This window comes from Streptomyces sp. NPDC020884 (genome assembly GCF_044333935.1).
GTDB lineage: Bacteria > Actinomycetota > Actinomycetes > Streptomycetales > Streptomycetaceae > Streptomyces.
Map to the genome: position 1 here is coordinate 280,256 of NZ_JBIRRY010000001.1, position 114,271 is coordinate 394,526.

Here is a 114,271-nt window from a genome sequence, read left to right on the forward strand (position 1 = left end):
GCGGCGGTGACCGCGTGGCCCGCGGTGCGGGTGAGGTAGCGGGCCAGCTCGGTGCGGAGCTCGACGGCGTCCCGGTCGGGGTAGCGGTTGAGGCCGCGGGCGGCCTCACGGACCCGCTCGGCGATCCGGTCCACCAGGGCTTCGGGGAGCGGGTAGGGGTTCTCGTTGGTGTTGAGGCGTACGGGGACGTCGAGCTGGGGCGCGCCGTACGGGGACTGGCCGCGCAGCTCGTCCCGGATGGGGAGCTCGTCCCAGGGGTTGAGAGGGGCGGAGTTGCTCGTCACTGCTGCGGAACCTTCCAGCCGAACCTGGCCTTCAGCGCGGCGCCGTGGGCGGGGAGGTCCTCCGCCTCGGCGAGGGTCACGACGTGGTGGGTGACCTCGGCGAGCGCGTCGCGGCTGTAGTCGACGATGTGGATGCCGCGCAGGAAGGACTGCACGGACAGGCCCGAGGAGTGGCAGGCACAGCCGCCGGTGGGCAGGACGTGGTTGGAGCCGGCGCAGTAGTCGCCGAGCGAGACGGGCGACCAGGGGCCGACGAAGATCGCTCCGGCGTTGCGGACCCGGTCGGCGACGGCGGTGGCCTCCGCGGTCTGGATCTCCAGGTGCTCGGCGCCGTACGCGTCGACGACCTTGAGGCCGTCCTCGATGGAGGAGACCAGGACGATCGCGGACTGGCGGCCGGCCAGAGCGGGCTCGATACGGTCCTTGATGTGCTTGGAGGCGGCGACCTGGGGGGCCAGCTCGGCCTCGGTGGCGGCGGCCAGCTCCGCGGAGTCGGTGACCAGGACGGCGGCGGCCATCGGGTCGTGCTCGGCCTGGCTGATCAGGTCGGCGGCCACGTGCGCCGGGTCGGCGGTGGCGTCGGCGAGGATCGCGATCTCGGTGGGCCCGGCCTCGGCGTCGATGCCGATCCGGCCCTTGAGGAGGCGCTTGGCGGCGGCGACGTAGATGTTGCCGGGGCCGGTGACCAGGTTGACCGGGAGGCAGTCCTCGGTGCCGTACGCGAACATCGCGATGGCCTGGGAGCCGCCGGCCGCGTACACCTCGTCGACGCCGAGCAGGGCGCAGGCGGCGAGGATGGTGGGGTGCGGCAGCCCGCCGAAGTCCTTCTGCGGCGGGGAGGCGACGGCGATGCCCTCGACGCCCGCTTCCTGGGCCGGGACAACGTTCATCACGACGGAGGAGGGGTAGACCGAGCGGCCGCCGGGGACGTAGAGCCCGACGCGCTCGACGGGCACCCACTTCTCGGTGACGGCGCCGCCGGGGACGACCTGGGTGGTGTGCGTGGTGCGGCGCTGCTCGCGGTGGACGAGCCGGGCGCGGCGGATCGACTCCTCCAGGGCCGCCCGGACGGCCGGGTCCAGCTCCTGGAGGGCGCGGGAGAGCGCGTCGGCGGGCACCCGGACCGACTCGATCCGGACACCGTCGAACTTCTCCCCCCACTCGATCACTGCCGCGGAGCCACGATGGCGCACGTCCTCGCAGATGGGCCGCACCGTTTCCACGGCGGCCTCCACGTCGAACTCGGCACGGGGCAGCAGGTCGCGCAGGGCGGCGCCCTCGGGGAGGGCGTCACCGCGCAGATCGATTCGAGAGATCACACGGCAATTCTCGCAGACCGCCCGGAGCGGCCGGTCGCCCGTATCACTGGCTGATACCGGTCGCTCGCACCACTGGCCGATACGCGTCTCGGCCATGTCCGGCTGTCACTGCTGACCGCTAGCTTTCACAGCGTCACACAGAGGGAAGAACAGCACTACAGCGAGTGTGCACGGAGGGAGCGGCCGTGACCGAGCCGCACGAAGGCGACATCCCGGACGGCCTCAGCGCAGCGGAGCTGGGCATGTGGCAGTCCTTCCGCAACGGGACCACCTACGACTTACGTAGCTACGACACGACCCGCAACGACCCGTTCGCCCCGCAGTCGTGGGGACCGGAGCGGAGCGTCGGCGCGCGCACGGTGGCGCGGCTGCTGCTGAGCGGTCCGCCCGCGCGGCCCGGCCGGGTGGCGGCTCTGAAGCTCCGCGGGGTGCGGATCACCGGGAAGCTGGATCTGGCGGGCGGCCGGGTGGCTCCGTACGTGGAGCTGACCGGCTGCCGCTTCGAGCAGGAGGTGGTGCTCCCCGAGTGCCACTTCACGACCTTGCGGCTGGTGGGCTGCGCGCTGCCCCGACTGGAGGCGGCGCGGCTGCACACGGAGGGCGATCTGCATCTGCCGCGCTGCCGGATCGACCGGGGCATCCGGCTGACCGACGCCCAGATCGGCACGGATCTGCTGATCAACCAGCTCAGCGTGGGCCCGGACCGGCACGGGCGGGCCATCGTCGGGGACGGCATGGCGGTCGCCCAGGACCTCCAGGCCGAGATGATCGAGACGCTCGGCGAGCTGAGCCTGCGCGGGGCGAAGGTGGGCGGTTCGCTGAGCCTGCGCGGCAGCCGGCTGCGGGCCGCGGAGGACCGTCGCGCGCTGAACGCCCCGCAGCTGACGGTGGAGCGCACGCTGTACATGACCGAGGCGTGGGTGAGCGTCGACACGGGGAACCAGGGCACCACTCCCCCGTACGGGGTGGTCTACGCCCCGACCCCGGCGCGCGGCACCCGCTCGCAGATCTTCGAGTGCCGGGGCGGGGTGCGGCTGGACGACGGGCGGTTCGGGGACGCGGTGGACCTGCACAAGGCCCGGTTCACCATGACCCGGCAGGAGGAGCTGTCGCTGCGCCGGATCGTGACGCCGGAACTGCGGTTCAACGCGGAGCGCCCCGAGGAGGGCCGGGTCGTCCTGAACGGCGCGAAGGTGGTGACCCTGATCGACCTGTCGACGAGCTGGCCGGGCCCCGGCGGCCTCGCGATGGGCGGTTTCGTCTACGAGAACCTCGTCCCCTACGGCCACTTCCCGCTCTCCCGGCGGCTGGAGTGGGTGCTGGCCGCGACCCCGGAGTACGTCCCCGAGCCGTACGAGCGCCTCGCCACGGTGATGCGCAACTGCGGCGAGGACGCGGACGCGCGCGAGGTGCTGCTCGCCAAGCAGCGCCGCCGCCGCGAGACGCTGCCGCCCGCCGCGAAGGCCTGGGGGTACCTCCAGGACTGGACGGTGGCGTACGGCTACCGGCCGGGACGGGCCGCGGTGTGGATGGCGGTGCTGTGGGCGGCGGGCACGGCGGCCTTCGCGCAGCACGCCCCGCCCTCGATCAAGGGCGAGGAGCATCCGCAGTGGAATCCCGCGCTGTACGCGCTGGATCTGCTGATCCCGGTGATCAACCTCGGGCAGGACGGTTACTGGCGGATGGAGGACGCCTGGCAGTGGGCCGCGGCCGGTCTGGTGCTGGTGGGGTGGGTTTTGGCCACCACCGTGGCAGCGGGGGCGTCCCGGATGTTGCGCAGGGGCTGAGCCCCAGGGCACTGCGGGGCGGCCGCGGGCGGTCGGGGCCGAGGTTCCGGCCGTCCGCGCACGGTGACCACAGGGACGGGCGAGCAACACGGGAGGACGCATTCAAGCCAGCGAAGGCTCATTCCTTTGCCCTTTCTTGACCCGTCCCGATACAACCCCTTCACTCGGCACAGAAGCTTCACAGCACACCCCTGGCGCGGCCTTCACCAGCGCTTTTCAATGGTCTGCACCATGGCCTTCCTTCGCGCTCTGCTCAGTACCGCGCGCATGGTCCGGCACAGCCCTCCGCTGTCCGCCGGACTGTCCGCGGATGACGCGGTGCTGCTCGACGCCCCCGACGAGCGGCTCTCTCCCGCGCTGGTCGCCGCTGCCCTCGGCGACTACGAGCCGGCCGCCAAACTGCTCGCCACCACCCGGGACGCCACCGACTGGGAGAACCGGGACCGCTACCTCGGCCGGCTCGTCACCTTCGCCCGCAGCCGGGACGGCTGGCTCGTCGACTGGCTGGCCGCCGCCCCGCGCGACCCGGACGCGCTGCTGGTCAAGGCCGAGCTGTCGGTCCGCCGGGCCTGGGAGTCGCCCGCCCGCGCGGAACGGCTCCGCGAGGTCGGCCCGATGATCACCGCCGCCGCCGAAGCGGACCCGCGCGACCCCGTGCCGTGGCGGCTCGCCCTGGACCACGCACGCGGCACCCATGCCACGCACACCGCCTTCGAGTCGCTGTGGGAGCAGGCCGTACGGCGCTCCGCGCACCACTACGGCTGCCATGTGGCGGCGCTGCGCTACTTCTCCGCCGCCTGGTACGGCTCGCACCGCGAGTGCTTCGACTTCGCCGAGCGGGCCGCCGAGGACGCGCTGCCCGACTCCCTGGTGCAGGCCCTGCCGGTCCGGGCGGCCTTCGCGCTGCTCCTGGACACCCAGCCGCCGGGCCGGACCAGCCCCGTACTGGAGGAGCGGATCGACGCGGCGGCCGATCTGGCGATCGGGCTCTCCGCCGCCTACCGGCCCGGCGACCCGTGGCCGGCCGAGGTCCGCAATCTCCTCGCGTACGTCCTGCTCGCCCGGGGCCGCTGGGCGGAGGCGCTGCACCAGTTCAACATGATCGGCCCGTACGCGACGTCGTTCCCGTGGTCGTCGGTGTCCGAGGACGCGCTCGGCCGGTTCCTGGACGCGCGGGACGGCGCACGCCTCCAGGTGGCCTCCCTGACGCCGTTGCGCGACCGGGTCGACCGCGGCCGTCCCCGGGGCCATTACGCTTGAGCGTTGTGACCACCGCCCGCCTTCCCCTTTTCCCGCTCAACGCGGTGCTGTTCCCCGGCCTGGTGCTGCCGCTCAACGTCTTCGAAGAGCGATATCGCGCCATGATGCGGGAGCTGCTGAAGAGCGACGAGGACGAACCTCGCCGTTTCGTCGTGGTCGCGATCCGCGACGGCCGCGAGATCGCCCCGACGGCCACCGGTATGCCGGACACCATCGCGGCGGCCCCTCCCGCCGAGCGCGCCCCGGCGGAGGGCTTCGGCCCCGATCCGATCCAGACCTTCCACCGGGTGGGCTGCGTCGCCGACGCGGCGACGATCCGCGAGCGCGCCGACGGCAGCTTCGAGGTCCTGGCCACCGGCACCACCCGGGTCAGGCTGCTGTCCGTCGAGGCGAACGGCCCGTATCTGACCGCCGAGGTCGAGGACCTGGCCGAGGAACCACCCGGCGAGGACGAGGGCGACGAGGCGGGGGCGCTCGCCGAGGGCGTCCTGCGGGCCTTCCGCGCCTACCAGAAGCGGCTGGCCGGAGCGAGCGAACGCTCCCTGGCGACGGGCGCCGACCTCCCCGACGACCCGTCCGTGATCTCCTACCTGGTCGCGGCGGCCACGGTCCTGGACGTCCCCACCAAACAGCGCCTGCTCCAGGCCCCGGACACCGCGACCCGGCTGCGCGAGGAGCTGACGCTGCTGCGCAAGGAGACCGCGGTCATCCGGCACCTGCCCTCGCTGCCCGCGACCGACCTGACCCGGGCCCCCACCCACCCCAACTGAACGAGGACCCCGTCCCGGTGGCGAAGAAGCCGAAGAAGCAGTCCGGCGGCACCCCCGCCACGGTCGCCCTGACCGCGGCGGGCACCGCCTTCACGGTGCACGCCTACGACCACGACCCGGCCTCCCCGTCCTACGGCGAGGAGGCCGCCGAGGCCCTGGGCGTCTCGCCCGACCGGGTCTTCAAGACCCTGGTGGCGGACGTGGACGGCGAGCTGACGGTCGCGGTGGTCCCGGTGGCCGGCTCCCTGGACCTCAAGGCCCTGGCCGCCGCGGTCGGCGGCAAACGCGCCGCGATGGCGGACCCGGCCGCCGCCGAACGCACCACGGGCTATGTGCGCGGCGGCATCTCCCCGCTGGGCCAGCGCAAGCGCCTGCGCACGGTGCTGGACGCGTCGGCGCGCGCCCACGCGACGATCTGCGTCTCGGCGGGCCGACGCGGCCTGGAGGTCGAGCTGGCGGCGACGGATCTGGCGGAACTGACGGGGGCGACGTTCGCGGAGATCGCGCGTCGCACCGGTCCCTCACACCAGCGCCTCACACCGGCCCCTCACACCAGCCCCTCCGGCGATTGAGGAGCGGGGTCCGGGGCGGAGCCCCGGTTTCGGGAAGGGGCGGGTAGGGGAACAGGCCCGCCGCAGGCGACCCTAGACCGGCCCGCCCCCAGCGGACGACCCGCCAGGCGGCCCCGCCAGGGGCCCCTGCACCGGCCCCCCGCCATACCCCGTGTACCCCGACCAGTCCGGCTCGACATCCCGCGGCCCGAACGCCGCCGTGAGCAGCAGATGGATCCCCATCGCCGCGAACGGCCAGGCCAGCACCGCCACCCACACCGCGTGCAGCTCCAGCGGCGCGTCGAACGTCACGCCCTGGCCGGCCTCCCGGGCCCGCGCCACCACGTCGGACGACGGCCCCAGCCAGATGCCGACCCGCCACGCCAGCAGCGAGGCGAGCAGCGCGCCCAGCGCCAGGCCCACGACCACGAGGACGCCCCCGCGGCGCAGCCGCCAGAAGACGGCGGCGGCGGAGAGCACCCCGAAGCCGATGGCCAGCAGCACGAACGTTCCGTCCGCCCCGATCGCCTCCTCGCCCTCACTGTTCTTGAGGAAGACGGCCGTGTCGTCGGAGACCAGCGGAACGCGCGGCGCGAGCCACACCCACAGCAGCCCGAGCGCGATGCCCGCGAGCGCGACCAGGACGACGACGGCGACGGCCTGACGGAGCTCCGTGGCCGTGTCCGGGTCGTCCGGAGCTGCGAACGGGGTCTCGAGGTGGGAGCCCGAGGGCGGGGCCTGCCACGGATCGTGGGGGCCGGGCTGGTGGGGCGGCGTCAGAGGTGCGGTCACCGTGCCATCGTGCCAGGCCACCCTGTGAGGCGCCTCACCGGATGCCGCACCCGTGTTCGGGCCGGTCCGGCCCGGCGCTACCGTACGGCGGCCCGCCGGTACGCCCAGGTCGCCACGGCCAGCGAGAGAACCCCCACCACCGCGCAGATCGCGAGGAAGAAGGCGATGAGCCCCCAGTCCGGGCGGGCGTCGAAGGACCGGGCCAGCGCCTCGACCCCGTACGTCGAGGGCAGCAGGTCGCGTGCCCAGCCCACCGGCCCCGGCAGCCGGTCGGCCGGCAGCACCCCGAGCAGCAGGGCGGCGGACATGCCCAGCTGGCCCAGCAGGGTCGCCAGCTCGGGGCGCGGCGCGAGCAGCCCGAGGGCCGCGCCGAGGCCGGCCAGGGCGGCGCCGGAGAGCGGGACGACGGCCACCAGAACCCACAGATGGGTCATCGGCAGCTGGAACAGCACGCTTCCGGTGATCGCGGTGAAGACCGTGCCGGGCACCGTGAACGATGCGTACGCGGCGGCCGTCCCGAGCACCACCGCGGCGGGCGGCACGGGCAGGGTGGCGTAGTGGTCGAGCCCGCCGCCCGCCCGCAGCTGGCCGAAGTACTGGGCGAGCAGGTTGAGCGCGACGAACGCGACGACCAGGACGCTGGATCCCGCGACCACCGCGCGGGCCTCCGCCCCGCCGTCCACGACGCCCCGCATCAGGACCATGATCCCGACGGACTGGAAGGTCGCCACGAAGAGCAGCGGGATCCGGGCGACCCGCGCCCGGGAGAGCTGGGCGCGGTAGACGGCTGCAAGCGAGGGCAGCAGCCGGGCGCGCGGTGCGAGGGGCGCCGCGACGGTACGGGCGGGGCCCGTGCCGGAGGCGCCGGGCACGGGCCGGACACGCGGCGGTGCGGTCCTGGCCGGAATGATGCTCGTCACCTGAGGCCGCTCCCCTTAGACACGTCCAACACGTCCAACCGATCCCACCTGTCGCGTACGCGTACGTCCGCCGCGTCCGCCGCGTTCACGTTCCCCACGCCCCTCACGCCTTCACCAGCCCCTTGGCCGCCTTGGCCGCGTCTCCACCGAGCGCGAGATAGACATCCTCCAGGCTGGGTGTGGCCAGGGTGAAATCGTCGAGCGCGGCGAAAGCCGCGCCGCCCGTCACCGCGGCGACCGCGGCCCGTGCCTCGTCGGGGCCCAGCCGCAGCACCCAGCGCCGCCCGGACTCCTGGGCGGACGGTCGCAGGGCCGCCACCTCGGGGACGTCCAGCGGGGCCCGCTCGCGCCACACCAGCTCGACCCGCACCTCGCCGGCCACCTGCTCCTTGAGCCCGGCGGGGGTGTCGCAGGCGATGACCCGGCCGCGTTCGAGGACGGCGACCCGGTCGAGGACCGTCTCGGCCTCGATCACGTTGTGGGTGACCAGCAGGACCGTGGCCCCGCGCTCCGCCCGGCGGCGGTCGACGGCGGCCCAGACGGCGCGTCGGGCGACCGGGTCCATGCCGGTGGTCGGTTCGTCGAGGACCAGGACGGGCCGGTCACCGACCAGGGTGGCGGCGAAGCAGGCGAGCCGGCGCTGACCGCCGGAGAGCTTCTTCAGGGGCCGCCCGGCGATCGCGGTGAGGCCCAGCTCCTCCAGGACGGCGTCACGCTCTGCGCGGGCTTCCCGTACGGGAAGGCCGCGCAGCCGTCCGGTGGTCTCGGCCGCCAGGGAGACGGTCAGTTCGTCGAGGGCAGTGGATTCCTGCCCGAGGTAGCCGATCAGCCGGGAGGCCCGCTCGGGGTGGCGTACGAGGTCGTGGCCCAGCACCTCGACGGTGCCGGAGTCGGGCCGCATCAACCCGGTGAGCTGACGGACCAGGCTGGACTTGCCGGCGCCGTTGGGGCCGAGCAGTCCGAAGATCTCGCCGCGCTCGACGTCCAGAGCGATGCCGTCCGTGGCGCGGACCTCGGGCGTCGCGGGGGTGCCACGGCGGCCCCGGACGGCGGGATAGGTCTTGACCAGATCGCGCACCGCGCACACGGTGTCGCTCTGCGCCTGTGCTGTGCCCGTACTCACGAGGTACGAGAGTACGGGGTCACACGCCCCGGCCGACGTCCGGGGCCACTGCGCCGCCGCCGGGCGGCGCGCGGTGGCTACTCCGCCGCCGGTACGTGCTCGGCGGCGGCCCGCACGTCGATCTCCCGCCAGAAGCCGGCCCGGATCGCGTAGCGGTCGTGCTCGTCGATCTGGTCGTCCTTGTGGGCGAGGAGCCCGAAGCGGGCCGCGTACCGCAGCAGTTCGCCGTCGATCCGGTGCGGGATGCGCGGGTACATGGTGGAGAGCTTCTGCAGGTGGACGGTCTCCGGCAGGCGCTCCATCCAGCGGCGGGCGAAGACCTGGCCCACCTCGAAGGGGTCGCCGCCGACGGTGGTGATGTCCTCCTCCCGGTCCGCCCAGCGCTGTTCGGCGCTGGTGACCTGGGCGAGGGTCGGCAGCGACGCGGTCTCCGCCGGTTCGCCGAGGGGTCCGCCGCGTTCCACCCACCCCTTGTCGGAGGACCAGCGCAGCGTGGCGTTCGCGGGCTGGGGCGGGTGCTGGCGGTCCGGGTGGGTGGCGTGGGCGCGCAGCGCGGCCAGGTCCTTGGGGGTGGGGACGCCTTTGTGGCCGGCGGCGGGCGTGTCGGCGGCGGAGGCGTCGGGGGCGGCTCCCGCCGGAGCAGCGGGGCCGCCCCGGGCGGCGGCGGCCTGGGCCTCGGAGGCGCGTTCGGCGGAGGCGGCGAGGGCCGCCTCGGGCAGCGGCGCGGAGAGGATCGCGGCGATCTCGGGGCGCGGGACGGGCGGCGGGGCGCAACTGCCGCCGATGTCCTTGGCGCGTACGGCCTTGGTGATCCAGGCCCGGTCCAGGACCCGGCGTTCGTCGGCCTCGGCGACCAGGTCCTCGGACTGGTTGTAGTCGCCGTCGGCGGCCTGCACGGCCCAGAGGTGGACGGCGACCCCGTGTTCCTTGGCGGACATCAGTCCGGGCAGCAGATCGCCGTCGCCGGTCACCAGGACCACATCGGAGCAGGCCCGGTTCCTGGCCAGCTCGGTGAGCTCGGCGTGCATGGCGGCGTCGACGCCCTTCTGCGCCCAGCGTCCGTCACTGCGGGTCAGGGCGCCCAGCCGCACGGTCACGCGGGGCATCACCCGGAGCCGGCGGTGCTCGGGCTGGGGCACCCGGTCGGGGGCGCCGTCGAACCAGTAGATACGCAGCAGAGGCTGCTGGGTGTCCGCCTCGGCACGCTCCCGCAGCCCCAGGATGAGCGCGGCGTGGTCGACGGTGATGCGGGAACGAGCGGGCTCTCCGGCCAGCAGACTCGCGGCTGCCCCCAGCAAGTAGCCGGCGTCCACCAGGACGACGCAACGGTCCACGCGTGCCACCCTCTTCCAGAATTCGGGAACGGTTCAGCGGCCCGCTCCTCGATGACCGGGTCCGCTTACCCAGGGTTTCCTTCGAGTCTGCCCGACCGCGCAGGGGTTAACGGCCGGAACTGGATCATCGGCGTGGCGGATCCGGCAAGGAATACGGAAAGGACGCGGAAAGGCCGGGCGAAGGCCGTGCAACGGGGGTCACTGCGGAAACCACTACGCACGGTAATGATCCAACATGCGGCGTTTGCGGCGCTATGTGAGTCTGACAGCGGTCCTGGCCCCCCAGGATTCCCCACAGGAGGCATTCACCATGGCCAAGAACAAGAACCGCAAGCAGGGCAGTCAGCACGACCGCGCGTCCGCGTCGGAGCGTAGCGCGGAGGAGGCCAAGTCGACGGCGTACGAGTCGCAGAACCAGCCGCAGGCGCAGGCCCAGGGCAGCCCGTCCGACGTGGCGCGCAAGCATCAGCGGCGCTTCGGCCACAACTGACCCGTCGGCCGCATGCGGTAGGGCAGACGTTGAAGACAGCGAGAGGGGCGTCCCGCGGTTGCGGGGCGCCCCTCTCGTCGGTGAGCCGTGCGCTCAGCCGGCCAGGCAGGACGGGCCGAGCAGCACCTTCAGGTCGCCGAAGAGGGCCGAATCGGCCTTGACCCGGTGCCGGTCGAGCCGCAGGACGGTGGTCTTGCGGGGGCCCTGGAGCTTGATGCGGACCTCGGTGTCGCCCCGGTGGTGGCTGAGCACCTCGCCGAGCCGGGTGACCATGGGCGGGGTGATCTTCACGGTGGGGATGGTGAGGATGACGGGCGCGTTGGTCCCGGCGTTGGAGATGTCGGGGACCTGCATCTCCATGGCGACCAGCCGGGGCACGTCCTCGCGCTTGTCGAGCCGTCCCTTGACGAAGACGACGGTGTCCTCGACGAGCTGGGTGGAGACCAGCTGGTAGGTGGCGGGGAAGAACATGCACTCGATGGAGCCCGCCAGGTCCTCCACGGTGGCGATGGCCCAGGCGTTGCCCTGCTTGGTCATCTTGCGCTGGAGGCCGGAGATGATGCCGCCGACGGTGACGATCGCGCCGTCGCTGTAGTCGCCGCTCATGAGCTGGGAGATCGAGGCGTCGGCCTTGTCGGACAGCACGTGCTCCAGGCCGAAGAGCGGGTGGTCGGAGACGTACAGGCCGAGCATCTCCCGCTCCTGGGCGAGCAGATAGGCCTTCTCCCACTCGATGTCGGAGAACTCCACGTCGAGCCCGAAGCCCGGCTCGCCGCTCTCCTCCTCGCCGCCCCCGAAGAGGTCGAACTGTCCCTCGGCCTCCTTGCGCTTGACCTGCACCACGTTGTCGATCATCGGCTCGTGGTGGGCGACGAGGCCCTTGCGGGTGTGGCCCATCTCGTCGAACGCGCCGGCCTTGATGAGCGATTCCACGGTGCGCTTGTTGCAGACGACCGCCTCGACCTTGTCCAGGAAGTCGGGGAAGGTGCTGTACTTCCCCTTCGCCTTGCGGGACCGGATGATCGAGTCGACGACGTTCTGACCGACGTTGCGGATGGCGGTCAGGCCGAAGAGGATCACGTCGTCGCCCTGGGCGGCGAAGTTGGACAGCGACTCGTTGACGTTGGGCGGGAGCACCTTGATGCCCATGCGGCGGCACTCGTTGAGGTAGACCGCGGACTTGTCCTTGTCGTCCTTGACCGAGGTCAGCAGGGCGGCCATGTACTCGGCGGGGTAGTTCGCCTTCAGGTATCCGGTCCAGTAGGTGACCAGCCCGTACGCCGAGGAGTGCGCCTTGTTGAACGCGTATCCGGCGAACGGCACCAGAACGTCCCACAGCGCCTTGATCGCCGCGTCGGAGAAGCCGTTCTTCTTCGCGCCGGCCTCGAAGAGGACGAAGTTCTTCGCCAGCTCCTCGGGCTTCTTCTTGCCCATCACACGGCGCAGGATGTCGGCCTCGCCCAGGGAGTACCCGGCGACGATCTGAGCGGCCTTCTGGACCTGCTCCTGGTAGACGATCAGGCCGTAGGTGAGGCCGAGGACCTCCTTGAGGGGCTCCTCCAGCTCCGGGTGGATCGGGGTGATCTCCTGGCGGCCGTTCTTGCGCTCCGCGTAGTTCGTGTGCGAGTTCATGCCCATCGGGCCCGGCCGGTAGAGGGCCGAGACGGCGGAGATGTCCTCGAAGTTGTCGGGCTGCATCTGGCGCAGCAGGGAGCGCATCGGCCCGCCGTCGAACTGGAAGACGCCGAGCGTGTCGCCGCGGCAGAGCAGTTCGTACGTCTTGGGGTCGTCCAGCGGCAGGGAGAGCATCTCCAGGTCGACGCCCTTGTTGGACTTCACCATCTTGATGGCGTCGTCCATGATCGTCAGGTTGCGCAGGCCGAGGAAGTCCATCTTCAGCAGGCCGAGCGACTCGCACTGCGGGTAGTCCCACTGCGTGATCGTGACGCCGTCGGTGTGCCGGACCCAGACGGGTGCGTGGTCGACGATCGGCTCGCTGGACATGATGACGCCGGCGGCGTGCACGCCCATCTGCCGGACCAGGCCCTCGACGCCCTTGGCGGTGTCGATGACCTTCTTGACGTCCGGTTCGCTCTCGTACATCCCCCGGATCTCGCCCGCCTCGCTGTAGCGCGGGTGCTTGGGGTCGGTGATGCCGTTGAGGTCGATGCCCTTGCCGAGGACGTCGGCGGGCATGGCCTTGGTGAGCCGGTCGCCCATCGCGTACGGGTAGCCCAGCACGCGGGCGGAGTCCTTGATGGCGTTCTTGGCCTTGATCTTGCCGTAGGTGCCGATCATGGCGACCTTGTCGGCGCCGTACTTCTCGGTCACGTACCGGATCACCTCGACGCGCCGGCGCTCGTCGAAGTCGATGTCGACGTCGGGCATGGAGACGCGCTCGGGGTTGAGGAACCGCTCGAAGATCAGCCCGTGCTCGATCGGGTCGAGGTCGGTGATGCCCATGGCGTAGGAGACGATCGAGCCGGCCGCCGAACCACGGCCGGGGCCCACCGCGATGCCGTTGTTCTTGGCCCACATGATGAAGTCGGCGACGACCAGGAAGTACCCCGGGAACCCCATCTGGATGATGATGTCCATCTCGTACTCGACCTGCTTCTGCCGGTCGTCGGGGATGCCGTTCGGGAAGCGCCGGCCCATGCCGACCCGGACCTCCTCCTGGAACCAGGTGATCTCCGTGAAGCCGTCCGGGATCTCGAACTTCGGCATGAGGTTCTTCGCCTCGAACATGCCGACGGTGTCGATCTGCTGGGCGACCAGGAGGGTGTTGGCGCACCCCTGCTGCCAGGCGTCGGATGAGTCGACGGCGTACATCTCGTCCGTCGTCTTGAGGTAGTAGCCGGTGCCGTCGAAGCGGAAGCGGTCGGGGTCCGAGAGGTTCTTGCCGGTCTGGATGCAGAGCAGGGCGTCGTGGGCGGTGGCCTCGTTGGCGTACGTGTAGTGGGAGTCGTTCGTCACGAGCGGCGGGATGTCGAGCTTCTTGCCGATCTCCAGCAGACCGTCGCGGACCCGGCGCTCGATCTCGATGCCGTGGTCCATCAGCTCCAGGAAGTACCGGTCCGCCCCGAAGATGTCCTTGTAGTCGGAGGCCGCCTGGACCGCCTCGTCGAACTGGCCGAGCCGCAGCCGGGTCTGCACCTCGCCCGAGGGGCAGCCGGTGGACGCGATGAGGCCCTCGGACCACTGGGAGATGGTCTCCTTGTCCATCCGGGGCCACTTCTGGAGCCAGCCCTCGGCGTACGCGTCGGAGGAGAGCCGGAAGAGGTTGTGCAGCCCCGTCTTGTTGGACGCCCAGATCGTCTTGTGGGTGTAACCACCGGAACCGGACACGTCGTCGCGCTTCTGGTGCGGCTGCCCCCACTGCACCTTGCGCTTGTGTTTGCGCGACTCCGGGGCGACGTACGCCTCGATGCCGATGATCGGCGTGACGCCCGCCTTGGTCGCCGAGTGGAAGAAGTCGTAGGCCCCGTGCAGGTTGCCGTGGTCGGTCATCGCGATGTGCGACATGCCCATCTCGTTGCACGCCTCGAACATGTCCTTGAGCCGCGCCGCACCGTCCAGCAGCGAGTACTGGGTGTGAACGTGCAGGTGCGTGAAGGGCGGCTTGGTCACGGCGTCGGGCCTCCGGGAAGTCGGGCGATGACGGACGGGGGGACAGCGTGGAAGTCTACGACGTGACCGAGTCGAACGACGGGCACTCCCGGCTTCCGCCGAGCGTTGGAGAGGGCGGGACAGGCGTCCGTTTTGTCATGCACTCAGTCGTGCGGACCGCCGGTCCGCCCAGACACGCCAGCTATTGCAGGAGGCAGCAAGAAATGTCGGAAACGCAGACCGGCGCAGCGCAGCGCGGGGAGCAGATTCTCGCCGTTTTCGACACCGCCTTCGGGGAGCTGCTGGCCGCCGATCCGGCCGCCTTCCGGGTCAAGTTCCGCAAGATGGCGGGCTCGGCCTTCGCCTTCTACCGGGGCACCGCCTGCCTGTTCTACAGCGACCTGGAGCGGGAGCGGCACGGCGGCCCGTTCCTGGACGAGCGCACCGGCCGGGTGTGGATCCACGGCGATCTGCACGCGGAGAACTTCGGCACGTACATGGACGCCAACGGCCGCCTCGTCTTCAACGTCAACGACTTCGACGAGGCGTACGTCGGCCCCTTCACCTGGGACCTGAAGCGCTTCGCCGCCTCCGTGGCGCTCATCGGTTACGCGAAGGCGCTGGCCGACGAGCAGATCAGCGAGCTGGTCCGGATCTTCGCCGCGTCCTACCGCGAGCGGATCCACGCGCTGGCGACCGGCGCGAAGAACGACGAGGTGCCGCCGTTCACGCTGGACACCGCGGACGGGCCGCTGCTCGGCGCGCTGCGCTCCGCCCGTTCGCGCACGCGCTTCTCGCTGCTGGACTCGATGACGGTGATCCGGGACTTCGAGCGCCGGTTCGCGGACGGCGGCGGGGCGATCGACCTGGACGCCGCGACGCGCTACAAGGTGCTGGCCGCGTTCGACGGCTATCTGGAGACGCTGCCGGAGTCGAGCCTGACGCGGCCGGACTCCTACCGGGTCAAGGACGTGGTGGGCCGCCGCGGCATCGGCATCGGCTCCGCCGGGCTGCCCTCGTACAACATCCTTCTGGAGGGCAACAGCGACGCCCTGGAGAACGATGTGGTGATCTACCTCAAGCAGGCGCAGACCCCGGCGGTCTCCCGGCACATCACGGACGCCGCGGTGCGGGAGTACTTCCAGCACGAGGGGCACCGCACCGTGATCTCGCAGCGGGCCCTCCAGGCGCACGCGGACCCGTGGCTGGGCTGGACCGAGCTGGACGGGGCCGGCCAGCTGGTCGCCGAGGTCTCGCCGTACGCGGTCGACCTGGACTGGTCCGACATCGACGAGGTGGACGAGATCGCGGCGGTCGTCGCCGATCTGGGCCGGGCGACGGCCACGATGCACGGGGCGGCGGACGACGAGAGCGGGCACTCGCTGGTGCCGTTCTCCACGGAGCGGGCGATCGACGCGGCCATCGCGGCCGACGAGGAGAGCTTCGCGCCGCTGCTGGTCGACTTCGCCCACAGCTACGGGGCGCGGGCCCGCGAGGACCACCAGATCTTCGTGGACCTCTTCCGCAACGGCCGGATCCCGGGACTGTAGGGCGCCGGGTCCCGGTGGCCCCGCGCCACCGGGACTCTCAGCCTCTTTTAAGGTCCGCCTACCTCGGCGCATGACACACTTTCCGGCGATGGACATCTCAGGGACGCAGCTCAGGGTCGCGCGCGCGACGGTCTTCACCGCGCTCGTCGTCACCCTGTCCACGGCGTCCCATGTGCTGCTCTCCCGGGTCCCGCTGCCGCTGACCGCGGTCGCCCTGCTCGCCGCTGTCGTCTTCGCCGTGGCGTACGCGCTGGCCGGCCGGGAGCGCGGCTTCGGGGCCATCGCGGGCCTGCTGGTCCCGCTGGAGCTGGCCGCCGACACGCTCTTCACCACGGGCCAGCACCTCTGTTACGGGGCGGCCGGCGGCCCGGTCGCGGGCCCGCTGCGCGCGGTGGGCTTCGACGTCCTGTGCGGCGGCGAGGTCGGCACGGGCGGGGCCCGGGTCGCGGGCGTCGGCGCGGTGGGCACCCCGCTGGCCGATGTGGCCGGTGCGGGCGACCGGGCGGCCGCGCTGCTGGCACAGCCGGGACCGGCCGTGCCGTGGCTGCTGCTCGTCGCCCATGTGGCGGTCGGGCTGCTGGCCGCGGCCTGGCTGCGGCGCGGCGAGGCGGCCCTGTCCGGGCTGCTGCGCGCGGCGGCCCTGATGGCGTTCCGGCCGCTGCTGACCGCGGTCGCCGTGGTGCGCGCGGGCGTCCGGTCCGCGGCCCGTCGCCCCCGGGCGGCCGGGCGGCCGCACCCGCCGCTGACCGCCCGCTTCCTCGTGCACTGTGTGGGACGCAGGGGCCCGCCGCTCACGACGTACGCCGCTGCCTGAGGGCAGGGCGACGCACGAACGGCAGGACCGCCCGCTCCCCCACACACGTACCCACGGAGAACGATCATGAGCAAGCGCAACACCCAGGCGAACAAGGCAGCGGCCCGCGACCGGCTGCGCGCCGAGCGTGAGCGTCAGGCGAAGAAGGACCGGACCCGCAAGCAGGTCGTCGTGGCCGTCTCGGTCGTCGCCGCCCTGGCCGTGGTCGGCGGCATCAGCTACGGCGTGATGCAGCTGAACAAGCCCGACGCCTGGGAGGCGGCCGCCGACGCGAAGAACGTCACCGCGCCGAAGAACACCTCGGGCAAGGACGGCACCACCGTGGTGGTCGGCAAGTCGAGCGCCAAGAAGACCCTGGAGCTGTACGAGGACTCGCGCTGCCCGGTCTGCGCCACGTTCGAGCAGGGCGTCGGCGAGACCGTCTCGAAGGACGTCGAGGCCGGCAAGTACAAGGTCAAGTACGTCGGTGCGACCTTCATCGACAACACCGACAACGGCGAGGGCTCCAAGAACGCCCTGAGCGCGCTCGGCGCGGCGCTGGACGTCGGCCCCGAGGCGTTCCTGGAGTACAAGGCCGCGCTGTACTCGGCGAAGTTCCACCCCGAGGAGAGCGACGACAAGTTCGCCGAGGACAGCTACCTCATCGAGGTCGCGGACTCGGTCGACGCCCTGAAGGGGAACAAGGCCTTCCAGAAGAGCGTGGAGGACGGCACCTACGACGCCTGGGCGATGAAGATGTCCAAGACCTTCGACAAGAGCGGTGTGCAGGGCACGCCGACGCTGAAGATGGGCGACAAGAAGATCACGAGCGAGGGCAGCGAGAACGCCCCCATGACGGCCGACGAGTTCACGAAGGCCATCGACAAGGCGCTGAAGGCGTAACGCCTCCGGCCGCCGCCCGGCCGACGTTCCAGGCCCTCCGGCCGCTCGGGCGGCGGCCGGGCCACCGGGCGGCGACCGTTTCCCGACGGGTGGGCGAACTTCCGCTGTTCGCCCGCCCGTTCGCCGTCCGCGCCCCTAGGGTGATCGGCCGTGACCAGTCGACACCTTTCCTCGCCGAGCCGCCGCACCGTCGTGCGGGCCGCCGCCGCGGGCGCCGCCGCCGTCCCCGTGCTCGCCACCGCGTCCGTCACCTCCGCGACTCCCGCCCGTGCGGCCGGATCGCCCGCCTTCCTGCACGGCGTCGCCTCCGGCGACCCGCTGCCCGACGGCGTCCTGCTGTGGACGCGCGTCACCCCCGAGCCCGGCGCGGAGCCCGGATCGGGGCTCGGCGCCGACACCCCCGTGCGCTGGGAGGTCGCGGAGGACCGGGAGTTCGTCCGGATAGCCGCGACCGGCACGACGATCGCGTCGGCCGCCTCCGACCACACCGTGAAGGCCGACGTCCGGGGACTGCGGCCGGCCACCGCGTACTGGTTCCGCTTCACGGCGGGCGACGGCGTGCTCTCTCCCCTCGGCCGCACCCGCACCGCGCCCGCGACCGACGCCGCCGTGCCCGGCATCCGCCTCGGCGTGGTGTCCTGCGCCAACTGGGAGGCGGGCTGGTTCTCCGCGTACCGGCATCTCGCCGACCGGCCCGACCTGGACGCGGTCCTGCACCTGGGCGACTACCTCTACGAGTACGGGACCGGCGAGTACCCGGCGAAGGACGCGGTGCTGCGTGCGCACCGGCCCGCCCACGAGATCCTGGACCTCGCCGACTACCGCACCCGGCACGGGCACTACAAGACGGACACCGACCTCCAGGCGCTGCACGCGGCCCACCCGGTGATCGCGATCTGGGACGACCACGAGTTCGCCGACAACGCCTGGTCGGGCGGCGCGGAGAACCACACGCCGGGTGCGGAGGGGGCCTGGGAGCAGCGGGTGGCGGCGGCCAAGCGGGCGTACTTCGAGTGGATGCCGGTCCGCGCCTCCACCGAGGGGACCGTCTACCGGCGGCTGCGCTTCGGACGGCTGGCCGAGCTGCATCTGCTGGATCTGCGCAGCTTCCGCTCCGAGCAGGCGTCGATCGGCAGCGGGGCGGTGGACGACCCGGAGCGCACGGTCACCGGCCGGGCCCAGCTGGACTGGCTGAAGGCGGGGCTGACCGGGTCGGACGCGGCCTGGAAGCTGGTCGGTACGTCGGTGATGATCTCCCCGGTGGCATTCGGCGCGCTCCCCGCGCATCTGCTGGAGCCGCTGGCCGGGCTGCTGGGGCTGCCGAAGGAGGGCCTGGCGGTCAACGTCGACCAGTGGGACGGCTACACCGACGACCGCGCGGAGCTGATCTCCCACCTGCGGAAGGGGGCCATCGCCGACACGGTGTTCCTGACCGGCGACATCCACATGGCCTGGGCCAACGACGTACCGGTGCGGGCGGCCACGTATCCGCTGTCGGCCTCGGCGGCGACGGAGTTCGTGGTCACGTCGGTGACCTCGGACAACCTCGACGACATCCTGCGGGTCGCGCCGGGGACCGTGTCGCTGGTCGCGGCGGCGGCCGTGCGGGCGGCCAACCGCCATGTGCGGTGGGTGGACATGGACGCGCACGGCTACGGAGTGCTGGACGTCACCGCCGAGCGGGCGCAGATGGACTACTACGCGGTGTCCGACCGGACGGACCGCGACGCCACCTCCGCCTGGACCCGCTCCTACCGCACCCGCCGGGGCACCCAGCGCGTCGAGCGGGCCGACCGCCCGGTGCGCTGAGCGGCGCGCGCCCTCGGGGCGAGGGGTCCTACAGGGTGGCCAGGAAGCCAAGCGCGACCTTCCAGGTCTGCTCGGCGGCCGCCTGGTCGTAGTCGTGCAGATCGGGGTCGGTGAACAGGTGGCCGGCCCCGGGATAGCGGTAGACCTCCACGTCCGCGCCGGTCCGCTGCATCTGGAGATACCAGCTGTTCAGCCAGTCGTGGGACTCGAAGGGGTCCGGGTCCGCGACGTGCAGCTGAACGGGCAGCTCGTCCACCGAGGCCTTCTCGGCGATGTCCGATGTGCCGTGGAAGAGCAGCAGCCCCCGGGCCTTCGCGTCGCCGAGCGCCAGGGTCTGCGCGGTCGCCGCCCCGAGCGAGAAACCGGCGTAGACGAGTCCCTGGTCGGAGTAGGGCGCTGCGGCCAGCACGGCGCGCTTCAGCAGCTCGTCCTTGCCGATCTCCTCCTTGTGGGCCATGCCCTCTTCCACCGTGTCGAAGGTGTGCCCCTCGAACAGATCGGGCACGCGCACCTCATGGCCGGCGTCCCTGAGCCGCGCGGCCGCGGCGTGCACGGCGGGCCGGAGCCCGTACGTCGAGTGGAAAAGCATGATGTTCATGAGGCCCATGGTGCCATTCGCACCCCGGGGGCCGCCCTGCGTCAACAGGAGGACGAGGCAATGGAGAGCGTGCTGCGCCCGCTGATCGTGATCGGCGGTTCCGTGGTGATCACCCTGCTGGTCGGCTGGCTGGTCGACCTGCTGCTGCGGCGGGCCGACAGCCGTCACCACGAGACTCCGCTGTGGGGACTGCTGCGGCGCTGCCGGCCCCCGTTGCAGGTGGTGATCATCACGGCGCTGCTGCGCGGCAGCTACCGCCAGACGAAGATCACCTGGGTGTGGGACCACCGGGCCGGGATCGGCCAGGTCCTGACCCTGGTGCTGATCGGCGCGTCCGCCTGGCTGGTGGTGCGGATCGCGGCGACGGCCGTGGAGGCCAGCTACGCCCGGTACGCGACGGCCACCCGCGACCCGGCCCGGGTCCGCCGGGTGCGGACGCAGGTGACGCTGATCCAGCGCGTGGTCATCGCGGTGGTGACGGTGGTAGCCATCGCCGCGATGCTGCTGACGTTCCCCCCGATGCGGGCGGTCGGCACCTCGATGCTCGCCTCGGCCGGTGTGCTGGGCATCGTCGCGGGCGTCGCCGCCCAGTCGACGCTGGGCAATCTCTTCGCCGGGCTCCAGATCGCGTTCGGCGACATGGTGCGGATCGGCGACACCGTGGTGGTGGACGGCGAGTGGGGCACGGTCGAGGAGATCACCCTGACGTTCCTGGCGGTGCGGACCTGGGACGAGCGGCGGATCACGATGCCGGTCTCCTACTTCACCAGCAAGCCGTTCGAGAACTGGTCGCGCGGCGGGGTGCAGATGACCGGCACGGTCTTCTTCCATCTGGACCACTCCGCTCCGGTGGCCGCGATGCGCGAGAAGCTGCGGGACATGCTGGGCGACATCGCCGCCTGGGACGGCCGGGACTGGTCGCTGGCCGTCACGGACACGACGCCGTCCACGATCCAGGTGCGGGCCGTGGTCACCGCGAAGGACGCGAACGACATCTGGACGGTGCGCTGCGCGGTGCGCGAGCAGCTGGTCGGCTGGCTGCGCGACCACCATCCGTACGCGCTGCCGCGGATCTCCACCGCGCCCGCCGTGCTGCCGCCGGGCGGACAGTGGGCGGAGCCGACGGGGCCGGGCGGCCGGAGCGTACGCAACGGGAGCGCGCCGGCGGTCGAGGGCGGCGGCTCCAAGGCTCCGCGCACGGGCCGCGGCTGAAGCCCCGGTCTCAGCGCCCCGCTACACCGCCCCGCTGCTCAGCGCAGGGAGCGGACGTCCAGATACCGCAGGACCCGGTCGACGACCTCCGGGTCCGATCCGGCCTCGCTGCGTGCGGAGAGCACCTCGTGGCGGGCGGCCGACATCATCTCGCGCTGGACGCGGCTGACCGCCTTGAAGCGGTCGGCGCGCTTGGCGTAGGCCTCGCGCCGCTCCTCGTCGACCATGTCGGGGCTGATCCGGGCCCCGATGTCGTACGCGGCGCGCTGGAGCCGCTCCACGACCTCCTCGGGGAAGTCCTCCACCTCCTGGATCTCCTTGAGGCGGTACTTGGCGGCCTTGGCCGCCCGGAGGGCGAGTTCCCGCTCCAGGGCCTCTTCGGCGTCGGTGTCGGCCCGGACCTTCAGCTTGCGCACCAGCCAGGGCAGGGTGAGCCCCTGGAAGACCAGCGTGGCCATGATCACGGCGAACGCGATGAAGATGATCTCCTCGCGCCCGGGGAAGGGCTGCCCGTCGTCGGTCTCCAGCGGGATCGCCAGCGCCAGGGCGACCGAGGCCACCCCGCGCATTCCGGCCCACCACATCACGACGGTCTCCCGCCAGCTGGTGGGGATCTCCTCGCTGACGTCCCGGCGGGTGTGCAGCTTCTTGGCCAGCCAGGTCGCGGGCAGCAGCCACAGCAGCCGTACGCCGACGACGACCGCGACGATCGCGAGCCCCCAGCCGACCATCTCCAGGGCGTGCCCGTCGGCGGTGCCGAACACGGTGTGCAGCTCCAGGCCGATCAGTCCGAAGGCGACGCCGGTGACGAGGGTGTCGACGATGTCCCAGAAGGTACGTCCGGTGAGCCGGCCGAGCACGTCGTCGGCGTCGGCGGTGTGCTCGGCGAGGAACAGCGCGATGGTCAGGACGGCCAGCACGCCGGAGCCCATCAGCTCCTCCGCGAGGACGTAGGCGACGAAGGGGACCAGCAGGGTCAGGCCGACCTGGAGCGTGGCGTCGCCGAGCAGGTTCATCAGCTTGATGGTGAGCCAGCCGAGCGCGAGTCCGACGGCGACCGCGACGACGGCGGAGAGGATCAGCAGCCCGAAGGCCTCGGGCAGCGAGAAGGTGCCGCTGACGGCGGCGGCGATGGCCACGTGGTAAAGCACGATGGCGGTCACGTCGTTGAAGAGCCCCTCGCCCTCCAGGATCGACACCAGCCGGCGCGGCAGCCCCACGGAGCCGGCCACGGCGGTCGCCGCGACCGGGTCGGGCGGGGCGACGAGCGCACCGAGCGCGACGGCCGCGGCGATGGGCAGCCCCGGCACGATCGAGTTGGCGACCGCGGCGACGGCAGCCGTGGTGACGAAGACGAGAGCCACCGCCAGCAGGAAGATCGGGCGGCGGTTGGCGGCGAACTGCCGCCAGGAGGTGCGCTGGACGGTGGCGTAGAGCAGGGGCGGGAGCAGCGCGGGGAGGATGATCTCGGGCGGGATGTCGACGTTCGGCACGAACGGCATGAAGGCCATCGCGATGCCGACGAGGGTCATCAGCACCGGTGCCGGCAGCCCCAGCCGCGCCCCGAGCGGCACGGTGACCACGGCTCCGAGCAACAGCAGGAGCAGCAGGGACATCTGTTCCACGAGGCGCCTTCCCCAGCGTGCGGGTCCGGTCCGTCACGAGCGGCCGAACAGGGCTCTCACCCTGTCACGCGGGGTGCGCGATTCGACCGATACCCCCCGCTCGCGGCGCTCAGGCCGGGTGGATCTGCCGCCGCATGGCCCGGTGGGGCATGCCCGCGTCGGGGAACTCGGGGCCGTACGCGACGTAGCCGAGCCGCTCGTAGAAGCCGAGGGCGTGGGTCTGGGCGTGCAGGTCGACGGCGGCCAGGCCCAGCTTCCGCGCCTCGTCCTCGATGGCCGCGACGAGGGCCGCGCCGACCCCGAGGCCGCGGGCCTCCCGGCTCACGGCGAGCCGGCCCAGCGAGCCGGCGGCCGGGTCGCCGCCGGTCTTGCCGACCGCGTCCGCGCCGTGCAGCAGCCGCCCGGTGCCGAGCGCCGTGCCGTCCGCGGCGACGGCCAGGACATGCACGGCGGTCGCGTCGTGGGCGTCGTACTCCAGCTCCTCGGGCACGTTCTGCTCACCGACGAAGACGTCCTTGCGGACCTGGAAGCAGGCCGCCAGGTCGCTCTCCTCGACGGCCCTGCGGGTGCTGTACGGGGAGGGCCCGGCGGTCACTGGCTCTCCGCGGAGATGGTGTCGAGGGCGTGCTGGAGGTCGGCCGGGTAGGTGCTGGAGAACTCCACCCAGCTGCCGTCGCTCGGGTGCTCGAAGCCGAGGCGCACGGCGTGCAGCCACTGGCGGGTCAGTCCGAGGCGCTTGGCCAGGGTCGGGTCCGCGCCGTACGTCAGGTCGCCGACGCAGGGGTGGCGGTGGGCGGCCATGTGGACCCGGATCTGGTGGGTGCGGCCGGTCTCCAGCTTGATGTCGAGAAGGCTGGCGGAGCGGTAGGCCTCGATCAGGTCGTAGTGGGTCACCGACGGCTTGCCCTCGGCGGTGACCGCCCACTTGTAGTCGTGGTTGGGGTGGCGGCCGATGGGGGCGTCGATGGTGCCGCTCATCGGGTCCGGGTGGCCCTGGACGAGGGCGTGGTACTTCTTGTCGACGATCCGGTCGCGGAACTGGGCCTTGAGCAGGGTGTAGGCGCGCTCGGACTTGGCGACGACCATCAGGCCGGAGGTGCCGACGTCGAGGCGGTGCACGATGCCCTGGCGCTCGGCGGCGCCGGAGGTCGAGATCCGGTAGCCGGCGGCGGCGAGGCCGCCGATGACGGTGGTGCCGGTCCAGCCGGGGCTGGGGTGGGCGGCGACGCCGACCGGCTTCATGATGACGACGATGTCGTCGTCGTCGTGGACGATCTCCATGCCCTCGACGGGCTCGGCGACGATCTGGACGGGGGCCGGCGCCCCCGGCATCTCGACCTCAAGCCAGGCGCCCCCGTGGACCCGCTCGGACTTCCCGGCCACCGAACCGTCCACCTGGACCTTCCCGGCTGCGGCCAGCTCGGCGGCCTTGGTGCGGGAGAAACCGAACATCCTGGAGATGGCGGCGTCGACGCGCTCGCCTTCCAGGCCGTCCGGTACGGGCAGGGTGCGGATCTCGGGGTGCGTACTCACCTGTCGAGTATGCCTTGCGCCGAAGGCTCCCCGCGCAGCCCGGCCCCGGTCAGTCCTTGTGCACGGTCCCGTCGGGGTCCAGGCCCTTGAAGGAGAGGATCACGATGAGGATGCCGCCGCACACGATGGCGGAGTCGGCGAGGTTGAAGACGGCGAAGTGCTTGGGGGCGATGAAGTCCACCACCGCGCCCTCGAACACGCCGGGCGCCCGGAAGAGGCGGTCGGTGAGGTTGCCGAGCGCACCGCCCAGGAGAAGGCCCAGGGCGATGGCCCACGGCAGGCTGTAGAGCTTGCGGGCCAGCCGGACGATGACCACGATCACTCCGGCGGCGATGATGGTGAAGATCACCGTGAACGCCTCGCCGAACCCGAACGCGGCGCCCGCGTTCCGGATCGCCCGGAACTGCAGCCAGTCGCCGATGATGTCGATCGGCGGCTGGTGCTCCAGCTTCGCGACCACGATCATCTTGGTGACCAGGTCCAGCAGGTAGGCCACGACGGCCACGCTCAGGAGGACGAGGACCTTCCGCTTGCCCCGGCCCGCGTTCACGGTGGCGTCGGCGGCCGTGCTGCCGCCCTCGTCCGTGCTCTCGGCATCGGGATTTTCCGGCGTACCGATGATGCGCTCCGCCTCTGCCACGTGAGTCCCTCAACCTAGGTGCCGACTGAGGATGAGGGTACGACACACCGCTGTGGATCAGCCGCGCCGCTCCTGCTTCTGTTTGTCCTCGACGCAGAGAGTGGCCCGGGGGAAGGCCTGCATCCGCGCCTTGCCGATCGGTTTGCCGCAGACCTCGCAGAGTCCGTACGTCCCGGCTTCCAGGCGGGCCAGCGCCCGCTCGGTCTGCTCCAGCATCTCCTGGGCGTTGGCGGCGAGCGACAGCTCGTGCTCGCGGGTGATGTTCTTGGTTCCGGTGTCGGCCTCGTCGTCGCCCGCGCCGTCGCCGGAGTCCCGCATCAGCCCGGCGAGCGCCGCGCCGGAGGCCTCCAGTTCGCTGCGCAGCCGCAGCGTCTCGCTCGTCAGCACCGTCCGCGCCTCGGTGACCTCCTCGGGCGTCCAGGGGTCCTCTCCGGGCCGGACGGCCAGCTCGCCGGGGGCGGCGGCGCGGGCCGGCGGCACGGGGGCCGTGGCCTGTGCGCGTGCTGCGGGACGACTCGCGCTCTTCTTGGCTACCACCGTGTGGGCTCCCGTCTGCTCGGCGGCCCGAGCCGCCTCCGTGGCCGCCGCTGCGGCCTTCTTCGACGCCTTCTTGGCCACGCTCTTCTTGGCGGCGGGCTTCTCACCGACCGCCGTCCTCGCCGCGGTCTTCTTGGCCACGGTCTTCCTCGCTGCCGTCTTCTTGGCTGCCGTCTTCTTGGCAGCGGCCTTCTTGACCGTCTTCTTCGCGGGCTCGGCCGCCTGCTCGGCCGGTGGCTCGTGGGTGCTGTCGTGCTCGGGCGGGGTCTCTTCCGCCGTCTTCTTCGCCACCATGGCCGCGGCCCCTTCACACATTGTGATCTTGCTCGCGAATCGTGCTGGGACGATAAATCGACTCCAGCCCCGCGGCAACGGGGCACGCCGCCTTCTCGCCCCTCCCCCGTATCCGGTCGTGGCGCGCCTGCCTCCGTTGTTCCCAGCTCCCCGCCCGGTAATCCGGCCCCCGGGCCCCCCGGGCAAGTCCGTACGCCCCGTCCCGCCACTCGGGTCACGCCCGCGCGCCCCCGATAACCGGTCGGCCGCGGGCCGTACAGGCCCGTACACTGGGCCCAGCGAGAGGCATGGACGGGACGAGTAGCGCCGTACGCAGCCAGCAGCGACCCGGGGACGGTGGGAGCCCGGGGGCCAGCGCGTCGTGAAGATCACCCCGGAGCCGCCGGAAGAACGCTTTGGACCGTGGGCTCCGCCCCACGAGCGCCAGGGCCACTAGACCCGGCATCGCGACCCCAATGAGGGGGCCACGGGCACGCGCCCGGGGCCAAGGAGGGTGGTACCGCGGGAGCCGAGACGCTCTCGTCCCTCCGACGGAAGTGGAATACGTCCGCCGGAGGAAGCCGCACATGACATCGCCGCAGTACCGCCAGGTACCCGCCCAGGTCGACCTGCCCGCGCTGGAGCACGCCGTGCTCGACTTCTGGCGCGAGAGCAAGGTCTTCGCCAAGAGCCTCGACCAGTCCGAGGGCCGCCCCGAGTGGGTCTTCTACGAGGGTCCGCCCACCGCCAACGGCATGCCGGGCGCCCACCACATCGAGGCCCGCGTCTTCAAGGACGTCTTCCCCCGCTTCCGCACCATGCAGGGCTACCACGTCGGCCGGAAGGCCGGCTGGGACTGTCACGGTCTGCCGGTCGAGCTCGCGGTCGAGAAGGAGCTGGGCTTCAACGGCAAGAAGGACATCGAGGCGTTCGGCATCGCCGAGTTCAACGCCAAGTGCCGTGAGTCCGTGACCCGGCACACCGACGCCTTCGCCGAGCTGACGACCCGCATGGGCTACTGGGTCGACCTGGACGACGCGTACCGCACGATGGACCCGGAGTACGTGGACTCCGTGTGGTGGTCGCTGAAGGAGATCTTCACCAAGGACCTGCTGGTCCAGGACCACCGGGTCGCCCCCTGGTGCCCCCGCTGCGGCACGGGCCTGTCCGACCACGAGCTGGCCCAGGGGTACGAGACGGTCGTCGACCCCTCGGTCTTCGTCCGCTTCCCCCTCACCTCCGGCCCGCTGGCCGGCGAGGCGGCCCTCCTGGTCTGGACGACCACGCCGTGGACGCTGGTCTCCAACACGGCCGTCGCCGCGCACCCGGACGTCCGGTACGTCGTCGCGACGGACGGCGAGGAGAAGCTCGTCGTCGCCGAGCCGCTCCTGGAGAAGGCCCTCGGCGAGGGCTGGGAGGTCACCGGCCAGTCGTTCACCGGCGCGGAGATGGAGCGCTGGACCTACGAACGCCCCTTCGCCCTGGTCGACTTCCCCGCTGAGGCGCACTACGTCGTCAACGCCGAGTACGTCACGACCGAGGACGGTACGGGTCTGGTCCACCAGTCCCCCGCGTTCGGCGCCGACGACCTCGTGGTCTGCCGCTCCTACGGCCTGCCCGTGGTCAACCCGGTCCGCCCCGACGGCACCTTCGAGGAGGACCTGCCGCTGGTCGGCGGCGTCTTCTTCAAGAAGGCCGACGAGGCGCTCACCGCGGACCTGGACGCGCGCGGCAAGCTCTTCCGCCACGTCCCCTACGAGCACAGCTACCCGCACTGCTGGCGCTGCCACACGGCGCTGCTCTACTACGCGCAGCCGTCCTGGTACATCCGGACCACGGCGATCAAGGACCGGCTCCTCGAGGAGAACGAGAAGACCAACTGGTACCCGGACTCGGTCAAGAACGGCCGCTTCGGCGACTGGCTGAACAACAACGTCGACTGGGCGCTGTCCCGCAACCGCTACTGGGGCACGCCGCTGCCGATCTGGCGCTGCGAGGACGACCACCTCACCTGCGTGGGCTCACGCGCGGAGCTGACCGAACTGACCGGCGCCGACCAGTCGGCGCTGGACCCCCACCGTCCGTTCATCGACGAGATCACCTTCACCTGCACGCAGGAGAACTGCCAGTTGGAGGCGTACCGCGTCCCGGAGGTCATCGACGCCTGGTACGACTCGGGTTCGATGCCGTTCGCGCAGTGGGGCTACCCGTACAAGAACAAGGAGATCTTCGAGAGCCGCTATCCGGCGCAGTTCATCTCGGAGGCCATCGACCAGACCCGCGGCTGGTTCTACACGCTGATGGCGGTCGGCACCCTGGTCTTCGACAAGTCGAGTTACGAGAACGTCGTCTGCCTGGGCCACATCCTCGCCGAGGACGGCCGCAAGATGTCCAAGCACCTGGGCAACATCCTCCAGCCGATCCCGCTGATGGACCAGCACGGGGCGGACGCGGTGCGGTGGTTCATGGCGGCGGGCGGCTCCCCTTGGGCGGCACGGCGCGTGGGCCACGGCACGATCCAGGAGGTCGTCCGCAAGACGCTCCTCACCTACTGGAACACGGTCGCCTTCCAGGCGCTGTACGCGCGCACGTCGGGCTGGGCCCCGTCGGCGGCCGACCCGGCCCCGGCGGACCGCACGGTCCTGGACCGCTGGCTGCTGAGCGAACTGAACGCGCTGGTCGACCAGATGACGGCCGCGATGGAGGGTTACGACACCCAGCGCGCCGGCAAGCTGCTCTCGGCGTTCGTGGACGACCTCTCCAACTGGTACGTACGCCGCTCCCGCCGCCGCTTCTGGCAGGGCGACAAGGCTGCGCTGCGCACGCTGCACGAGGTCGTCGAGACAGTGACCCGGCTGATGGCCCCGCTGACCCCGTTCATCACCGAGCGGGTCTGGCAGGACCTGGTCGCCCCGGTCACCCCCGACGCCCCGGAATCGGTTCACCTGTCCACCTGGCCGCAGGCGGACCTGTCGGCGATCGACCCCGCCCTCTCCTCCCAGATGGCGCTGGTGCGCCGCCTGGTGGAGCTGGGCCGGGCCACGCGCGCGGAGTCGGGCGTGAAGACGCGCCAGCCGCTGTCCCGCGCACTGGTGGCGGCGACGGGCTTCACGGCCCTCTCCCCCGAGCTGCGCGCGCAGATCACGGAGGAGCTGAACGTCACATCGCTCGCCTCGCTCTCCGAGGTGGGCGGCTCGCTGGTCGACACCACGGCGAAGGCGAACTTCCGCGCCCTGGGCAAGCGGTTCGGCAAGGGCGTGCAGGCGGTGGCCAAGGCGGTGGCGAACGCGGACGCGGCGGCGCTGTCGCTGGCCCTGCGCGAGGGCACGGCCTCGGTGGAGGTGGAGGGCGAGAGCATCACGCTCTCCCCGGATGAGGTGATCATCACAGAGACCCCGCGCGAGGGCTGGTCGGTCGCCTCGGACTCGGGCGCGACGGTCGCCCTGGACCTGGAGATCACCCCGGAGCTGCGCCGCGCGGGCCTGGCCCGTGACGCGATCCGCCTGATCCAGGAGGCCCGCAAGAACAGCGGCCTGGACGTCGCGGACCGCATCGCCGTCCGCTGGACGTCGACGTCCCCGGCGACGGTGGAGGCGCTCACGGAGCACACGCCGCTGATCTCCGAGGAGGTGCTCGCCCCGGACTACGCGCAGGGCGAGGCGGACGCGACGTACGGCGAGGCGTTCGAGGACGAGGGCCTGGCGCTCACGTTCCGCCTGCGCAAGCAGTAGCGGTAGCCCGCACGACCAGGAGGGCCCGGCCGCACGTTCCGGCCGGGCCCTCCCGCGTACCCCCTCAGGGGCTCCGCCCCCGAACCCCCGCGCCTCAATCGCCGGCGAGGCTTGAAAGACGTCCTCAATCGCCGGACGGGCTGGATACCCGGCCCCGTCAACCCTCGACGGGCTTGATGTGCCCGGCTCCCTCAACCCTCGGACGGGCTGGATATGCCGGCCCCCTCAACCCTCGGACGGGCTTGATGTGCCCGGCCCTCTCAAGCCCCTCCGGCGATTGAGGAGCGGGGTCCGGGGCGGAGCCCCGAAACCAGCCCGTCCGGCGTTTGAGGACACAGGGGGCCGGGCGCACGCCGCCCACGCCAAAGGGCCGGGCCCCGGGAATTCCCGGGGCCCGGCCCTTCGCCTGCCGACGGCTACGCGCTCAGCGAGCGCGAACCGCTCAGTTGTCGTCCTCGTCGATCAGGAACCCACGCATCGGCGAAGGCGCCTGCTGCATCGGCTGCGGCGCCTGCGGCCGCACCGGCGCCATCGGCTGCGTCATCGCAGGCGACATCTGCTGCTGACCGCCGTAGGACGGGGCACCGCCCATGGTCTGACCGCCACCCATCTGCTGGCCGCCGTGGCCACCGTGGTTGGAGCCGCCCATGGAGTGACCCATCGCACCCGCACCGGCCGGAGCCAGCGAGGGCGACGGCGGCAGCGAAGCGGCTGCCGGAGTCCGCGGCGGGGCGAGCGAGTCGTCCGCCTGGGTCTCCAGCTGACGCAGCTGGCTCTCCAGGTAGGACTTCAGCCGCGTGCGGTACTCGCGCTCGAAGCCCCGCAGGTCCTCGACCTTGCGCTCCAGCGTCGCGCGGGCCGACTCCAGCGAGCCCATCGCCACGCGGTGCTTCTCCTGCGCGTCCCGCTCCAGGGCGTCGGCCTTGGCGCGCGCGTCGCGCTCCAGACCCTCGGCACGGCTGCGCGCCTCGCCGACGATCTTGTTGGCCTCGGAACGGGCCTCCGCGATCGCCTGGTCGGCGGTCTGCTGCGCGAGCGAGAGGACACGGGCGGCGCTGTCGCCACCGGGGCCCTGTCCCTGCTGCTGCATCTGCGGGGGCTGCATCTGCTGCATCTGCTGCTGCTGGGGGTGCTGGCCCATGGGGCCGCCCATCGGGCCACCCATGGGGCCGCCCTGCATCGGGCCGGGGCCGTGCGGGCCCTGCGGACCGGGGCCGTGGCCACCCTGGGGGCCGTGGCCACTGGGACCTGCGGGCAGCTGCGGCGCGCCACCGGGCAGCTGGGGCGGACCCATCTGCGGGGGCTGCTGCTGCTGCGGCGGTCCGGATATGGCGGCGGGAACGGGCGCACCCGGGCGATCCTGCTGCTCCGGAGGCTTGCGCATGCCCTGCTGCTGTTGCTGCTGGTTCTGCGCGGCGGCACGCGTCGCGGCGGCCAGCTTGGCGCGCAGGTCCTCGTTCTCACGGAGCAGACGGGTCAGCTCCGATTCGACCTCGTCGAGAAAGGCATCGACCTCGTCCTCGTCATAGCCTTCTCGGAGGCGGACGGTCGTGAACTGCTTGTTCCGCACGTCCTCGGGGGTCAACGGCATCTCTTCTTCACCTCTACGTAGTCGTCGGCAGTCGGCAAGACCGTATCGCTCACAACCTGACCACAACGCTGATCAGGATGTAGACGATGATCATCAGAACGAAGAAGGACAGGTCGAGTGCCACGCCCCCGAGACGCAGCGGCGGGATGAATCGCCGCAGAAGCTTGAGCGGTGGATCGGTGACAGTGTAGGTGGCCTCAAGTACGACCACCATCGCCTTGCCGGGTTGCCATGAACGTGCGAACTGGAAGACATAGTCCATGACCAGCCGGAAGATCAGCACGATGAGGAAACACATCAGCGCGATATAGACCACATCCAGTGCGACGCCCATGTCTCGCGCTTCCCTCTCCCCTGGCTCTCGTAGCTCCGGCCTCGTGGCCGGCACCGGCCTCTCGGCCGGGTTGTTCCCGGTGTCGTGTTCTCAGCTCTGGTTGAAGAATCCGCCCTCTGCGATGCGGGCCTTGTCCTCCGCCGTGACATCGACGTTAGCAGGCGACAACAGGAACACCTTCTGCGTCACGCGTTCAATGCTGCCATGGAGACCGAAGACGAGTCCTGCGGCAAAGTCGACAAGTCGCTTCGCGTCCGTATCGTCCATCTCCGTGAGATTCATGATCACCGGAGTGCCCTCACGGAAGTGTTCCCCGATGGTACGGGCCTCGTTGTAGGTCCTGGGGTGCAGCGTGGTGATGCGGTACGGCTCCCGCTCGGACACGACCTTGGGCATGATCACCGGTGCGTTCTTCTCCATGTTCGGGCGTTCAGGTGTGATGGATGCCACGGGGGCGATTCGGGCGGGTCGCCCGCTTTCCGCGGGGAGCTGAACCGGCTCACGCTGAGCGGGTGGCTGTACGACTCGTACCGGTTCATCCCTTTCGCGCTCGCGCTCGCGTTCCCGCTCCACCTGGTGCGGGGGCTGATGCCGCCGCCGGTCGCGCTCGGGCTCCGGCTCAGGTTCGAATTCGTCATCGGGGTCGAACCCCGGACCGTCGTACCCATCGTCCTCCACGAGGCCGAGGTAGACCGCCATCTTGCGCATCGCGCCGGCCATGCTCCGAGTCCTCCGCTCTGTGGTGGATCGGCATTCGTCACCAAGTGCCCGCGATCCACGGTGGCCTGCCCACTCCGAGTGGGAATGACCATATTTTCTGCTGTGGTCCGACTTGCTTCGCGACGTTACCCGAGCCGGGGTCGGACTCCGAGTACCGCCGTACCGACGCGTACATGTGTCGCTCCGGCCGCCACCGCGTCCTCCAGGTCCCCGCTCATACCTGCGGAGACCATGTTCGCAGCCGGATGACCGGCGCGCAGGCGGGATGAGATTTCCATCAGCCGGTCGAACGCGGCCCGTTGCCGACCGGCGTACGCGCCGGCCAACGGCGCCACGGTCATCAGACCGTCGAGCCGGAGTCCGGGAGCCGCGTCGATCGCGGCCGCCAACTCCTCGACCCCGTCCGGCGCGACACCGCCGCGTTCGCCGCGCTCGCCGCTCTCCGCGTCCAGGGCGACCTGGATGAGGCAGCCGAGCTCACGCTCCCCGCGCACCGCGGCGGCCGAGAGAGCGGTCACCAGTTTGGTGCGGTCCAACGACTGCACGACATCGGCGTATCCCGTCACAGAACGGACCTTGTTCGTCTGCAATTGTCCGACAAAGTGCCATGTCAGCGAAAGGTCGTCACAAGTGGCGGCTTTGGGGGCCGCGTCCTGGTCACGATTCTCGGCGACATGCCGCACACCGAGTTCATGCAGGATCCGCACATCGCTCGCGGGGTAGGTCTTGGTGACCACGATCAGGGTCACTTCCTCGCGCTTGCGGCCCGCCGCGGTGCAGGAGGAAGTGATCCTTTCCTCCACCTGTGCGAGATTCGCCGCGAGTTGAGCCTTACGGTCCGTCATGCCCTATCCGTCCAACCAGACATATCCGGCGAGCCGCCCGGTGACGCGGTCGCGGCGGTACGAGAAGTGGTCGCCCGATTCCCGGGTGCAGAGCGGCGAGGAGTGCCGGTCCGTCACACCGAGTGCGGCGAGCTGGGCGTGGACTCCGCCGGTGACGTCCACCGCCGGAGTTCCCCAGCTGGTCTCGGACCAGGTGCCGGGGACGGCCTCGGCGACCTCGGCCCGCATCGCGTCGGGCACTTCGTAGCACCGGCCGCAGACGGCCGGCCCGGTGTGCGCGGTGATCCGGGAGGGGTGTGCGCCGAGCGCGACCATGGCCTCGACCGCCGCCGGAACGACTCCGGCGACCAGCCCCGGCCGCCCGGCGTGCGCCGCCCCGACCACTCCGGCGACCGGGTCGGCGAGAAGAACGGGGGTGCAGTCGGCGGTGAGGACCGCGAGCGGCAGTCCGCGCCGGGTGGTCACCACCGCGTCCACGGCCGGAATCTCCGCGTCCGCACCCCAGGGTCCGTCCACCACCGCGACGTCCCGGCCGTGCACCTGGTTCATCCAGACGACGGACGCCGGGTCGAGACCGAGGTGACGGGCCGCGCGCTCGCGGTTCGCGCCGACGGCGGCGGGGTCGTCACCGACCGCGCCGCCGAGGTTGAGCTCACCGTACGGAGCGGCGCTCACCCCGCCCCACCGGTCGGTGAAGGCGAAATGAGCGCTGCCCGTGACGGGTGCCGCCTGATGCTGACCTATCACTTCAAGAAGTCCGGTACGTCCAGCTCTTCGGCCTGGGTGTCCTGGTAGGGACGGGCCGGCGGGACGTGCGGCGGCGAGACCGGACCGAGCGCGCTCTCGTTCGCAGCCGACGCGGGGGCGGGCTCGGCCGGGGCCGGGCTCTCCTCGCGCAGGGGAACCGAACCGAGTCCGCCGGCCGGACGCGCGGACTCGGCGGAGGACCTGGCCGGGGCGGCCTGCTCCTCGCGCTTGTTGCTGTTCGCGCCGAGGACGTTCTCCCTGCGGGTCGGCGGCTGTCCGCCGTCGAAGCCCGCGGCGATCACGGTGACCCGCACCTCGTCACCCAGGGCGTCGTCGATGACGGCGCCGAAGATGATGTTGGCCTCGGGGTGGGCCGCCTCGCTCACCAGCTGGGCGGCCTCGTTGATCTCGAAGAGACCGAGGTCGCTGCCGCCGGAGATGGAGAGCAGGACACCGCGGGCGCCGTCGATGGAGGCTTCCAGGAGGGGCGAGGAGATCGCCATCTCCGCGGCCGCCACCGCACGGTCGTCGCCGCGCGCCGATCCGATGCCCATGAGCGCCGATCCGGCCTCGGACATGACCGACTTGACGTCGGCGAAGTCGAGGTTGATCAGACCCGGGGTGGTGATGAGGTCGGTGATGCCCTGGACACCCGAGAGCAGCACCTGGTCGGCCGACTTGAACGCGTCGAGCACGCTGACCTGGCGGTCCGAGATGGACAGCAGGCGGTCGTTGGGAATGACGATGAGGGTGTCGACCTCTTCGCGGAGTTCGGCGATGCCGTCCTCCGCCTGGTTCGCGCGTCGCCGGCCCTCGAAGGTGAACGGGCGGGTGACCACGCCGATCGTCAGGGCGCCGAGCGAGCGCGCGATGTTGGCGACGACGGGTGCGCCGCCGGTGCCGGTGCCGCCGCCCTCTCCGGCGGTGACGAAGACCATGTCGGCCCCCTTGAGGACCTCCTCGATCTCCTCACGGTGGTCCTCTGCCGCCTTACGACCGACGGCCGGGTTGGCCCCGGCGCCGAGGCCACGGGTGAGTTCGCGGCCGACGTCGAGCTTGACGTCGGCGTCGCTCATCAACAGGGCTTGTGCGTCCGTGTTGATCGCGATGAACTCGACGCCTTTGAGACCGACCTCGATCATTCGGTTGATGGCATTGACACCACCGCCGCCGACACCGATGACCTTGATGACTGCGAGGTAGTTCTGCGGTGCTGCCACGTCGAAGGCCTCTCGCCTCGAGTTACGTGTCGTCGCTCTGCGGTTGCCCCGCGGCGACGACTGATGTCGATGGGGACGGTCCGAACGCCGACCCAAACCCTAACGTTGAAGTTTAGGGTTACCAGTGTGTCTGCTTCCTGGACTCTTCCGAACAGGACACTAAGTCGACAAGTGGCGCACGTTCAACGAACACGCCGAACCTCCCGTTTTTCTTTTCACCCTATGTGATCACCCGTAGCGCTGACCAACCAGGGTGTTGGCCAGCACAAATGCCCGTCAACTCGCCGATACCGCCGGGGCGGTGGGAGCGCTTACGTCGAACTGTCCCGCTTTGGGGGCGGCTTTCATGAGTGCGGCGAGAACGCGCGCCTTCACCGGACCGTCCTCGCCACTGCCCCAGGTCACCACACGGTCCCGGGTGAGCCGCAAGGTGATCGCGTCGTACGAGGTGACCCGTACGACGTCGGTGTCCTTGGCGACGCCCGCCGGAAGGTCACCGGCGACCCGGACCGCTTCCCGCAACAGACGGTCACCGCCGAAGCGGCGAAGGCTCGCGGAAGGGTCGGGATCCAGCTCCAGCAGGGGCACGCCGTCGGGCGCCTTGTCCACGGTGGCGAAGCGCACGCCCTCGGCGTCCACTTCCACGAACTTTCCGCCCTTTTCGACCAGCAGGACCGGCTTCCGTTCGGTCACCTTAAGGCCGATGCCGCCCGGCCAGGACCGAACGACATCAACTGTGTCGATACGAGGCAACTTCTGGCGCAACCGGCGCTCCATGGCGTCGGTGTCCACGGAGATCAGCGGGGCGCCGATCGGAGTGGCGGCAACCGCTTCCACTTCCTCGCGGGTGAGGACCTCGACGCCGCTCGTGCTGACCTTCTCGACGCGGAGCCAGGAGGAGCCGTAGAGCACCCAGACCACGAACGCGGCGAGCAGGGCGGCCACGACGGCGATCAGGATCAGCAGGGTGCGGCGGCTGATCCGGGGCCGCTCGGGCCCGATGTGCGGTGGGCGGGCGGAGGTGTCCGCCCGCCCGGGTGCGCCGCGCTGGGCGGTCGTCGGTCCGGCCACGCTCGCTCCTTCGCCGGACCCGGGACGCCCGCCCCGGGTCCGCACCGCATCGCGCCGGGCGCCTAGCGGCGCGCGGCGATCGCTTCGTACACCATGCCGACGAGCAGGTCGTCGGCGTCGCGCCGACCGAACTCGGCGGCGGCGCGGGACATTTCGTACAGCCGGTGGGGGTCCGACAGTACCGGCAGGACGTTGCCCTGCACCCATTCCGGGGTGAGCGCCGCGTCGTCCACCAGCAGTCCGCCGCCGGAGTTGACCACCGGCTGGGCGTTGAGCCGCTGTTCGCCGTTGCCGATGGGCAGCGGGACGTAGGCGGCGGGGAGCCCGACGGCGGTGAGCTCGGCGACGGTCATCGCGCCCGCGCGGCAGAGCATCATGTCGGCCGCGGCGTACGCGAGGTCCATCCGGTCCACGTACGGTACCGGGATGTAGGGCGGCATCCCGGGCATGTTGTCGATGCGCGGCAATTCGTTCTTCGGGCCGACCACATGGAGGATCTGGATCCCGGAGCGCTGGAGCAGCGGTGCGACCCGCTGGACGACCTCGTTGAGGTGGCGCGCGCCCTGTGAGCCGCCGGAGACCAGCAGCGTGGGCAGGTTGGGGTCGAGGCCGAAGGCGGCGCGGGCCTCCGGGCGGACCCGGGCGCGGTCCAGGGTGGCGATGGTGCGGCGCAGCGGGATGCCGATGTAGCGGGCGCCGCGCAGCTTGCTGTCCGGGGTGGAGACGGCGACCCCGTGGGCGTACCGGGAGCCGATCTTGTTGGCCAGACCCGGGCGGGCGTTGGCCTCGTGGACCACGATCGGCACGCCGGCCCGCTTGGCGGCCAGGTAGCCGGGCAGCGCGACATAGCCGCCGAAGCCGACCACGCAGTCCGCCTTGGTGCGCTCCAGGACCTGCTCGGCGGCCTTGATGGTGCCGCGCAGCCGGCCCGGGACGGTGATCAGTTCGGGCGTGGGCTTACGGGGCAGCGGGACGGCAGGGATGAGCGCCAGCTCGTACCCCCGCTCGGGCACGAGCCTGGTCTCCAGTCCGCGTTCCGTGCCGAGGGCAGTGATTCCCACGGTCGGGTCCTGCCTGCGCAGGGCGTCTGCGAGGGCAAGCGCGGGCTCGATGTGCCCGGCGGTCCCCCCGCCGGCGAGTACGACATGCACCGAAATTCACCGCTCTCCGGACGGACGCTTCTTGACGCGCCGTCTCATCGTCTTCCATCTCACCCCGGGCTTCCGCATGGCCAGGGCCGTCTTCGCGGCGGGGTCCTCCCGTGCGAAGGCGATCATCAGCCCGACCGCGAACATCGTCGGCAGCAGGGCCGACCCCCCGTAGGAGAACAGCGGGAGCGGAACCCCGGCGATCGGCAACAGGCCGAGCACCGCACCGATGTTGATCACGGCCTGGGCCGTGATCCACGTGGTCACGCCTCCCGCGGCATACCTCACGAAGGGGTCCTCCGTGCGTCCGGCCACGCGGATACCCGCATAGCCTAGGGCCGCGAACAGGGCGAGCACGGACAGCGTCCCCGCCAGACCCAGTTCCTCACCGGTGATGGCGAAGATGAAGTCAGTGTGGGGTTCGGGGAGTTGACCCCATTTTTCCACACTCGCGCCCAGTCCGGAACCGAACCATCCGCCGGACGCCAGAGCATAGATTCCGTGTGCGGCCTGCCAGCAGCCGCCCTCCGGATCGGGCTCGCTCACGCCCATGCAGGCGAGCCGGGACATCCGGTTGGGGCTGGTCCGGATCAGGACGAAGGCGATGACGGCGGCGAAGCCGAGCACCCCGGCGAACAGCCGGGTGGGGGCGCCGGCCAGCCAGAGCAGGCCGAACAGGATCGCCGTGAGAATGATCGCGGTTCCCATGTCGCCGCCGAGCATGATCAGTCCGAGCAGCATGAAGGCCACCGGGACCAGCGGCACGAGCATGTGCTTCCACTGCGTCAGCAACCGCTTGTCCTGCTTGCGGGCCAGCAGGTCCGCTCCCCACAGGATGAGGGCCAGCTTGCCGAACTCGCTGGGCTGGAGCTGGAACGGGCCGCCCAGGTAGAGCCAGTTCTGGTTGCCGTTGACCGACATCCCTATCCCCGGCACCTGGACCAGGATCATCAGGAAGACGGTGACCATCAGTATCGGGTAGGCCAGCGCCCGGTGGAGTTTCACCGGCATCCGGGCGGCGATCAGCATCAGCCCGCCGCCGATGACGGCGGCGAGGAACTGCTTGGCGAAGAAGTACGTCGCGGGCTTGCTGATGTCCAACGCCTTGATCATCGAGGCGGAGTAGACCATCACCAGGCCCAGCACGGTGATCAGGAGGCTGGAGCCGAGGATCACGTAGTAGGCGGTCAGGGGCCGGTCCCAGGCCCGTCGTGCCCGCTCGTAGGTCCGGCGCGGTCCGCCGCCGCGCCCGCCCCGTCCGCCGCGCGGGGTGCGGGGGCCCGAGCCGCCGCGTCCGGAGCCGCGGGGCGCCTCGGGGCGCCGGGCGCCGGTGGCGAGGCGCCCGCGCAGGGCGAGCCCGGGGGGCAGCGGTACGCCGGAGGGGGCGGGCGCCGCGGTGAAGGGGCGGGGAATCGAGGCCCTCGCGCTCTCCCGCCGTACGGCGAAACTCTCGTCGGCCGGCATTGTCGCTGTCCCCTCCACTGCTCGTGCCCGGGGCCCGTGCCCCGGCGCGGAGGCCCGGTCGGTCAGGCGCTCTCGCCGGCGCGTGCGCGGACCGCGTCCGCGAACGCCTCGCCCCGCTTGTTGTAGTTGGTGAACATGTCCATCGAGGCACAGGCCGGGGCCAGCAGTACCGTATCGCCCGGCCGGGCGAGCGCGGCCGCCTGCGCGACGGCTTCGGACATCGCCCCAGTGTCGGTCCGGTCGAGGTCGACCACCGGGACTTCGGGGGCGTGTCGCGTCAGGGCTTCGCGGATCAGCGCGCGGTCGGCGCCCATCAGCACGACCCCGCGCAGCCGCTTCGCCGCACCGGTGACCAGCCCGTCGAAGGTGGCGCCCTTGGCCAGTCCGCCCGCGATCCAGACGATGGACTCGTAGGCGGCGAGGGAGGCCTCGGTGGCGTGGGTGTTGGTGGCCTTGGAGTCGTCGACGTAGGCGACCTCGTCGATGTCCGCGACGTGTTCGATGCGGTGGGCGTCCGGCCGGAAGGCGCGCAGACCGTCGCGGACGGCGGCCGGTTCCACGCCGTAGGCGCGGGCGAGGGCGGCGGCGGCGAGGGCGTTGGCGATGTTGTGCGGGGCCGGCGGGTTGACGTCGGCGACCTCGGCCAGCTCCTGGGCCTGCTTCTGGCGGTTGGCCACGAAGGCCCGGTCGACGAGGATGCCGTCGACCACGCCGAGCTGCGAGGGGCCGGGGGCGCCGAGGGTGAAGCCGATGGCCCGGCAGCCCTCCTCGACGTCGGCCTCGCGGACCAGGTCCTCGGTGGCCGGGTCGGCGACGTTGTAGACGCAGGCCACGGTGTTGCCCTGGTAGACGCGGCCCTTGTCGGCGGCGTACGCCTCCATCGAGCCGTGCCAGTCGAGGTGGTCGGGGGCCAGGTTGAGGACGGCGGCGGAGTGGGCGCGCAGGGAGGGCGCCCAGTGCAGCTGGTAGCTGGAGAGCTCGACGGCGAGGACGTCGTACTCCGTCTCGCCGAGCACCGCGTCCAGCAGCGATACGCCGATGTTGCCGACGGCCGCGGTGCGCAGGCCCGCCGCCTCCAGGATCGAGGCCAGCATGCGTACGGTCGTGGTCTTGCCGTTGGTGCCGGTGACCGCGAGCCAGGGGGCGGCCTCGCGGCCGTTGGTCCCGCGCAGTCGCCAGGCCAGTTCGACGTCGCCCCAGACCGGGACGCCCGCCTCGGCGGCAGCCAGGAAGAGCGGCTTGTCCGGCTGCCAGCCGGGGGCGGTGACGACGAGTTCCGTGGATGGCGGCAGGGTGGCTCCGTCGCCGAGGCGCACGGTGATGCCGAGCGCCTCCAGTTCGGCTGCCTGCGCGCGGGCGCGGTCGTCGTCGCCGTCGTTGACGACGGTGACGAGCGCGCCGCGCTCGTGCAGGGCACGGGCAGCGGGGATGCCGCTGACGCCGAGCCCGGCGACGGTGACGTGCTTGCCCTGCCAGTCCACGGTGCTCACTTCTTGGCTGCCCATCCCGCGTAGAAGAGGCCGAGGCCGACGATCACGCACATGCCCTGGATGATCCAGAAGCGGACCACGACAAGGACTTCGGACCACCCCTTGAGTTCGAAGTGGTGCTGGAGTGGCGCCATCCGGAAGACCCGCTTGCCGGTCATCTTGAACGAACCGACCTGGATGACCACGGACATGGTGATCATCACGAAGAGGCCGCCGAGGATGGCCATCAGGAACTCGGTGCGGGAGCAGATCGCGAGGCCCGCGAGCGCGCCGCCGAGGGCGAGCGAGCCGGTGTCGCCCATGAAGATCTTGGCGGGCGAGGTGTTCCACCACAGGAAGCCGAAGCAGGCGCCCATCAGGGCGGAGGCGACGACGGCGAGGTCGAGCGGGTCGCGTACCTCGAAACAGGCGCTGGGGTTGGTCAGGTTGTCCGCGTTGGCGCAGGACTCCTGGAACTGCCACAGGCCGATGAAGGTGTAGGCGCCGAAGACCATCACCGAGGCGCCGGTGGCCAGGCCGTCGAGGCCGTCGGTGAGGTTCACGCCGTTGGACATGGCGAGGATCATGAACAGTGCCCAGACGCAGAACAGCACCGGGCCGATCGACCAGCCGAAGTCCTCGACGAACGAGAGCCGGGTGGAGGCCGGGGTGTAGCCGCTGGAGTTGGCGAACTGGAGCGAGAGCACCGCGAAGGCGATGCCCACGATCAGCTGTCCGGCCATCTTCGCCTTGGCCCGCAGACCGAGCGAGCGCTGCTTGACGATCTTGATGTAGTCGTCGAGGAAGCCGACGATGCCCATCCCGGTCATGAGGAACAGCACGAGGACGCCCGAGTAGCGGATGTCCTCGCCCGTGATGACCTTCGCGAGGAGGTACGCGATGATCGTCGCCAGGATGAAGGCGATGCCGCCCATCGTGGGCGTGCCCTTCTTGCTGCCGTGCGTGCGCGGGCCGTCGTCCCGGATGAACTGCCCGTATCCCTTGCGGGCCAGCAGCTTGATCAGCAGCGGAGTACCGACCAGGGTCAGAAAGAGCCCGATGGCCCCCGCGAAGAGGATCTGCCTCATCGGCCGGCGACCTCGCCCTCGGTCGAGTTCTCCAGCAGTGCCTGGGCGACCTTCTCCAGGCCGACCGACCGGGACGCCTTCACCAGCACGACGTCTCCCGGGCGCAGTTCACTGCGCAACAGGTCGACGGCCGCCTGTGCGTCGGACACGTGCACCGACTCCTCACCCCACGAACCCTCGTTATATGCGCCCAGTTGCAGCCAGGAGGCTTCTCTCCCCCCGACAGCGACGAGCTTGCTGACGTTGAGCCGGACGGCGAGCCGTCCGACCGCGTCGTGCTCGGCGAGCGACGCGTCACCGAGCTCGGCCATCTGACCGAGCACCGCCCAGGTGCGTCCCCCGTCGGCCCCTCGGGCCTGGCCCATGGCAGCCAGCGCACGCAGTGCGGCTCTCATGGATTCGGGGTTCGCGTTGTAGGCGTCGTTGACGACCGTCACACCGTCCGGACGCTCGGTGACCTCCATGCGCCAGCGGGAGAGGGTGCCCGCCTCCGAGAGCGCTTCGGCGATCTCGGTCACGGACATGCCCAACTCATGGGCGACGGCGGCCGCGGCGAGCGCGTTCGACACGTGGTGCTCACCGTACAGGCGCATGGTCACGTCGCTGCACCCGGTGGGTGTGTGGAGCTCGAAGGCGGGCCGTCCGTCTGCGGTCATCCGGACCTTCTCGCCCCGTACGTCCGCTTCGGGGGCTTCTCCGAAGAGCAGCACGCGGGCCTTGGTGCGCGAGGCCATGGCGCGGACGAGGGGGTCGTCCGCGTTGAGCACGGCGCAGCCGTCCTCCGGGAGGACCTCGACCAGTTCGCCCTTGGCCTGGGCGATCGCCTCCCGGCTGCCGAACTCGCCGAGGTGCGCGGAGCCGACGTTGAGGACCAGGCCGATCCGGGGCGGGGTGAGGTCGGCGAGGTAGCGGATGTGGCCGATGCCGCGGGCCCCCATCTCCAGGACCAGGTGCTCGGTCTCGGCGGTGGCGGTGAGGGCCGTGAGCGGCAGGCCGATCTCGTTGTTGAGGGAGCCGGGCGTCCAGACGGTCGGGGCCCTGCGCTCGAGGAGCTGCGCGATCAGGTCCTTGGTGGACGTCTTGCCCGCGGATCCGGTGAGGCCGACGACGGTGGTGCCGAGGCGTTCCACGACGGCACGGGCGAGGGCTCCGAGCGCGCCGACGACGTCGTCCACGACGATCGCCGGGACGCCGACGGGACGGGCCGCCAGTACGGCCGCCGCGCCCGCTTCGACGGCGCGCCGCGCGTAGTCGTGGCCGTCGACCCGTTCGCCGGCGAACGCGGCGAACAGGCTGCCGGGCGCGACGGCGCGGGAGTCGATGACGACGGGTCCGGTCACGGTGACTGCCGGGTCCGGTATGTCGTACGACTGCCCGCCGACGATTTCGGCGATCTCGGCGAGGGAAAGGGTGATCACTTGGTCATCCCTGACTGTTGTTCTCGTGGTGAGGGGCACGGTCCGCGGCGCCGGGGCGCGTCAGGGACCGCTCGATGGCTGCGTGCAGGACCTTGCGGTCGTCGAAGGGCCGTACGACTCCGTGGATGTCCTGGCCCTGTTCGTGCCCCTTGCCCGCGACCAGGACGGTGTCGCCCGGTTCGGCGCGGGCGACGGCGACGGCGATGGCCGAGGCGCGGTCGGCGTCGACCAGCACGTCCCCGCGCTCGTGCACGGGCACTTCGGCGGCGCCGGAGAGCATCGCGGCGAGGATCGCGAGGGGGTCCTCGGACCGGGGGTTGTCGGAGGTCAGCACGGCGGTGTCGGCGAGCCGGGCGGCGGCTGCGCCCATCGGGCCGCGCTTGGTGGTGTCGCGGTCGCCGCCGCAGCCGAGGACGATGTGCACCTGGCCCTCGGTGACCTTGCGCAGCGAGCGCAGTACGGACTCGACGGCGTCGGTCTTGTGCGCGTAGTCGACGACGGCGAGGTAGGGCTGTCCGGCGTCCACCCGCTCCAGCCGGCCCGGGACCCCGGGGACGGCGGCGACGCCGTCGGCGGCGATCTGCGGGTCGACGCCCGCGACGGCCAGCGTGACGATCGCGGCGAGGGTGTTGGCGACGTTGAACGGGCCGGGCAGCGGGGCGCGGGCGGCGATCCGCTCGCCCTTCGGGCCGACGGCCGTGAAGGTGCTGTCCTGCGGTCCGACCTCGACGTCCTCGGCGTGCCAGTCGGCGTCCGGGTGGCCCTCGGCGGAGAAGCTGGTGACCGGCACCCCGGACTCGGTCAGGAGCCTGCGGCCGTACTCGTCGTCGAAGTTCACGACACCGCGGTGACTGCGCTCGGGGGTGAACAGCCGGGCCTTGGCCTGGAAGTAGTCCTCCATGCCGGAGTGGAACTCCATGTGCTCCGGGCTGAGGTTGTTGAAGACGGCGACGTCGAAGACGCAGCCGTCGACCCGGCCGAGCACCAGGGCGTGGCTGGAGACCTCCATCGCGACGGCCTCGACGCCGCGTTCGCGCATGACGGCGAACAGGGCCTGGAGGTCGGTGGCTTCGGGGGTGGTGCGCTCGGACTTGATGCGCTCGTCGCCGATGCGCATCTCGACGGTGCCGATCAGCCCGGTGGGGCGTCCGGCGGCGCGCAGTCCGCCCTCGACGAGGTAGGCGGTGGTGGTCTTGCCGGACGTGCCGGTGATGCCGATCTGGAGGAGGCCGATGCCGGGCCGCCCGTAGATGTCGGCGGCCAGCTCGCCCATGACGCCGCGCGGGTCGTCGGCGACCAGGACCGGCAGCCCGGTGGCGGCGGCGCGTTCGGCGCCCGTCGGGTCGGTGAGGACGGCGACGGCGCCGAGGCCCGCGGCCTGGGTGGCGAAGTCGGCGCCGTGCAGGCGGGCGCCGGGCAGGGCCGCGTACAGGTCGCCGGGGCGCACGGCCCGCGAGTCGTGCGTGATGCCGGTGACCTCACCGGATCCGGCCGCTTCGACGCCGAGCCGGTCGGCCAGCTCGCCGAGAGGGGTGGGCCGGAGCCGGTCCGGTCGGGGCGCTCCCGGGTAGGTCACAGGCGCGTCCTTCTGAGAGGTTTGGGACTGATCAGCGTGGGGCACGGCGGTGAGCGTACCGGGCCGGTGCGGCGTCTCGCGAAGCGAGGGACCCTGGTTCCGGTGGTTCTCGTTCCGGTTCCCGGGGTCGGGGGTGATGGTTGTCACTGAGGGTTCCCTTGGAGGAGATGCTTGGGCATCCCCGTGTTCACTCGCCGGGTTTGAAGGACACCGGCAGCCGGGGCGGCTCGCTGCCGGACGGAGGGGTCTGGAGTGTCTTGAGCGCGAACTCCATGACCTGCTTGTAGATCGGGCCGCAGATCTGGCCGCCGAAGTAGCTGCCCTTGGTGGGGTTCTGGATCGCGCAGTAGACGGTGACCTGTGGATTGTCGGCGGGGGCGAAGCCCGCGAAGGAGGCGGTGTAGCCCTTGTAGACGCCCCGGATCGGGTCGACCCGGTTGGCTGTTCCGGTCTTGCCCGCGACCCGGTAGCCGGGGATGGCGGCCTTGGTGCCGGTCCCCTCGCGGTCGTCGACGACGGATTCCAGCATCGTCGCCAGGGTCTTGGCGGTCTTCTCGCTGACCACCCGGTTCTCCTCGGCGGCCGGCGCCGCGGTGAAGCGGTCGTCGGAGCCCTTGGCGCCGCGGACGAGGGTGGGGGCGACCCGTACGCCTCCGTTGGCGATGGTGGAGTAGACGGAGGCGGCCTGGACGGCGTTGAGCGAGAGACCCTGGCCGAAGGGGATCGTGTACTGCTGCGAGGTCGACCAGTCCTTCGGGTGGGCCAGCAGGCCCGGTGACTCGCCGGGATAGCCGAGCCCGGTCTTGGAGCCGAGGCCGAACTTGCGCAGGTAGGAGTAGAGGACCTGGTTGGACTCCGCCTGGGTCTTGCCGAGCTGACCGGTCGCCAGGATGGTGCCGATGTTGCTGGACTTGGCGAGGACCCCGTTGAGCGTGAGGTACCAGGTGGGGTGGTCGATGTCGTCCTTGAAGAGCCGGTCGCCGCGGTGCAGCCGGTTGGGGACGGTGACATGGGTGCCGGGCGTGGCGGCCTTCTCCTCCAGCACGGCGGCCATGGACATGACCTTGCTGGTGGAGCCGGGCTCGTACACGTCCTGGAGAGCGGCGTTGCCGAGCGAGGCCGAGGTGGCCTGGGAGAGGTCGTTGGGGTCGTAGCCGGGGGCGTTGGCCATGGCCAGCAGCTCGCCCGTCCTGGTGTTCTGCACGATGACGTAGCCGCGGTCGGCCTTGGACTTCCGGACCTGGTCGGCGATGGCCCTCTGCGCGGCCCACTGGATGTCCCGGTCGATGGTCAGCTCGACGTCGGAGCCGGGCACGGCCGGCAGCTCGCTGCTGCCGGCGGTGGGAACCCGGCGGCCGCCCGCCTGGGCGTAGCGGATCTTGCCGTCCTCGCCCGCGAGTTCCTTGTTCAGCTGCGATTCGAGGCCGCCGCCGCCCTTGCCGTCGTCGCTGACGAATCCCAGTATCCCGGCGGCGAGATCCCCGTTGGGATAGACGCGCCTGGTGGTCGGCTCCTGGAGGACACCGGCCAGGACGTTGGCTCCCGGGCCGCCCTTCAGCTTGTCCTCGGAGGCCTTCTCGGCGAAGACGGACTTGAGGTCCTTGATCTGCTTCCAGACCTGGGGGGTCTGCCGGTAGGCGAGAACGGTGTAGCGGCTCCGCGGCGCCGAGAGCTTCTTGACGAGCTCGTCGACGTCCTTGCCGAGGATCGGGGCGAGCAGGGCGGCGGCCTGCTGCGGCGCGTCGGGGGCCTTGCTGTCCTCGGGCGTGAACATCTTGGGGTCGGCGGTGATGTTGTGTGCGTCGACGCTGGTGGCGAGCGCGACGCCCTTGCGGTCGGTGATCTCGCCGCGCTCGGCGGCGACCGTGTACTCCAGGTAGCGGTTCTTCTCGGCCTTGGCCGCGTACGCGCTGGCGTCGACGGCCTGGACCTGGAGCAGGCGGGCCACGAAGGCCAGCATGACCAGCGTCAGCCCGAGGCTGACGAGCCGCAGCCGCGGGCGCGGGCTGCCGAGGCGCAGGGAGCGCGGTGCGCCTGGGCGCGCGGTGGTGCGCCCCTGGGCGGGGCGGGGGCGGCGGGCCGGTGGGCGCGCGCCGGAGCGGCCGGGGCCGTGCCCCCCGCCGTTGCGGGGGTGCGCCGGTCCGGGTACGCGGCGGCGCGGCGGTTCCTTGGGCGGCACTGCGTCACCTGCCGGGGCTCGTCGGGGGCGGGCTGTTCTCCGCCGCGGGGGCGGACCCGGTCGCGGGTGCGGACCCGGCGGGCGAGGCGGAGGCGGAGGGGCCGGCCGAGGCTCCGGCGGCAGGGGCGTCGGGGTCCGGTGCGGCGTCGGCCGAGGCACTCGGGCTCGGGGTGGGGCTGGGGCTGGGGCTGGGCGACGGCGGGGCGGTGGCCTCGGCGGGATCGCCGCGGACCGTGCCGTCGGGGTTCAGGAAGGCGGGACTGCCGCCGGGGACCATGCCCAGCTCCCGGGCGCGGCGTTCCAGGGCGTCGGGCTGGGAGCGGCCGTCGACGTCGCGCTGGAGGGCCTGTTGCTCGTCGGTGAGCTCGGTGGTGTCCCGCTTCAGCTCGCTGAGCCTGAACGATCCTTCGTTGAGCGCGGAGTTCAGCAGGAGCAGGGTGATGAGCCCGCCGCCCAGGAGCAGGACGACCAGCAGGACGAAGGGGGTGCGGGCCGCGGTGCTGGGCCCGGTGGACGGCATCAGCCGGGCGAGCCGCGCGGCCCGCCCCTTCAGCGGTGCGGCCGGTTTGCTCACCCCGCTACTCCCCCGGTTCGGCGCCCGGCCCCGGCGTTCATCGCTCCTCCTCGCGGATGCGCTGAGCGCCGCGCAGCCGGGCGGGGGCGGCGCGCCGGTTCTCGGCGACCTCCTCCTCGGTGGGCAGCTCGGCGCCCCGGGTGAGCTGCTTCAGCCGGGGCTGGTAGCGCTCGGGGACGACGGGCAGTCCGGGCGGCGCGGTGTTGGCCGCGCCGGCCGCGAAGACCTGCTTGACCAGCCGGTCCTCCAGCGAGTGGTAGGACAGCACGGCGATGCGGCCGCCGACGGCGAGGCACTGGACGGCGGCCGGAATGGCCTGCTCCAGGACGCTCAGCTCGCCGTTGACCTCGATCCGCAGGGCCTGGAAGGTCCGCTTGGCGGGGTTGCCGCCGGTGCGCTTGGCGGCCTGCGGCAGCGCGTCGCGGATCAGCTCGACGAGCCGGGCGCTGTTGCTGAACGGCTCCTTCTCGCGCTCGCGCACGACGGCGGAGACGATCCGCTTGGCCTGCTTCTCCTCGCCGTACGCGCGCAGGATCCGGACCAGTTCGCCGGGCGGGTAGGTGTTGAGGACCTCGGCGGCGCCCATGCCGGTGCTCTGGTCCATGCGCATGTCGAGCGGGGCGTCCTGGGCGTACGCGAACCCGCGGTCGGCCTCGTCCAGTTGCATGGAGGAGACGCCGAGGTCGAACAGCACGCCCTGGACCTTCGGGATCCCGAGCCGCGCGAGGACCTCGGGGAGCTCGTCGTAGACCGCGTGGACCAGGGTGGCCCGGTCGCCGTAAGGGGCGAGCCGTTCGCCGGAGAGGCGGAGCGCCTCCTTGTCGCGGTCCAGGGCGATCAGCCGGGCGGTGGGGAAGGAGGCGAGCAGGGCCTCGCTGTGACCGCCGAGGCCGAGGGTGCAGTCGACGACCACGGGCTCCGGGTGGGCCGGGTCCTGAAGAGCCGGGGCCAACAGGTCCAGACACCTCTGGAGCATCACCGGGACGTGTCGGGTCTGGCTCAATGCGCCCTCTCAGGCTCTGTCCCGCGCGGCCGGCACGTACGTCCTGGTCCCCGCCCGCTCTGAAGGGGAGGTCCACCGGCGCCGGGGAAGTGGCGTCGGCCGACCGAGAGCGGGAGAGGGCCGGGTCGCACGTACGCCGCACATCACGGGGGAAATACGGAATGTGCAGGAGGTGCGGGGGGTGCGATGGGGCAGTGGGTACGGAGGTGGATCGTGACTTCGCGTTACTTTAGTCCACCCTGCCATTCGATCGATTCGCGATCAACGAACCGCGCAGCGAGTCGCTCCACCCGTCCGGATGCGGCGAACTCACTCGAACAGGTGCATCCCCCCGGGTTCTGTGGGTTAGCTCACAACAAGTCGTGTTGACGTTCTTTGTCCGCTCTCACAGCACGCCCGCGCCAGGTGGGAACGCTAACGTCGTAGCCATGTCGACTTCCGCTCGCTCCTCCGCAGAGTCCGTGCCGTCCACCGCCGCAGCGGTCCGCGAGGGGGGCCAGGTCACCGACCGGCTCGTCGCGCTGAACGCCGGGTACGCGAAGGAGTTCAGCGACCCGGGCATGGACGCCCGCCCGGTCCTCCAGGTCGCCATCGTCGCCTGCATGGACGCCCGGCTCGACCTGCACGCCGCGCTCGGTCTGGACCTCGGCGACTGCCACACCATCCGCAACGCGGGCGGCGTGGTCACCGACGACGTGATCCGCTCGCTGACCATCAGCCAGCGGGCGCTCGGCACCCGCAGCGTGATCCTCATCCACCACACCAACTGCGGCCTGGAGTCCCTCACCGAGGACTTCCGGCAGGAGCTGGAGCGCGAGGTGGGCCAGCGTCCGGTCTGGGCCGTGGAGGCCTACTCCGACGCCGACCAGGACGTGCGCCAGTCGATGCAGCGGGTGCGTACCTCGCCGTTCCTGCTGCACAGCGACGACGTGCGCGGGTTCGTCTTCGACGTGACCACCGGCCTGCTGCGCGAGATCCACTCCGTTTCCTGAACGCATTCCCCTCGCTTCCCGGCCCTCTGCTGCACCTCACACACGCATCGCCGTGTCCCGCAGTGCCGAAATCGCGACAGACGCTGACTTTTCACACCCACTTATCCACAGGCGAGTGACACGAAGCGGTAACGGCAACAAGAATGCGGGTGTGACTTCCCCCGGACCTTCCGGAGGGGTGTCCGATTTTTCGGGGTGGGCCGCGCGGGTACGCGCGACGGCCCCTGCGCAAAAGGGCCGAGGAGGGCCGGGTGACGACCTATGACGATCGAGCGAGCCTCACAGATCTGACCACCACAGCGGAGCGGGTGCGCAGGTCGGTGGAGAGTGTGATCGAGGGCAAGCCTGAGGTCGTACGGCTATCGCTGACCGTGCTGCTCGCCGAGGGACATCTCCTCATCGAGGACGTCCCCGGCGTCGGCAAGACCATGCTGGCCAAGGCGCTGGCGCGGTCCATCGACTGTTCGGTGCGGCGGATCCAGTTCACGCCGGACCTGCTGCCCTCGGACATCACCGGGGTGTCGATCTTCGACCAGCAGCGGCGGGACTTCGAGTTCAAGCCCGGCGCGATCTTCGCCCAGATCGTGATCGGCGACGAGATCAACCGCGCCTCGCCGAAGACGCAGTCGGCGCTGCTGGAGTCGATGGAGGAGCGCCAGGTCACCATCGACGGGCACACCTACGAGCTGCCCGACCCGTTCATGGTGGTCGCCACCCAGAACCCGGTCGAGATGGAGGGCACCTACCCGCTGCCCGAGGCCCAGCGCGACCGCTTCATGGCCCGCGTCTCCATCGGCTACCCGAGCCCGGAGGCCGAGCTCCAGATGCTCGACGTGCACGGGGGGCTGTCCCCGCTGGAGGACCTCCAGCCGGTGGCCCACGCCCACGACATCGTGAAGCTGATCGACGCCGTCCGTACGGTGCATGTCGCCGACGCCGTGCGGCGCTACGCGGTGGAGCTCGTCGGAGCCACCCGCAGCCACCCCGACCTCAGGCTCGGCGCCTCCCCGCGCGCGACGCTGCACCTGCTGCGCGCCGCGAAGGCGTCCGCCGCTCTCAGCGGGCGCGACTACGCCCTGCCCGACGACGTCCAGTCGCTGGCCGCGCCGGTGCTCGCGCACCGGCTGCTGCCCACCGCCCAGGCCCAGCTGAACCGCCGCACGGCGGAGCAGGTGATCCTGGAGATCATCCAGCGCACCCCCGTTCCGACCTCGGCCGGCGGCACCACGCCGCCCGCGCCCGGCGGGCAGCAGCCGGGCCGCCCGCTGTACAACCAGCAGCAGCCCGGGGCACGGCGGCTGTGATGGCGGCCGGCGAGCCCGGCGCCGTGGAGGACGGCGACAGGAAGGGCGGCCTCAGGGCGGCCCTGGGCGGACTGACCACCCGGGGACGCTCGTTCCTGGCCGCCGGGGTGGCCGCCGCCGTCTGCGCGTACGTCCTGGGCCAGGGCGACCTGCTGCGGGTCGGGCTGCTGCTGGCCGTGCTCCCCCTGGTCTGCGTGACCGTGCTCTACCGCACCCGGTACCGCGTGACGGGCACCCGGCGGCTCTCGCCGTCCCGGGTGTCCTCGGGCGCGGAGGCCCGGGTGCACCTGCGCATGGACAACGTCTCCCGGCTGCCCACCGGCCTGCTGATGCTCCAGGACCGGGTCCCCTACGTCCTCGGTCCGCGCCCCCGCTTCGTCCTGGACCGGGTGGAGGGGGGCGGCCGGCGCGAGGTGTCCTACCGGGTCCGCTCCGACCTCCGCGGCCGCTATCCCCTGGGTCCGTTGCAGCTGCGGCTGAGCGACCCGTTCGGGATGTGCGAGCTGACCCGCTCCTTCAGCGCGTACGACACGCTCGTCGTCATCCCGCGCACGGTGCCGCTGCCGGTCCTGCGGCTGGCGGGCGAGGCCTCCGGGTACGGCGACGGGCGGCAGCGTTCCCTCGCGCTCGCCGGTGAGGACGACATCATTCCGCGCGGCTACCGCCACGGTGACGACCTGCGGCGGGTCCACTGGCGCTCCACCGCACGCCACGGCGAGCTGATGGTGCGCCGTGAGGAACAGCCGCAGCGGGCCAGGTGCACGGTCCTGCTGGACACCCGGCAGATCGGCTACCAGGGCGCCGGGCCCGACTCGGCGTTCGAGTGGGCGGTCTCGGGGGCGGCCTCCGCACTCGTGCACATGCTGGAGCGCGGCTTCGCCGTACGGCTGCTCACCGACGACGGGAACGCGGTGCCCGGCGAGGGGTCCGGCGGTTTCGCGGGCTCGACCCAGGAGTCCGCGGACTCGGCGGGGCTGATGCTCGACACGCTCGCGGTGGTCGGCCACTCCGACGGCGGGGGCCTCTCCCGCGCCCATGACGTGCTGCGCGGCGGCAACGAGGGCCTGCTCATCGCCTTCTTCGGCGATCTGGACGAGGAACAGGCCGCGGTCGCGGCCCGGATGCGGCAGCGCGCCGGGGCGGGGGTCGCCTTCGTCCTGGACAGCGCGGACTGGGCCGGCGACGGGGCCGCGGCGGGACGGGCCGAGGAGCGGCTGCGGCGGCTGCGCGAGTCGGGCTGGATCGCGGTGCCCGTGGAGCCGGGGGCCGAGCTGCCCGCGCTGTGGCAGCTGGCGGGCCGGATGCGCACGGATTCGCCGTCCGCCTCGAGCGGCGGCGCGACAGGTTTCGCGGGGGGATGGTCATGAGCGGGCGGGTCAGGCTGACGCTGTGCGCCTATGCGGCGACGCTGCTGGCGGCGGGGGCGCTGATCCCGCTGGTGGAGGGGGTCGGCTGGCTGGTGCAGGCGGCGGTGCTGCTCGGCGTCCAGAGCGGGGCGGGCGCCCTCGCGCGCCGGGTGCCCCTGGCACGGGCGCTGACCATCTCCGCCCAGGCCCTGGTCACCCTGGTGCTGCTGACGCTGGTGTTCGCCCGGGACCACGCCCTGTTCGGGGTGCTGCCCGGCCCGCAGGCCGTCATGCGGCTCGGCGAGCTGCTGGTGGCGGGCGGGGAGGACGTCGGCACGTACGCCATCCCGGCCCCGCTGACCGACGGCATCGAGCTGATGGTGGTCGGCGGCGTCGTCCTGATCGGCCTCGCGGTGGACGCCCTGGCGGTGACCTTCCGCAGCGCCGCCCCGGCCGGGCTGCCGCTGCTCGCCCTGTATTCGGTCGCGGCCGGTCTCTCCGACGGCGGAGCGGGCTGGCTGTGGTTCCTGCTGGCCGCCTCGGGATATCTGCTGCTCCTGCTGGCCGAGGGCCGGGACCGGCTCTCCCAGTGGGGCCGCGTCTTCGGCGGCGCCGCACGGAACGTGGGCGGCCTGGCCGACGGGCTGAGCGGCGCAGGGGGCGGGTCCTCCCCCGTCCGTACCGGGCGGCGGATCGGTGTGCTGGCGCTCGGCATCGCCCTGGTGGCCCCGCTCGCCCTGCCCGCCCTGGAGAGCGGCCTGCTGGGCGGCAGCGGACCGGGGAACGGCAGGGGCAGCGGCGGCGGCACCATCTCCGCGGTGAATCCGCTGGTCTCGCTCCAGAACAACCTCAACCAGCCGGACAACCGGGAGGTGATGACGTACCGCAGCAACATCGAGGACCCGCAGAGTCTCTATCTCCGGATCCTGGCCCTGGACGAGTTCAACGGCAGCGAGTGGCGTTCCTCCACCCGCCGGCTGACGGACGTTCCCGACCGCCTCCCGCAGCCCACCGGGCTGGGCCGGGACGTCTCGGTCACCGAGGTCCGGACGAACATCTCCGCCTCGCGCTCCTACCAGCAGACGTATCTGCCGCTCCCCTACCCGGCGAGCGAGGTCCGCGTCGGCGGCCGCTGGCGGTACGAGCCCGAGGGCCGCACCCTGGTCGGCGACGACGGGCAGACCACGCGCGGCGCGCAGTACGAGGTCGGCAGCCTGGTCGTCGAGCCCACGGCGGAGCAGCTCGCGGCCGCGGGGTCGCCGCCGCAGGAACTGGTCCGTGAGTACACCCAGGTCCCCGGCTCGCTGCCGGGCGTCGTCGCCGAGACCGCCGAGAAGGTCACCGAAGGCTCGTCCAACGCCTACGAGCAGGCGGTGAAGCTCCAGGACTGGTTCGCCTCCGACGGCGGCTTCACGTACGACACCACGGTCACCTCGGGGACCGGGTCCTCCGCCATCGCGCGGTTCCTCCGCGACCGGGAGGGGTTCTGCGTCCACTTCTCGTTCTCGATGGCCGCGATGGCCCGGACGCTGGGCATCCCGGCCCGGGTCGCGGTGGGCTTCACCCCGGGCACCGTGAAGTCGAACGGGGCGACCTCGGTCGGGCTGCGCGACGCGCACGCCTGGCCCGAGCTGTATTTCGAGGGGGTCGGGTGGACCCGGTTCGAGCCCACCCCGAGCCGGGGCAGCGCTCCGTCGTACACCCGGCCGACCGCCCCCACGGACGACACGAGCGACCCGGCCCAGCCCTCCGCGGACACCTCGGCCGCGCCGTCCGACGCGCCCTCCGCCGAGGAGAGCTGCCCGCCGCAGCTGCGCCAGGAAGGCGGGTGCGGGCCCTCGCAGGCGGCGGGGGCGGCGCTGCCGACCGACCGGGGCACTCCGGCCGGGACGGTGCTGCTGGTGATCCTCGCGGCGGTCCTGGTGCTGGTGCTGCCGTTGGCACCGCTGCTCTGGCGGACCCGGACGAGAAACCGGCGGCTGGGCTCCGGGGGCCGGACTCTCGCGGACGCCGTCGCACGGACCCTGGCCGCCTGGCGGGAGGTCACCGACGCGGCCTGGGACCACGGCATCGGGCCGGACGAGTCGCTGACGCCCCGGAAGGCGGCGGCCAGGATCGTGCGGCTGGGCCGGCTCGACAGCACCGCGGCCGAGGCCGTGCACCGGATCGCGGGCTCGGTGGAGCAGGTGCTGTACGCCCCCGAGCCGCGTCCGGCGGCCGGACTGGCCGAGGACGCGCTGGCGGTCCGGGCGGGTCTGCGCGGATCGGCCGGCCGCGGCACCCGGCTGCGGGCAACACTCCTGCCCCGCTCGTCCGTCCGGGTGGTGTGGGCCCTCGCAGACCGTCGGACGGCGCTCGCGGAGCGCTGGGCGGCCCGTCCGGGACGCGGTCGCTGGACGGCCCGGCTGCGCCGTCTCTCCCGCCAGCACGGCTGAGGCGGTCGGCGGGCGACCAGCGAGAAGGCCCCCGGCCCGGACCCTGTTTCAGGGTCCGGGCCGGGGGCCTTCGAGGTCCGGTCCCGGGCTCTCGCCCCGGCGTGCTCAGGGGCGGCGGGCACCGATGGGTGAGGGGCGGCCGCATTGCGCGGCCGCCCCTCACCCATCGGTGTCGTGCGTCGTGCCATCGCCCGCCCTGCGAGAAGAACAGGGCCCAGGCGTGCTACTGGCCCTGTTCGTCGCGGCGGCGCTGCCACCGCTGCTCGATGCGGTTGATCATCGACCGGCGTTGTCTCGGTCGGCGGCGTGCGCCGCTGTCCCCGCTGCCTGCGGCTGCGGGCTGTTGTTCACCGGGCTTGGGCGCTTTGCGCCATCCGGTGACCGCGAGCACGGCGCAGCCGAGCATGACGAGGAACCCCACCACGCTGATCCAGATCTGCTGGGCGACCATTCCGGCCATGAGGAGCGCGATACCCACCAGGAAGCCAGCGACCGCCTGGTAGACCCTTTTCCGGGTGTACGTACGCAGTCCGCTTCCCTCGAGCGCTGTCGCGAACTTGGGATCTTCGGCGTACAGCGCTCGCTCCATCTGCTCGAGCATGCGCTGCTCGTGCTCCGAGAGCGGCACGGGATCCTCCTCGTCGTCGGCCGCGGGGGCGACCGGTATGCGGCCCTTCCAGGATAGGCAGGGATTCGCCCCCGTGAAACCCGCCTTCTAGCGCTCAGCCAGTCCGGACCGCTGTGTCGGCTCGGCTGCTGAGGCGTAGATTCCCCGACGACCGATCCGTCATGCCGGATGGTGTCCCCCGATCATACGGGGCGTACGCCCCGTACGGGGGTCCTGAGTCCCACTCCGTCCGCAGCTGCGTTGCTGATCAGCGGCGCTTCTCGCCCAGAACGTGCAGTTGGGTGGCGACGGAATGGAAGGCCGGCAGTTCGGCGACGGCGGCTTCGAGCTTGAGGAGCGCCTCCACGGCACCGGGCTCGGTGTCCACCAGGACGCCCGGCACGAGGTCGGCGAAGACCCGGACGCCGTGCACCGCGGCGATCTCCAGACCGGCTTCGGAGACCAGGTCGGAGAGCTGCTCGGCGGTGAACCTGCGGGGCACCGGGTCGCCCTCGCCCCAGCGGCCGGCCGGGTCGGTGAGCGCCTGCCGGGCCTCGGTGAAGTGACCGGCGAGCGCGCGGGCCAGGACCGCCCCGCCCAGGCCGGCGGCCAGCAGGCTGAGGGCGCCGGAGGGGCGCAGCGCCTCGACCGCGTTGCGTACGCCCTCGGCGGGCTCGTCGACGTACTCCAGGACGCCGTGGCAGAGCACCGCGTCGAAGCCGTCGCGCTCCACGACGTCGAACAGGCCGAGGATGTCGCCCTGGACCCCCCGGACCCGGTCGGCGACCCCGGCCTCGGCCGCGCGGCGCTCCAGCGCGAACAGGGCGTTGGGGCTGGGGTCGACGACGGTGACCCGGTGGCCGAGCCGGGCCGCGGGCACGGCGAAGTTGCCGGTGCCGCCGCCGGTGTCCAGAACATCCAGGGCGTCCCTGCCGGTCGCCTTGACCTGACGGTCCAGAGCGTCCTTGAGGACCTCCCAGACCACGGCGGTACGGAGGGAGGCGCGGGGGCGCAGCTGGTCCGACACGGCAGATGACTCCTCGGCACGATGCCGCCGGGGACGGCGGAGCGTGAACAGTGCGGGTGGTGATGCGAGCGGTCACCACCTTATTGCCTCGCACCGCCGTCCAGAGCCCGGCGTCGCCCGGCGGGCGGCCGTTCGGCGCCGGCCCCGCGTCAGCCGCCCCCCGGGCGCTCCGGGCGTGGTTGCGGGAGCACCGGCTGGAGGACCAGCAGCCGTTCCACCAGCCGCAGGAACATGGCCGCGTCACGCAGCAGGTCGTCGGCGTCGCGTGCGCCGGCCGCTCCCGGCATCCCTGCCTCGGCGCGGGCCCGGCGCACGGCGCCCGAGGCGAAGAGGGCGCTCCATTCGGTCAGTTCGGGGGCTATCTCCGGGAGGACTTCCCAGGCGCTGCGGATGCGCTCGCGGCGACGCCTGTTCGTCTCGGGGCGGCCGCGGGCGGCCAGCACGGCCGCCGCGGTGCGCAGGGCGGCGAGGTGGGCGGTGGTGTACCGCTCGTTGGGCTCGTGGAGCACGGCGGCCTCGTCGAGGCCTGAGCGGGCCTTGGCGAGCAGTTCGAGAGCGGCGGGCGGCGCCGAGCTGCGGCGCAGCACGGGGTGGACATCGCCGGCCGGACCGGTCAGTGAGGGGGCAGGGCTGCCTGCGCGGCGCCGCGGGGCGGCGGCTGCGGACGAGCTGGCCATGACGAACCTCCTGTCGTCGTGTGACGGCTCCGTGGCCGTCTGTGTCCATGGTGACGGGCGCCACTGACAATCGACCCGAACACCGCTCCGACCTGCCGTTTTGCTTCGAGCGCGAGTTCGGACTACCTTTTTGCACTGACCGGTCAGTTTAATTAGGGGAGGGTCTGTGGAGAGCCCGCACGGCGCAGCTGTCAGCGCCGAGGACTTCGGACTCGAGGGGCCGCGCGGCTGGGCCTTTCGGAACGTGACGTTCAGCGCCGCTCCGGGGGAACTGGTGGCGATCGAGGGACCGTCGGGGTCGGGCCGCACCAGCCTGCTGCTCGCCCTGACCGGCCGGATGCGCGCCACCGAGGGCCGCGCCGAGACCGGCGGGCTGCGGCTGCCCAGGCAGGCCGCCGACGTCCGCCGGATCGCCGCCCTGGGCCCGGTCCCGAGCGTCAGTGAGCTGGACCCCGCCTTCACCGTCGCCGAGCACCTGGGCGAACGCACCCTGCTCCAGGGCCGCTACGGCGCGTCCCTGCGCACCCTGCTGCGTCCGCGCGCCGAACGCCGGGCCGCCGCCGGGGCCCGGGTCGACGACGCCCTGGAGGCCGCGGGCCTCGACCTCGCCACGCTGCCCAAGGCGGGACGCACCGCCGTACGGGATCTGGAACGGCTGGAGGCGCTGCGGCTGTCCGTCGCGCTGGCCATGATCTCCACGCCGCGCCTGCTCGCCGTGGACGACACCGACCTCAAGCTCCCGGACGCCGAACGCGACCGGGCCTGGAGCCTGCTGCGCTCCGTGGCCGACACCGGAACGACCGTGCTCGCCGTGTGCAGCGAGGCCCCCGGGAACACCCACGTCGTGCGCACCGCACCCGCACCCGCACCCACCACCGATGAGGAGACGGCCGATGCGCATCCCGAAGCTGGCCGCGCTTGAGTTGAAGCGGTTCGGCAGGGGGAGGCTGCCGGCCGCCGCGCTGGTGGCCCTGCTGCTCCTGCCGCTGCTCTACGGCGCCCTGTACCTGTGCTCCTTCTGGGACCCGTACGGGAAGCTCGACAAGCTGCCCGTCGCCCTGGTCAACGACGACAAGGGGGCCACGAGCGGCGGCGAGCGCGTCGCGGCCGGGGACGAGATCAGTGAGAAGCTCCTCGACTCCAAGGTCTTCGCCTGGCACGAGGTGAGCTCCGCCGAGGCCGACCGGGGCGTCGAGGACGGGACGTACTACCTCTCGCTGACGATGCCGTCCGACTTCAGCCGGAAGATCGCGTCCAGCGGCGGGGACTCCCCCGAGACCGGCGCGCTCCAGGTACGGACGAACGACGCCAACAACTACATCGTCGGGCAGATCTCCAGGACGGTCTTCGGCGAGGTGCGCAACGCCGCCTCCACGAACGCCTCCCGGGGCTTCCTGGACCGCATCTTCATCAGCTTCTCCGATCTGCACGACAAGACCGCCGAGGCGGCCAGGGGCGCCGACGACCTCAAGGGCGGCATCTCGAAGGCCAAGAAGGGGTCCAAGGACCTCGCGGACGGCCTCAAGGACTCCAAGGCGGGCAGCAAGAAGCTCTCCGACGGGATCGTCAAGCTGAACCAGGGCTCGCGCGACCTCGCCACGGGCTCCGCCCGGGTCGCCGGAGGCACCCAGGTCCTGGCCGACCGGGTCAACGGCATCGCCGACGACGTACGGCCCTTCTTCCAGGACAACGGGAAGTCCATCCAGGACACCGCACGCCTGGTCGCCGACACCTCCGGGGCCGTACGGCACAACCTCGACCTGCTGGTGAAGAGCGCGCCCACCGCCGCCGCCGGAGCCAAGGAGGCGGCCGACGAGCTGGCCGGGATCCACCGCACCCAGTGCGTGGAGGCCGAGGACCCCGACGCCACGGTCTGCCCCCCGCTGGAGCGCGCCAAGGTCACGGCCGCGGACGTCGCGAGGATCGCCGCCGATGTGAACACCCTGGTCACGAACCAGAACGGCGACCTGAAGAAGCTGAGCACCCAGCTGACCGCCTTCCAGAAGCAGGCCGAGGCCCTCGCCAAGCGCGCGCCCACGCTGGACGACGACCTGGCATCGGCCGTCAGCAAGGTCAACGCGCTCAACACCGGCGCCCACAAGGTCGCCAAGGGCGCCAAGGCGCTGCACACCGGACTCGGCAGCGCGCAGACCGGCTCCGCCGACCTGGACACCGGCGTCGGCAAGCTGAAGACCGGCGCGGAGAAGCTGGACGGCGGGCTCTTCCGGCTCGGCGACGGCTCGACCGAGCTGGCCCAGGGCCTCAACGACGGCGTGGACCGGATCCCGGACTACGACAAGAAGGACCGCGACGCGCGGACCGACGTCATGGCCGACCCCGTCCAGCTGGCCTCCAAGGCGCTGCACGCGGCCCCCAACTACGGCACCGGCTTCGCCCCGTACTTCATCCCGCTGTCCCTGTGGGTCGGCGCGATGGTGGCGTACATGCTGATCCAGCCGCTCAACCGGCGGGCGCTCGCCGCCGGGGCCTCCTCCTGGCGGATCGCGTTCGCCGGCTGGCTCCCCGTCGCCGCCATCGGCACGCTCCAGGTCGGCGCCCTGATGGCCGTCCTGCACTGGGGCCTCGGCCTCCAGATGGTCCACGCCGCCGGAACGATCGGCTTCCTGGCCCTGGTGACCTGCTGCTTCGCCGCGATCGTGCAGTGGCTGAACGCCTGCTTCGGGGCGGCCGGGCGGATCCTGGTGCTGGTGGTGCTGATGCTCCAGCTGACCTCGGCCGGGGGCACGTACCCCGTCCAGACCAGCCCCGGCTTCTTCGGCGCGATCCACCCGTACCTCCCCATGACGTACGTCGTCGAGGGGCTGCGCAGACTGATCACCGGCGGCCCCCTCGCCCCGGTCTGGCTGGGCTGCGCGGTGCTGGCGGCCTTCACCGTCGGCGCGCTCGCCCTGACCGCGTTCACCGCCCGCCGCAAGCAGGTGTGGACCCTGAGCCGGCTGCACCCGGAGCTGAGCCTGTGAGCGCGCCGGGAGCCGCGCCGGTGCGTGCGTCCGGGCCTGAAAGAATCGGCCTCATGGAAAGCAGTGGCACCACGCGCCGCCAGGCCACCCGGCAGAAACTCTACGAGGCGGCGGTGACCCTCATCGCCGAGCAGGGCTTCTCGGCGACCACCGTCGACGAGATCGCCGAGCGGGCCGGGGTCGCCAAGGGCACGGTCTATTACAACTTCAAGAGCAAGACCGAGCTGTTCGAGGAGCTGCTCCGGCACGGCGTCGGACTGCTCACGGCCTCGCTGCGGGCCGCCGCCGAGGAGTCCGAGGAGCGCGGCGGCACCCGGGTCGAGGCGCTGGACGCGATGATCCGGGCCGGGCTCGCCTTCATCGACCGCTATCCGGCCTTCACCCAGCTGTACGTGGCCGAGCTCTGGCGCACCAACCGCGCCTGGCAGTCCACGCTGCTGGTGGTACGCCAGGAGGCCGTCGCGGTCGTCGAGGACGTGCTGCGCGACGCGGTGCGCAGCGGGGAGCTGAGCGAGGAGATCGACATCCCGCTGACGGCCGCCGCGCTGGTCGGGATGGTGCTGGTGGCGGCGCTGGACTGGCAGGCGTTCCAGCCGGAGCGCTCGATCGACGAGGTCCACTCGGCGCTGTCCCTGCTGCTGCACGGGCGGGTCAGCGGGCGCTGAGTCCGGCCGGAGCCCGCGGGGCCGGGAGCGCACCCGGAAACGTACCGGGAAAGGCGAAGACGCCGGCCGCTGGAGTTCGCGTACCTCCGCGAACTTCACCGGACCGGCGTCTTCCGTGCCTGCCGGAAACCCGTTCCCCGTGACCCCGTATGTCCCCCGTGGTCCCCGGGCCTCCGTCGTGCACCCCCGTTACGTCGGGGGAATCCGCACCGTTCCGCCGCCCCGTGCCGGCGGTCTCGGCGCAGCGCCCCTTCCGTAGTCATCACTCTGCCGTCCGCGCAGGTGGGGGCCTATCCGCGCAACTACTCATCTGTGTGCCTAGGTACGGATACTCAGGACTGCGCCCGCGGCCTCACCCGGTTCCGGCACCCGGTCGTTACGATCGCCTGCGTGTCCGTAATCCCCCTGGTGTTCACAAGCGGCTGGGCGAGCGGGATCAACGCGTATGCGGTGGTCCTGTTGCTCGGCCTGTTCGGCGCGACCGGCGTGTCCGACGAGGTGCCCGCCGCGCTGCAGCGCCCCGACGTCCTGATCGTGGCCGGTGTGCTGTTCCTCTGCGAGGCGGTGGCGGACAAGATCCCCTACGTCGACTCGCTCTGGGACACGGCGCACACCGTGATCCGGCCGGTGGCCGGGGCGGTGGTGGCCGCACTGCTGGCCGGGGAGAGCGGTTCGCTGCCGGAGCTGACGGCCGGCGCGATCGGCGGGTCCACCGCCCTGATGAGCCATCTGGTGAAGGCGGGCACGCGGATGGCCGTCAACACCTCCCCGGAGCCGTTCAGCAACGTCGGGATGAGCATCGCCGAGGACCTCGGGGTCGCCGGAATCATCACCTTCGCCATATTCCATCCGGTGGCGGCCGCCGTGATCGCGGCCGTGCTGCTGGTGCTCGGCATCGTCGTCGTGCTCTTCCTGGCCTCGCGGATCCGTCGCTTCCTGCGCCGCCGGGCCCAGCGCCGCGAGGAGAAACACCTGGCCAGAACGGGTGGACCCCGGCCTCCCGGCTGAGCTGTCAGTGCCGGTCGATAAGGTCACCGGCATGGCACGAATTGCGGTGATCGGCGCCGGGACGGGCGCGATGACGGCGGCCGCCCGGCTCGCCGTCGCGGGCGACAGAGTGACGGTGTACGAGCGGTCCGCGCATTACGGCGGCTCGGTCGGCCGCCATGTGCACGAGGGCTTCGTCTTCGACACCGGGCCCGGACTGCTGCACCTTCCCGCCGTCCAGCGGGACCTCTTCGTCAAGACCGGCAAGGAGTCGCTGGAGCAGTGCGTGACGCTGACCCAGGTGGATCCGGCGAGCCGTCATCTCTTCGCGGACGGCACGGCGGTGTCCCTGCCGAACGCCTCCCGGGCCGGGGTGGCCGCCGCCCTGGACGGCGCGCTCGGCGCGGGGGCCGGGGCGCGCTGGAGCGACTTCATGGACCGGGCCCGGGACGCCTGGGACCGGTCGCGGCGGCCGCTCCTGGAGGAGCCCCTGCGGGCGGATCACCAGGTGCTGGGGCGCGATCCGTATCCGGCGGTGCGGCAGCGCCGTCTGCTGCGCGCGTCCCGGCAGGCAGGCACGGTCGCGGAGATCGGCGCCTGGGAGCTGGCGGACGCCCGGCTCGCCGCCCTGCTCGACGGGTACGCGCTGTCCCACGGACTCGACCCGCGCACCGCCCCCGCGAGCGCCGCGCTGCTGCCGTACATGGAGCAGACGTTCGGCAGCTGGTACGTGATGGGCGGGATGCGCGAGCTGGCACGGGCGGTGTACGAGCGGTGCCTGGCCCGCCGGGTCGCGTTCGTCTTCGGGGCCGAGGTGGTCCGGGTCCTCGAGAAGGACGGCCGGGCGGCGGGCGTGGAGCTGGCCGACGGTGAGGTGGCCGAGGCCGACCGGGTGGTGCTCGGGGTCCGGCCGCGTCCGGGGCTAGTGCCGGGTCTGCAGCCGGGGGGCGCGGGCGAGGTGACGGTCCGGACGGGCTCCGGCGCGGGTGCGACGGGGCGGTTCACCGTGCTGCTGTCGCTGCGCGGGGCCCGGGAGGCGGCTGCGGTGCACCGGACCGTGGTGCACAGCGCCGACGGGGCGGCGGAGCAGGAGGCGGTGTTCGGGGGCCGCGTCGCGGCGCACCCGACGACGACGGTGCTGCGTCCGGACGATCCGGCGACCCGGCCGGACGCGGAGCACGAGGCGGTGACGCTCACCGCGACGGTGGCTCCGCAGGGACCGGTCGACTGGCGGGACGCGGAGGTGCGGCAGCGGTTCGCCGACGTCCTGGTGGGACGGGCCGCCGCGGCCGTTCCCGGGCTGCGGGAGCGGATCCTGCACACCGAGGTCCGCACCCCCGCGGAGACCGAGGACGGGACGGGGGCCGAGGGCGGCGCGGTGCCGCCGCCCGCGCTGGCGGGGGCGGACGGCGCGTATCTGCACCCGGGCAATCTGACCCGGCTGCCGGGGCTGTATCTCGCGGGCGGCTGGTCGCATCCGGGCGGCGGGCTCGCGCACGCCGGGATGTCGGGGACGCTGGTGGCCGGACTCGTCGTGGAGGGCGACGGCTTCCGCGGCTCCCGCTGATCCGCGCGGTGCGGTCTCAGTAGCGGTACTGCTCGTTCTGGCCGGTGTCGTAGCCGTTGTCGTTGCCGTACGGAGCGGGCTGGACGGGCTGGTCCGGCGGCATCGGGGGGTACTGCTCGGCGTCGCGCTGCTGCGGAACCCAGACGCCGCCGGGCGGGGTGTCCGCGCCGTATGCCGGTGCGCCGTAGTTCTGGGCGTAGGGGTCGGCGTAGCTCTGCTGGCCGCCCTGGCTGTCGTAGCCGTTGCCGTAGGCGTCGTAGGAGGGGGCTCCGTTGGTGGTGCCGATGTACGGGTCGGAGTAGGCGGCGTAGCTCTGCTGGCCGGTGCCGTAGTCGTACGTTCCGGCGTAGGGGTCCTGGGCCGGCTGCTGCGCGTAGCCGGTGTACGGGTCGTACGCGGCGTACTGCGGCTGGGCCGAGGGGTCGGCCTCCTGGCCGTGGTCCGGGCCCGCGTTGCCGTTCGGGTCGTAGCCGGTGTGCCCGTACACGCCGTACTGGCCGGTGTCCTCGGGGAGCGGCTGCGGTTCGTAGACGGACGGCGCGGGCGGGGCGGACGGGGGCTGGTCGTAGCCGGGGGCGGCGACCTCCAGGTCCGAGACCTCCAGCGTGGGTTCCTTCATGGCGGCACTCCCGCCGCCCCTGCGTCGACGGCTCTCCCCCGGGCTGCCCCCTATGGCCCAGCCGGTGGAGAAGCCGCGTCGGAAGGACAGCGTCACGAAGGTCTGGCCGGTGGCGAAGGCGAGCGTCCCGACGACGATGACCGGAACGGAGGCCAGCAGCACCCCGACCACCACACCGAGGAATCCGCCGAAGGCGAGGAGCCGCCACCGCAGTCGCGCCTTGTACTGAAGCAGTACCTCGCCGAGCAGCCACAGGGCCACCAGACCGAATGCGATGTAGAGGACCGTCCAGCCCACGCCCGCCCCCTCCTTCGGCCGCAGCCGCGTCGGCGGCGGGTACAGCCGGTCACGACTGCTTGTGCAGTCCGAGTTTTTCGTAGATTTCCAGCGTAGCCGTCGAGTTGTTGAGCGTGATGAAGTGCAGTCCGGGCACACCCTCGGACAGCAGCTTCGCGCAGAACTCCGTTGCGAACTCGATGCCAATGGAGCGTACAGCGGCTGGATCGTCCTTGGCTGCGAGGATGCGTTCTTTCAACGACGCGGGCACGGTCGCGTTGCTGAGCTGGGAGAACTTTTCCAGTTGCTTCACGCTGGTGAGAGGCATGACCTCGGGAATCACCGGCGTTTCGCAACCCGCAGCGACGACACGGTCACGCATCCGGAGATAGTCCTCCGGGCGGAAGAACATCTGGGTGATCGCGTAATCCGCGCCCGCCCGGCACTTGTCCACGAAATGACCGATGTCCGTCTCCCAGTCGGACGACCGTGGGTGCATTTCAGGAAATGCCGCGACGCCGACGCAGAAGTCGCCCGATTCCTTGATGAGACGGACGAGGTCGGCGGCGTACTTCACGCCCTGCGGGTGCTCCACCCACGCGCCCATCGGGTCGCCCGGCGGGTCGCCGCGCACCGCGAGGATGTTCCTGATGCCCGCGTCGGCGTACTGCCCGACCATGTTGCGCAGCTCGGCGACCGAGTGGTTCACCGCGGTCAGGTGGGCGACCGGGATGAGCGTGGAGTCGGCGGCGATCTGCTGCGTGGCCCGGACCGTTCCGGCGCGGGTGGAGCCGCCGGCGCCGTACGTCACGGAGACGAAGCTCGGGCGGACCGCCTCGACCCGGCGCAGTGCGTTCCAGAGGTTCCGCTCACCTTTTTCGGTCTTGGGCGCCCAGAACTCGAAGGAGTACGACGTTTTGCCAGTCGCCAGCAGGTCACGCACCGTACGCGCGTGATCCGTCCTGGTGGAGGGTGTGCCAAGAGCCATAAGGGGAGATTAACCAGGGGGTGGACACTCCCCCAACCAGAGCGGGAAGATTTGTCCGATTTTGCCGGACTGTTGTCCATCCCTCGGACAGGAGCCCGAGATGTCCCGCGTCAGCACGCCGGAGGATTCAGAGCGTGTGCGCCCTCACGCGCCGGGCCAGCTCGGCGCTGGCGGCGGCCGGATCGTCGGCCTCGGTGATGGCCCGGACGACGACGACGCGGCGGGCTCCGGCGTCCAGCACCTGGTCCAGATTGCCCGCGTCGATCCCGCCGATCGCGAACCAGGGCCGCGGTCCGCCGAGGGCGGCGGCATAGCGCACGAGGTCGAGGCCGGGGGCATGGCGGCCGGGCTTGGTGGGGGTGGGCCAGCAGGGGCCGGTGCAGAAGTAGTCCACGCCGTCCTGGACGACGGCGGCGTCGACCTCGGCCTCGGCGTGGGTGGAGCGGCCGATCAGCCGGTCGGCGCCGATGATCGCGCGGGCGGCGGGGACCGGCAGGTCGCCCTGACCGAGGTGCAGGACGTCGGCGCCGATGGCGTGGGCGACGTCGGCGCGGTCGTTCACCGCGAGGAGCTTGCCGTGCCGACGGCAGGCGTCGGCGAAGACCGCGAGGTGCTCCAGCTCCTCTCCGGCCTCCATGCCCTTGTCCCGGAGCTGGACGATGTCGACACCGCCGGACAGCACGGCGTCCAGGAACGCGGGGAGGTCCCCCTGCCGCTTACGCGCGTCCGTGCACAGATAGAGCCGGGCGTCGGACAGTTGCTCGCGAGGCGTGGACATAAGTGGAACTCCCCCGGGGTCGTGACGGTGCACGGGCCGCGCCGGGCGGCCCGTGCTCCGCTTCCTGTCGTGTCGGTCAGACGGCGAGCGCCTGGGCGCGGCGCTTCACCTCCGTACCGCGATTCTCGCTCAGCGCCTGCGCGGGGGTGCCGGGCAGGGTCGGGTCGGGAGTGAAGAGCCACTCCAGCATCTCTTCGTCGGAATAGCCGTCGTCCCTCAGGAGGGTCAGGGTGCCGGCAAGGCCCTTGACCACCTTGTCGCCGTCGATGAAGGCGGCGGGCACCTGGAGCGTCCGCTTCTCACCACGGCGCACGGCGATGAGCTGGCCATCCCGGACCAGCTGCCGTACACGCGTCACCTCGACATCGAGCTTTTCCGCGATGTCGGGGAGGTGGAGCCAGGCGGGGACGAGAGCATCGGTCTTTGCGTCAATCTCGGTCACGAGGACAAGCGTGCCATCCCGGACCGACAGCCGGTAGCCGGGCCGACCGTACGGGGGTCGGTCCGGCGGCTGCCGGGGCCGTCACAGGGCGGCGGACTTCAGCGGTACGGCGGGGTCGGCCACCTTCTCCGGGTCGAGAGCGGCCCCCGACCCGATGAGCCTGCGGCCCTGGGCGAGGTCGCGCGGGCGGCCCACGGCGAGCACGGCGACCAGCGCGCCGTCGCGCAGCCAGCACACCGACCAGGCGGCGTCCGCCCCGTCGCCGCGCCACAGCAGGGTGTCGGCGTGCGCGTGGTGGCCGGCGTACTGCACGAAGCGGCCGAACTGCTCGGACCAGAAGTACGGGACGGGGTCGTAGACGGGGAGCGGTCCGCCGTCCTGGGCGGCCATGATCGCGGCGGCCACGGTGCGCGGGCCCTGGAGGGCGTTGTCCCAGTGGTGGACGAGCAGGCGCGTTCCGTAGCGGGCGGAGGGGAAGGAGGCGCAGTCCCCGACCGCGTACACATCGGGCAGGGAGGCGCCGAGCGCGCTGTCCGCGGTGACCGAGCCGTCCGGGCCGAGCGCGATCCCGGAGCCGGCCAGCCAGCCGGTGGCGGGGCGCGCGCCGATGCCGACGACCACGGCTCCGGCGGGCAGGGCGCGGCCGTCCGCGAGGATCACGGCCCCTTCCTCGACCCGGTCGACCCGGGCCCCGGTGAGGAGTTCGGCGCCGCTGTCGGCGTACCAGGCGGCCATGGGGGCGGCCACCTCGGCGGGCAGGGCGCCCGCGAGCGGGCGGGCGGCGGCCTCGACGACGGTGACCGCGCAGCCGGCGGCGCGGGCCGCGGTGGCGAACTCCGCGCCGATCCAGCCGGCCCCGACGACGACCACGTCGTGCTGCCGGTCCAGGACGGGCCGCAGCCGGGCGGCGTCGTCGAGGGTGCGCAGCAGATGGACGCCGGGCACGCCTTCGGTGCCGGGCAGGGTGAGGGGCTCCGCGCCGGTCGCGAGGACCAGGACGTCGTAGGGGACCGGCCCGTCGGCGGTGTCCAGGACATGGTCGGCGGCGCGCAGGGCGATGACGTCCAGGCCGAGGCGCAGGGTGATGTCCAGCGCCTCGAAGTCGATGTCGAAGGCGGAGTCCTCGGCCTTGCCCAGCAGCACGGCCTTGGACAGCGGGGGGCGGTCGTAGGGCTGGTGGGGCTCGGCGCCGATCAGGGTGACGGGCCCGGTGAAGCCCGCCTCGCGCAGGGCCACGGCGCTCTGCACGCCCGCCATGCCCGCTCCGACGATCACGGCGTGCCGTGTCCCCTGCCGTGCCGTCCGCTGCCGCGTCTGCTCGCTCACGCGGACCAGTCTATTCATCTGACGTAGGGTCAGATAGATACTTCCTCGACCACGCTGGTTCCGCTGCCCTCCTGGGACTCCCAGGCCCACCGCTCCGCCAGCCGCACCCGGCCGTCAGCGAGGTCGAGCACCGTGGAGAGGCAGTGCCCGGACGAGGTCGTTCCGTCCTGCTTGAGCTGGACGTAGCGGAAGTCCAGCGCGTCCCCCTCGCGGGTGCCGACGAGGTGGCCGCGGACCACGTCGCCGCCCGCGTACTCGGCCCAGATCCGGCCGTCCCGCTCGTGGTAGGTGAAGCGGGTGCGGGTGCCGACCTGGCCGGGGGCCTGGTCGGCGACGGGCGAGAGGACGAGTCCGTCGAGTGAACGGGCCACGGTGGCTGCTCCCTTGGCCGGCCGCCCACGGGCCGTGGGCGGGTGGGTTTAGGGTGGCCACGGTAGAACACTCGCGGGAGCCCGGACGCACCGGGCTGAGAGGGAGGCTGGACGGCCTCCGACCGTACGAACCTGATCCGGGTCATGCCGGCGAAGGGAGGGGCTGGACACCCATGCGCGTCTCGGGGAGAAACTCCGGATCCGACGTCCTCGTCATCGGGGGCGGCATCATCGGCCTGGTCACCGCGTGGCGGGCCGCCCAGCGCGGGCTGCGCGTCACGGTGGCGGACCCCGCACCGGGCGGCGGCGCCGCGCAGGTCGCGGCGGGCATGCTGGCCGCCGTCACCGAGCTGCACTACGGCGAGCAGATGCTGCTCGGGCTCAACCTCGCTTCCGCCGCCCGCTATCCGGCGTTCGTGGCCGAGCTGGAGGAGGCGAGCGGCCGGGAGACCGGCTTTCGCACCTGTGGCACGCTCGCCGTCGCGCTCGACTCCGACGACCGGGCCCATCTGCGCGAGCTGCACGCCCTCCAGGAGCGTTCGGGCCTGGAGTCGGTCTGGCTGAACGGCCGCGAGTGCCGCCGCCTGGAGCCGATGCTGGCCCCGGGCGTGCGGGGCGGCCTGCGGGTCGACGGCGACCACCAGGTGGACCCGCGTCGCCTCGCCGCGGCGCTGCTGTCCGCGTGCGAGCGGGCCGGGGTCGCGTTCCGCCGGACGACCGCGGACCGGCTCACCGTCACCGGGGGCCGGGCAGCCGGGGCGCTGCTCGGCGACGGCAGGGAGTTCGCGGCCGATCAGGTCGTGCTCGCCGCGGGCAGCCTCAGCGGCCGGCTCGCGGGGCTCCCGCCGGAGCTCGTGCCGCCGGTCCGCCCGGTCAAGGGCCAGGTGCTCCGGCTCACGGTGCCACCGGCGTACGCCCCCTTCCTCAGCCGCACCGTGCGCGCCGTGGTCCGGGGCGGCCACCTCTACCTCGTGCCGCGGGAGAACGGCGAGCTGGTCGTCGGCGCCACCAGCGAGGAGATGGGCTGGGACACGACGGTCACCGCCGGCGGGGTGTACGAGCTGCTGCGCGACGCCCACGAGCTGGTCCCCGGCATCACCGAGCTGCCGCTCACCGAGACCCGGGCCGGTCTGCGCCCGGCCACCCCCGACAACGCCCCGCTGCTCGGCCCGACCGCCCTGCCCGGTCTGCTGCTCGCCACCGGGCACCACCGCAACGGCGTCCTGCTGACCCCCGTCACCGGGGACGCGATGGCCGACGTCCTGACCACCGGCGAACTGCCCGAGACGGCCCGCCCCTTCGCGCCCGGCCGATTCGCACCCGCCGCCCCCGTACTCCAGGAGCAGCCCGTATGACCCAGCAGCCCGCCGTCCCCGAGCCCGGCTCCGAGCCCGTCCCCTCCGGGGCCCCGGTTTCCGTCTCGGTGAACGGGGAAGCCCGTGTCGTTCCCGCCGGGACGGCCCTGGACGCCCTCGTGGCCACCCTGACCCCGGCCCGCTCCGGGGTCGCCGCCGCCGTCAACGAGAGCGTCGTCCCGCGCGGCCAGTGGGCCGCCACCGCACTCGGCGAGGGCGACCGCGTCGAGGTCCTGACCGCCGTACAGGGAGGCTGACCATGTCGGACGACGTCTTCACGCTGGGGCCCGCCACGTTCGGATCCCGGCTGATCATGGGCACCGGCGGGGCCCCCGGCCTGGAGGTGCTGGAGCGCTCGCTGATCGCCTCCGGCACCGAGCTGACCACGGTCGCGATGCGCCGGCTGGACCCGACCGTGCAGGGTTCGGTGCTCTCGGTGCTGGAGCGGCTCTCCATCCACGTCCTGCCGAACACCGCGGGCTGCTTCACCGCGGGTGAGGCGGTGCTGACCGCCCGGCTGGCCCGGGAGGCGCTCGGCACCGACTGGGTGAAGCTGGAGGTGATCGCCGACGAGCGGACCCTGCTGCCCGACCCCATCGAGCTGCTGGACGCGGCGGAGACGCTGGTCGACGACGGGTTCGTCGTGCTGCCCTACACCAACGACGACCCGATCCTGGCGCGGAAGCTGGAGGACGTGGGGTGCGCGGCGATCATGCCCCTCGGCTCCCCCATCGGCTCCGGGCTCGGCATCCGCAACCCGCACAACTTCGAGCTGATCGTCGAGCGGGCCGGGGTGCCGGTGATCCTGGACGCGGGCGCCGGGACGGCCTCGGACGCGGCGCAGGCGATGGAGCTGGGGTGCGCGGCTGTGATGCTCGCCTCGGCGGTGACCCGGGCGCAGGAGCCGGAACTGATGGCCGCGGCGATGCGTCACGCGGTCGAGGGCGGGCGGCTCGCGTACCGGGCGGGCCGGATTCCGCGCCGCCACTTCGCCGAGGCCTCGTCCCCGGTGGCCGGGCGGGCGGCGTTCGATCCGGAGCGGCCGGCGTTCTGAGCCGCCGCACGGGCTCGCCACCTGGGCGTGTCCCTGTCACGGATCGGCTGCAGAACGGCCCCGGGAACGCCCCGGCCCGTCCGGGGTGTCGGTGGCGGCTCGTAGACTCTCGGGGTGGACACGACCCTCCAGGACCCTCTCGTCGGGCAGCTGCTCGACGGCCGGTATCGCATAGAGGCGCGCATCGCCGTCGGCGGGATGGCCACGGTCTACCGGGCCGTGGACACCCGCCTGGACCGGGTGCTCGCCCTCAAGGTGATGCACCCGGCGCTCGCCACCGACGTCTCGTTCGTCGAGCGCTTCATCCGTGAGGCCAAGTCGGTGGCCCGCCTCGCCCACCCCAACGTCGTCGCGGTCTTCGACCAGGGCGCCCAGGGCGCGTACGTCTATCTCGCGATGGAGTATGTGGCGGGCTGCACCCTGCGCGACGTGCTGCGCGAGCGCGGGGCCCTCCAGCCCCGGGCGGCGCTGGACATCCTGGAGCCGGTCCTCGCCGCGCTCGGCGCCGCGCACCGGGCGGGGTTCGTGCACCGCGACATGAAGCCGGAGAACGTCCTGATAGGGGACGACGGCCGGGTGAAGGTCGCCGACTTCGGCCTGGTCAGAGCGGTCGGCACGGCCACCGACACCACCGGCTCCCTGCTGGGCACGGTCTCCTACCTGGCCCCCGAGCAGATCGAGCACGGCACCGCCGACACCCGCAGCGATGTGTACGCCTGCGGGGTCGTGCTGTACGAGATGCTGACCGGCGCCAAGCCGCACACCGGCGAGAACGCCGCCCAGGTCATCTACCGGCACCTCAACACCGACGTCCCGGCCCCGTCCGCCGCCGTGCCGGGTCTCCCGGTCGCGCTGGACAGCCTGGTGGCGAGCGCGACCGCCCGCAATCCCGAGGTGCGTCCGCACGACGCGGTGCTGCTGCTGGCCGAGGCCCGTGAGGCGCGCACCGCGCTGACCGACGCCGAGCTGGACGCCGTGCCGCCGCAGGCGCTGTCCGACGCGCACGACGGCGCGGACGACCGGACGAGCGTGATCCCGCGGGCCCTTCCAGTGGCCGATGGCGACGACGGCGGTGTCGTGCACCGCACCAGCCGCCTGGAGATGCCCCCGACGGGACCCGCGAACCGACGCGGGACCGGCCGGCGCGGGCCGTTCGGCGGACCGCACCGCAAGCTCATCACGATCCTCACCGCCGTCCTGCTGACGCTGGGCATCGGAACGGGCGTCTGGTACATCAACTCCGGCCAGTTCACCCAGGTGCCCTCGCTGCTGGGCCAGACCCAGCAGGCCGCCGAGCAGCGGCTCTCGGACCGGGGGCTGGGGCTGAAGGGCGTGGACCGGGTCTTCAGCGACAGCGTCGAGCGGGGCTCGGTCGTGAGCAGCGACCCCGCGTCGGGCGATCGGATCCGGGGCAACGGCTCGGTGAAGCTCGTCGTCTCGCGGGGCCCGGAGATCGTGCGGGTGCCCGATGTCGTGGGCAAAGCCCTCGCGGACGCCCGGCGTTCCCTGAAGAAGGTGGGCCTGGCCCCCGGGATGGTGACCAGGGAGTTCAGCGAGGACGTGGCCCGCGGCGAGGTGATCCGGACGGATCCCCGCGCGGGCACGGACCGCAACCCGGACACGGCCGTGGCGCTCGTCGTCAGCAAGGGCGCCCCCGTGGACGTCCCCGATGTCACCGGTCTCTCGGCCGAGGACGCCACCGCCGAGCTGGCGGCCGAGGGGCTGAAGGCCGAGGTGCTGCCCGGCCGGATCCACTCCGCCGAGGTCGAGGGGGACGTCGCCGAGCAGTCGCCCGAAGGGGGCGCCGAGGCCGCCGAGGGCGACACGATCCAGCTGACCGTCTCCAAGGGCCCCCGGATGCTGGACGTCCCGGACGTCACCGGCCGGGACGTCGACGAGGCGCGCGGCACCCTGGAGGAGGCGGGCTTCGAGGTGAAGGTCGACCGGCCGTTCCTCTCCTTCAGCGACACCATCGCGAGCCAGTCCGTGGGCGGCGGCGAACAGGCCCCCGAAGGGTCCACGATCACCATCAAGACCAAGGGGTTCTAGAAACCACATGCACGCGCTGCGCAATCCGGTGGGCGGACACGTTCCGGTGGCCGGCGGTCTCGCCAAGATCGGCCTGGAGTACGCCCGTGAGCTGGCGGCGGAGGCCGTGCAGGTCTTCGTGGCCAACCCGCGCGGCTGGGCGACGCCCACCGGGAACCCGGCGCAGGACGAGCTGTTCCGCGCCGAGTGCGCGGCGGCCTCGATCCCCGCGTACGTCCACGCCCCGTATCTGATCAACTTCGGCTCGCACACGGAGGCGACGGTCGAGAAGTCCGTGGACTCCCTGCGCCACTCGCTGCGCCGGGCCCGCGAGATCGGCGCACGGGGCGTGGTGGTGCACACCGGTTCGGCGACCGGCGGACGACCGCGCGCCGAGGCGCTGGCCCAGGTGCGCGAGCACCTGCGACCGCTGCTGGACGAGCTGACCCACGACGACGATCCGGATCTGCTGCTGGAGTCGACGGCCGGCCAGGGCTTCTCGCTCTGCTCGCGCACCTGGGACTTCGGGCCGTACTTCGAGGCGCTGGACTCCCACCCGAAGCTGGGCGTCTGCCTGGACACCTGCCACATCTACGCCGCCGGGCATGATCTGACCGGCCCCTCGGGGATGCGGCAGACGCTCGACCTGCTGGTGGACACGGTCGGCGAGGGGCGGCTCAAGCTGATCCACGCCAACGACTCCAAGGACGTCGTGGGCGCCCACAAGGACCGGCACGAGAACATCGGCGCCGGTCACATCGGGGCGGAGCCCTTCGCGGAGCTGTTCGCCCATCCGGCGACCGAGGGCGTGCCGCTGGTCATCGAGACGCCCGGCGGCAAGGAGGGGCACGCGGCGGACGTGGCCCGGCTCAAGGAGCTCCGGAACGCTCGCTAGAGCTCGGGACCGTCCCCGGGCTCCTCCTGGTAGGAGTAGCGCTGCTCGCCCCAGGGGTCGCCGATGTTGTGGTAGCCCCGTTCCTCCCAGAACCCGCGCCGGTCAGCCGTCATGTACTCGATGCCCCGGACCCACTTCGGGCCCTTCCAGGCGTACAGGTGCGGGACGACGAGGCGCAGCGGGAAGCCGTGTTCGGCGGTGAGGAGTTCGCCGTCCTTGTGGGTGGCGAAGAGGGTGAGCTCGGAGGCGAAGTCGTCCAGGCGCAGGTTCGAGGAGAAGCCGTACTCGGCCCAGACCATCACATGGGTGGCGTCGGGGGCGGGCGGCGCCAGTTCGAGAACCGTACGGGCGGGGATCCCGCCCCATTCGGCGCCGATCATGCTGAACTTCGTCACGCAGTGCAGATCGGCGACGACCGAGGAGAACGGCAGCGCCGAGAAGTCCTGGTGGTTCCAGCAGCGCTTGTCGCCGTCGGCGGTGGCTCCGAAGACCCGGAACTCCCAGCGGTCGGGCTTGAACTTGGGAACGGGGCCGTAGTGGGTGACCGGCCATCCGCGCTGCAGTCGCTGGCCCGGCGGAAGCTCGGCCTGCTCTGCTGCGCGGTGTTCCCGGCTTTCCGGCTGACCCATGCCTCCATGGTGACAGACAGGCAGGGGTGGTCATGACCAGCGGGGATCCCATCGGGGCAACTCGTACTAAGCGTGCACTTACTGGACGGCCGCTGAGCGCGGTGCGAGGATCTGGCCAACTTGCCAGATCGATCACCGGTTGGAAGGAGCCTTTGCCATGCAGGGCGACCCCGAGGTCCTTGAGTTTCTCAATGAGCAGCTGACCGCCGAATTGACTGCCATCAACCAGTATTTTCTGCACGCCAAGATGCAGGACAACTTCGGGTGGACCAAGCTCGCCAAGTACACCCGGGCCGAGTCCTTCGACGAGATGAAGCATGCCGAGATCCTGACCGACCGGATCCTGTTCCTCGACGGGCTGCCGAACTACCAGCGACTTTTCCATGTCCGGGTGGGCCAGACGGTCACCGAGATGTTCCAGGCGGACCGCCAGGTCGAGGTGGAGGCGATCGACCGCCTCAAGCGCGGCATCGAGGTGATGCGGGGCAAGGGCGACATCACGTCCGCGAACATCTTCGAGTCGATCCTGGAGGACGAGGAGCACCACATCGACTATCTCGACACCCAGCTGGAGCTGGTCGAGAAGCTCGGTGAGCCGCTCTACATCGCCCAGCTGATCGAGCAGCCGGAGAGCTGAGCGCTCAGGCCGCGTCGGAGAGCCGTACGTCCCGGATGCCGGCCGCGGCGACCGCTGCCGCGGCCGGGTGCGCGAGGGAGGCGGTCACGGGTTCCTGTCGCTGGTCGAGCAGATCGCGGCGGGGGCAGTCGCCCCGTCCCAGCAGGGCCTGGATGCGGCGCACACATCCACCGCAGTCCGTTCCGGCCTTGCAGGCCGAGGCGATCTGGCGGGGCGTGCAGGCTCCGGCGTCCGCATGCTTCTTGACCTGCTGTTCCGTGATGCCGAAGCACGAGCAGACGTACATGCGGTTCACCTCCCTGCGGGTCGGTCGCTGGCGCCGTCCCGGTCTTCATCGGTGAGGCTAACCTAACCTTACCCGGCCCTCGGGCGGCGTAAAAGCCCCGGGACGACCTGTGGGGCACGGATCACATCGATCCGTGCCCCACAGGTGCGACTGCCGGGAATTCCGCCCGGCCGACCGGTCTACTGGTCGCGGTACATCTCGGCGACGAGGAATGCCAGGTCGAGGGACTGGCTGCGGTTGAGGCGGGGGTCGCAGGCCGTCTCGTAGCGCTGGTGCAGGTCGTCCACGAAGATCTCGTGGCCGCCGCCCACGCACTCGGTGACGTCGTCGCCGGTCAGCTCCACGTGGATGCCGCCCGGGTGGGTGCCGAGGCCCTTGTGGACCTCGAAGAAGCCCTTGACCTCGTCCAGGACGTCGTCGAAGCGGCGCGTCTTGTGGCCGGAGGCGGCCTCGAAGGTGTTGCCGTGCATCGGGTCGGTCACCCAGGCGACGGTCGCGCCGGAGGCGGTGACCTTCTCGACCAGCTCGGGGAGCTTGTCGCGGACCTTGTCGGCGCCCATCCGGACGACGAAGGTCAGCCGGCCCGGCTCGCGCTCGGGGTCGAGGCGGTCGACGTAGCCGAGCGCCTCGTCGACGGTGGTCGTCGGGCCGAGCTTGATGCCGATCGGGTTGCGGATCCGGGAGGCGAACTCGATGTGCGCGCCGTCCATCTGGCGGGTGCGCTCACCGATCCAGACCATGTGTCCCGAGGTGTCGTAGAGCTCGCCGGTGCGCGAGTCCGTACGGGTCAGCGCCGACTCGTAGTCCAGCAGCAGCGCCTCGTGCGAGGCGTAGAACTCGACCGCCTTGAACTCGGCCGGGTCGGTGCCGCACGCCTTCATGAAGTTCAGCGCGTTGTCGATCTCGCGGGCCAGGGCCTCGTAGCGCTGGCCGGAGGGGGAGGACTTCACGAAGTCCTGGTTCCAGGCGTGGACCTGGCGCAGGTCGGCGTAACCGCCGGTGGTGAAGGCACGGACCAGGTTCAGCGTGGAGGAGGACGCGTGGTACATCTGCTTCAGCCGGGCGGGGTCCGGGATCCGGTCCTTCTCGGTGAAGGCGAAGCCGTTCACCGAGTCGCCGCGGTAGGTCGGCAGGGTCACGCCGTCGCGGGTCTCGGTCGACTTGGAGCGCGGCTTGGAGTACTGGCCCGCGATCCGGCCGACCTTCACCACGGGCACGGAGGCCGCGTAGGTCAGGACGGCGCTCATCTGGAGCAGCGTCTTCAGCTTGGCCCGGATGTGGTCGGCGGACACGGCGTCGAAGGCCTCGGCGCAGTCGCCGCCCTGCAGCAGGAACGCCTCGCCCTTGGCGACGGCTCCCAGGCGGGCACGCAGCTGGTCGCACTCGCCCGCGAAGACGAGCGGCGGATACGACGCGAGGTCCGCGAGTACATCGCGCAGGGCCTCGGAGTCGGGGTACTCGGGCTGCTGCGCCGCGGGAAGGTCTCGCCAGGTGTTGCCACCGGCGACGGAGGTATTGGCGTTCACGGTCACGAGCACAACATTACGGGGTCGGAAGAGGCGTCCAGCCGAGCGCTCAACAGATGAGACGACCGCTCCGATGCCCCGGACCGTCCGTTAAGGTCAGGACATGTCGACGCAACAGATCCAGATCTCGATCCAGAACTGGTGGTGGACCGCTCATCCGGCGGCCCGCTGATTCATCGCGCTGACACTTCGCGAAGGCCGCCCGAGGGGCGGCCTTTTCTGCGTTGCGGAGCCGTTCCTCTCCTCGGTGAACCCCGTGCGGAAGCCCGTACGGACCGTCCGGAAGGAACCCGCTCCCATGTCCCAGAACGCGCCCCGCTCCGCCCGCGAACTGATCGGCCGGCTGCTGGCCGACGACGCCCCGCCGTTCGCTCTGCTGCGCCGCCGTACGCCCGGCCGTGACCACGATCACGTCGAACTGCTGATCGGCGGGGTGCGGGAGGCGGACCGATTGGCCGATCTGCCGGTGGGCGCGTCGCCGGCGCTCGCGCTGGTGCCGTTCCGGCAGATCGCCGAGCGCGGCTTCGACGTCCGCGACGACGGCACCCCGCTGAGCGTGCTGGTCGCCGACGAGACGCACGAGCTGGAGCTCGCGGAGTTGCTGGCGGCGCTGCCCGCCCATGACGTGACGGTGCGGGACCGCGGCTTCGACGTGCCGGACGGGGAGTACGCGGACATCGTCCGGCGGGTGATCCGGGACGAGATCGGTCAGGGCGAGGGCGCGAACTTCGTGATCCGGCGGACGTTCCGGGGCGAGATCCCCGGGTTCGGACGGGCGGACGCGCTGGCGCTGTTCCGGCGGCTGCTGGCGGGCGAGCGGGGCGCGTACTGGACGTTCGTGGTCCACACAGGAGACAGCGGGCCCGAAGGGATCTCCGGCTCGGGGCGGCGGGCGACGGGCGGGCGGACGCTGGTGGGGGCGAGTCCGGAGGTGCATGTGCGGATGTCCGGCGGGACGGTCGTGATGAACCCGATCAGCGGGACGTACCGCTACCCGGCCGGGGGGCCCACCCCCGAGAGCCTGCTGGCGTTCCTCGCGGACCGCAAGGAGAGCGAGGAGCTGTCCATGGTGGTCGACGAGGAGCTGAAGATGATGTGCACGGTGGGCGACATGGGCGGGGTGGTGGTCGGGCCCCGGCTCAAGGAGATGGCCCACCTCGCGCACACCGAGTACGAGCTGCGCGGCCGGTCCTCGCTGGATGTCCGCGAGGTGCTGCGCGAGACGATGTTCGCGGCGACCGTCACCGGTTCGCCGGTGCAGAACGCGTGCCGGGTCATCGAGCGGTACGAGTCCGGGGGCCGGGGCTACTACGCGGGCGCGCTGGCGCTGCTGGGCCAGGACGCGAGCGGGGCTCAGACCCTGGACTCGCCGATCCTGATCCGTACCGCCGACATCGCCCCGGACGGGAGCCTCGCGGTGCCCGTCGGGGCCACCCTCGTACGCCACTCGGACCCGGAGAGCGAGGTGGCCGAGACACACGCGAAGGCGGCCGGGGTGCTGGCCGCTCTGGGGGTGCGGCCGGGCCGGCCCGGGGCGGAGGCGGACCGGCCGAGGCTGGCCTCGGACCCCCGGGTGCAGGCGGCGCTGGACGACCGGCGGGGCTCTCTCGCCCCGTTCTGGCTGCGGATGCAGGAGCGCACCCGGGACCTGGCCGGGCACGCGCTGGTGGTGGACGGCGAGGACACGTTCACCGCGATGCTGGCCCATCTGCTGCGGGCGTCGGGGCTGGACGTCTCGGTGCGGCGCTTCGACGAGCCGGGGCTGGGCGAGGTGGTCCGGGCGCACGAGGGGCCCGTGGTGCTGGGTCCGGGGCCGGGCAACCCGGGCGATCCGACCGATCCGAAGATGCGGCTGTTGCGGGAGCTGACCGCCGAGCTGGTGCGCGACCACCGGCACGGGCTGCTGGGGGTCTGCCTCGGGCATGAGCTGATCGCGGCGGAACTGGGGCTGGAGATCGTGCGCAAGGCCGTGCCGTACCAGGGCGCGCAGACCCGGATCGAGCTGTTCGGGCGGCCGGAGACGGTGGGCTTCTACAACAGCTTCACCGGGCGGTGCGACGGTCCGGCCGCCGCCGAGCTGGCCGCGCACGGGATCGAGGTGAGCCGCGACGAGGCGAGCTGCGAGCTGCACGCGCTGCGGGGGCCGGGCTTCGCCTCGGTGCAGTTCCACCCGGAGTCGGTGCTGACCGTGCGGGGCTCGGCGATCGTGACGGAGCTGCTGGCGGGGCTGCCCGTGCCGGGCTGAGCCTCAGCTCCTCGGTACGAGGACGTTCTCGCTGTGGCGGCGGGCCAGATAGTCGGTGACGTTCTTGACGGTCGCGTCGATGATCTGGCCCACCGCGTCCTCGGTGTAGTACGCCTGGTGGGAGGTGACGACGACGTTGGGGAAGGTCACCAGCCGGGCGAGGGTGTCGTCGTCGATGCCTTCCAGGGACTTGTCGAGGAAGAACAGCCCGGCCTCCGCCTCGTACACGTCGAGTCCGACGCCGAGGAAGCGTCCCGCGCGCAACTCGGTGACCAGGGCGGCGGTGTCGATCAGGCCGCCGCGGCTGGAGTTGACCAGGATCGCGTCGTCCTTCATCGCCTTGAGGGCGGCCGCGTCGATGATGTGCTGGGTGGTGGGCAGCAGCGGCACGTGCAGGCTGATCAGGTCGGCCTCGGCGAGCAGCCGCTCCTTGTCGACGTACTCCATGCCCAGCTCGACGCAGGCCGGGTTCTCCGCCACGTCCCAGCCGAGCAGTCTCATGCCGAAGCCGTGGGCGATCCGGGTGAACGCCTCGCCGATCTTCCCGGTGCCGAGCACCCCGACGGTCCGGCCCCGCATGTCCCGGCCGAGCAGCCCGTCGAGGCGGAAGTCGAAGTCCCGGGTGCGGCCGGCGGCCCGGACGATGCGCCGGTTGACGGCCATGGCGAGCGTCCAGGCGAACTCGGCGACCGAGTACGGGGAGTAGAAGGAGACCCGGGCGACGCGCAGGGCGAGGCGCTCGGCGACCTCCAGGTCGATGTTGTTGAAGCCGGTGGAGCGCTGGGCGATCAGCTGGGTGCCGCCCGCGGCGAGCGTCTGGAGCACCTTGGCGCCGAGGTCGGCGTTGACGCTGGTGGAGACGGCCTCGTAGCCGGCGGCGATGGGGGCGGTGTCCCGGTTCAGGAAGACGTCCAGGCAGCGGACCTCGTGCAACCCCTCGAAGGCCTTCTCGATCAGGGGCTTCTCGTCGGACTGCACACCGAAGGCCAGGATCTCCATAGCGCGAATATACGGCTCCGCCCCCGAAACCGCCGGTCAGACGTCGTCGAGGCCGCGCTCGATGGCATACCGCACGAGCTCCACCCGGTTGTGCAGCTGGAGCTTGCCGAGGGTGTTCTGCACATGGTTCTGCACGGTGCGGTGCGAGATGACCAGGCGTTCGGCGATCTGCTTGTACGAGAGCCCCTTGGCCACCAGCCGCAGCACCTCGGTCTCCCGGTCGGTGAGCTGCGGGGCCTTGGGCTCGTTCGACGCCACGGGAGCGGGGTCGGAGGCGAGCCTGCGGTACTCGCCGAGGACGAGCCCGGCCAGGCCCGGGGTGAAGACCGGGTCGCCGTTGGCGGTGGAGCGGACGGCGTCGGTCAGCTCCTGGGTGGAGGCGGACTTCAGCAGATAGCCGGTGGCCCCGGACTTCACCGCCTCCAGGACGTCGGCGTGCTCGCCGCTCGCGGAGAGGACCAGGACCCGCAGGCCCGGGTGGGTCCCGACGAGTTCCTTGCAGACCTGGACGCCGGGCATGCCGGGGAGGTTCAGGTCGAGGACCAGGACGTCCGGGCCCACGGCCTTGGCCCGGCGGACCGCCTGCGGGCCGTCCCCGGCGGTCGCGACGACGTCGAAGCCGGACTCGGCCAGGTCGCGGGCGACCGCGTCGCGCCACATGGGGTGGTCGTCGACGACCATGACCCTGATGGGCCGGTCGCCGGCCTCCTGCTCGTCCGGTGCGGTGTTCTGCGTGCTCATCGGGCCGATCCTGCCTTCCCCCGGGAAACCTTCGGTGCTTTGGGAACCTTCAACTCGACCTCGGCGCCCTGTCCCGGCACCGAGATCAGCTCTGCCGTGCCGCCCAGATCGCGCAGCCGGCCGCGGATGGACAGCGCGACCCCGAGCCGCCCCTCCCCCTCCGCCTGGGCGAGCCGCCCCTCGGGGATACCCGGGCCGTCGTCCCGGACGGTGACGATCACCTCGTCCGGCTCGTCCTCGACCAGGATCCACGCCTGGGCGTCCGGGCCCGCGTGCACCCGTACGTTGTCCAGGGCCGCGCTGACGGCGGCGGCCAGCTCCCGGGCCGACTCGGCGGGGAGCATCACCGGGGCGCCCGGCTCGGCGAAGCTCGTGCGGGATCCCGCGTGCGGGGCGAGCAGGGTGCGCAGGTCGCAGGGGGCCCCGTCGCCGGGGCCCGCCTCCTCGTCCACCTCGACGGTGCGGACCACGGCCCCCTCGGCGGCGTCCTCGGAGACCCGGGTGAGGGGCACCAGACCGCTGGAGACCAGGGTGCGCAGGGCGACTTCCTGCTCCCCGGCCATCCGGCCCAGCTCGGCCGCCTCGCCGCCGATGGCGGTGCCCCGGCGCTGCACCATGGCGAGGACCTGGAGCACGCTGTCGTGGATGTCGCGGGCGAGCCGCTCGCGTTCGCGGGTGGCGGCCTCGATCTCCAGGGCGCGGGCCAGGGTGCGTTCACTGGCGCGGGCGACCTCGACGACGTACCCGATGGCGATGGAGGCGACCCAGACCAGCAGGACGTTGTGGTACGTGTCCCGGCTGGGCTCGCCGCGCTGGATGATGTTGGCGGCGGCGACGAACGTGGAGGCGAAGGCCGCCCACCGCCAGCCGCCCTTGATGGCGAAGGCGAGGACCGCGCCGGCCGTCCAGATCGACGGCAGCGTCGGGCCGTCGAACGACTGGGAGTCGAAGTCGGCGAGCGGGGTGAGCAGGATGCCGGTCAGCGCGACGACCAGGTCCGCGACGAGGAAGCGTTTGGTGCAGCTCGCCGCCGAGCGGACCTTGGGCAGCGTGGCGAGCGTCCAGACGAAGAGGAACGCCAGATACGCGACGGCGACCCAGGGCCGCTCGAACCGCTGCTGGCCGAAGTTGTCCTTCCCGAAGATCGCGAGCAGCACCGCGTAGATCATCGTCAGGACGCGGTAGCCCGTCAGCGCACGCCACAGCGGCAGCTCGACCGACATCCGTACGACCCGCTCGCGCTTGGCCATGTCCCACCCCCCGGACGGTGAACGACGCGGTTACGCGCCGGACCGTTCCGTTCCGTTCTCGTTGCTCGCGGCAGCCTGCTTCTGGGCCCGCTTGTCCTCCTCCGCCCTGGCCTTCGCCTCGTCGGCGATCTGGCGCTTGGCGGCGGTGGCGTAGACGTCCACGTACTCCTGGCCGGAGAGCTTCATGATCTCGTACATGACCTCGTCGGTCACCGAGCGCAGGATGAAGCGGTCGCCGTCCATGCCCTGGTAGCGGCTGAAGTCCAGCGGCTTGCCGAGCCGGATGCCGGGGCGCATCAGCTTGGGCACCACCTGGCCGGGGGGCTGGATCTTCTCGGTGTCGATCATGGCGACGGGGATCACCGGAGCGCCGGTGGCCAGCGCGACCCGGGCCAGACCGCCGGGCTTGCCCCGGTAGAGGCGGCCGTCGGGCGAGCGGGTGCCTTCGGGGTAGATGCCGAACAGGCCGCCGCTCTCGATGACCTGGATGCCCGCCTTGATCGCCGCCTCGCCCGCGCCGCGGGCGCCGGAGCGGTCGACGGGGAGCTGGCCGACACCCTTGAAGAAGGCGGCGGTGAGCTTGCCCTTGACCCCGGGTGCGGTGAAGTACTCGGCCTTGGCGATGAACGTGACCTTGCGGTCCAGCACAGCCGGGAGGAAGAAGGAGTCGGAGAACGAGAGATGGTTGCTCGCGAGGATCGCCGGACCGCGCTCGGGGATGTTCTCCAGGCCCTCCACCCACGGCCGGAAGGCGAGCTTCAGGGACCCGCCGATGGAGAACTTCATTGCGCCGTAGATCAACTCTGGTGCCTCCTGTGTGCTGTCGGTCAGACCTTAGCCTGGGCCGCTGTCGGGCCCGTGACGGCCCTGGTCGGTGTCGGTCCGGTCGCGTACGGTGAAGTCATCCGTCAAGCACTCCCCCAGGTGCACGCCCGCCCCCGCCCCGTCCCACGAACAGGAGACCCTGGTGCCGGTCCTCCCTGGAGCCGAGCCGTTCCGCCACGAGGGCGGAGAGGTCGGCGTCCTCCTCTGTCATGGCTTCACCGGATCACCGCAGTCGCTGCGCCCCTGGGCCGACCACCTCGCCGCGCGCGGACTGACGGTCTCGCTGCCGCTGCTGCCCGGCCACGGCACCCGCTGGGAGGACATGGCGGTCACCGGCTGGCAGGACTGGTACGCGGAGGTGGACCGGGAGCTGCGGGTCCTGCGGGAGAAGTGCGAGCGGGTCTTCGTCTTCGGTCTGTCCATGGGCGGCGCGCTGAGCCTGCGGCTCGCGGCCAAGCACGGGGACGCGATCAGCGGTCTGGTGCTGGTCAACCCGGCCAACAAGGTGCACGGCCTCGCCGCGTACGCACTGCCGCTCGCCCGTCATCTGGTGCGGACGACCAGGGGCCTGGCCGACGACATCGCGCTCCCGGGCTCGCACGAGGTCGGCTACGACAAGGTGCCGCTGCACGCGGCGCACTCGCTGCGGAAGTTCTTCCGGCTGGTCGACGGGGAGCTGCCCCAGGTGACCCAGCCGGTGGTGCTGCTGCACAGCCCGCAGGACCATGTCGTGCCGCCGGCGGACAGTGCGCGGATCCTGAGCCGGATCTCCTCCACGGACGTCTCGGAGATCTTGTTGGAACAGAGCTACCACGTGGCGACGTTGGACCACGATGCGGAGCGGATCTTCGATGAGAGCTACCGGTTCATCGGCCGTCTCGCACCGAGCGTCCGGAAGAAGGGGAGCACGTCCGGTGGCTGAGCACGACGCGGAACGCACAGGCAGCGACGAGGAGCGCGAGCCGCGCCCCACGGAGCCCGCGGCCGTCCCGGAGGGGACGAAGCCGGCGGGGGCCGAGGGAGCGGAGCAGGAGCGGGCGATCGACGAGGACGCGGCGTGGGCCGCGATCGTCGCGGGGTACGGGGAGGAGCCGCCGGATCCGCCGGGCGCCAAGCCGTTCAAGTCCATCGAGGACCTGGCCCTGCTGGAGGACGACCAGCGCAATGTGGTGGGGCCCGAGGACGGCTCCGCCGGGGACCCGGCGGACAAGGGGTCGGGCAAGAAGCCCCCGAAGCCGCCGGAGAAGAAGGCGCTCGGCAGCTCCGTCGTCTTCGCGCCCGGCGTCGCCGGTCCGCGCGACTACGAGCTGCCCGAGTCCAAGGACGACGGCATCGACGCGCCGGACGACGGGGACGAGGGCCACTTCGTGCCCCCGGAGCCGCCGCCGCTGCCGGAGGCCGACGTCACGGCGAAGTTCGCCTGGCTGGCGGTGATAGGCGGTCCGGTCCTGATGCTCGTCGCGGTGCTGCTGCGGTGGGAGATGACGTGGTGGCTCACCACGCTCTGCATCGGCGGCTTCCTCGGCGGCTTCGCCACCCTGGTGGCCCGGATGCCGCACGACGACGATGACGACACCTACGGCGATCCGGGGCGCGGCGCGGTCGTGTAGCCGCTCATCCGGCAGGGACTCCGAGGGCGGCCAGGACCGGCAGATGGTCCGTGGCCGCCCTCAGGTCCTCCCCGCTCACTCCGGGCAGCCCGCTCGGCACACCGCAGCCGAGCACCTCGATGCCCGGGGTCGCGAACACCGCGTCGATGCGCTTGCGCGGGAGGTCGGGCGGGAAGGTGAGCTCGCCGCCCCACGGCGCGACGGCCCGGCAGTCCTGAAGCGTCCCGGACAGCCGCCGGAAGGCCTTCCCGGTCGGTACGTCGTTGAGGTCGCCGCCCGCCACGGCGTGCTCCACGCCCATCGCGGCCAGCCGCTCCAGCAGCAGGTCCGCCTGGGCGAGGCGCTCGTCGCGCTGGAGGCTCAGATGGCAGCTCAGCACCCCGAGCCGGGTTCCGGCGATCTTCACCACGGCGGTGGCGAAGCCTCTGCGGTGCAGGCCGGGGGTGAGCGGCAGCAGGATGTCCTCGGTGCGTTCGACGGTCGCCCGCAGCGAGCACAGCAGCAGGGGCCCGGCGGCGGTGGCCCCGCCGCTCAGCACCACCAGACCGCTGCTCTTCGCGAGCCTCGCCGCGGCCTTGCGCCAGCGGAAGAAGCGAGGGGCCTCCTGGACGAGGACCAGGTCGGGCGCGCAGGCGCGGATGACCCGGGCCAGCGCGGCGGTGTCGTCGTGCATCGACCGGACGTTGTAGCTCAGCACTCTGATGACGGCTGAACCGTCCGGCTCGGTACGGGAGTCGGGCAGCGGCGTCAGGACCATGCGGGCCACGATACGACGGACGCCCGCCGCTGCCCCGGAGGGCGGCGACGGGCGTTCCGTGCGTCGTGCGGGTGTGGGCTCAGCCCTGGCGGGCCAGGTCGGCCGCGCCCACGAGCCCTGCCTTGCCGCCGAGTTGGGCGGCGAGGACCTGGGCGTGCGGGCGCCACTCGCCGCCGATCAGCCAGCGCCGGAACGACTTGCGGATCGGGTCGAGGACGAGCTCGCCCTCGTCCGAGACGCCGCCGCCGACGATGAACGCGGACGGGTCGAACAGCGAGGCCAGGTCGGCGAGTCCGGCGCCGGCCCAGCGGGCCAGCTCGCGGAACGAGTCGACGGCCACCGGGTCGCCCTGGCGGGCGGCCTCGCTGATGTGCTTGCCCTCGATGCCGTCCACCGAGCCGTCGCCGAGACCGAGCAGTATGGCGGCGTTCTCGGGAGTGGCGTTGGCGCGCTGCTTCGCGTACCGGACGAGTGCGCGGCCGGAGGCGTACTGCTCCCAGCAGCCCTGGCTGCCGCAGCCGCACAGCAGACCGTCCGGGACGACCCGGATGTGGCCGAACTCGGCGGCCACGCCGAAGCGTCCGCGGCGCAGCTTGTTGCCGATGATGATGCCGCCGCCGAGGCCGGTGCCGAGCGTGATGCAGATGACGTCGTCGTGACCCTGGCCGGCGCCGAAGCGGTACTCGCCCCAGGCCGCCGCGTTGGCGTCGTTCTCGACGACGACGGGCAGGCCGACGCGCTGTTCGACCTTGTCCTTGAGCGGCTCGTGACGCCAGTTGATGTTCGGTGCGAACAGCACGGTGGCGCGCTTGTCGTCGACGTAACCGGCGGCGCCGATGCCGACGGCCTCGACCTCGTGCCCCTCGCTGGCTCCGGCGACCGCCGCGCAGATCGCGTCGACGATGCCTTCGGCCGTCGGCGGGGTCGCCACCTTGAACGTCGAGAGGATCCGGCCCTCTTCGTCGACCACTCCAGCCGCGATCTTCGTGCCGCCGATATCGACGCCGATGGTGAGTCCCATGAATCCCTCAGTTTCGGTCGAGCCCCGCTAGGGGCAACCGTACCCGAGGCGGGACGCGGCCCGGCCGGAGCCGGTCAGTCCAGGTCGATGCGTTCGGTGCCCGAGGGGCCCTCGTCGCGCGGGTCGGACGCGTCCTCGGCGGCCTTCTTCGAGGGGCCCGCGGTACCCGAGGCGCCCTCGGTGGTGCGGGTCCAGCGGCTCTCCTGGCCCTCGACCGCGGAGCGGTAGGCGGCCAGGAGTTCGCCGCCCGCGGCGGCGAGGTGGTCGAAGATCTCCGGGTTGCGCTCGATGACCGGTTCGACGGCGGACTTCGCCTGCCGGATGGCCTGCTGGACCGCGCCCTGGGCGGCGACGCCGAGCAGCGGGGTCTGGAGCGAGGAGACCTTGTCGGCGACGGCGTCGACCAGCTTGCGCAGTTCCTCGGCGGCGGATCCGGGCGGGGGTCCGTACTGGGCGCGGCGGCGGGCCTTCTCGGCCGCGAGGTCCTCGGCGCAGGCGTCGGCCCACGCGTCGCCGTCGGCGGGACGATCGGTGGCTTCACTCATGGCGGACTCCTGCGACGCGGGGCGGCCGACGGTCGGCCTGCGGTACACGTACCACCGACGTTACCCGAATGGCCGCACGCCGTTCAGGAGGTGCGCGGCCACAGGGCCGGGTCGGGCGTGAACCTCACCCGCAGCACTCCGTCGGCCAGGGCCGCGCCGGAGACGGTGCAGCGGCGCAGCGCGGAGGCGATCCGCACGATCCGGTGGAAGGGGCCGACGGTCAGGAGCAGCTCGTCGCCCCGGCGGACCAGACGCAGGTCCTCCTTGGCGGCCCCGGGCAGCGGCAGGCACCAGATGAAGGTCGTGGACCCGTCCTCGGCGTCCGGCTCCTCCTCGGTCCACCAGGGGTCGCCGGCCCGGCCGGGCGTCCGGTCGTCGGGGGCGGGGACCGCCAGCTCGGCCAGGTCGTCCGGGCCCTGCGGGTCGCGGCCCAGGTGGGCGGCCTCGTGCACGGGGACGTCCCCGGCGACGTCCTGGCGCCAGTGGTCCAGGCACTTCTCCTGCTGGGCGGCGAGCGCGGCGAACCAGGGGTCGGACGAGTGCCGGGGCAGCACCCGGGAGGCGACCAGCAGGTCGGCGCGCAGTCCGTGCAGGGCCAGGCCGGTACGGGCGGTGAGCAGGGCGTCCTCGGCGGCTGGGCCCGGCTCCGCGACCAGCCGGAGCGTGGTGGACCGGTCCTCGATCAGGGCCTGGACTGCGGCCAGCTCGGCGTCCTTGCGGGCGCCGGCCTCGTACAGCCACTGCGCGGGCATCGGGACCCCGGCGAGCTGGGCGAGGACGGGGCGCAGGGCGCGGGCGGCCTGGCGTTCGGCGGGGAGCAGCCGGCGCAGATAGCGGCGCAGCTGTTCCGGCAGGGCGAGAAGGGCCAGGGCTTCGGTGAGCGGCGGGAGGTCGACGACGAGGGTGTCGTAGCCCGACCAGTCGCCCTCGGCGACCCGGCGCAGGGTGTGCAGCAGGGCGAGCTGCGGGGCGCCGGGGAGTTCGGTGAGCTCCTCACCGTCGAGGCGGCCCGCGCCGAGCAGGTCCAGGACGCCGGAGGCGCGCTTCTGGAGCCCGGTGAGTTCGGCGCGGAAGTGCTCGCCGGAGTCGATGCGGGCGTGGTCGAGGCGGTCGGCGACCCGGGTGGGTTCCGGGCCGGCGGGGAAGCCGGGTATGGCCCCGGCGGTGATCAGGAGCGTGCGGCTGCCGTTCGCGGCGGCGGCCAGCGCAGTGGCCGCCGCGACGGTGGTACGGCCCGCGCCGCCGGGGCCGGTGACGAGGACCGTGCGCACGGCTGTCAGGCCTGCGGTGCGGACTCGACGCGCTTCTTCAGACCGGCGAGGGCGCGGTCGATGATGACCTTCTCGGCCTTGCGCTTGATCATCCCGAGCAGCGGGATCTTGACGTCGACGGCGAGCCGGTAGGTGACCTCGGTGCGCTCGCCGCCGCCGAGCGGGGCGAGGGCGTACGTGCCGTCCAGCGAGCGCAGCATCTGGGACTTGACGAGGCTCCAGCTGACCTCCCGCTCGCCGGTCCAGGTGTAGGCAAGGACGTGGTCGTCCTTGATCGCTCCGGCGTCCAGGACGAGACGGACCTGCTCGGCGCGGCCCTGGTCGTCGGTGGAGAGGACCTCGGCCTCCTTGACCTCGCCGGTCCATTCCGGGTAGCGGGCGAAGTCGGCGATCACGCCCATGACGTCGGCCGGCGCCGCCTCGATCGTGATGCTCGAGCTGGTGTGTTCAGCCATCGCCGTGGCCCTCCAGTGCGGTGTAACCGGTCGCGTTCGGCAGGAGCCTGCCGCTGTGCAGGCTATCGCGTGCCCGGGGCGCTCCGGTCCACCGCCCGGCTGCCCGCGGTCACCAGCTCAGCGCCCAGGGGGTTCCGGTGGAGGCGAAGTGGCCGACGTTGACGCACTCGGTGGTCCCGATCCGCATCCGGCGGACCAGCGGCTGGTGAACATGGCCGAAAAGCGCGTACCGCGGGCGGGTGGCGCGGATCGCCTCCAGCAGGGCGGTGCTGCCGCGTTCGAAGCGTCGGGCGACGGTGTCGTAGGTCAGCTCGGGCACCTCGGGCGGGATGTGCGAGCAGAGGACGTCGACCGGGCCGAGCGCCTCGACCTTGGCGGCGTACTCCTCGTCGCTGATCTCGTACGGGGTGTTCATCGGGGTCTTGAGGCCGCCGCCGACGAAGCCGAAGACCCGGCCGCCGATCTCGACGCGTTCGCCGTCCAGCACGGTGGTGCCGGGGCGGGCGTACTCGGGCCAGAGGTCGGGGACGTCGACGTTGCCGTAGGTGGCGTACGTCGGAGTGGGGAAGGCGGCGAAGAGTTCGGCGTACTGCTGGCGCACCGCGCCGAGGATCTCGGTGTTGCGGTCGCGGCCCGCCCACAGCTCCCGGCCGAAGGCGCGGGCCTCGTCGAAGCGGCGGGCGGTGCGCAGGGCGACGATGCGGTCGGCGTTCTCCTTGCCGAACAGCGTGGGGAAGATGCCGCGCGAGTGGTCGGCGTAGTCGAGGAAGAGCACCAGGTCACCGAGGCAGACCAGGGCGTCGGCGCCGTCCCCGGCGCGGGCCAGGGCCTCGGCGTTGCCGTGCACGTCGCTCACCACGTGTACCCGGGTCGATCCACCGGCCGGGCCCCGGCTGTCCGGTTCGCTGCCTCGCATGGGGATCACCCTAGAGTGCCCCTTCCGTCGCTGGGTAGACCGTCCGGACCTGCGGTTACTTCCAGGGCGTCAAGGCAGTGGACTACTGTGCGCGAAAGGGCCATTTACCTGTGTGATGCATAAGACATCTGGCCGGAACCCCCTATCCGGAACCGAGTACCGGTGGGTAACGTCCGGGCAGTCCAGTCGTGCTCACCCCCCTGAGCACCCGCCAATCTTGGACCGCAGCCGGTGCGTCACACAGAGCCGTGGCACCGGAGCCCGATGAGGAGCAGCAGTCTTGCGCGAGTTCAGCCTTCCGGCCCTGTACGAGGTCCCGACGGACGGCAACCTGACGGATCTCATCCGCCGCAATGCCTCTCAGCATCCCGAAGTCGCGGTGATGAGCCGCAAGGTGGCCGGCGTCTGGACGGACGTCAGCGCCACCCGGTTCCTGGCCGAGGTCAGAGCCGCCGCCAAAGGGCTGATCGCCTCCGGCGTGCAGCCGGGCGACCGGGTCGCCCTGATGTCGCGCACCCGTTTCGAGTGGGTGCTCCTGGACTTCGCGATCTGGAGCGCGGGCGCGGTGACCGTGCCGGTGTACGAGACCAGCTCCGCCGAGCAGGTCCAGTGGATCCTCGGCGACTCCGGGGCGGTGGCGGTGCTCGTGGAGAGCGACGCGCACGCGGCCTCCGTGGCCTCCGTGCGGGACGCGCTGCCGGAGCTGGCGCACGTCTGGCAGATCGACGCGGGCGCGGTCGAGGCACTGGACCGGGCGGGGGCCGAGGTCTCGGACGAGACCATGGACCTGCGGATGGTCAGCGCCAAGGCGGACGACCCGGCGACGATCGTCTACACCTCGGGCACCACGGGCCGCCCCAAGGGCTGTGTGCTCACCCACCGCAGCTTCTTCGCGGAGTGCGGCAACCTGGTGGAGCGGCTGAAGCCCCTCTTCCGTACGGGCGAGTGCTCGGTGCTGCTGTTCCTGCCCGCGGCCCACGTCTTCGGCCGGATGGTCGCGGTGGCCTCGGTGATGGCCCCGATCAAGCTCGGCTGCGTACCGGACATCAAGAACCTCACCGATGAGCTGGGCTCGTTCCGGCCGACCCTGATCCTGGGCGTGCCCCGGGTCTTCGAGAAGGTCTACAACGCGGCCCGCGCCAAGGCGCAGGCGGACGGCAAGGGCAAGATCTTCGACCGGGCCGCCGACGCGGCGATCAGCTACAGCCGGGCGCTGAGCACCCCGGGGGGACCCTCGCTGGGGCAGCGGCTCAAGCACCGGCTCTTCGACCGGCTGGTCTTCGCGAAGCTGCGCGCGGTGCTCGGTGGCAAGGGCGAGTTCGCGATCTCCGGCGGCGCTCCGCTGGGCGAGCGGCTCGGCCACTTCTACCGGGGCATCGGCTTCACGGTCCTGGAGGGCTACGGCCTGACCGAGACCTGCGCGGCGACCGCGTTCAACCCGTGGGACCGGCAGAAGATCGGTACGGTCGGCCAGCCGCTGCCCGGCTCCGTGGTGCGGATCGCCGACGACGGCGAGGTGCTGCTGCACGGCGAGCACCTGTTCACCGGGTACTGGAAGAACGAGTCGGCCTCGGCCGAGGCGCTGGCCGACGGCTGGTTCCACACCGGGGACATCGGCACGCTCGACGAGGACGGCTACCTCACGATCACCGGCCGCAAGAAGGAGATCATCGTGACGGCGGGCGGCAAGAACGTCGCCCCGGCCGTCATCGAGGACCGCATCCGCGCGCACGCCCTGGTCGCCGAGTGCATGGTCGTCGGCGACGGCCGCCCGTTCGTCGGCGCGCTGGTCACCCTGGACGAGGAGTTCCTGGGCCGCTGGGCCGAGGAGCACGGCAAGCCGGTCGGCTCGACCGCCCTGTCGCTGCGTGCGGACGCCGAGCTGCTGGCCGAGGTGCAGCGGGCCGTGGACGACGGCAACGCGGCGGTGTCCAAGGCCGAGTCGGTGCGCAAGTTCCGCATCCTGGCGGCCCAGTTCACCGAGGAGGCGGGCCACATCACGCCGTCGCTGAAGCTGAAGCGGAATGTGGTGGCGAAGGAGTTCGCGGACGAGGTGGAGTCGCTCTACCGGTCCTGACACCCGGCGCGCGTACGCGTACGGAGGGGCCCGCACCGGAAACCGGTGCGGGCCCCTCCGTCGTACGGCGCGCGTACGACGCGTTCACAGCAGGGTCTTGAGTTTCTCCGCCAGCAGGTCCCAGCGCCACTTCTCCTCGACCCAGGCCCGGCCCCGCTCCCCCATCCGGCGCCGCAACTCCGGGTCGCCGAGCAGCGTCACGATCCGGTCGGCGGACTCCTCGGCACTGCCGCCGCGCACCACCCACCCCGTCTCGCCGTCCAGCACCGCGTCCGGGGCGCCGCCCGAATCACCGGCCACCACGGGCAGTCCGGTCGCGGACGCCTCCAGGTAGACGATCCCGAGGCCCTCCACGTCGAGCCCTCCGCGCCGGGTCCGGCAGGGCATCGCGAAGACGTCCCCCGCCCCGTAGTGCGCGGGCAGCTCGGCCCAGGGCACCGGACCGGTGAAGCGCACCGAGTCCTGGACCCCGGTCTGGACCGCGAGGCGCTTCAGGTCCTTGGCGTACGGTCCCCCGCCGACGATCAGGAGCACCGCGTCGGGAATCTGCGCGAGGATCGCGGGCAGGGCCAGGATCAGCGTGTCCTGCCCCTTGCGCGGCACCAGGCGCGATACGCAGACCACCACCGGCCGGTCGGAGAGGCCGAGGCGGGCCCGGACCCCGTCTCCGCCGGACGCCGGGTGGAAGGTCTTCTCGTCGACCCCGGGCGGCAGTTGGACCATGCGTCCGGCGGCCTCGGGGGTGAGGGCCCCGGCGATCCGGGAGCGGGTGTACTCGCCGAGATAGGTGATCGTGTCGGTGCCCTCCCCGATCCGGCGCAGCAGCTGCCGGGAGGCGGGCAGCTGGGCCCAGCCGGCCTCGTGCCCGTGGGTGGTGGCGACGAGCCGCCGGGCGCCCGCGCGGCGCAGCGCCGGGCCCATCAGACCGAGCGGGGCGGCGGCGCCGAACCAGACGGAGGAGCAGCCGTGTTCGCGCAGCAGACCGGCGGCCCGGCGGGTCACGCGCGGGGTCGGCAGCAGCATCGTCGTCCGGTCGCGGACCACGGTGAACGGCTGCTCGGCGTCGAAGGCGGCGGTGGCCGCCGCGCCCTCCTCGCCGCGCTTCCAGGTGGAGGCGTAGACGACGACCCGGTCGGGATCCAGGCGCAGCGCCATGTTGTGCAGGAACGCCTGGATGCCACCGGGGCGGGGCGGGAAGTCGTTGGTCACGATCAAGGTCTTGTCCATCGCCGCCGACAGTACCCAACGGCCGCGCTTCACCGCTGACGCGCTCCGTCGGCGGCATCATGAGCCGCCTGGAACCCGGCCGGATACCGGCGACGACGAGGACGGCGATGACGGGACGAACACCCACCGGCGCGGGACCGTGGCCGTACGCGGCCTGGGCGCTGACCCGGGCATGGCTGCTGGCCTGCGTGTTCAAGGTGCTCACTGTGCCCGGCCCGGACGTCACGGTGGACGTGTCGGTGATCTACCGGGGCTGGTACGAGGTACTGCTGACCGGCACGTATCCGCTGGACGACGTCACCTGGCAGTACCCGCCCGGAGCGGCCCTGGCGATCCTCTCCCCGGCCCTGCTGCCGTTCCTGGAGTACGCGGCCGCGTTCTTCGTGCTGGTGCTGCTCTGCGACGCGCTGGTGCTGGGTCTGCTCCTGTCCGCGGGGCGGCGGCCGGGGATACGGCGGGCGGGCGCCTGGGTGTGGATCGCGGGGGTGCCGCTGCTGGGGCCGACGGTCTACGCCCGGTACGACCTGATGGTGACGGCGGTCGCGGTGGCGGCGTTGCTGGCGGGGGTGCGCAGGCCTCGCGGGCTGGGGGCGCTGGCCGCGTTCGGGGCGCTGCTGAAGGGGTGGCCGGCGCTGCTGCTGGTGGGTGTGCGCAAGGGCCGCCCGACGCGGGCCGCCTGGTCGTCGGCGGCGCTGACAGGGGCCGGTCTCGCGGCCGCCTTCGCGCTGTGGATGCCGGGGGCGTTCGCGTTCCTGGCCTTCCAGCGGGACCGGGGCACGGAGGTCGAGTCGCTGGGGGCACTGGTCTTCCACCTCGCGCGGCGGTTCGGCTGGCAGGGGCGGGTGGAGCTGCGCTACGGCTCGCTGGAATTTCTCGGCCCGCATGTGGAGCTGGTCTCCACGCTGGCCCTGGGGCTCGGCGTCCTGGCGCTGGGCTGGCTGCTGCTGTGGCGGCTGCGGGCCCGGACCTTCGCGCCGCACACGCCGGCCGAGGCGGCCTTCACGGCGGTGCTGCTGTTCACGGTCACCAGCCGGGTGATCAGCCCGCAGTACGTGGTGTGGCTGGTCGGGCTCGCGGCGGTCTGCCTGGCGTTCCGGGCGGCCTCGATGGCGCTGCCGGCCGTCCTGGTGCTGGTGGCGTCCGGGGTGACGCTGCTGGAGTTCCCGATCGGCTTCGGCCATGTGGTGGCGAGCGACGGGTGGGGCGTGACGCTGCTGTTCGTACGGAACGGGCTGCTGGTCGCGGCCTCGCTGATCGCCGCGCGACGGCTGTGGCGCTCGACGGTGCCGGGGGCGCGGCGCGGGGCCGCGACGGCGGCGGCCGGCGGGGCGGTCCCGGCGCGCGGGGATCAGCCGAGCCGGGTGGCGAGGTAGTCGCGCCAGTCGGCGGTGAACTGCTCGGGGGTGGTGTCGAGCACCGCGTTCAGCGCCTGTTCGACCGCTCCCTCGCGCCCGGAGTGCGCGCCGACGGTCGCGTAGAACGCGATCAGCTTCTCCTTGCCCCAGCGCTCCGCGATCAGTTCGCAGGCCAGCCAGCCGCCCTCGTAGGCCCCCGCGAGCTTCGCGGGGTCGCCGTCGAAGCCGAAGTCCGGGTCGGCGGGGAGTTCGGCGGGGGTCTCGCCGCTCCGGACGGCTTCGGCCAGTTCGGGGGCGATCACGTCGGCGGCGCGGTCCTCGCCCCGGTAGGCGGTCCAGTCGGCGAAGCCCTCGGAGAGCCAGACCGGGGTGGCCGTCGAGGTGCTGGTCCGGGTGGCGACATGGGTCGTCTCGTGGGTCAGGACGATCCGCTGCCCGAAACTGCCCAGGGTGGCGTACGCCTGCGGGTTGACGATCACCCGGTCGGCGATGGCCGGGAGCTTGCCGGTACCGCCGACCTCGCCGGTGGTGACGGCGGCGATGCCCCGGTAGCTGGCCTCCGGCGAACCCAGCAGCCCCGCCATGTCCTGGACGGAGTCCGGGACGAGAACCACAACCCGGCGGGTCCAGGGGCGCGGCCAGGCGTCCGAGACGGCCGGTACGGCGAGGTCCACGGTGTCGGCGACCTGCCGCAGCTCGCTCTCGGGCCGTCCGACGCCCAGCACGATGCTGTGCGCGCCCTCGACGACCTCCACCTCGCCCTGCTGCCACAGCTGTCCCGGCGCGCCCTTGGCGGGCCGGTCGGCGGTGATCTGCCAGCGCTCGCCGTCCCGCATGAGCTCCAGCGTGCGGCGGCCGGCGACCGGAGCGGCGTCGTAGCCCTCGATCCGGTAGCGCAGCTCCACGTCGGCGGTGGCCCAGCGGCCGTCCTGCTTGGTGATGCCCTTGACGTCGTAGGTCCAGGACTTCAGGGGGACGTCGGCGAGGTTGGCGAGCTCGGTGCGCTGGGCGGCCCGCAGCTTCGCGGCGTCGGGGGCGAGGACGTCGAGGTAGCCCGCCGGGTCGTGGGCGAGGACGGCGGCCGCGCGGCGCTCCAGGGTGGCGTCGAGGGCGCCGGCGGTGAGGAAGGTGTCCGGCGCGGCGGGGGCCGTGCAGCCGGACGCGGTCAGGAGCGCGGCGAGCAGCAGGCCCGCCGCACGCCGCCGCCCCCGGGGGCCTCCCCCTCGCGCGTCACGTCCTCGTACGGCCACCCTGCCGATCGTACGGTCAGATCCGGGTGACCGAGGAGACCGGCATCATGCCGACCGGATCGTAGCGGACCGGGGCGCCCGGGTAGGGGGCGTGGATGACCTGGCCGTTGCCGACGTACATGCCGATGTGGCTGGCGTCCGCGCGGTAGGCGACCAGGTCACCGGGCTGGGCCTGGGAGAGCGGCACCATGCGGCCCGCGTGGCGCTGGGCCTGGGAGGTGCGGGGCAGGCTCACCCCGGCCTGGGCGTAGGCCCACTGCATCAGGCCGGAACAGTCGAATCCGGAGGGCCCGTTGGCGCCCCAGACGTAGGGTCTGCCGAGCGCCTGGTGGGCGGCGGCCACGGCGGACATCGCGCGGGCCGAACCGGGGGCGACGCCGGAGAGGTCGGGCAGTCCTTCGCGGCCGGAGCGGGAGGCCCGGTCGAAGGAGGCGCGTTCCTCGGGCGGCAGGGAGTCCAGCAGCCGACGGGCCGCCCGGAGCTTGCCCTCGACGGCGCGCTTGTGCCGGGTGACGGCGGCCCGGTTGCGCTCCAGGTCGGTCAGGGCGCGGGTGGTCTCGGCGCGGGTCTGGGCGAGTCCCCGCTGTGCGTGCCGCAGCTTGTCCAGGGTCATCGCCTGGCGGGCGCCGGCCCGGTCGAGGGCGGCGGCCTGCTCCAGGTAGGTGTCCGGGTCGGCGGAGAGCAGCAGCGCGAGCGCCGGATCGATGGAGCCGGTGCGGTACTGGGCGCCGGCCATGGCACCGAGCGCGTTGCGCATCCGGTTGACGCGTTCCTGGCCCCGGGCCGTGGCGTCCTGGGCGCGGTCGGCCTCGCCGCGCAGCCGGTCCACGCGCTCCCCGGCTTCGTTGTACCGCTCGGTGGCCTGCTCTGCCTCGCCGTAGAGACGGTCGACGGCGGCCTTGGCGCTCTCCCGGGTGTCCTTCGGGTCGGCGCTCGCCGGGGCCCCGGTCAGCGTCGCGGCCGCGGTGGCGGCGGCCGCCGAGATGACCGTGACCCGGACGCCTCTGTTGAAGCCGGACTGTGTGGAACGGCGATGGGACACCACAGGTAGCCGCACTCCCTTCCGCTGACGCGGTAGTGCGCAGCCCCTTGCCGCCCGGGGCGGGCGGACGGAGACCGGGAGCTGCACAGCAGCCAGACAGTAATCGGACGACTACGCACCGGCCAAAGACCGCGCCGGTGGCGGAAGGGGGGCCCAACGACGCCGCCCCGCCGGTGACCTTGGTCTCCGGCGGGGCGGGGCGTCAGCGTGGTGCGCGGCGATTCCCTCGTTCGGGCGTGCCGTGGCGTCAGATGCGGACGCCGAACTGGAAGGTGCCCATGTAGTCCATCGACTCGTAGCGGACGACGGTGCCCGGCTTCGGGGCGTGCAGGATCTGGTTGTTGCCGGCGTAGAAGCCGACGTGCGACAGACCGTTGAAGAAGACCAGGTCGCCCGGCCGGAGCTGGCCGCGACCGATCCGCTGGCCGTCGTTCTGCTGGGTGTACGTGGTCCGGGTGATGGAGACGCCGGCCTGGGCGAAGGCCCACTGCGTCAGCCCGGAGCAGTCGTAGGAGTTGGGGCCCGAGCCGCCGGAGACGTACGGCTTGCCGAGCTGGGTGGCCGCGGCGCTGAGGGCGGCGGCTCCACGGCCGGACGCGGGCGCCTCGTTGCCGAGTTCGACCCGGTCGCCGGCGTCGCGGCTGGCGCGCTGCTCCTCCTGGGCCATCTTGGTGCGCTCGGCCTGGGTCAGCGTGTTGAGCAGCTGCTGGGCGTCGGCGAGCTTGCCCTGGTACTTCTTCTTGTTCTCGCCGAGCGCCTTGCGGACGTCGGCGAGGTCGCCGAGCTTGTCCTGGGCTTCCTTGCGCTGCTGGGCGAGGGTGCGCTGCTTGGACTGGATCTTCTGCAGCGACTCCGTCTGCTTGACCGTCAGCTGGTCGAGCGCGGAGGCCTGGTCGAGGAAGCTGTCCGGGTCCGAGGCGAGGAAGAGGGCAACGGAGGGGTCGATGCCGCCGGAGCGGTACTGCGCGGTGGCGATCGAACCGAGTTCGGTGCGCAGCGTGTTGAGCTCGGCCTGGCCGCGGGCGACCTTGTCCTGGAGCGCGTCGACTTCCTTCTTCAGGTTGTCCTGCTGCTCCTTGGCCCCGTTGTACTTCTCGGTGGCCGCCTCGGCCTCGTGGTAGAGCTTGTCGACCTTCGCCTTGACTTCGCTCTTGCTCGGCTTGGGATCGGCGTGAGCGGCCTGGGAGGTCAGGGCCACGGCCGCAGCGGCGGTCGCGGTGAGCACGGTCACGCGGGTGCGGCTCGGCTGCTTGGGACGACGGTGGGACGCCACGAAGGCGAGCTCCTTCTTCCTCGAGCCGCCTACCGGGCTATGGGGGGACGGAATCCCCGGCTCCGTGCACGTCACGGACTCGGCGGTTCCTTCGCTGCCACCCCGGATGGGTGATCAACCGTGCGAAGGTTCGAGGCCTGACCCTAGTGACCATCTTGTGATCAGTTCAAATCCTCACAGGATTTTTCTCGTCACATCAGGCACTTCTTTACTCTCACCCCACCGCGTGTAGCGGCGACTTGACGGTACGTTCCCATAAATCCGGCATGTCACACATGCCACCCATACGCCTTTAGACGCGCGAAAGGCGCTTGAGGAGCAAGACGGACGCAACCGGTCTCGCCCCGGCCTTGGCCACACCGTCCGCGACCTCGCGGTCGGTGGAGACGACCACCACGGGCCGTCCCGGCGGTTCCGCGCGGGCCAGTTGGCGGATCAGCTCGTCCGCCGTGACCCCGGCCTTGCTGAACAGCACCCGCACGCCGCGCGGCGGGGCCAGCAGCACCGGGGCGGCCAGTTCGGCCCCGTCGAAGACACAGGTCATCTCGGCGCCGGTCTGCGCCGCGAGCACCGAGAGGCCGCCCAGCAGCCGCAACCGCTGCTTCTCCAGCGGCATCTGGGGATAGCCGGTCTTGGTGACGTTGTAGCCGTCCACGATGAGGTGCGCCTGCGGCAGTGCCAGCAGTTGGTCCAGCAGGGCCGGATCGGTCTCCGAAAGGGCCCTGGCGGCAATGTCCTTGGGCGACATCCGGCCCGGCTCCACCGCGTCCACGGTGTCGGCGGGATGCGTCGTCGCCGGGGGGAGCGCCAGCTCCCGGCGCAGCCCCGAGGCCGCGTCCAGCACGGTGTCCAGCAGCAGCCGCAGCCGCATATCCTCCACCGAGCGGCCCTCGCGGGCGGCCCGCCGGCTCGCCTCCAGCGCCGCCTCGGCCTCCCCCAGCCGTCCCTTGAGCCGGCGCGACTCGCTCTCCACGGCGGAGAGCTGGGCGGCCGTCTCGGCCCGCGCGGTGTCGGCCTCGGCTGCGCCCCGGCGCAGGGCGGCCTCGCCGCGCTTCACCTCGCTCAGGGCGCTGCGCAGCTTGCGGTGCAGCGACTCGGCCTCCTTGCGGGACGCCTCCAGCTCGCCGCGCAACCGCTCGGTCTCGGTGCGGGTGTGGGCGCGGGCCCGTTCCAGCTCCTCGCGCAGATGCTCCAGTTCGCGCCGGGTCTCCTCGTCCGCCCGTTCCGCGTCGGCGCGCTGGACTTCCTCGCCGGCCGCCTCGACCAGCTTGACCCAGCCGACCGGACGCAGCACATAGGCGGCGGCGGCCACATCGAGGGGATCGGCGGCCGCAGGCGGCGAACCCGCCTCCAGGGCCTCGGTCAGCTCGGGCTGGGACTGGCCGAGCCGCTCACCGATCCGCTGCCGGAAGAGGGCGTCACTCTCCAGCGCGGCGGCCATCGCGTTGCCCGCGAACTTCGCCCGCCGGGTCGGGGTGAACCGGGCATACTGCCGCAACTGGGCGGGGAGTTCGGCGATGGTCAGCCCGCCGAAGGCGTCCGAGACCAGGGCGACGACCCGCCGTCGCACACCCTCGGGCAGCGGACGGCCGAGCGCCTCTGCACCGCCGTCGGCCTCGTCGGCCGGTCCGGCGCCGCTGGTCGGCTGATCCACCGTCCGTCACCCCATAGATATGTCGATGGGCGCGCTCCCTCAGGAAGCGGCGCCCGGCCTGTCCACCAGTTCGATCTGATCCACCGCATTGCACCAACGACAGCGGACCGACTCGATGGTCTCACTGACGACCTCCCGCTCCTCGACACTCGACTCACCGGCCAGGTCGAGGTGCACGTACTCCACGACCTTGGAGGAGCGGGTCACGTCGAAGCGCGTGAGGTTGCCGCACAGCGTGCAGCGCCAGCGGGTCCCGTCGGTCGGCAGGGGAACCGTCGTCATCGTTGCGTCCTCTTTCGTCGTCTCCAGGAGCCCGCGCCGGGCGCGCCGCCGCGACTCCACCTGTCTACGTCAAGGATCTCGCGGTGCGCCGTCGAACTGCGGAAGTCCTGGCGTAACCCTACGGCCTCGCGTATAGGCATCGGCACGGCGAGGCGCTCCGTCCCCTTCTCCGCCGGTACGTCATGCTCTGTACATGATCGAGTGGCGGCAGGCCGACTGGCGGACCACGGCCGGGAGGATCCGGGACGCGGCGGCGTCGAGCGGCGCCCCGGTCACGTACGGACTGATCGGCGTCTGCTGCGTGATCTTCCTGATCAGCCCGCTCTCCGGCTTCGGTGGCGCCGCCTACCGGAACGAGGACGCGCTGCTCGCCGCGCAGGCCGGGTACTTCGAGCGGTGGGGGGTGATCCCCGCGGAGCTGTGGGAGGGCTCCGCGCATGCGCTGCTCACGCCGTTCACCGCGCTGTTCGTGCACGGCAGCTGGCTGCACCTGCTGGGGAACCTGCTGTTCCTGTACGTGTTCGGCGCGATGGCCGAGGAGCGCATGGGCCGGGTGCAGTTCGCCCTCTTCTACGTGGGCTGCGGCTATCTGGCCCTGGTCTGCTACGCGGCGGCGCACGCGGACTCCGAGCAGACGCTGGTCGGGGCGTCGGGGGCGATCTCCGCGGTGCTCGGCGCGTTCCTCCACCTGTTCCCCAGGACCCGGGTCACCAGCCTGTTCCCGTTCCTCTTCTTCCTGCCGCTGCGCTTCCCCGCCTGGATCGTGCTGGTCTTCTGGTTCGCCCTCCAGTGGGCGGCGGCGCAGGGAGCGGGCAGCGGTCCCGGCGTGGCGTATCTGGCCCATGTGGCGGGGTTCGCGGCGGGGTTCCTCTACGCATGGGTGCGGTACGGCCGGAGGGCTAAAGTGAAGGTTCCAGCCACCGAGGGAGACAGCCAGCCGTGATCACCGCGATCGTGCTCATCAAGACCAGCGTGGACCGGATTCCGGAGATCGCCGAGGCCATCGCCGCGCTGGACAGCGTCAGCGAGGTCTTCTCCGTCACCGGCACCTACGACCTGATCGCCATGGTCCGGGTCGCCCGGCACGACGACCTCGCCGATGTCATCCCCGGCCGGATCAGCAAGATCCCGGGCGTCGAGGGCACCGACACCCATGTCGCGTTCCGCACCTACTCCCAGCACGACCTGGAAGCCGCGTTCGCCATCGGCCTCGACGCGTAGGCGTACCGGCGACACACCCCGGCCGGGGACAGGCAGCGCGCCTGTCCCCGGCCGGGGCGTTTCAGGGGGTCCCTCAGACCTGGGCGGCCTCGCCCCGGTCCGGGACGCAACGGCCGTCCTCGGTGCGGTACTTCCACTGGGCGCCCTCGCTGACCAGCTCGGCGACCGCGCGCAGGAACCGCTCGATGTGCTCGTCCGGCGTGCCCGCGCCGAAGCTCACCCGGATCGCGTTCAGGGACCGCTCGCCCGGCTCGGCCTCCGGCGCGCCGCACTCGCCCGGGTCCTGCGGGTCGCTGCCGAGCAGGGTGCGCACGAGCGGGTGCGCGCAGAAGAGGCCGTCGCGGACACCGATGCCGTACTCCGCGGAGAGCGCGGCGGCGAAGTGCGAGCTGTTCCAGCCGCGCACCACGAAGGAGATGACGCCGACCCGGGGCGCGTCGTCGCCGAACAGCGAGAGCACCTGCACCTCGGGCACCTCGGCGAGGCCCTCGCGGACCCGGGTCACCAGCTCCTGCTCCCGGGCGACCAGGGAGTCGAAGCCCGCCTCGGTCAGGGCCTTGCAGGCGGAGGCGATGGAGTAGACGCCGATGACGTTGGGCGAACCGGCCTCGTGGCGGGCGGCCGTGGTGTGCCAGTCGACGTCCACGCCGCCGTCGGCGCGCCGGGCGACCTTGCGGGAGGCGCCGCCGCCGGCGAGGTACGGCTCGGCCACCTCGAGCCAGTCGGCGCGGCCGGCCAGGACCCCGGAGCCGAACGGCGCGTACAGCTTGTGGCCGGAGAACGCGACCCAGTCGACGTCCAGTTCGGCGATGTCCACCGGGTGGTGCGGGGCGAGCTGCGCGGCGTCCAGGACGATCCGGGCGCCGTGCGCGTGGGCGGCGGCGGCCAGTTCCCGCACGGGCCACAGCTCGCCGGTCACGTTGGAGGCGCCGGTGACGCAGACGAGGGCGGGGCCGTAGGGGTCGCGGTCGGCCAGCGCGCGCTCCAGGGTCTCGACGGCCTGGGCCGGGGTGCGCGGCGCGTTGAGGTAGGTGACCTGGGCGTCGCGCCAGGGCAGCAGGGACGCGTGGTGCTCGGTCTCGTACACGAACACCTGGCAGCCGGCGGGGATCGCGGCGGCCAGCAGGTTGAGGGAGTCGGTCGTGGAGCGGGTGAAGACCACCTGGTCGTCCGCGCGGCAGCCGAGGAACTCCGCGACCGTGCGGCGGCTGTTCTCGAAGAGGTCGGTGGAGAGCTGCGAGAGGTAGCCGGCCCCGCGGTGGACGCTGCCGTAGTACGGGGCGTACGCGGCGACGTCGTCCCAGACCCGCTGGAGGGCCGGGGCGCTGGCGGCGTAGTCGAGCGCGGCGTAGGTGACCTCACCGCCGGTGACGAGCGGAACAGTGACGTCCTGGCCCAGAACGGGCAGCGGGGCACAAACCGACGAGTCGAGGACAGCGGTGGAGACAGACATGGCGAACTCCCGTAACAGGCAGGCGAAGAGGTCCGGGGCAACCCGGATATGCGCGGTCGTGCGCCGGCGGGTACGCGGCAGCGCAGGAACGGGCGGGAAAGGTGCGCGGAAGAGGGCCGACGGGCCCTAACGCATTCGCTTGCTCACAGAAGGCTCCCTAGGGACCAGGACCCCGGGGGCTGACATCCGCTGGATGCCGAGGGGCCCGCGCTTGCCGCAGACCTCGCTGCCTACGGCCTGGTCTTCACCCGGGGCACCCCGCCACGGACGGAGGGTTGCCGGACAGCGGGCCGGGGCCGTAGTCGCTGTCACTCATGACCTGCGCAGCATCTTGCCATACGTATGCACACACGCAAGGGCGCAGTCCGGCATCCGGACTGCGCCCTGTGTCACACCGTGTGCGCCGAAGGTGTCTCTCCGGTGCGCTCAGGCGTTGCTGGCGGCGATCCAGCGTTCCAGTGCCTGCTTGGCCGCGCCGGAGTCGATGGCCTCGGCCGCCACCGCGATCTTGGCCGCGAGCTGCTCGGTCAGCGTGCCGGGGCCGGGGTCCAGGGCGACCAGGGCCGCCGCCGTGTTGAGCAGCACCGCCTCGCGGACCGCGCCGCTCTCGCCGTCCAGCAGGCGGCGGGCCACATCGGCGTTGTACGAGGCGTCGGCGCCGCGCAGCGCCTCGACGGGGACGATGGGCAGGCCGACGTCGCGCGGATCGAAGGGCTCCTCGCGGACGGCCCCGTCGCGCACCACCCAGACCCGGGAGGTGGCGGTGGTGGTCAGCTCGTCGAGGCCGTCGTCGCCGCGGAAGACCAGCGCGGAGTTGCCCCGGTCGGCGAGGACGCCCGCGACGATCGGCGCCATCCGGGCGTCGGCGACGCCGACGGCCTGGGCGCGCACCTGGGCCGGGTTGGTGAGGGGGCCCAGGATGTTGAACGTGGTCTGCGCTCCGAGTTCCTTGCGGGCCTTGGCGGCGTACCGCAGGGCGGGGTGGAACTTCACGGCGAAGCAGAAGGTGATGCCCGCCTGTTCGGCGACCTCGACGACCCGCTGCGGGGTCAGCTCCAGGTTGACGCCGAGCTTCTCCAGCACATCGGAGGAGCCGCTCGCGGACGAGGCGGCCCGGTTGCCGTGCTTGACGACCTTGGCGCCGGTGCCGGCGACGACGATCGCGGACATGGTCGAGATGTTGACCGTCCTGGCCAGGTCGCCGCCGGTGCCGACGATGTCGACGGTGCGGCCCGGCACATGGATGGTCCTGGCGTGGCTGTACATCGCCCGGACCAGACCCGTGACCTCGTCGACGGTCTCGCCCTTGGCCCGCAGCGCGACGGCGAACCCGGCGATCTGCGCGTCGGTGGCCTCGCCGCTCATGATGCGGTCCATGGCCCAGGCGGTCTCCTCGGAGCTGAGGTTCTCGCCGCGCAGCAGGGGGTTCAGGAGGCCGGGCCAGGAACGGTCCGCCACGCTGTCGCCGCCGTTCGGGGTCACAACGTTCATGGTCCGCTCCAGGGTCCACAGCCGGGTAGGGAAGATGGGTCCACCTTATCCAGCCGCAGGGACCGCGAAGAGCCCCGTCCATCGGATGGACGGGGCTCTCACGGTGGCGATCGGTTCAGGTGATCAGTGGTGGCCGTGGCCCTCGCTGATCTCCTTGTACTCCTCGGGGGTGGCCTTGGGGATCTGGTTCCCCTCGGCGAAGTACCCCTTGCTGAGCTTGGCGCGGACCTTCTGCACCGGGGAGATCCTGCGCTTGACGCCGTTCTCGTCGACCGCGGGGCCGAGTTCGAGCGGCTGGTACTGCTCGTGCGCCGTGAGCGTGTGCAGCTGCTCCGGGCTGAGCGGCTCGTGGATCTCGACGAACTCACCGTGCGGCAGGCGCTTGATGATGCCGGTCTCGCGACCGTGCAGCACCTTCTCCCGGTCGCGGCGCTGGAGGCCGAGGCAGATCCGCTTGGTGACGATGAACGCGATGACCGGTCCGACGAAGAAGAAGATCCGGACGAACCAGGTGATCGAGTTGATCGACAAGTGGAAGTGCGTGGCCCACAGGTCGTTTCCACCGCCGACGAGGCCGATGAAGTACGCCGTGACCCAGGCGACGCCGAGGCCCGTACGGGTCGGGGCGTTGCGCGGGCGGTCCAGGATGTGGTGCTCGCGCTTGTCCCCGGTGATCCAGGACTCGATGAACGGGTACATCGCGGGCAGGGTGAGGACCAGGCCGAAGAGAACCAGCGGGATGAGCACGCCCAGGGCGAGCGTGTGGCCCCAGAGGTTGATCTCCCAGCCCGGCATCACACGGACCAGCCCCTCCGCGAAGCCCATGTACCAGTCGGGCTGGGCGCCGGTGGACACCTGGTCGACGCGGTACGGACCGAGCGCCCAGATCGGGTTGATCGTGGCGACGGCCGAGATGGCCGCGATGACGCCGAAGACCAGGAAGAAGAACCCTCCGGCCTTCGCCATGTACACGGGCAGCAGCGGCATGCCGACGACGTTCTTGTTGGTCTTGCCGGGGCCCGCGAACTGCGTGTGCTTGTGGTAGAAGACCAGGATCAGGTGGGCCACCAGCAGGCCGAGCATGATGCCCGGCAGCAGCAGGATGTGGACCGAGTAGAACCGGGCCACGAAGTCGTGGCCGGGGAACTCGCCGCCGAACAGGAACATCGAGATGTACGTGCCGACGATCGGCACGGACAGGATCGCGCCCTGGGTGAAGCGGACACCCGTACCGGAGAGCAGGTCGTCCGGGAGGGAGTAGCCGGTGAAACCGGTGAACATGCCCAGCACGAACAGCAGGAAGCCGAAGAGCCAGTTGATCTCGCGCGGCTTGCGGAAGGCGCCCGTGAAGAAGACGCGCATCATGTGCACGAACATGCCGGCCAGGAAGATCAGCGCGGCCCAGTGGTGGATCTGCCGCACGAGCAGACCACCGCGGACCTCGAAGCTGATCTTCAGGGTCGAGGCGTAGGCCTCGGACATCCGGATGCCCTGCATGGGCTCGTACGGACCGTGGTAGACGATCTCGCCCATGCTCGGCTGGAAGAACAGCGTCAGATACACACCCGTGAGGATGATGATGATGAAGCTGTAGAGGCAGACCTCACCGAGCATGAAGGACCAGTGGTCCGGGAAGATCTTGCGCATGTTGGCCTTGGCCAGGCCGTAGATGCCCAGCCGGCCGTCCGCCCAGTCGGCCACCCGCTCGCCGGCCGGAGCCTTGCGTCCGCCCGCCGGTCCGGCGGCGGAAGGGTTCTTTGTCGCAGTACTCATCCGCGCTCCCAGAAGGCAGCACCGACGGGCTCGTCGAAGTCGCCGAGCGCCTCGAGGTTGCCCTCGCTGTTGACACCGATCCGCAGCTGCGGAAGGGGGTGGCCGGCCGGACCGAAGATGACGCGAGCGCCGTCGGAGAGGTCGAAGGTGGACTGGTGGCACGGGCAGAGCACGTGGTGCGTCTGCTGCTCGTACAGGCTGATCGGGCAGCCGACGTGGGTGCAGATCTTGGAGAACGCGACGATGCCCTCGTGGGCCCAGGCCAGCTGGCGCTTGTCCTTGATGTCGTCCGGCTCGATGCGGATGATCATCAGGGCCGCCTTGCCCATCTGCGTCTGGAAGTCGTGCGACTCCGGGTCGAGACCCTCGGGCATGGCGAAGGCCAGCGACCCGACAGTGATGTGCTCGGGGCGCAGCGGCTTCATCGTGTTCATGTTGATGAGCTGCTTGCCCTCCGCCCACAGGGTGGTGCGGAGCTTCTTCTCCGGCAGCGGACCGAGGTCGCGCAGCAGGACCACGCCGGAGAGCGGCACCAGGGCCAGCGCACCGAACATGGTGTTGCGGATCAGCTTGCGCCGACCGATCGCGGACTCCTCGGCGCCGGCCGCGAAGTCCGCCAGGACCTGCGCCTTGACCTCGGGCGCGGCCTCGATCGGGTGCCGGTCCGCGGCGACCTCGACGTCGGACATCAGGGTGCGCGCCCAGTGGACGGCCCCCGCGCCGATGAAGAAGAGCGCGGCGCCCAGGGTGAGACCCAGGGAGAAGTTGAGCGCGCTCACATGGCCGAAGGGCCAGATGTAGACGATCTTGTCCACCGGGAAGATGACGTAGGAGGCGATGAAGCCCACCGTCGCCAGCATCGAGAGGGTGAACATGAACGCGACGGCCCGCTCCGAGCGGTTCGCGGCTCGTTCGTCGAGGTCCTGGATGCGCGGCTGGTGGGCCGGCAGCCCCGGGTCGGCGAACGGGTCGTCCGTACCCTCCACCGCGCCGTGCGCGGTCTCCTGCACCACGGGCAGGCTGTCTTCTGGAATCTGTTGGCTACTCATGACTTCTTGGCCTTAGCGGTGTGGGCCGCGACCCAAACGGCGACTGCGACGAGCGCGCCGAGTCCGAAGATCCAGGCGAACAGACCTTCGCTGACCGGACCGAGACCCCCGAGGGCGAGACCGCCGGGGCTCTCCGTCTCGTCACCGTTCACGGACTCGATGTACGCGATGACGTCCTTCTTCTCCTGCTCCGGCAGCGTCGTGTCGGGGAAGGAGGGCATGCTCTGCGGGCCGGTCTGCATGGCCTCGTAGATGTGCTTCGGGCTCACGCCTTCGAGGTCAGGTGCGTACTTGCCCTCGGTCAGGGCTCCGCCCTTACCGGTGAAGTTGTGGCACTGGGCACAGTTGGTGCGGAACAGTTCGCCGCCGTTGGCGACGTCCGCGCCCGCCGGGTCGACCTGCTTGTCCGTCGGCGTGACCGGACCGGCGCCGAGCGACGCGATGTACGCCGCGAGCTGGTCGATCTCCGCCTGGGTGTAGATGACCTTCTTCTTCGGTACCTGGGCGCCCGGCTGCTGCGCGGGCATACGGCCCGTACCGACCTGGAAGTCGACGGCGGCGGAGCCCACGCCCACGAGGGACGGCCCGTCGGTGGTGCCCTGACCGCCGGTTCCGTGGCAGCTGGCGCAGCCTACGGAGTACAGCTTCTTGCCCTCTTCGATGGCGAGGGACTGGGCGGTTTCATCGGCCTGCGCCTTGCCCGCAGGCGCAAACGCGGCGTACAGCCCCCCGGTGGCCGCCAGCGCGAGGAGGAGTACGACAACCGCCGCCAGCGGATGGCGTCGTCGTGCGGAGAGCTTTTTCACGGATTACCCCGGTGTCAGGATCTTCTGCGTCGATGGTGGGTGGGTGCGAGCCCGGTTACTTGATCATGTAGATCGTTGCGAACAGGCCGATCCATACGACATCGACGAAGTGCCAGTAGTAGGACACGACGATGGCGGCGGTGGCCTGATCGTGGGTGAACCTCTTGGCCGCGTACGTTCTGCCGAGGACCAGCAGGAAGGCGATGAGACCGCCTGTCACATGCAGGCCGTGGAAGCCGGTGGTCAGGTAGAACACCGAGCCGTACGGGTCGGACGAGAGGGAGAGCCCCGCGTCCTTGACCAGCTCGGTGTACTCCAGGACCTGGCCGCCGATGAAGATCGCACCCATCACGAAGGTGATGATGAACCAGGTGCGGAGCTTCTTCACATCGCCCCGCTCGGCGGCGAAGACGCCGAGCTGGCAGGTGAGTGAGGAGAGCACCAGGATCGTGGTGTTCGTCGCCGAGAACGGGAAGTTCAGATGGCCGGCCATCTCCTTCCAGTAATCGGGTCCAGTCACCGATCGCAGGGTGAAGTACATCGCGAAGAGGGCCGCGAAGAACATCAGCTCGGAACTCAACCAGATGATGGTTCCGACGCTGGTGAGGTTCGGTCGATTGACCGACGGGTGCGCGTGCCCGGTTTCTACTGTCGTTGCTGTCGCCACGACCGACATTATGTCGGTCGCTTATCCCGCCCTCACCCCGGGGGGTGCCGTTCGGTGTGTCCGCCCCGTCTGCAGGGGTCGCACCCTGCGCCGAACGGCCCATCGAATCGTCGTCATTACCGGTGCTGACGGGCGGTCGGGCGGAGTACGATCCGCGCATCGGTTCATGCCCCGAGAGCCCCGACGACGCCGATGTCACGGAGGAACAATGCAGGCGACCGCCACGGTCCTGGTCTACAGCGACGACGCCAACATCCGCGAGCAGGTGAGGCTGGCAGCCGGCCGCAGGCCTGCCGCGGACGTGCCACCGGTGGAGTTCCTGGAGTGCGCGACGCTTCCGGCCGTCCTGGCGGCGCTGGACAACGGCGGCGTGGACGTCTGCGTGCTCGACGGCGAGACGGCTCCCGTCGGCGGCATGGGCGTCTGCCGTCAGATCAAGGACGAGATCTTCCGCTGCCCGCCGGTGCTCCTGCTGATGGGCCGCCCGCAGGACGCCTGGCTGGCCACCTGGAGCCGCGCGGAGGCCGCTGTGACGCTCCCGGTGGACCCGGTGGAGTTCCCCGACGCGCTGGCGGCGCTGCTGCGCCGCCGGCTCGCCGTGGAGGCCTGAGGGGCCCCTGCGGCCCGCTGAGGGACGTTCCGGGCCGGAGGCGACTCTCCGGGCCCGGGGTCAGACGTGGGGACGCAGCCGGGCGGCCTGGAGCGTCTGCGGACTGTCCGGCGCCCCCTCGTTGAGGGCGCTGCCCTTCTGCCACTTCTCCCAGGACAGGTTCCAGTCGCCGAACCCGTTGTCGAACGGGGTCATGTCCTCGCCTTCGCTGCCGACGACCTTGACGATGTCGCCCTGGCGCACGGTGTCGAAGAACCATTCGGCGTTGCCGGTGCTCATGCCGGTGCAGCCGTGGCTCACGTTGGCATTGCCCTGGGAGCCGGTGGACCAGGGGGCGGCGTGGACGTACTCGCCGCTCCAGGTCACCCGGGTGGCCCAGTAGACCGGCAGGTCGTACGACTCCGAGGAGCCGGCGGCGATGCCGATGCTCTCGCCGCGCATGCGTACGAACTGCTCCTTGGCGAGCACCACCTTGACGCCGTTGCGGGTGGAGAAGCCGGGCTTGCCGGTGGTGACCGGAATGGTATTGATCACTTCTCCGTTGCGGAGCACCGTCATGGAGTGGTCCGAGGCGTCGGTGACGGCCTCGATCCGGTCGCCCGTGGCGAACTTCAGGGGCTTGGCCTCGGCTCCGTAGAGGGCGTTGGTCACCTTGATGCCCGCCAGGTTGGAGCGCACCTCGACGGCGGCGTTCGCGGGCCAGTACTCCTTCGGGCGGTAGTGCAGGTTCTTGTCGTCGACCCAGTACCAGGAGCCGGTGACCGCCGGGGTGGAGCGGACCTTCAGGGCGCGCTCGACGGTGGCCCGGGACGCCTTGTCGGTGATGGGCGCGCTGAGCTCCGCCGTGATGGGCTGTCCGACGCCGTAGGTGCCCGTCTCCGGGCCGAAGGCCACCTTCAGCAGCTTCTTGGGCGAGGAGGTGTCGAAGGAGAGCGTACGGACGCCCGGGGCGCCGTCGCCGTTCTCCGTGGCGACCCTGACGGTGTATCCGGTGCCGGCCGCGAGCGGGGCGGTGGAGCGCCAGCGCTTCCCGTCGGCGGAGAGCTCCCCCGCGAGGTGGCGGCCGCCGGTGTCCACGGCGCTGACGTCGGTGATGCGCCCGTCGTCGCCCTTGACCGTGACTTCCAGGGGCTTGTCGGGGTCGGCCTTCTCCTTCTTGGAGGGGCCGTTGAAGGAGACCTGGTCACCCGCGTCGTACGGCTTCGTCGAGAGCGGGTGACCGTCGGGCGAGCCACAGGCGGTCGCACCCGCGACGAGGGTCACGACCAGCAGGGTGCAGCTCACTACGGTGCGGATGCGCGGCGTGTGGTTCATGCGGTCCACGCTAAGAAGATTCGTCCGTTCCAGCGCGTTCAATGACTGCAAACGGGCGAAAGGCCCGCGTCGCTGTCGGCGATGCGGGCCCCTCGTGGTGTAGCGCGTGTCACTGGGTGCGGCTCTCGCCCCGGTAGTACTCGAAGACCCAGCCGAAGAGGCCGATCAGGAGCAGGGGTGCGGAGAAGTAGAGCAGCCACCAGCCGAAGACGACGCCCATGAAGGCGAAGGCTCCGCCGACCGCCAGGGAGAGCGGCTGCCAGCTGTGCGGGGAGAAGAACCCGAGCTCGCCCGCCTCGTCGGCGACGTCCGCTTCCTTGTTGTCCTGGGCCATCGCGTCGACCCGGTTGGCCGTGAAGGCCAGGTAGAAGCCGATCATGATGGACAGCCCGAAGGCGAGGAAGAGGGCCGTGGTGCCGACCGGCTCCTTCGACCACACGCCGTACACGACGGCCATGGCGAGGATGAAGACGCTCAGCCAGATGAACATCTGTCCCTGGATCTTCACTTGCCTGCCTCCTTGCCGCCGGCGAGGGCCTTGTCCGAATCGGCGAGGTGATCGAGCTGTTCGAGCGCCGTGATCTCCGGGTGGTGCAGGTCGAACGCCGGGGATTCGGAACGGATCCGCGGCAGGGTGAGGAAGTTGTGCCGCGGCGGCGGGCAGGAGGTCGCCCACTCCAGCGAACGGCCGTAGCCCCACGGGTCGTCGACCTCGACCTTCTTGCCGTACTTGGCGGTCTTCCACACGTTGTAGAAGAACGGCAGCATCGACAGGCCGAGCAGGAACGAGGAGATCGTCGAGATCGTGTTCAGCGCGGTGAAGCCATCGGCGTCGAGATAGTCCGCGTAACGACGCGGCATGCCCTCGGCGCCGAGCCAGTGCTGCACCAGGAACGTCCCGTGGAAGCCGACGAACAGCGTCCAGAACGTCACCTTGCCGAGCCGCTCGTCCAGCATTTTCCCGGTGAACTTCGGCCACCAGAAGTGGAATCCGGAGAACATCGCGAAGACCACGGTGCCGAAGATGACGTAGTGGAAGTGCGCGACGACGAAGTACGAGTCCGAGACGTGGAAGTCCATCGGGGGCGAGGCGAGGATGACGCCGGTCAGACCACCGAAGGTGAAGGTGATCAGGAAGCCGACGGCCCAGAGCATCGGTGTCTCGAAGGACAACGACCCCTTCCACATCGTGCCGATCCAGTTGAAGAACTTCACCCCTGTCGGCACGGCGATGAGGAACGTCATGAACGAGAAGAACGGCAACAGCACGCCGCCCGTCACGTACATGTGGTGCGCCCACACCGTCACGGAGAGGCCGGCGATGGCGATCGTCGCGGAGATCAGACCGATGTAGCCGAACATCGGCTTGCGGCTGAAGACCGGGATGACCTCGGAAATGATTCCGAAGAATGGCAACGCGATGATGTACACCTCTGGATGGCCGAAGAACCAGAAGAGGTGTTGCCAGAGCAATGCGCCGCCATTGCTCGCGTCGAAGATATGCGCACCGAATTTTCGGTCCGCCTCCAGCGCGAAGAGCGCGGCCGCCAGGACCGGGAAGGCCAGCAGGACCAGGACACCGGTCAGCAGGACGTTCCAGGTGAAGATCGGCATGCGGAACATCGTCATGCCGGGTGCGCGCATGCAGATGATCGTGGTGATGAAGTTGACCGAGCCGAGGATCGTGCCGAAGCCGGAGAAGGCCAGACCCATGATCCACATGTCGGCGCCGACGCCCGGCGAACGGACCGCGTCCGAGAGCGGGGAGTAGGCGAACCAGCCGAAGTCGGCCGCGCCCTGCGGGGTGAGGAAGCCCGCCACCGCGATGAGCGAGCCGAAGAGGTACAGCCAGTACGCGAACATGTTCAGCCGCGGGAACGCCACGTCGGGCGCGCCGATCTGCAGCGGCATGATCCAGTTCGCGAATCCGGCGAACAGCGGCGTCGCGAACATCAGCAGCATGATCGTGCCGTGCATCGTGAACGCCTGGTTGAACTGCTCGTTCGACATGATCTGCGTACCCGGACGGGCCAGCTCGGCGCGCATGAAGAGCGCCATGAGTCCGCCGATGCAGAAGAACACGAACGACGTGACCAGGTAGAGCGTACCGATCGTCTTGTGGTCAGTGGTGGTCAGCCACGTCACGACGATGTTTCCCGGCTGCTTGCGCCGCACCGGCAGCTCGTCCTCGTACGAGTCGTCTGCTGGAGCGGCACCCTGAGGTTCGTTGAGGATGCTCACAGTTGGTTCTTCTCCGCATTCCTGGCCGGGTCCGTCTGCTCGATGCCTGCCGGCACGTAGCCCGTCTGACCCTTCTCAGCCAGCTCCTTGAGGTGCTGCTGGTAACGCTCCGGGGAGACGACCTTGACGTTGAAGAGCATCCGGGAGTGGTCGGCGCCACAGAGTTCGGCGCACTTGCCCATGAAGGTGCCCTCCCTGTTGGGAGTGACCTCGAACGCGTTGGTGTGGCCCGGGATGACGTCCTGCTTCATGAGGAACGGCACCACCCAGAAGGAGTGGATGACGTCACGTGAAGTAAGGACGAAGCGGACCTTCTCACCCTTCGGCAGCCACAGGGTCGGACCCGGGTTGCCGTTCTGCGGGTTGCGGGTCCCGGGGATGCCCACGTCGTAGACGCCGCCGGCGCCCTCGGGGAAGTCCTCGCGGAACCGGTCGGGGATGGCGTCGAGTTCCTTGGGGATCTCGGGGCCCGCCGCCGGCTGGCCGTCCACCTTCTCGATGTAGTTGAAGCCCCAGCTCCACTGGAAGCCGACCACGTTGATGGTGTGGGCGGGCTTTTCGGAGAGCTCGAGGAGCTTCGACTCATCTCGCGCGGTGAAGTAGAAGAGCACCGAGACGATGATGAGGGGAACCACTGTGTACAACGCCTCGATGGGCATGTTGTACCTGGTCTGCGGAGGTACCTCCACCTTGGTCCGGCTACGCCGGTGGAAGAAGACACTCCAGAGGATCAGTCCCCAGACAAGGACGCCCGTGACGAGCGCTGCCGCCCACGAGCCTTGCCAGAGGGAGAGGATCCGAGGGGCCTCTTCCGTTACCGGGGTGGGCATACCGAGGCGGGGGAAATCCTCCCAGTTGTATGAACAACCGGAGGCCGTCGCCAGGACCAGGCCCGCAGTCAGCACCTGCGGCAGCTTCCGCCGCATCGGGCGCCGCGACAAGCGGTCGGAGCCGTTGGGACTCACGTAGCGCCTTCCCGAGAGTCTCGCCCGCACGGTCGGCGCGCCCGTATGTCTCTGGTCGGTCGCCGGCCCTGACGCGGGCAGGGGTTTGGATGTTTATGCGGACCAAACCCTACTGGACGCTATTTGGGGTCGCGCGGGGAGGGTGCCCAACGCGCCGCCCGACACCCCCATGGAGTGGAATCCGGGTCTCCGGCCCCCATCTGACGCCCACTCGCCCACCTCGCCGGGAGCGACCCCCGGCGAGGTGGGACCGGGTGCGGGCTAGCGTGGCGGGGTGCCCTACTTCGACGCCGCCTCCGCCGCCCCCCTGCACCCCGTCGCACGCCAGGCGCTGCTTGCCGCGCTCGACGAGGGCTGGGCCGATCCCGCCCGTCTGTACCGGGAGGGGCGGCGGGCCCGGCTGCTCCTGGACGCGGCCCGGGAGGCCGCCGCGGAGGCCGTCGGCTGCCGTCCGGACGAACTGGTCTTCACCTCGTCCGGGACGACGGCGGTGCACGCGGGAATTGCCGGGGCCCTTTCGGGGCGTCGGCGTGTCGGCAGCCATCTGGCCCTCTCCGCGGTCGAACACTCCTCGGTACTCCATTCGGCCGCGGCCCACGAGGCGGCGGGCGGTTCGTTCACCGAGGTCCCGGTGGACCGCTCGGGAGCGGTGGATCCGGCGGCGTACGCCGGGGCGTTGCGGGCGGACACCGCGCTGGCCTGCCTCCAGTCGGCCAACCACGAGGTGGGCACCGAGCAGCCGGTGGCGGAGGTGGCAGCGCTCTGCGCGGAGGCCGGGGTGCCGCTGCTGGTGGACGCGGCCCAGTCGCTCGGCTGGGGGCCGGTCCCGGCGGGCTGGTCGCTGCTGACGGCGAGCGCGCACAAGTGGGGCGGTCCGGCCGGGGTGGGGCTGCTCGCCGTCCGCAAGGGGGTGCGCTTCTCGCCCCGGGGCCCGGCCGGGGAGCGGGAGTCGGGGAGGGCTCCGGGGTTCGAGAACCTGCCGGCGATCGTGGCGGCGGCGGCCTCGCTGCGCGCGGTACGGGGCGAGGCGGCGGCGGAGTCGGTGCGGCTGCGGGCCCTGGTGGACCGGATCCGGACCGTCGTCGCCGAGCGGGTGCCCGATGTGGAGGTGGTCGGCGATCCGGAGCGGCGGCTGCCGCATCTGGTCACCTTCTCCTGTCTCTATGTCGACGGGGAGACCCTGCTGCACGAGCTGGACCGGAGGGAATTCTCCGTATCATCCGGTTCGTCCTGTACGAGCAGCACGCTGACGCCCAGCCATGTCCTCAAGGCGATGGGCGTGCTCTCGGAGGGGAACGTCCGGGTGTCGCTCCCGCCGGGCACGGCCGGGGCGGAGGTGGACCGCTTCCTTGAGATCCTCCCGGGGGTGGTCGCCGACGTCCGCGAACGGCTCGGCGCCCCGGCCGCCGCGCCCCCCTCCCCCGGGCCCGCCGCCTCCCTGGTGGTCGACGCGCGGGGCCGCCGCTGCCCGATCCCGGTGATCGAACTCGCAAAGGTGATCGGGGAGGTGGCGGTGGGCGCCACGGTGACGGTGCTCGCCGACGACGAGGCGGCGCGCCTGGACATCCCGGCCTGGTGCGAGATGCGCGGCCAGGAGTACATGGGCGAGGAGCCGGCGGACCACGGTTCGGCCTATGTGGTCCGCCGGCTCGGCTGACCCCGGTTACGAGGTGCGGCCCACCGCGTTACGCGAGGTGCCCGCGGACCTCGGTGGCGGCCTCGTGGCCGTACGCCTTGGTGAAGCGGTCCATGAAGTGGGTGCGGCGCAGGGTGTACTCCTGGGTGCCGACCGTCTCGATGACCAGCGTGGCGAGCATGCAGCCGACCTGGGCGGCGCGCTCCAGGCCGACGCCCCAGGCGAGGCCGGAGAGGAAGCCGGCCCGGAAGGCGTCGCCGACGCCGGTGGGGTCGGCCTTGGTCTCCTCCTCGGGGCAGCCGACCTCGATGACCGGCTCGCCGACCCGCTCGATCCGGACACCGCGGGCGCCGAGGGTGGTGACACGGTGGCCGACCTTGGCGAGGATCTCCTCGTCGCTCCAGCCGGTCTTGGACTCGATGAGCCCCTTCTCGTACTCGTTGGAGAAGAGGTAGGTGGCGCCGTCGAGGAGGATGCGGATCTCGTCGCCGTCCATCCGCGCGATCTGCTGCGAGAAGTCCGCGGCGAACGGGATGTTCCGGGAGCGGCACTCCTCGGTGTG

Annotated in this window: 104 protein-coding genes and 2 riboswitches (2 of these 106 cut by a window edge); of the genes, 36 read left to right on the plus strand and 68 right to left on the minus strand. The window is 71.6% G+C overall.

Annotation, left to right across the window (positions count from 1 at the left end; genetic code table 11):
• Together ACH4UK_RS01295 and hisD are read right to left on the minus strand one after the other, a co-directional pair.
• A protein-coding gene (locus ACH4UK_RS01295) for a histidinol-phosphate transaminase (RefSeq protein WP_398354018.1) crosses the window boundary here: on the minus strand, window positions 1–284 show its 5' end (the start). The gene continues 844 nt to the left of window position 1, outside the view; only the first 284 of its 1,128 coding nucleotides appear in the window; its start codon is at window positions 282–284; its stop codon lies beyond the left edge, outside the window.
• Entirely contained in the window at window positions 281–1,603 is a 1,323-nt protein-coding gene (gene hisD / locus ACH4UK_RS01300) for a histidinol dehydrogenase (RefSeq protein WP_398354019.1), read from the minus strand. Before hisD ends, ACH4UK_RS01295 begins: the two co-directional genes overlap by 4 nt.
• Before the next feature lie 185 nt (window positions 1,604–1,788).
• On the opposite strand from hisD, the gene ACH4UK_RS01305 reads away from it, so the two are divergent.
• The 4 genes from ACH4UK_RS01305 (at window position 1,789) to ybaK (ending at window position 5,992) form a co-directional block, all read left to right on the plus strand.
• Complete coding sequence (locus ACH4UK_RS01305; protein ID WP_398354020.1) at window positions 1,789–3,390, plus strand: oxidoreductase; 1,602 nt, start codon at window positions 1,789–1,791, stop codon at window positions 3,388–3,390.
• A 219-nt stretch (window positions 3,391–3,609) separates the two neighbouring features.
• Window positions 3,610–4,650, plus strand: coding sequence for a hypothetical protein (locus ACH4UK_RS01310; protein WP_398354021.1), 1,041 nt, complete (start codon window positions 3,610–3,612; stop codon window positions 4,648–4,650).
• A 5-nt stretch (window positions 4,651–4,655) separates the two neighbouring features.
• A complete protein-coding gene (locus ACH4UK_RS01315) occupies window positions 4,656–5,420 on the plus strand; it encodes an LON peptidase substrate-binding domain-containing protein (protein WP_398354022.1) in 765 nt (254 codons plus the stop codon).
• Window positions 5,421–5,437: 17 nt separating this feature from the next.
• Window positions 5,438–5,992, plus strand: a complete 555-nt coding sequence (gene ybaK, locus ACH4UK_RS01320) for a Cys-tRNA(Pro) deacylase (protein ID WP_398354023.1) — start codon at window positions 5,438–5,440, stop codon at window positions 5,990–5,992.
• A gap of 72 nt (window positions 5,993–6,064) precedes the next feature.
• On the opposite strand, the gene ACH4UK_RS01325 is transcribed toward ybaK, so the two are convergent.
• From ACH4UK_RS01325 to ACH4UK_RS01340, 4 genes are all read right to left on the minus strand, one after another.
• Window positions 6,065–6,784, minus strand: coding sequence for an ABC transporter permease (locus ACH4UK_RS01325; protein WP_398354024.1), 720 nt, complete (start codon window positions 6,782–6,784; stop codon window positions 6,065–6,067).
• 56 nt (window positions 6,785–6,840) lie between these two features.
• Window positions 6,841–7,683, minus strand: a complete 843-nt coding sequence (locus tag ACH4UK_RS01330; RefSeq protein ID WP_398354025.1) for an ABC transporter permease — start codon at window positions 7,681–7,683, stop codon at window positions 6,841–6,843.
• A 103-nt stretch (window positions 7,684–7,786) separates the two neighbouring features.
• Window positions 7,787–8,770 carry an ABC transporter ATP-binding protein gene (locus tag ACH4UK_RS01335; protein ID WP_398354909.1) on the minus strand — a complete coding sequence of 328 codons (984 nt, stop codon included), beginning with the start codon at window positions 8,768–8,770 and terminating at the stop codon, window positions 7,787–7,789.
• 113 nt (window positions 8,771–8,883) lie between these two features.
• A complete protein-coding gene (locus ACH4UK_RS01340) occupies window positions 8,884–10,149 on the minus strand; it encodes an NYN domain-containing protein (RefSeq protein ID WP_398354026.1) in 1,266 nt (421 codons plus the stop codon).
• 301 nt (window positions 10,150–10,450) lie between these two features.
• Here ACH4UK_RS01340 and ACH4UK_RS01345 point away from each other — a divergent pair, with 301 nt between their 5' ends.
• Window positions 10,451–10,630, plus strand: coding sequence for a hypothetical protein (locus ACH4UK_RS01345; RefSeq protein WP_007456121.1), 180 nt, complete (start codon window positions 10,451–10,453; stop codon window positions 10,628–10,630).
• A 93-nt stretch (window positions 10,631–10,723) separates the two neighbouring features.
• On the opposite strand, the gene dnaE is transcribed toward ACH4UK_RS01345, so the two are convergent.
• The gene (dnaE, locus tag ACH4UK_RS01350; RefSeq protein WP_398354027.1) at window positions 10,724–14,260 is read right to left on the minus strand and encodes a DNA polymerase III subunit alpha; all 3,537 of its coding nucleotides are present in this window, start codon (window positions 14,258–14,260) and stop codon (window positions 10,724–10,726) included.
• A 203-nt stretch (window positions 14,261–14,463) separates the two neighbouring features.
• Here dnaE and ACH4UK_RS01355 point away from each other — a divergent pair, with 203 nt between their 5' ends.
• The 4 genes from ACH4UK_RS01355 to ACH4UK_RS01370 all read left to right on the plus strand — a co-directional run bounded on the left by ACH4UK_RS01355 (window position 14,464) and on the right by ACH4UK_RS01370 (window position 19,294).
• Window positions 14,464–15,789, plus strand: a complete 1,326-nt coding sequence (locus ACH4UK_RS01355; protein ID WP_398354028.1) for a DUF2252 domain-containing protein — start codon at window positions 14,464–14,466, stop codon at window positions 15,787–15,789.
• Between the two features lie 88 nt (window positions 15,790–15,877).
• Complete coding sequence (locus ACH4UK_RS01360) at window positions 15,878–16,603, plus strand: hypothetical protein (RefSeq protein WP_398354029.1); 726 nt, start codon at window positions 15,878–15,880, stop codon at window positions 16,601–16,603.
• Between the two features lie 66 nt (window positions 16,604–16,669).
• Window positions 16,670–17,485 carry a DsbA family protein gene (locus ACH4UK_RS01365; RefSeq protein WP_398354030.1) on the plus strand — a complete coding sequence of 272 codons (816 nt, stop codon included), beginning with the start codon at window positions 16,670–16,672 and terminating at the stop codon, window positions 17,483–17,485.
• Window positions 17,486–17,635: 150 nt separating this feature from the next.
• Window positions 17,636–19,294, plus strand: a complete 1,659-nt coding sequence (locus tag ACH4UK_RS01370) for an alkaline phosphatase D family protein (RefSeq protein ID WP_398354031.1) — start codon at window positions 17,636–17,638, stop codon at window positions 19,292–19,294.
• A 28-nt stretch (window positions 19,295–19,322) separates the two neighbouring features.
• On the opposite strand, the gene ACH4UK_RS01375 is transcribed toward ACH4UK_RS01370, so the two are convergent.
• Complete coding sequence (locus ACH4UK_RS01375; RefSeq protein WP_398354032.1) at window positions 19,323–19,901, minus strand: dienelactone hydrolase family protein; 579 nt, start codon at window positions 19,899–19,901, stop codon at window positions 19,323–19,325.
• Between the two features lie 51 nt (window positions 19,902–19,952).
• Here ACH4UK_RS01375 and ACH4UK_RS01380 point away from each other — a divergent pair, with 51 nt between their 5' ends.
• Complete coding sequence (locus tag ACH4UK_RS01380) at window positions 19,953–21,104, plus strand: mechanosensitive ion channel family protein (RefSeq protein WP_398354033.1); 1,152 nt, start codon at window positions 19,953–19,955, stop codon at window positions 21,102–21,104.
• A gap of 38 nt (window positions 21,105–21,142) precedes the next feature.
• Here ACH4UK_RS01380 and ACH4UK_RS01385 read toward each other — a convergent pair whose 3' ends face one another.
• From ACH4UK_RS01385 to ACH4UK_RS01405, 5 genes are all read right to left on the minus strand, one after another.
• On the minus strand, window positions 21,143–22,729 hold the full coding sequence (locus ACH4UK_RS01385) for a Na+/H+ antiporter (RefSeq protein WP_398354034.1): 1,587 nt from the start codon (window positions 22,727–22,729) through the stop codon (window positions 21,143–21,145).
• Between the two features lie 109 nt (window positions 22,730–22,838).
• Window positions 22,839–23,324: a GNAT family N-acetyltransferase gene (locus ACH4UK_RS01390; RefSeq protein WP_398354035.1), complete on the minus strand. Its 486-nt coding sequence runs from the start codon at window positions 23,322–23,324 to the stop codon at window positions 22,839–22,841.
• Window positions 23,321–24,262 carry an RluA family pseudouridine synthase gene (locus tag ACH4UK_RS01395; protein ID WP_398354036.1) on the minus strand — a complete coding sequence of 314 codons (942 nt, stop codon included), beginning with the start codon at window positions 24,260–24,262 and terminating at the stop codon, window positions 23,321–23,323. Before ACH4UK_RS01395 ends, ACH4UK_RS01390 begins: the two co-directional genes overlap by 4 nt.
• A gap of 49 nt (window positions 24,263–24,311) precedes the next feature.
• Window positions 24,312–24,902, minus strand: coding sequence for a signal peptidase II (gene lspA / locus ACH4UK_RS01400; protein ID WP_398354037.1), 591 nt, complete (start codon window positions 24,900–24,902; stop codon window positions 24,312–24,314).
• Window positions 24,903–24,959: 57 nt separating this feature from the next.
• Window positions 24,960–25,733, minus strand: a complete 774-nt coding sequence (locus ACH4UK_RS01405; RefSeq protein ID WP_398354038.1) for a TraR/DksA family transcriptional regulator — start codon at window positions 25,731–25,733, stop codon at window positions 24,960–24,962.
• A 566-nt stretch (window positions 25,734–26,299) separates the two neighbouring features.
• Between ACH4UK_RS01405 and ileS the strand changes: the two genes are divergently transcribed.
• Window positions 26,300–29,443: an isoleucine--tRNA ligase gene (gene ileS, locus ACH4UK_RS01410; RefSeq protein ID WP_398354039.1), complete on the plus strand. Its 3,144-nt coding sequence runs from the start codon at window positions 26,300–26,302 to the stop codon at window positions 29,441–29,443.
• 442 nt (window positions 29,444–29,885) lie between these two features.
• Here ileS and ACH4UK_RS01415 read toward each other — a convergent pair whose 3' ends face one another.
• From ACH4UK_RS01415 to rsmH, 16 genes are all read right to left on the minus strand, one after another.
• Window positions 29,886–31,034, minus strand: a complete 1,149-nt coding sequence (locus ACH4UK_RS01415; protein ID WP_398354040.1) for a DivIVA domain-containing protein — start codon at window positions 31,032–31,034, stop codon at window positions 29,886–29,888.
• A 49-nt stretch (window positions 31,035–31,083) separates the two neighbouring features.
• Window positions 31,084–31,368: a YggT family protein gene (locus ACH4UK_RS01420; protein ID WP_006123846.1), complete on the minus strand. Its 285-nt coding sequence runs from the start codon at window positions 31,366–31,368 to the stop codon at window positions 31,084–31,086.
• A gap of 90 nt (window positions 31,369–31,458) precedes the next feature.
• The gene (locus tag ACH4UK_RS01425) at window positions 31,459–32,088 is read right to left on the minus strand and encodes a cell division protein SepF (RefSeq protein WP_228926830.1); all 630 of its coding nucleotides are present in this window, start codon (window positions 32,086–32,088) and stop codon (window positions 31,459–31,461) included.
• 125 nt (window positions 32,089–32,213) lie between these two features.
• Window positions 32,214–32,933, minus strand: a complete 720-nt coding sequence (locus ACH4UK_RS01430) for a YggS family pyridoxal phosphate-dependent enzyme (RefSeq protein ID WP_398354041.1) — start codon at window positions 32,931–32,933, stop codon at window positions 32,214–32,216.
• 3 nt (window positions 32,934–32,936) lie between these two features.
• A complete protein-coding gene (pgeF, locus tag ACH4UK_RS01435) occupies window positions 32,937–33,680 on the minus strand; it encodes a peptidoglycan editing factor PgeF (RefSeq protein WP_398354042.1) in 744 nt (247 codons plus the stop codon).
• On the minus strand, window positions 33,677–34,900 hold the full coding sequence (ftsZ, locus tag ACH4UK_RS01440) for a cell division protein FtsZ (RefSeq protein WP_398354043.1): 1,224 nt from the start codon (window positions 34,898–34,900) through the stop codon (window positions 33,677–33,679). Before ftsZ ends, pgeF begins: the two co-directional genes overlap by 4 nt.
• A gap of 276 nt (window positions 34,901–35,176) precedes the next feature.
• Entirely contained in the window at window positions 35,177–35,971 is a 795-nt protein-coding gene (locus tag ACH4UK_RS01445; protein ID WP_398354044.1) for a cell division protein FtsQ/DivIB, read from the minus strand.
• A 62-nt stretch (window positions 35,972–36,033) separates the two neighbouring features.
• On the minus strand, window positions 36,034–37,122 hold the full coding sequence (gene murG / locus ACH4UK_RS01450; protein WP_398354045.1) for an undecaprenyldiphospho-muramoylpentapeptide beta-N-acetylglucosaminyltransferase: 1,089 nt from the start codon (window positions 37,120–37,122) through the stop codon (window positions 36,034–36,036).
• A 6-nt stretch (window positions 37,123–37,128) separates the two neighbouring features.
• Window positions 37,129–38,583, minus strand: a complete 1,455-nt coding sequence (gene ftsW, locus ACH4UK_RS01455; protein WP_398354046.1) for a putative lipid II flippase FtsW — start codon at window positions 38,581–38,583, stop codon at window positions 37,129–37,131.
• A 62-nt stretch (window positions 38,584–38,645) separates the two neighbouring features.
• Entirely contained in the window at window positions 38,646–40,088 is a 1,443-nt protein-coding gene (gene murD / locus ACH4UK_RS01460) for a UDP-N-acetylmuramoyl-L-alanine--D-glutamate ligase (RefSeq protein WP_398354047.1), read from the minus strand.
• Window positions 40,070–41,140 (minus strand): phospho-N-acetylmuramoyl-pentapeptide-transferase, encoded by a 1,071-nt coding sequence (gene mraY, locus ACH4UK_RS01465; RefSeq protein ID WP_398354048.1) that lies wholly within the window; start codon window positions 41,138–41,140, stop codon window positions 40,070–40,072. Before mraY ends, murD begins: the two co-directional genes overlap by 19 nt.
• The gene (gene murF, locus ACH4UK_RS01470) at window positions 41,137–42,558 is read right to left on the minus strand and encodes a UDP-N-acetylmuramoyl-tripeptide--D-alanyl-D-alanine ligase (protein ID WP_398354049.1); all 1,422 of its coding nucleotides are present in this window, start codon (window positions 42,556–42,558) and stop codon (window positions 41,137–41,139) included. The genes mraY and murF overlap by 4 nt, the downstream gene beginning before the upstream one ends.
• Window positions 42,559–42,562: 4 nt before the next feature.
• On the minus strand, window positions 42,563–44,281 hold the full coding sequence (locus ACH4UK_RS01475; protein WP_398354050.1) for a UDP-N-acetylmuramoyl-L-alanyl-D-glutamate--2,6-diaminopimelate ligase: 1,719 nt from the start codon (window positions 44,279–44,281) through the stop codon (window positions 42,563–42,565).
• A 40-nt stretch (window positions 44,282–44,321) separates the two neighbouring features.
• Window positions 44,322–46,313: a peptidoglycan D,D-transpeptidase FtsI family protein gene (locus ACH4UK_RS01480; RefSeq protein WP_398354051.1), complete on the minus strand. Its 1,992-nt coding sequence runs from the start codon at window positions 46,311–46,313 to the stop codon at window positions 44,322–44,324.
• A 4-nt stretch (window positions 46,314–46,317) separates the two neighbouring features.
• The gene (locus ACH4UK_RS01485; protein ID WP_398354052.1) at window positions 46,318–46,887 is read right to left on the minus strand and encodes a septum formation initiator family protein; all 570 of its coding nucleotides are present in this window, start codon (window positions 46,885–46,887) and stop codon (window positions 46,318–46,320) included.
• A gap of 37 nt (window positions 46,888–46,924) precedes the next feature.
• On the minus strand, window positions 46,925–47,890 hold the full coding sequence (gene rsmH, locus ACH4UK_RS01490) for a 16S rRNA (cytosine(1402)-N(4))-methyltransferase RsmH (RefSeq protein WP_398354053.1): 966 nt from the start codon (window positions 47,888–47,890) through the stop codon (window positions 46,925–46,927).
• Between the two features lie 428 nt (window positions 47,891–48,318).
• On the opposite strand from rsmH, the gene ACH4UK_RS01495 reads away from it, so the two are divergent.
• From ACH4UK_RS01495 to ACH4UK_RS01510, 4 genes are all read left to right on the plus strand, one after another.
• Window positions 48,319–48,882 carry a beta-class carbonic anhydrase gene (locus ACH4UK_RS01495; protein WP_398354054.1) on the plus strand — a complete coding sequence of 188 codons (564 nt, stop codon included), beginning with the start codon at window positions 48,319–48,321 and terminating at the stop codon, window positions 48,880–48,882.
• Between the two features lie 251 nt (window positions 48,883–49,133).
• Window positions 49,134–50,186 (plus strand): AAA family ATPase, encoded by a 1,053-nt coding sequence (locus ACH4UK_RS01500; protein ID WP_398354055.1) that lies wholly within the window; start codon window positions 49,134–49,136, stop codon window positions 50,184–50,186.
• On the plus strand, window positions 50,186–51,553 hold the full coding sequence (locus ACH4UK_RS01505) for a DUF58 domain-containing protein (protein ID WP_398354056.1): 1,368 nt from the start codon (window positions 50,186–50,188) through the stop codon (window positions 51,551–51,553). The genes ACH4UK_RS01500 and ACH4UK_RS01505 overlap by 1 nt, the downstream gene beginning before the upstream one ends.
• Window positions 51,550–53,967, plus strand: a complete 2,418-nt coding sequence (locus tag ACH4UK_RS01510) for a DUF3488 and DUF4129 domain-containing transglutaminase family protein (protein ID WP_398354057.1) — start codon at window positions 51,550–51,552, stop codon at window positions 53,965–53,967. The genes ACH4UK_RS01505 and ACH4UK_RS01510 overlap by 4 nt, the downstream gene beginning before the upstream one ends.
• Before the next feature lie 223 nt (window positions 53,968–54,190).
• On the opposite strand, the gene ACH4UK_RS01515 is transcribed toward ACH4UK_RS01510, so the two are convergent.
• The 3 genes from ACH4UK_RS01515 to ACH4UK_RS01525 form a co-directional block, all read right to left on the minus strand.
• Window positions 54,191–54,595 carry a DUF3040 domain-containing protein gene (locus tag ACH4UK_RS01515; RefSeq protein ID WP_398354058.1) on the minus strand — a complete coding sequence of 135 codons (405 nt, stop codon included), beginning with the start codon at window positions 54,593–54,595 and terminating at the stop codon, window positions 54,191–54,193.
• A 247-nt stretch (window positions 54,596–54,842) separates the two neighbouring features.
• Window positions 54,843–55,601, minus strand: coding sequence for a methyltransferase (locus ACH4UK_RS01520; protein WP_398354059.1), 759 nt, complete (start codon window positions 55,599–55,601; stop codon window positions 54,843–54,845).
• Between the two features lie 149 nt (window positions 55,602–55,750).
• Window positions 55,751–56,278: an SAV_6107 family HEPN domain-containing protein gene (locus tag ACH4UK_RS01525; protein WP_398354060.1), complete on the minus strand. Its 528-nt coding sequence runs from the start codon at window positions 56,276–56,278 to the stop codon at window positions 55,751–55,753.
• A gap of 166 nt (window positions 56,279–56,444) precedes the next feature.
• Between ACH4UK_RS01525 and ACH4UK_RS01530 the strand changes: the two genes are divergently transcribed.
• The 5 genes from ACH4UK_RS01530 (at window position 56,445) to ACH4UK_RS01550 (ending at window position 62,478) form a co-directional block, all read left to right on the plus strand.
• Window positions 56,445–57,200 carry an ATP-binding cassette domain-containing protein gene (locus ACH4UK_RS01530; RefSeq protein WP_398354061.1) on the plus strand — a complete coding sequence of 252 codons (756 nt, stop codon included), beginning with the start codon at window positions 56,445–56,447 and terminating at the stop codon, window positions 57,198–57,200.
• Entirely contained in the window at window positions 57,172–59,259 is a 2,088-nt protein-coding gene (locus ACH4UK_RS01535; RefSeq protein ID WP_398354062.1) for a YhgE/Pip family protein, read from the plus strand. Before ACH4UK_RS01530 ends, ACH4UK_RS01535 begins: the two co-directional genes overlap by 29 nt.
• A 53-nt stretch (window positions 59,260–59,312) precedes the next feature.
• Window positions 59,313–59,924 (plus strand): TetR/AcrR family transcriptional regulator, encoded by a 612-nt coding sequence (locus ACH4UK_RS01540; RefSeq protein WP_398354063.1) that lies wholly within the window; start codon window positions 59,313–59,315, stop codon window positions 59,922–59,924.
• Between the two features lie 390 nt (window positions 59,925–60,314).
• Entirely contained in the window at window positions 60,315–60,932 is a 618-nt protein-coding gene (locus ACH4UK_RS01545) for a DUF4126 domain-containing protein (RefSeq protein ID WP_398354064.1), read from the plus strand.
• A 31-nt stretch (window positions 60,933–60,963) separates the two neighbouring features.
• Window positions 60,964–62,478, plus strand: coding sequence for a phytoene desaturase family protein (locus tag ACH4UK_RS01550; protein ID WP_398354065.1), 1,515 nt, complete (start codon window positions 60,964–60,966; stop codon window positions 62,476–62,478).
• 16 nt (window positions 62,479–62,494) lie between these two features.
• On the opposite strand, the gene ACH4UK_RS01555 is transcribed toward ACH4UK_RS01550, so the two are convergent.
• The 6 genes from ACH4UK_RS01555 to ACH4UK_RS01580 all read right to left on the minus strand — a co-directional run bounded on the left by ACH4UK_RS01555 (window position 62,495) and on the right by ACH4UK_RS01580 (window position 67,278).
• Entirely contained in the window at window positions 62,495–63,394 is a 900-nt protein-coding gene (locus ACH4UK_RS01555) for a hypothetical protein (RefSeq protein ID WP_398354066.1), read from the minus strand.
• 49 nt (window positions 63,395–63,443) lie between these two features.
• Complete coding sequence (gene metF, locus ACH4UK_RS01560) at window positions 63,444–64,361, minus strand: methylenetetrahydrofolate reductase [NAD(P)H] (RefSeq protein WP_398354067.1); 918 nt, start codon at window positions 64,359–64,361, stop codon at window positions 63,444–63,446.
• Window positions 64,362–64,488: 127 nt separating this feature from the next.
• The gene (gene thiE / locus ACH4UK_RS01565) at window positions 64,489–65,139 is read right to left on the minus strand and encodes a thiamine phosphate synthase (protein ID WP_398354068.1); all 651 of its coding nucleotides are present in this window, start codon (window positions 65,137–65,139) and stop codon (window positions 64,489–64,491) included.
• Window positions 65,140–65,215: 76 nt separating this feature from the next.
• Complete coding sequence (locus tag ACH4UK_RS01570) at window positions 65,216–65,581, minus strand: Rv2175c family DNA-binding protein (protein WP_398354069.1); 366 nt, start codon at window positions 65,579–65,581, stop codon at window positions 65,216–65,218.
• Between the two features lie 81 nt (window positions 65,582–65,662).
• A complete protein-coding gene (locus ACH4UK_RS01575) occupies window positions 65,663–66,907 on the minus strand; it encodes an NAD(P)/FAD-dependent oxidoreductase (RefSeq protein WP_398354070.1) in 1,245 nt (414 codons plus the stop codon).
• Window positions 66,908–66,936: 29 nt separating this feature from the next.
• Window positions 66,937–67,278: a hypothetical protein gene (locus ACH4UK_RS01580; protein WP_398354071.1), complete on the minus strand. Its 342-nt coding sequence runs from the start codon at window positions 67,276–67,278 to the stop codon at window positions 66,937–66,939.
• 63 nt (window positions 67,279–67,341) lie between these two features.
• Window positions 67,342–67,454, plus strand: a riboswitch (TPP riboswitch).
• Here ACH4UK_RS01580 and thiO point away from each other — a divergent pair.
• The 5 genes from thiO to ACH4UK_RS01605 all read left to right on the plus strand — a co-directional run bounded on the left by thiO (window position 67,452) and on the right by ACH4UK_RS01605 (window position 72,610).
• Window positions 67,452–68,633 carry a glycine oxidase ThiO gene (gene thiO / locus ACH4UK_RS01585; RefSeq protein WP_398354072.1) on the plus strand — a complete coding sequence of 394 codons (1,182 nt, stop codon included), beginning with the start codon at window positions 67,452–67,454 and terminating at the stop codon, window positions 68,631–68,633. Its footprint overlaps the riboswitch before it by 3 nt.
• Complete coding sequence (gene thiS / locus ACH4UK_RS01590; RefSeq protein ID WP_398354073.1) at window positions 68,630–68,890, plus strand: sulfur carrier protein ThiS; 261 nt, start codon at window positions 68,630–68,632, stop codon at window positions 68,888–68,890. Before thiO ends, thiS begins: the two co-directional genes overlap by 4 nt.
• Window positions 68,891–68,892: 2 nt before the next feature.
• Window positions 68,893–69,687: a thiazole synthase gene (locus ACH4UK_RS01595; protein WP_398354074.1), complete on the plus strand. Its 795-nt coding sequence runs from the start codon at window positions 68,893–68,895 to the stop codon at window positions 69,685–69,687.
• Window positions 69,688–69,801: 114 nt separating this feature from the next.
• Window positions 69,802–71,736 (plus strand): Stk1 family PASTA domain-containing Ser/Thr kinase, encoded by a 1,935-nt coding sequence (gene pknB / locus ACH4UK_RS01600; protein ID WP_398354075.1) that lies wholly within the window; start codon window positions 69,802–69,804, stop codon window positions 71,734–71,736.
• A 7-nt stretch (window positions 71,737–71,743) separates the two neighbouring features.
• A complete protein-coding gene (locus tag ACH4UK_RS01605) occupies window positions 71,744–72,610 on the plus strand; it encodes a deoxyribonuclease IV (RefSeq protein WP_398354076.1) in 867 nt (288 codons plus the stop codon).
• On the opposite strand, the gene ACH4UK_RS01610 is transcribed toward ACH4UK_RS01605, so the two are convergent.
• Window positions 72,607–73,239, minus strand: a complete 633-nt coding sequence (locus ACH4UK_RS01610; protein ID WP_398354077.1) for a sulfite oxidase-like oxidoreductase — start codon at window positions 73,237–73,239, stop codon at window positions 72,607–72,609. The two genes, ACH4UK_RS01605 and ACH4UK_RS01610, sit on opposite strands and share 4 nt — an antisense overlap.
• A gap of 157 nt (window positions 73,240–73,396) precedes the next feature.
• On the opposite strand from ACH4UK_RS01610, the gene bfr reads away from it, so the two are divergent.
• Window positions 73,397–73,876 (plus strand): bacterioferritin, encoded by a 480-nt coding sequence (gene bfr, locus ACH4UK_RS01615; RefSeq protein ID WP_007451289.1) that lies wholly within the window; start codon window positions 73,397–73,399, stop codon window positions 73,874–73,876.
• A gap of 4 nt (window positions 73,877–73,880) precedes the next feature.
• On the opposite strand, the gene ACH4UK_RS01620 is transcribed toward bfr, so the two are convergent.
• Complete coding sequence (locus ACH4UK_RS01620) at window positions 73,881–74,162, minus strand: bacterioferritin-associated ferredoxin (protein ID WP_398354078.1); 282 nt, start codon at window positions 74,160–74,162, stop codon at window positions 73,881–73,883.
• A gap of 179 nt (window positions 74,163–74,341) precedes the next feature.
• A complete protein-coding gene (locus tag ACH4UK_RS01625; protein ID WP_398354910.1) occupies window positions 74,342–75,688 on the minus strand; it encodes a class II 3-deoxy-7-phosphoheptulonate synthase in 1,347 nt (448 codons plus the stop codon).
• Window positions 75,689–75,791: 103 nt separating this feature from the next.
• Here ACH4UK_RS01625 and ACH4UK_RS01630 point away from each other — a divergent pair, with 103 nt between their 5' ends.
• Together ACH4UK_RS01630 and ACH4UK_RS01635 are read left to right on the plus strand one after the other, a co-directional pair.
• On the plus strand, window positions 75,792–75,860 hold the full coding sequence (locus tag ACH4UK_RS01630; protein ID WP_106429850.1) for a trp operon leader peptide: 69 nt from the start codon (window positions 75,792–75,794) through the stop codon (window positions 75,858–75,860).
• 126 nt (window positions 75,861–75,986) lie between these two features.
• Window positions 75,987–77,933 (plus strand): anthranilate synthase family protein, encoded by a 1,947-nt coding sequence (locus ACH4UK_RS01635; RefSeq protein ID WP_398354079.1) that lies wholly within the window; start codon window positions 75,987–75,989, stop codon window positions 77,931–77,933.
• Window positions 77,934–77,936: 3 nt separating this feature from the next.
• Here ACH4UK_RS01635 and ACH4UK_RS01640 read toward each other — a convergent pair whose 3' ends face one another.
• From ACH4UK_RS01640 to ACH4UK_RS01655, 4 genes are read right to left on the minus strand one after another with little or no spacing between them, the layout of a single operon-like run.
• Entirely contained in the window at window positions 77,937–78,932 is a 996-nt protein-coding gene (locus tag ACH4UK_RS01640) for a 2-hydroxyacid dehydrogenase (RefSeq protein WP_398354080.1), read from the minus strand.
• A gap of 36 nt (window positions 78,933–78,968) precedes the next feature.
• Window positions 78,969–79,673 (minus strand): response regulator, encoded by a 705-nt coding sequence (locus ACH4UK_RS01645; RefSeq protein ID WP_398354081.1) that lies wholly within the window; start codon window positions 79,671–79,673, stop codon window positions 78,969–78,971.
• Window positions 79,670–80,923: a MacS family sensor histidine kinase gene (gene macS, locus ACH4UK_RS01650; protein WP_398354082.1), complete on the minus strand. Its 1,254-nt coding sequence runs from the start codon at window positions 80,921–80,923 to the stop codon at window positions 79,670–79,672. The genes ACH4UK_RS01645 and macS overlap by 4 nt, the downstream gene beginning before the upstream one ends.
• Before the next feature lie 30 nt (window positions 80,924–80,953).
• Window positions 80,954–81,724: a lysophospholipid acyltransferase family protein gene (locus ACH4UK_RS01655; RefSeq protein ID WP_398354083.1), complete on the minus strand. Its 771-nt coding sequence runs from the start codon at window positions 81,722–81,724 to the stop codon at window positions 80,954–80,956.
• A gap of 166 nt (window positions 81,725–81,890) precedes the next feature.
• Here ACH4UK_RS01655 and ACH4UK_RS01660 point away from each other — a divergent pair, with 166 nt between their 5' ends.
• Together ACH4UK_RS01660 and ACH4UK_RS01665 are read left to right on the plus strand one after the other, a co-directional pair.
• Window positions 81,891–82,670 (plus strand): alpha/beta hydrolase, encoded by a 780-nt coding sequence (locus tag ACH4UK_RS01660; protein ID WP_398354084.1) that lies wholly within the window; start codon window positions 81,891–81,893, stop codon window positions 82,668–82,670.
• Window positions 82,663–83,358: a hypothetical protein gene (locus ACH4UK_RS01665; protein ID WP_398354085.1), complete on the plus strand. Its 696-nt coding sequence runs from the start codon at window positions 82,663–82,665 to the stop codon at window positions 83,356–83,358. The genes ACH4UK_RS01660 and ACH4UK_RS01665 overlap by 8 nt, the downstream gene beginning before the upstream one ends.
• A 4-nt stretch (window positions 83,359–83,362) precedes the next feature.
• On the opposite strand, the gene ACH4UK_RS01670 is transcribed toward ACH4UK_RS01665, so the two are convergent.
• The 6 genes from ACH4UK_RS01670 to ACH4UK_RS01695 all read right to left on the minus strand — a co-directional run bounded on the left by ACH4UK_RS01670 (window position 83,363) and on the right by ACH4UK_RS01695 (window position 88,323).
• Window positions 83,363–84,115 (minus strand): endonuclease/exonuclease/phosphatase family protein, encoded by a 753-nt coding sequence (locus ACH4UK_RS01670; protein WP_398354086.1) that lies wholly within the window; start codon window positions 84,113–84,115, stop codon window positions 83,363–83,365.
• A gap of 79 nt (window positions 84,116–84,194) precedes the next feature.
• Entirely contained in the window at window positions 84,195–85,136 is a 942-nt protein-coding gene (locus tag ACH4UK_RS01675) for an ROK family glucokinase (protein WP_398354087.1), read from the minus strand.
• A gap of 74 nt (window positions 85,137–85,210) precedes the next feature.
• Window positions 85,211–85,681, minus strand: a complete 471-nt coding sequence (locus ACH4UK_RS01680) for a DUF5304 domain-containing protein (RefSeq protein ID WP_398354088.1) — start codon at window positions 85,679–85,681, stop codon at window positions 85,211–85,213.
• Window positions 85,682–85,764: 83 nt separating this feature from the next.
• Complete coding sequence (locus ACH4UK_RS01685) at window positions 85,765–86,952, minus strand: ArsA family ATPase (protein ID WP_398354089.1); 1,188 nt, start codon at window positions 86,950–86,952, stop codon at window positions 85,765–85,767.
• A 5-nt stretch (window positions 86,953–86,957) separates the two neighbouring features.
• On the minus strand, window positions 86,958–87,407 hold the full coding sequence (locus ACH4UK_RS01690) for an SRPBCC family protein (protein WP_398354090.1): 450 nt from the start codon (window positions 87,405–87,407) through the stop codon (window positions 86,958–86,960).
• Window positions 87,408–87,516: 109 nt separating this feature from the next.
• On the minus strand, window positions 87,517–88,323 hold the full coding sequence (locus ACH4UK_RS01695; protein ID WP_398354091.1) for a metallophosphoesterase: 807 nt from the start codon (window positions 88,321–88,323) through the stop codon (window positions 87,517–87,519).
• Between the two features lie 280 nt (window positions 88,324–88,603).
• On the opposite strand from ACH4UK_RS01695, the gene ACH4UK_RS01700 reads away from it, so the two are divergent.
• A complete protein-coding gene (locus ACH4UK_RS01700) occupies window positions 88,604–90,400 on the plus strand; it encodes an AMP-dependent synthetase/ligase (protein ID WP_398354092.1) in 1,797 nt (598 codons plus the stop codon).
• Between the two features lie 84 nt (window positions 90,401–90,484).
• Here the strand turns inward: ACH4UK_RS01700 and ACH4UK_RS01705 are convergent, their stop codons facing one another.
• Complete coding sequence (locus ACH4UK_RS01705) at window positions 90,485–91,627, minus strand: glycosyltransferase family 4 protein (RefSeq protein WP_398354093.1); 1,143 nt, start codon at window positions 91,625–91,627, stop codon at window positions 90,485–90,487.
• Between the two features lie 107 nt (window positions 91,628–91,734).
• Here ACH4UK_RS01705 and ACH4UK_RS01710 point away from each other — a divergent pair, with 107 nt between their 5' ends.
• On the plus strand, window positions 91,735–93,000 hold the full coding sequence (locus tag ACH4UK_RS01710; protein WP_398354094.1) for a glycosyltransferase 87 family protein: 1,266 nt from the start codon (window positions 91,735–91,737) through the stop codon (window positions 92,998–93,000).
• Here the strand turns inward: ACH4UK_RS01710 and ACH4UK_RS01715 are convergent.
• The 5 genes from ACH4UK_RS01715 to ACH4UK_RS01735 all read right to left on the minus strand — a co-directional run bounded on the left by ACH4UK_RS01715 (window position 92,976) and on the right by ACH4UK_RS01735 (window position 98,483).
• Window positions 92,976–94,232 carry a hypothetical protein gene (locus tag ACH4UK_RS01715; protein ID WP_398354095.1) on the minus strand — a complete coding sequence of 419 codons (1,257 nt, stop codon included), beginning with the start codon at window positions 94,230–94,232 and terminating at the stop codon, window positions 92,976–92,978. The genes ACH4UK_RS01710 and ACH4UK_RS01715 overlap by 25 nt on opposite strands.
• 16 nt (window positions 94,233–94,248) lie before the next feature.
• On the minus strand, window positions 94,249–95,277 hold the full coding sequence (locus ACH4UK_RS01720) for an NlpC/P60 family protein (protein ID WP_398354096.1): 1,029 nt from the start codon (window positions 95,275–95,277) through the stop codon (window positions 94,249–94,251).
• A 244-nt stretch (window positions 95,278–95,521) separates the two neighbouring features.
• Window positions 95,522–96,547 (minus strand): NlpC/P60 family protein, encoded by a 1,026-nt coding sequence (locus ACH4UK_RS01725; protein ID WP_398354097.1) that lies wholly within the window; start codon window positions 96,545–96,547, stop codon window positions 95,522–95,524.
• Window positions 96,548–96,839: 292 nt separating this feature from the next.
• A complete protein-coding gene (locus ACH4UK_RS01730; protein ID WP_398354098.1) occupies window positions 96,840–98,201 on the minus strand; it encodes an NYN domain-containing protein in 1,362 nt (453 codons plus the stop codon).
• A 39-nt stretch (window positions 98,202–98,240) separates the two neighbouring features.
• A complete protein-coding gene (locus ACH4UK_RS01735) occupies window positions 98,241–98,483 on the minus strand; it encodes a hypothetical protein (RefSeq protein ID WP_015608051.1) in 243 nt (80 codons plus the stop codon).
• A 193-nt stretch (window positions 98,484–98,676) separates the two neighbouring features.
• Between ACH4UK_RS01735 and ACH4UK_RS01740 the strand changes: the two genes are divergently transcribed.
• Both ACH4UK_RS01740 and ACH4UK_RS01745 read left to right on the plus strand, forming a co-directional pair.
• Window positions 98,677–99,426 carry a rhomboid family intramembrane serine protease gene (locus tag ACH4UK_RS01740; protein ID WP_398354099.1) on the plus strand — a complete coding sequence of 250 codons (750 nt, stop codon included), beginning with the start codon at window positions 98,677–98,679 and terminating at the stop codon, window positions 99,424–99,426.
• Complete coding sequence (locus tag ACH4UK_RS01745; RefSeq protein ID WP_003969641.1) at window positions 99,423–99,704, plus strand: Lrp/AsnC family transcriptional regulator; 282 nt, start codon at window positions 99,423–99,425, stop codon at window positions 99,702–99,704. The genes ACH4UK_RS01740 and ACH4UK_RS01745 overlap by 4 nt, the downstream gene beginning before the upstream one ends.
• A gap of 73 nt (window positions 99,705–99,777) precedes the next feature.
• Here the strand turns inward: ACH4UK_RS01745 and ACH4UK_RS01750 are convergent, their stop codons facing one another.
• The 6 genes from ACH4UK_RS01750 to ACH4UK_RS01775 form a co-directional block, all read right to left on the minus strand.
• Complete coding sequence (locus tag ACH4UK_RS01750; RefSeq protein ID WP_398354100.1) at window positions 99,778–101,157, minus strand: aminotransferase class V-fold PLP-dependent enzyme; 1,380 nt, start codon at window positions 101,155–101,157, stop codon at window positions 99,778–99,780.
• Between the two features lie 202 nt (window positions 101,158–101,359).
• A riboswitch (SAM riboswitch) is annotated at window positions 101,360–101,477 on the minus strand.
• Window positions 101,478–101,583: 106 nt separating this feature from the next.
• Entirely contained in the window at window positions 101,584–102,648 is a 1,065-nt protein-coding gene (trpD, locus tag ACH4UK_RS01755; RefSeq protein WP_398354101.1) for an anthranilate phosphoribosyltransferase, read from the minus strand.
• Window positions 102,649–102,771: 123 nt separating this feature from the next.
• A complete protein-coding gene (locus tag ACH4UK_RS01760) occupies window positions 102,772–104,421 on the minus strand; it encodes a cytochrome bc complex cytochrome b subunit (protein WP_398354102.1) in 1,650 nt (549 codons plus the stop codon).
• Window positions 104,418–105,470, minus strand: a complete 1,053-nt coding sequence (locus ACH4UK_RS01765; protein ID WP_398354103.1) for a Rieske 2Fe-2S domain-containing protein — start codon at window positions 105,468–105,470, stop codon at window positions 104,418–104,420. The genes ACH4UK_RS01760 and ACH4UK_RS01765 overlap by 4 nt, the downstream gene beginning before the upstream one ends.
• Window positions 105,467–106,276, minus strand: coding sequence for a c-type cytochrome (locus tag ACH4UK_RS01770; protein ID WP_398354104.1), 810 nt, complete (start codon window positions 106,274–106,276; stop codon window positions 105,467–105,469). Before ACH4UK_RS01770 ends, ACH4UK_RS01765 begins: the two co-directional genes overlap by 4 nt.
• A gap of 55 nt (window positions 106,277–106,331) precedes the next feature.
• A complete protein-coding gene (locus ACH4UK_RS01775) occupies window positions 106,332–106,952 on the minus strand; it encodes a heme-copper oxidase subunit III (protein WP_398354105.1) in 621 nt (206 codons plus the stop codon).
• Window positions 106,953–107,151: 199 nt separating this feature from the next.
• On the opposite strand from ACH4UK_RS01775, the gene ACH4UK_RS01780 reads away from it, so the two are divergent.
• Window positions 107,152–107,553: a hypothetical protein gene (locus ACH4UK_RS01780; protein ID WP_398354106.1), complete on the plus strand. Its 402-nt coding sequence runs from the start codon at window positions 107,152–107,154 to the stop codon at window positions 107,551–107,553.
• A gap of 60 nt (window positions 107,554–107,613) precedes the next feature.
• On the opposite strand, the gene ACH4UK_RS01785 is transcribed toward ACH4UK_RS01780, so the two are convergent.
• The 4 genes from ACH4UK_RS01785 to coxB all read right to left on the minus strand — a co-directional run bounded on the left by ACH4UK_RS01785 (window position 107,614) and on the right by coxB (window position 112,073).
• Entirely contained in the window at window positions 107,614–108,867 is a 1,254-nt protein-coding gene (locus ACH4UK_RS01785; protein ID WP_398354107.1) for an Ig-like domain-containing protein, read from the minus strand.
• Between the two features lie 109 nt (window positions 108,868–108,976).
• On the minus strand, window positions 108,977–109,375 hold the full coding sequence (locus ACH4UK_RS01790; RefSeq protein ID WP_398354108.1) for a cytochrome c oxidase subunit 4: 399 nt from the start codon (window positions 109,373–109,375) through the stop codon (window positions 108,977–108,979).
• The gene (gene ctaD, locus ACH4UK_RS01795) at window positions 109,372–111,108 is read right to left on the minus strand and encodes a cytochrome c oxidase subunit I (protein WP_398354109.1); all 1,737 of its coding nucleotides are present in this window, start codon (window positions 111,106–111,108) and stop codon (window positions 109,372–109,374) included. The genes ACH4UK_RS01790 and ctaD overlap by 4 nt, the downstream gene beginning before the upstream one ends.
• Complete coding sequence (coxB, locus tag ACH4UK_RS01800; protein ID WP_398354911.1) at window positions 111,105–112,073, minus strand: cytochrome c oxidase subunit II; 969 nt, start codon at window positions 112,071–112,073, stop codon at window positions 111,105–111,107. The genes ctaD and coxB overlap by 4 nt, the downstream gene beginning before the upstream one ends.
• Window positions 112,074–112,347: 274 nt before the next feature.
• Here coxB and ACH4UK_RS01805 point away from each other — a divergent pair, with 274 nt between their 5' ends.
• Entirely contained in the window at window positions 112,348–113,730 is a 1,383-nt protein-coding gene (locus ACH4UK_RS01805) for a cysteine desulfurase/sulfurtransferase TusA family protein (protein WP_398354110.1), read from the plus strand.
• A gap of 28 nt (window positions 113,731–113,758) precedes the next feature.
• Here ACH4UK_RS01805 and ACH4UK_RS01810 read toward each other — a convergent pair whose 3' ends face one another.
• Window positions 113,759–114,271 carry the 3' portion of a carbohydrate kinase family protein gene (locus ACH4UK_RS01810; protein ID WP_398354111.1) on the minus strand. Its footprint extends 462 nt past the window's final position, so 513 of the gene's 975 nt are visible here — the last part of the coding sequence; the start codon falls outside the window, past its right edge; it ends in the stop codon at window positions 113,759–113,761.

Excerpts from the sequence above, each read along its gene's own strand:
- ACH4UK_RS01705 (WP_398354093.1), bottom strand. The coding sequence starts at position 91,627 with ATGGACAAGACCTTGATCGTGACCAACGACTTCCCGCCCCGCCCCGGT.
- macS (WP_398354082.1), bottom strand. The coding sequence starts at position 80,923 with ATGGCCAAGCGCGAGCGGGTCGTACGGATGTCGGTCGAGCTGCCGCTG.
- ACH4UK_RS01710 (WP_398354094.1), top strand. The coding sequence starts at position 91,735 with ATGACGGGACGAACACCCACCGGCGCGGGACCGTGGCCGTACGCGGCC.
- thiE (WP_398354068.1), bottom strand. The coding sequence starts at position 65,139 with ATGTCCACGCCTCGCGAGCAACTGTCCGACGCCCGGCTCTATCTGTGC.
- ACH4UK_RS01640 (WP_398354080.1), bottom strand. The coding sequence starts at position 78,932 with ATGGAGATCCTGGCCTTCGGTGTGCAGTCCGACGAGAAGCCCCTGATC.
- ACH4UK_RS01360 (WP_398354029.1), top strand. The coding sequence starts at position 15,878 with ATGGACATCTCAGGGACGCAGCTCAGGGTCGCGCGCGCGACGGTCTTC.
- ACH4UK_RS01620 (WP_398354078.1), bottom strand. The coding sequence starts at position 74,162 with ATGTACGTCTGCTCGTGCTTCGGCATCACGGAACAGCAGGTCAAGAAG.
- ACH4UK_RS01510 (WP_398354057.1), top strand. The coding sequence starts at position 51,550 with ATGAGCGGGCGGGTCAGGCTGACGCTGTGCGCCTATGCGGCGACGCTG.
- ACH4UK_RS01785 (WP_398354107.1), bottom strand. The coding sequence starts at position 108,867 with ATGAACCACACGCCGCGCATCCGCACCGTAGTGAGCTGCACCCTGCTG.
- ACH4UK_RS01525 (WP_398354060.1), bottom strand. The coding sequence starts at position 56,278 with ATGGCCAGCTCGTCCGCAGCCGCCGCCCCGCGGCGCCGCGCAGGCAGC.
- ACH4UK_RS01415 (WP_398354040.1), bottom strand. The coding sequence starts at position 31,034 with ATGCCGTTGACCCCCGAGGACGTGCGGAACAAGCAGTTCACGACCGTC.
- ACH4UK_RS01735 (WP_015608051.1), bottom strand. The coding sequence starts at position 98,483 with ATGACGACGGTTCCCCTGCCGACCGACGGGACCCGCTGGCGCTGCACG.
- ACH4UK_RS01380 (WP_398354033.1), top strand. The coding sequence starts at position 19,953 with ATGGAGAGCGTGCTGCGCCCGCTGATCGTGATCGGCGGTTCCGTGGTG.
- murD (WP_398354047.1), bottom strand. The coding sequence starts at position 40,088 with ATGGGCAGCCAAGAAGTGAGCACCGTGGACTGGCAGGGCAAGCACGTC.
- ACH4UK_RS01775 (WP_398354105.1), bottom strand. The coding sequence starts at position 106,952 with ATGTCGGTCGTGGCGACAGCAACGACAGTAGAAACCGGGCACGCGCAC.
- ftsW (WP_398354046.1), bottom strand. The coding sequence starts at position 38,583 with ATGCCGGCCGACGAGAGTTTCGCCGTACGGCGGGAGAGCGCGAGGGCC.
- ACH4UK_RS01550 (WP_398354065.1), top strand. The coding sequence starts at position 60,964 with ATGGCACGAATTGCGGTGATCGGCGCCGGGACGGGCGCGATGACGGCG.
- ACH4UK_RS01595 (WP_398354074.1), top strand. The coding sequence starts at position 68,893 with ATGTCGGACGACGTCTTCACGCTGGGGCCCGCCACGTTCGGATCCCGG.
- mraY (WP_398354048.1), bottom strand. The coding sequence starts at position 41,140 with ATGAGGCAGATCCTCTTCGCGGGGGCCATCGGGCTCTTTCTGACCCTG.
- ACH4UK_RS01610 (WP_398354077.1), bottom strand. The coding sequence starts at position 73,239 with ATGGGTCAGCCGGAAAGCCGGGAACACCGCGCAGCAGAGCAGGCCGAG.
- ACH4UK_RS01405 (WP_398354038.1), bottom strand. The coding sequence starts at position 25,733 with ATGGTGGCGAAGAAGACGGCGGAAGAGACCCCGCCCGAGCACGACAGC.
- ACH4UK_RS01750 (WP_398354100.1), bottom strand. The coding sequence starts at position 101,157 with ATGTCTGTCTCCACCGCTGTCCTCGACTCGTCGGTTTGTGCCCCGCTG.
- ACH4UK_RS01430 (WP_398354041.1), bottom strand. The coding sequence starts at position 32,933 with ATGACGGACCGTAAGGCTCAACTCGCGGCGAATCTCGCACAGGTGGAG.
- ACH4UK_RS01670 (WP_398354086.1), bottom strand. The coding sequence starts at position 84,115 with ATGGTCCTGACGCCGCTGCCCGACTCCCGTACCGAGCCGGACGGTTCA.
- ACH4UK_RS01505 (WP_398354056.1), top strand. The coding sequence starts at position 50,186 with ATGGCGGCCGGCGAGCCCGGCGCCGTGGAGGACGGCGACAGGAAGGGC.
- ACH4UK_RS01495 (WP_398354054.1), top strand. The coding sequence starts at position 48,319 with ATGTCGACTTCCGCTCGCTCCTCCGCAGAGTCCGTGCCGTCCACCGCC.
- ACH4UK_RS01760 (WP_398354102.1), bottom strand. The coding sequence starts at position 104,421 with ATGAGTACTGCGACAAAGAACCCTTCCGCCGCCGGACCGGCGGGCGGA.
- trpD (WP_398354101.1), bottom strand. The coding sequence starts at position 102,648 with ATGAACGTTGTGACCCCGAACGGCGGCGACAGCGTGGCGGACCGTTCC.
- ACH4UK_RS01765 (WP_398354103.1), bottom strand. The coding sequence starts at position 105,470 with ATGAGTAGCCAACAGATTCCAGAAGACAGCCTGCCCGTGGTGCAGGAG.
- ACH4UK_RS01690 (WP_398354090.1), bottom strand. The coding sequence starts at position 87,407 with ATGGCTGAACACACCAGCTCGAGCATCACGATCGAGGCGGCGCCGGCC.
- ACH4UK_RS01680 (WP_398354088.1), bottom strand. The coding sequence starts at position 85,681 with ATGAGTGAAGCCACCGATCGTCCCGCCGACGGCGACGCGTGGGCCGAC.
- ACH4UK_RS01540 (WP_398354063.1), top strand. The coding sequence starts at position 59,313 with ATGGAAAGCAGTGGCACCACGCGCCGCCAGGCCACCCGGCAGAAACTC.
- bfr (WP_007451289.1), top strand. The coding sequence starts at position 73,397 with ATGCAGGGCGACCCCGAGGTCCTTGAGTTTCTCAATGAGCAGCTGACC.
- ACH4UK_RS01780 (WP_398354106.1), top strand. The coding sequence starts at position 107,152 with ATGCAGGCGACCGCCACGGTCCTGGTCTACAGCGACGACGCCAACATC.
- ACH4UK_RS01355 (WP_398354028.1), top strand. The coding sequence starts at position 14,464 with ATGTCGGAAACGCAGACCGGCGCAGCGCAGCGCGGGGAGCAGATTCTC.
- ACH4UK_RS01695 (WP_398354091.1), bottom strand. The coding sequence starts at position 88,323 with ATGCGAGGCAGCGAACCGGACAGCCGGGGCCCGGCCGGTGGATCGACC.
- ACH4UK_RS01425 (WP_228926830.1), bottom strand. The coding sequence starts at position 32,088 with ATGGCCGGCGCGATGCGCAAGATGGCGGTCTACCTCGGCCTCGTGGAG.
- ACH4UK_RS01345 (WP_007456121.1), top strand. The coding sequence starts at position 10,451 with ATGGCCAAGAACAAGAACCGCAAGCAGGGCAGTCAGCACGACCGCGCG.
- ACH4UK_RS01645 (WP_398354081.1), bottom strand. The coding sequence starts at position 79,673 with ATGAGCACGCAGAACACCGCACCGGACGAGCAGGAGGCCGGCGACCGG.
- ACH4UK_RS01740 (WP_398354099.1), top strand. The coding sequence starts at position 98,677 with ATGATCGAGTGGCGGCAGGCCGACTGGCGGACCACGGCCGGGAGGATC.
- metF (WP_398354067.1), bottom strand. The coding sequence starts at position 64,361 with ATGGCTCTTGGCACACCCTCCACCAGGACGGATCACGCGCGTACGGTG.
- ACH4UK_RS01535 (WP_398354062.1), top strand. The coding sequence starts at position 57,172 with ATGCGCATCCCGAAGCTGGCCGCGCTTGAGTTGAAGCGGTTCGGCAGG.
- ACH4UK_RS01420 (WP_006123846.1), bottom strand. The coding sequence starts at position 31,368 with ATGGGCGTCGCACTGGATGTGGTCTATATCGCGCTGATGTGTTTCCTC.
- ACH4UK_RS01675 (WP_398354087.1), bottom strand. The coding sequence starts at position 85,136 with ATGGGACTCACCATCGGCGTCGATATCGGCGGCACGAAGATCGCGGCT.
- ACH4UK_RS01375 (WP_398354032.1), bottom strand. The coding sequence starts at position 19,901 with ATGGGCCTCATGAACATCATGCTTTTCCACTCGACGTACGGGCTCCGG.
- ACH4UK_RS01310 (WP_398354021.1), top strand. The coding sequence starts at position 3,610 with ATGGTCTGCACCATGGCCTTCCTTCGCGCTCTGCTCAGTACCGCGCGC.
- ACH4UK_RS01605 (WP_398354076.1), top strand. The coding sequence starts at position 71,744 with ATGCACGCGCTGCGCAATCCGGTGGGCGGACACGTTCCGGTGGCCGGC.
- ileS (WP_398354039.1), top strand. The coding sequence starts at position 26,300 with ATGACATCGCCGCAGTACCGCCAGGTACCCGCCCAGGTCGACCTGCCC.
- ACH4UK_RS01635 (WP_398354079.1), top strand. The coding sequence starts at position 75,987 with ATGTCCCAGAACGCGCCCCGCTCCGCCCGCGAACTGATCGGCCGGCTG.
- thiO (WP_398354072.1), top strand. The coding sequence starts at position 67,452 with ATGCGCGTCTCGGGGAGAAACTCCGGATCCGACGTCCTCGTCATCGGG.
- thiS (WP_398354073.1), top strand. The coding sequence starts at position 68,630 with ATGACCCAGCAGCCCGCCGTCCCCGAGCCCGGCTCCGAGCCCGTCCCC.
- ACH4UK_RS01365 (WP_398354030.1), top strand. The coding sequence starts at position 16,670 with ATGAGCAAGCGCAACACCCAGGCGAACAAGGCAGCGGCCCGCGACCGG.